This window comes from Pseudomonas mangrovi (assembly GCF_003052585.1).
Taxonomy (GTDB): domain Bacteria; phylum Pseudomonadota; class Gammaproteobacteria; order Pseudomonadales; family Pseudomonadaceae; genus Aquipseudomonas; species Aquipseudomonas mangrovi.
The window spans coordinates 168,220-275,799 of sequence record NZ_QASN01000006.1 but is presented as its reverse complement, the minus strand read 5'-3'; the positions used below and the strand labels follow the sequence as shown (position 1 = coordinate 275,799).

The 107,580-nt window shown below is 66.0% G+C and carries 96 protein-coding genes; 57 read left to right on the top strand and 39 right to left on the bottom strand.

Annotated elements, in window-relative coordinates; all coding sequences use genetic code 11:
• The 4 genes from rsxC to metG form a co-directional block, all read right to left on the bottom strand.
• On the bottom strand, positions 1-1,998 hold a 1,998-nt coding region (gene rsxC, locus DBO85_RS04180), incomplete at its 3' end, for an electron transport complex subunit RsxC (RefSeq protein WP_108105551.1).
• On the bottom strand, positions 1,995-2,570 hold the full coding sequence (gene rsxB / locus DBO85_RS04175; protein WP_108105550.1) for an electron transport complex subunit RsxB: 576 nt from the start codon (positions 2,568-2,570) through the stop codon (positions 1,995-1,997). The genes rsxC and rsxB, both read right to left, overlap by 4 nt.
• The gene (rsxA, locus tag DBO85_RS04170) at positions 2,567-3,151 is read right to left on the bottom strand and encodes an electron transport complex subunit RsxA (protein ID WP_108105548.1); all 585 of its coding nucleotides are present in this window, start codon (positions 3,149-3,151) and stop codon (positions 2,567-2,569) included. Before rsxA ends, rsxB begins: the two co-directional genes overlap by 4 nt.
• Positions 3,152-3,296: 145 nt before the next feature.
• Positions 3,297-5,345: a methionine--tRNA ligase gene (gene metG / locus DBO85_RS04165; protein ID WP_108105546.1), complete on the bottom strand. Its 2,049-nt coding sequence runs from the start codon at positions 5,343-5,345 to the stop codon at positions 3,297-3,299.
• A gap of 164 nt (positions 5,346-5,509) precedes the next feature.
• On the opposite strand from metG, the gene apbC reads away from it, so the two are divergent.
• Positions 5,510-6,601, top strand: coding sequence for an iron-sulfur cluster carrier protein ApbC (gene apbC, locus DBO85_RS04160; protein ID WP_108105544.1), 1,092 nt, complete (start codon positions 5,510-5,512; stop codon positions 6,599-6,601).
• A gap of 154 nt (positions 6,602-6,755) precedes the next feature.
• Here the strand turns inward: apbC and DBO85_RS04155 are convergent, their stop codons facing one another.
• On the bottom strand, positions 6,756-6,965 hold the full coding sequence (locus DBO85_RS04155) for a cold-shock protein (RefSeq protein ID WP_108105542.1): 210 nt from the start codon (positions 6,963-6,965) through the stop codon (positions 6,756-6,758).
• Between the two features lie 471 nt (positions 6,966-7,436).
• On the opposite strand from DBO85_RS04155, the gene dcd reads away from it, so the two are divergent.
• Positions 7,437-8,003 carry a dCTP deaminase gene (dcd, locus tag DBO85_RS04150; RefSeq protein WP_108105540.1) on the top strand — a complete coding sequence of 189 codons (567 nt, stop codon included), beginning with the start codon at positions 7,437-7,439 and terminating at the stop codon, positions 8,001-8,003.
• 171 nt (positions 8,004-8,174) lie between these two features.
• A complete protein-coding gene (locus DBO85_RS19300) occupies positions 8,175-8,321 on the top strand; it encodes a hypothetical protein (protein WP_177429727.1) in 147 nt (48 codons plus the stop codon).
• A 10-nt stretch (positions 8,322-8,331) separates the two neighbouring features.
• On the opposite strand, the gene leuA is transcribed toward DBO85_RS19300, so the two are convergent.
• Positions 8,332-10,002, bottom strand: coding sequence for a 2-isopropylmalate synthase (gene leuA, locus DBO85_RS04145; RefSeq protein WP_108105538.1), 1,671 nt, complete (start codon positions 10,000-10,002; stop codon positions 8,332-8,334).
• Between the two features lie 292 nt (positions 10,003-10,294).
• Between leuA and DBO85_RS04140 the strand changes: the two genes are divergently transcribed.
• Both DBO85_RS04140 and DBO85_RS04135 read left to right on the top strand, forming a co-directional pair.
• A complete protein-coding gene (locus DBO85_RS04140; RefSeq protein ID WP_158268872.1) occupies positions 10,295-10,723 on the top strand; it encodes a DUF2946 family protein in 429 nt (142 codons plus the stop codon).
• A gap of 57 nt (positions 10,724-10,780) precedes the next feature.
• Complete coding sequence (locus tag DBO85_RS04135; RefSeq protein ID WP_108105534.1) at positions 10,781-12,904, top strand: TonB-dependent copper receptor; 2,124 nt, start codon at positions 10,781-10,783, stop codon at positions 12,902-12,904.
• Between the two features lie 50 nt (positions 12,905-12,954).
• On the opposite strand, the gene DBO85_RS04130 is transcribed toward DBO85_RS04135, so the two are convergent.
• The 5 genes from DBO85_RS04130 to DBO85_RS04110 all read right to left on the bottom strand — a co-directional run bounded on the left by DBO85_RS04130 (position 12,955) and on the right by DBO85_RS04110 (position 19,916).
• On the bottom strand, positions 12,955-14,205 hold the full coding sequence (locus DBO85_RS04130) for a mechanosensitive ion channel family protein (protein WP_108105532.1): 1,251 nt from the start codon (positions 14,203-14,205) through the stop codon (positions 12,955-12,957).
• 106 nt (positions 14,206-14,311) lie between these two features.
• Positions 14,312-15,988 (bottom strand): flagellinolysin, encoded by a 1,677-nt coding sequence (locus tag DBO85_RS04125; protein ID WP_108105530.1) that lies wholly within the window; start codon positions 15,986-15,988, stop codon positions 14,312-14,314.
• 233 nt (positions 15,989-16,221) lie between these two features.
• Positions 16,222-17,040 (bottom strand): peptidoglycan DD-metalloendopeptidase family protein, encoded by an 819-nt coding sequence (locus DBO85_RS04120; protein WP_108105528.1) that lies wholly within the window; start codon positions 17,038-17,040, stop codon positions 16,222-16,224.
• Between the two features lie 61 nt (positions 17,041-17,101).
• Positions 17,102-18,469, bottom strand: a complete 1,368-nt coding sequence (gene xseA, locus DBO85_RS04115) for an exodeoxyribonuclease VII large subunit (protein ID WP_108105526.1) — start codon at positions 18,467-18,469, stop codon at positions 17,102-17,104.
• Positions 18,470-18,764: 295 nt separating this feature from the next.
• On the bottom strand, positions 18,765-19,916 hold the full coding sequence (locus DBO85_RS04110; RefSeq protein ID WP_108105524.1) for an iron-containing alcohol dehydrogenase: 1,152 nt from the start codon (positions 19,914-19,916) through the stop codon (positions 18,765-18,767).
• A 152-nt stretch (positions 19,917-20,068) separates the two neighbouring features.
• Between DBO85_RS04110 and tcdA the strand changes: the two genes are divergently transcribed.
• Positions 20,069-20,866, top strand: coding sequence for a tRNA cyclic N6-threonylcarbamoyladenosine(37) synthase TcdA (gene tcdA / locus DBO85_RS04105; protein WP_108105522.1), 798 nt, complete (start codon positions 20,069-20,071; stop codon positions 20,864-20,866).
• Positions 20,867-21,300: 434 nt separating this feature from the next.
• On the opposite strand, the gene phnE is transcribed toward tcdA, so the two are convergent.
• From phnE to arsB, 9 genes are all read right to left on the bottom strand, one after another.
• Positions 21,301-22,068, bottom strand: a complete 768-nt coding sequence (phnE, locus tag DBO85_RS04100) for a phosphonate ABC transporter, permease protein PhnE (RefSeq protein WP_108105520.1) — start codon at positions 22,066-22,068, stop codon at positions 21,301-21,303.
• The gene (locus DBO85_RS04095; protein ID WP_177429729.1) at positions 22,065-22,892 is read right to left on the bottom strand and encodes a PhnE/PtxC family ABC transporter permease; all 828 of its coding nucleotides are present in this window, start codon (positions 22,890-22,892) and stop codon (positions 22,065-22,067) included. The genes phnE and DBO85_RS04095 overlap by 4 nt, the downstream gene beginning before the upstream one ends.
• Positions 22,889-23,689: a phosphonate ABC transporter ATP-binding protein gene (locus tag DBO85_RS04090; protein ID WP_108105516.1), complete on the bottom strand. Its 801-nt coding sequence runs from the start codon at positions 23,687-23,689 to the stop codon at positions 22,889-22,891. Before DBO85_RS04090 ends, DBO85_RS04095 begins: the two co-directional genes overlap by 4 nt.
• On the bottom strand, positions 23,686-24,537 hold the full coding sequence (locus DBO85_RS04085; protein WP_108105514.1) for a putative selenate ABC transporter substrate-binding protein: 852 nt from the start codon (positions 24,535-24,537) through the stop codon (positions 23,686-23,688). The genes DBO85_RS04090 and DBO85_RS04085 overlap by 4 nt, the downstream gene beginning before the upstream one ends.
• Before the next feature lie 121 nt (positions 24,538-24,658).
• Positions 24,659-25,762 (bottom strand): tRNA 2-selenouridine(34) synthase MnmH, encoded by a 1,104-nt coding sequence (gene mnmH, locus DBO85_RS04080; protein WP_108105512.1) that lies wholly within the window; start codon positions 25,760-25,762, stop codon positions 24,659-24,661.
• Positions 25,762-26,796, bottom strand: coding sequence for a selenide, water dikinase SelD (gene selD, locus DBO85_RS04075; protein ID WP_108105510.1), 1,035 nt, complete (start codon positions 26,794-26,796; stop codon positions 25,762-25,764). Before selD ends, mnmH begins: the two co-directional genes overlap by 1 nt.
• A 70-nt stretch (positions 26,797-26,866) precedes the next feature.
• Complete coding sequence (locus DBO85_RS04070) at positions 26,867-27,103, bottom strand: thioredoxin family protein (RefSeq protein ID WP_108105508.1); 237 nt, start codon at positions 27,101-27,103, stop codon at positions 26,867-26,869.
• 21 nt (positions 27,104-27,124) lie between these two features.
• The gene (locus tag DBO85_RS04065) at positions 27,125-28,129 is read right to left on the bottom strand and encodes a permease (protein ID WP_108105506.1); all 1,005 of its coding nucleotides are present in this window, start codon (positions 28,127-28,129) and stop codon (positions 27,125-27,127) included.
• A gap of 12 nt (positions 28,130-28,141) precedes the next feature.
• Positions 28,142-29,194 carry an ACR3 family arsenite efflux transporter gene (gene arsB / locus DBO85_RS04060; RefSeq protein WP_108105504.1) on the bottom strand — a complete coding sequence of 351 codons (1,053 nt, stop codon included), beginning with the start codon at positions 29,192-29,194 and terminating at the stop codon, positions 28,142-28,144.
• Between the two features lie 97 nt (positions 29,195-29,291).
• On the opposite strand from arsB, the gene DBO85_RS19570 reads away from it, so the two are divergent.
• The 7 genes from DBO85_RS19570 (at position 29,292) to DBO85_RS04025 (ending at position 35,267) form a co-directional block, all read left to right on the top strand.
• Entirely contained in the window at positions 29,292-30,068 is a 777-nt protein-coding gene (locus DBO85_RS19570) for a metalloregulator ArsR/SmtB family transcription factor (RefSeq protein ID WP_108105502.1), read from the top strand.
• 26 nt (positions 30,069-30,094) lie between these two features.
• Positions 30,095-30,808 carry an arsenical resistance protein ArsH gene (gene arsH, locus DBO85_RS04050; protein ID WP_108105500.1) on the top strand — a complete coding sequence of 238 codons (714 nt, stop codon included), beginning with the start codon at positions 30,095-30,097 and terminating at the stop codon, positions 30,806-30,808.
• 3 nt (positions 30,809-30,811) lie between these two features.
• Entirely contained in the window at positions 30,812-31,141 is a 330-nt protein-coding gene (locus DBO85_RS04045; RefSeq protein ID WP_108105498.1) for a YnfA family protein, read from the top strand.
• A 106-nt stretch (positions 31,142-31,247) separates the two neighbouring features.
• Positions 31,248-32,249, top strand: a complete 1,002-nt coding sequence (locus DBO85_RS04040; RefSeq protein WP_108105496.1) for an ArsJ-associated glyceraldehyde-3-phosphate dehydrogenase — start codon at positions 31,248-31,250, stop codon at positions 32,247-32,249.
• 101 nt (positions 32,250-32,350) lie between these two features.
• Positions 32,351-33,559, top strand: coding sequence for an organoarsenical effux MFS transporter ArsJ (gene arsJ / locus DBO85_RS04035; RefSeq protein WP_108105494.1), 1,209 nt, complete (start codon positions 32,351-32,353; stop codon positions 33,557-33,559).
• Between the two features lie 66 nt (positions 33,560-33,625).
• Positions 33,626-34,627: a 2-hydroxyacid dehydrogenase gene (locus DBO85_RS04030; protein ID WP_108105492.1), complete on the top strand. Its 1,002-nt coding sequence runs from the start codon at positions 33,626-33,628 to the stop codon at positions 34,625-34,627.
• A gap of 46 nt (positions 34,628-34,673) precedes the next feature.
• Positions 34,674-35,267, top strand: coding sequence for a glutathione S-transferase N-terminal domain-containing protein (locus tag DBO85_RS04025; RefSeq protein WP_108105491.1), 594 nt, complete (start codon positions 34,674-34,676; stop codon positions 35,265-35,267).
• Here the strand turns inward: DBO85_RS04025 and DBO85_RS04020 are convergent.
• Complete coding sequence (locus DBO85_RS04020) at positions 35,248-35,892, bottom strand: 2'-5' RNA ligase family protein (RefSeq protein ID WP_108105489.1); 645 nt, start codon at positions 35,890-35,892, stop codon at positions 35,248-35,250. The two genes, DBO85_RS04025 and DBO85_RS04020, sit on opposite strands and share 20 nt — an antisense overlap.
• A gap of 4 nt (positions 35,893-35,896) precedes the next feature.
• Positions 35,897-37,093: a CaiB/BaiF CoA transferase family protein gene (locus DBO85_RS04015; protein ID WP_108105487.1), complete on the bottom strand. Its 1,197-nt coding sequence runs from the start codon at positions 37,091-37,093 to the stop codon at positions 35,897-35,899.
• Positions 37,094-37,459: 366 nt separating this feature from the next.
• On the opposite strand from DBO85_RS04015, the gene bacA reads away from it, so the two are divergent.
• The 26 genes from bacA to DBO85_RS03890 all read left to right on the top strand — a co-directional run bounded on the left by bacA (position 37,460) and on the right by DBO85_RS03890 (position 70,181).
• Positions 37,460-38,083, top strand: a complete 624-nt coding sequence (gene bacA, locus DBO85_RS04010; RefSeq protein ID WP_108105484.1) for a biofilm formation regulator BacA — start codon at positions 37,460-37,462, stop codon at positions 38,081-38,083.
• A gap of 12 nt (positions 38,084-38,095) precedes the next feature.
• Positions 38,096-38,794, top strand: coding sequence for a PspA/IM30 family protein (locus DBO85_RS04005; RefSeq protein WP_108105482.1), 699 nt, complete (start codon positions 38,096-38,098; stop codon positions 38,792-38,794).
• Positions 38,795-38,854: 60 nt separating this feature from the next.
• Positions 38,855-39,493, top strand: a complete 639-nt coding sequence (locus tag DBO85_RS04000; protein WP_108105481.1) for an OB-fold-containig protein — start codon at positions 38,855-38,857, stop codon at positions 39,491-39,493.
• A gap of 37 nt (positions 39,494-39,530) precedes the next feature.
• Positions 39,531-41,579, top strand: coding sequence for a flotillin family protein (locus DBO85_RS03995; protein ID WP_108105479.1), 2,049 nt, complete (start codon positions 39,531-39,533; stop codon positions 41,577-41,579).
• A gap of 102 nt (positions 41,580-41,681) precedes the next feature.
• Positions 41,682-41,921: a hypothetical protein gene (locus DBO85_RS03990; RefSeq protein WP_108105477.1), complete on the top strand. Its 240-nt coding sequence runs from the start codon at positions 41,682-41,684 to the stop codon at positions 41,919-41,921.
• Between the two features lie 268 nt (positions 41,922-42,189).
• Positions 42,190-47,442 (top strand): DNA repair ATPase, encoded by a 5,253-nt coding sequence (locus DBO85_RS03985; protein WP_108105475.1) that lies wholly within the window; start codon positions 42,190-42,192, stop codon positions 47,440-47,442.
• 50 nt (positions 47,443-47,492) lie between these two features.
• On the top strand, positions 47,493-47,987 hold the full coding sequence (locus DBO85_RS03980) for a rhomboid family intramembrane serine protease (RefSeq protein ID WP_407681443.1): 495 nt from the start codon (positions 47,493-47,495) through the stop codon (positions 47,985-47,987).
• A 161-nt stretch (positions 47,988-48,148) separates the two neighbouring features.
• Positions 48,149-48,838 (top strand): phospholipase D-like domain-containing protein, encoded by a 690-nt coding sequence (locus DBO85_RS03975; protein WP_108105471.1) that lies wholly within the window; start codon positions 48,149-48,151, stop codon positions 48,836-48,838.
• Complete coding sequence (locus DBO85_RS03970; protein WP_108105469.1) at positions 48,838-51,717, top strand: DEAD/DEAH box helicase; 2,880 nt, start codon at positions 48,838-48,840, stop codon at positions 51,715-51,717. Before DBO85_RS03975 ends, DBO85_RS03970 begins: the two co-directional genes overlap by 1 nt.
• Positions 51,718-51,875: 158 nt before the next feature.
• Positions 51,876-53,012: a GGDEF domain-containing protein gene (locus tag DBO85_RS03965; protein WP_233356544.1), complete on the top strand. Its 1,137-nt coding sequence runs from the start codon at positions 51,876-51,878 to the stop codon at positions 53,010-53,012.
• A gap of 35 nt (positions 53,013-53,047) precedes the next feature.
• Positions 53,048-53,587 (top strand): YaeQ family protein, encoded by a 540-nt coding sequence (locus tag DBO85_RS03960; RefSeq protein WP_108105465.1) that lies wholly within the window; start codon positions 53,048-53,050, stop codon positions 53,585-53,587.
• Between the two features lie 148 nt (positions 53,588-53,735).
• Complete coding sequence (gene recJ / locus DBO85_RS03955; protein ID WP_108105463.1) at positions 53,736-55,445, top strand: single-stranded-DNA-specific exonuclease RecJ; 1,710 nt, start codon at positions 53,736-53,738, stop codon at positions 55,443-55,445.
• Positions 55,446-55,548: 103 nt separating this feature from the next.
• Positions 55,549-55,974, top strand: coding sequence for a YciI family protein (locus tag DBO85_RS03950; protein ID WP_108105461.1), 426 nt, complete (start codon positions 55,549-55,551; stop codon positions 55,972-55,974).
• Positions 55,971-56,384: a VOC family protein gene (locus DBO85_RS03945; protein WP_108105459.1), complete on the top strand. Its 414-nt coding sequence runs from the start codon at positions 55,971-55,973 to the stop codon at positions 56,382-56,384. Before DBO85_RS03950 ends, DBO85_RS03945 begins: the two co-directional genes overlap by 4 nt.
• Before the next feature lie 212 nt (positions 56,385-56,596).
• Positions 56,597-57,712, top strand: a complete 1,116-nt coding sequence (locus DBO85_RS03940; RefSeq protein WP_108105457.1) for an NADH:flavin oxidoreductase/NADH oxidase — start codon at positions 56,597-56,599, stop codon at positions 57,710-57,712.
• Between the two features lie 2 nt (positions 57,713-57,714).
• Entirely contained in the window at positions 57,715-58,464 is a 750-nt protein-coding gene (locus tag DBO85_RS03935; RefSeq protein WP_108105455.1) for a tellurite resistance TerB family protein, read from the top strand.
• Positions 58,465-59,019: 555 nt separating this feature from the next.
• Positions 59,020-61,020, top strand: a complete 2,001-nt coding sequence (locus DBO85_RS03930; protein ID WP_108105453.1) for a VIT and vWA domain-containing protein — start codon at positions 59,020-59,022, stop codon at positions 61,018-61,020.
• 1 nt (position 61,021) lies between these two features.
• On the top strand, positions 61,022-62,386 hold the full coding sequence (gene xrtQ / locus DBO85_RS03925) for an exosortase Q (protein ID WP_108105451.1): 1,365 nt from the start codon (positions 61,022-61,024) through the stop codon (positions 62,384-62,386).
• A gap of 307 nt (positions 62,387-62,693) precedes the next feature.
• Entirely contained in the window at positions 62,694-63,674 is a 981-nt protein-coding gene (locus DBO85_RS03920; RefSeq protein WP_108105449.1) for an autotransporter outer membrane beta-barrel domain-containing protein, read from the top strand.
• Positions 63,675-63,885: 211 nt separating this feature from the next.
• Positions 63,886-64,038 carry a hypothetical protein gene (locus tag DBO85_RS19295; protein ID WP_177429726.1) on the top strand — a complete coding sequence of 51 codons (153 nt, stop codon included), beginning with the start codon at positions 63,886-63,888 and terminating at the stop codon, positions 64,036-64,038.
• Positions 63,964-65,059, top strand: a protein-coding gene (gene prfB, locus DBO85_RS03915; RefSeq protein ID WP_108105447.1) for a peptide chain release factor 2 whose coding sequence is annotated in 2 segments (ribosomal slippage) — positions 63,964-64,035 and positions 64,037-65,059 — 1,095 coding nt in all. Because the reading frame shifts where the segments join, the coding sequence is not laid out codon by codon here. Before DBO85_RS19295 ends, prfB begins: the two co-directional genes overlap by 75 nt.
• A 98-nt stretch (positions 65,060-65,157) precedes the next feature.
• Positions 65,158-66,660: a lysine--tRNA ligase gene (lysS, locus tag DBO85_RS03910; RefSeq protein WP_108105445.1), complete on the top strand. Its 1,503-nt coding sequence runs from the start codon at positions 65,158-65,160 to the stop codon at positions 66,658-66,660.
• Positions 66,661-66,772: 112 nt separating this feature from the next.
• Positions 66,773-67,531 (top strand): TetR/AcrR family transcriptional regulator, encoded by a 759-nt coding sequence (locus DBO85_RS03905; RefSeq protein WP_407681442.1) that lies wholly within the window; start codon positions 66,773-66,775, stop codon positions 67,529-67,531.
• A gap of 70 nt (positions 67,532-67,601) precedes the next feature.
• The gene (locus tag DBO85_RS03900) at positions 67,602-68,153 is read left to right on the top strand and encodes a hypothetical protein (protein ID WP_108105443.1); all 552 of its coding nucleotides are present in this window, start codon (positions 67,602-67,604) and stop codon (positions 68,151-68,153) included.
• Between the two features lie 21 nt (positions 68,154-68,174).
• On the top strand, positions 68,175-69,476 hold the full coding sequence (locus tag DBO85_RS03895) for a flavohemoglobin expression-modulating QEGLA motif protein (RefSeq protein ID WP_108105441.1): 1,302 nt from the start codon (positions 68,175-68,177) through the stop codon (positions 69,474-69,476).
• Positions 69,477-69,869: 393 nt separating this feature from the next.
• A complete protein-coding gene (locus DBO85_RS03890) occupies positions 69,870-70,181 on the top strand; it encodes a hypothetical protein (protein WP_108105439.1) in 312 nt (103 codons plus the stop codon).
• Positions 70,182-70,317: 136 nt separating this feature from the next.
• Here the strand turns inward: DBO85_RS03890 and glpD are convergent, their stop codons facing one another.
• Positions 70,318-71,853 carry a glycerol-3-phosphate dehydrogenase gene (glpD, locus tag DBO85_RS03885; protein ID WP_108105563.1) on the bottom strand — a complete coding sequence of 512 codons (1,536 nt, stop codon included), beginning with the start codon at positions 71,851-71,853 and terminating at the stop codon, positions 70,318-70,320.
• Between the two features lie 346 nt (positions 71,854-72,199).
• Here glpD and ybaK point away from each other — a divergent pair, with 346 nt between their 5' ends.
• The 3 genes from ybaK (at position 72,200) to DBO85_RS03870 (ending at position 75,340) form a co-directional block, all read left to right on the top strand.
• Positions 72,200-72,670, top strand: a complete 471-nt coding sequence (ybaK, locus tag DBO85_RS03880) for a Cys-tRNA(Pro) deacylase (RefSeq protein WP_108105437.1) — start codon at positions 72,200-72,202, stop codon at positions 72,668-72,670.
• An 18-nt stretch (positions 72,671-72,688) separates the two neighbouring features.
• Positions 72,689-74,176 carry a glycerol kinase GlpK gene (gene glpK, locus DBO85_RS03875; protein WP_108105435.1) on the top strand — a complete coding sequence of 496 codons (1,488 nt, stop codon included), beginning with the start codon at positions 72,689-72,691 and terminating at the stop codon, positions 74,174-74,176.
• A gap of 78 nt (positions 74,177-74,254) precedes the next feature.
• Positions 74,255-75,340 (top strand): GGDEF domain-containing protein, encoded by a 1,086-nt coding sequence (locus DBO85_RS03870; RefSeq protein ID WP_108105433.1) that lies wholly within the window; start codon positions 74,255-74,257, stop codon positions 75,338-75,340.
• A 92-nt stretch (positions 75,341-75,432) separates the two neighbouring features.
• Here DBO85_RS03870 and DBO85_RS03865 read toward each other — a convergent pair whose 3' ends face one another.
• The 3 genes from DBO85_RS03865 to argF form a co-directional block, all read right to left on the bottom strand.
• The gene (locus tag DBO85_RS03865) at positions 75,433-76,656 is read right to left on the bottom strand and encodes an alginate export family protein (RefSeq protein ID WP_108105431.1); all 1,224 of its coding nucleotides are present in this window, start codon (positions 76,654-76,656) and stop codon (positions 75,433-75,435) included.
• Positions 76,657-76,917: 261 nt separating this feature from the next.
• A complete protein-coding gene (locus DBO85_RS03860; RefSeq protein WP_108105429.1) occupies positions 76,918-78,024 on the bottom strand; it encodes an ABC transporter ATP-binding protein in 1,107 nt (368 codons plus the stop codon).
• The gene (gene argF, locus DBO85_RS03855; RefSeq protein WP_108105427.1) at positions 78,021-78,941 is read right to left on the bottom strand and encodes an ornithine carbamoyltransferase; all 921 of its coding nucleotides are present in this window, start codon (positions 78,939-78,941) and stop codon (positions 78,021-78,023) included. Before argF ends, DBO85_RS03860 begins: the two co-directional genes overlap by 4 nt.
• A 279-nt stretch (positions 78,942-79,220) precedes the next feature.
• On the opposite strand from argF, the gene DBO85_RS03850 reads away from it, so the two are divergent.
• The 3 genes from DBO85_RS03850 to DBO85_RS03840 all read left to right on the top strand — a co-directional run bounded on the left by DBO85_RS03850 (position 79,221) and on the right by DBO85_RS03840 (position 84,318).
• A complete protein-coding gene (locus tag DBO85_RS03850) occupies positions 79,221-81,329 on the top strand; it encodes a molybdopterin oxidoreductase family protein (protein WP_108105425.1) in 2,109 nt (702 codons plus the stop codon).
• Between the two features lie 103 nt (positions 81,330-81,432).
• A complete protein-coding gene (grxD, locus tag DBO85_RS03845) occupies positions 81,433-81,759 on the top strand; it encodes a Grx4 family monothiol glutaredoxin (protein WP_108105423.1) in 327 nt (108 codons plus the stop codon).
• Positions 81,760-82,167: 408 nt separating this feature from the next.
• Entirely contained in the window at positions 82,168-84,318 is a 2,151-nt protein-coding gene (locus DBO85_RS03840) for a TonB-dependent receptor family protein (protein WP_108105421.1), read from the top strand.
• Positions 84,319-84,379: 61 nt separating this feature from the next.
• On the opposite strand, the gene bfr is transcribed toward DBO85_RS03840, so the two are convergent.
• The 4 genes from bfr to pyrC all read right to left on the bottom strand — a co-directional run bounded on the left by bfr (position 84,380) and on the right by pyrC (position 87,307).
• The gene (bfr, locus tag DBO85_RS03835; protein ID WP_108105419.1) at positions 84,380-84,850 is read right to left on the bottom strand and encodes a bacterioferritin; all 471 of its coding nucleotides are present in this window, start codon (positions 84,848-84,850) and stop codon (positions 84,380-84,382) included.
• 208 nt (positions 84,851-85,058) lie between these two features.
• Positions 85,059-85,277: a bacterioferritin-associated ferredoxin gene (locus DBO85_RS03830; RefSeq protein ID WP_108105418.1), complete on the bottom strand. Its 219-nt coding sequence runs from the start codon at positions 85,275-85,277 to the stop codon at positions 85,059-85,061.
• 312 nt (positions 85,278-85,589) lie between these two features.
• Entirely contained in the window at positions 85,590-86,264 is a 675-nt protein-coding gene (rnt, locus tag DBO85_RS03825; protein ID WP_108105416.1) for a ribonuclease T, read from the bottom strand.
• Positions 86,261-87,307 carry a dihydroorotase gene (gene pyrC / locus DBO85_RS03820; protein ID WP_108105414.1) on the bottom strand — a complete coding sequence of 349 codons (1,047 nt, stop codon included), beginning with the start codon at positions 87,305-87,307 and terminating at the stop codon, positions 86,261-86,263. Before pyrC ends, rnt begins: the two co-directional genes overlap by 4 nt.
• Positions 87,308-87,475: 168 nt before the next feature.
• Here pyrC and DBO85_RS03815 point away from each other — a divergent pair, with 168 nt between their 5' ends.
• The 7 genes from DBO85_RS03815 (at position 87,476) to DBO85_RS03785 (ending at position 94,502) form a co-directional block, all read left to right on the top strand.
• Entirely contained in the window at positions 87,476-88,363 is an 888-nt protein-coding gene (locus DBO85_RS03815; protein ID WP_108105412.1) for a flagellar protein MotY, read from the top strand.
• Between the two features lie 75 nt (positions 88,364-88,438).
• Positions 88,439-89,656, top strand: coding sequence for an argininosuccinate synthase (locus DBO85_RS03810; RefSeq protein WP_108105410.1), 1,218 nt, complete (start codon positions 88,439-88,441; stop codon positions 89,654-89,656).
• Positions 89,657-89,728: 72 nt separating this feature from the next.
• Entirely contained in the window at positions 89,729-90,121 is a 393-nt protein-coding gene (gene gloA / locus DBO85_RS03805; RefSeq protein ID WP_108105408.1) for a lactoylglutathione lyase, read from the top strand.
• A 79-nt stretch (positions 90,122-90,200) separates the two neighbouring features.
• Entirely contained in the window at positions 90,201-91,217 is a 1,017-nt protein-coding gene (locus DBO85_RS03800; RefSeq protein WP_108105406.1) for a Leu/Phe/Val dehydrogenase, read from the top strand.
• An 81-nt stretch (positions 91,218-91,298) separates the two neighbouring features.
• Complete coding sequence (gene pdhA / locus DBO85_RS03795; RefSeq protein WP_108105404.1) at positions 91,299-92,387, top strand: pyruvate dehydrogenase (acetyl-transferring) E1 component subunit alpha; 1,089 nt, start codon at positions 91,299-91,301, stop codon at positions 92,385-92,387.
• Entirely contained in the window at positions 92,380-93,366 is a 987-nt protein-coding gene (locus DBO85_RS03790) for an alpha-ketoacid dehydrogenase subunit beta (protein ID WP_108105402.1), read from the top strand. The genes pdhA and DBO85_RS03790 overlap by 8 nt, the downstream gene beginning before the upstream one ends.
• Positions 93,367-93,386: 20 nt before the next feature.
• Positions 93,387-94,502: a dihydrolipoamide acetyltransferase family protein gene (locus tag DBO85_RS03785; RefSeq protein WP_108105400.1), complete on the top strand. Its 1,116-nt coding sequence runs from the start codon at positions 93,387-93,389 to the stop codon at positions 94,500-94,502.
• Positions 94,503-94,670: 168 nt separating this feature from the next.
• Here DBO85_RS03785 and DBO85_RS03780 read toward each other — a convergent pair whose 3' ends face one another.
• The 6 genes from DBO85_RS03780 to DBO85_RS03755 all read right to left on the bottom strand — a co-directional run bounded on the left by DBO85_RS03780 (position 94,671) and on the right by DBO85_RS03755 (position 101,607).
• Positions 94,671-95,522 carry a universal stress protein gene (locus tag DBO85_RS03780; RefSeq protein ID WP_108105398.1) on the bottom strand — a complete coding sequence of 284 codons (852 nt, stop codon included), beginning with the start codon at positions 95,520-95,522 and terminating at the stop codon, positions 94,671-94,673.
• A gap of 14 nt (positions 95,523-95,536) precedes the next feature.
• A complete protein-coding gene (locus DBO85_RS03775; protein ID WP_108105396.1) occupies positions 95,537-97,159 on the bottom strand; it encodes a SulP family inorganic anion transporter in 1,623 nt (540 codons plus the stop codon).
• A 526-nt stretch (positions 97,160-97,685) separates the two neighbouring features.
• Positions 97,686-98,573 carry an alpha/beta hydrolase family protein gene (locus tag DBO85_RS03770; protein WP_108105394.1) on the bottom strand — a complete coding sequence of 296 codons (888 nt, stop codon included), beginning with the start codon at positions 98,571-98,573 and terminating at the stop codon, positions 97,686-97,688.
• Positions 98,574-98,998: 425 nt separating this feature from the next.
• Positions 98,999-99,985, bottom strand: coding sequence for an L-histidine N(alpha)-methyltransferase (gene egtD, locus DBO85_RS03765; protein ID WP_108105392.1), 987 nt, complete (start codon positions 99,983-99,985; stop codon positions 98,999-99,001).
• Positions 99,986-99,987: 2 nt separating this feature from the next.
• Positions 99,988-101,274, bottom strand: coding sequence for an ergothioneine biosynthesis protein EgtB (gene egtB, locus DBO85_RS03760; protein WP_108105390.1), 1,287 nt, complete (start codon positions 101,272-101,274; stop codon positions 99,988-99,990).
• A gap of 24 nt (positions 101,275-101,298) precedes the next feature.
• Positions 101,299-101,607 carry a hypothetical protein gene (locus DBO85_RS03755; RefSeq protein WP_108105388.1) on the bottom strand — a complete coding sequence of 103 codons (309 nt, stop codon included), beginning with the start codon at positions 101,605-101,607 and terminating at the stop codon, positions 101,299-101,301.
• A gap of 95 nt (positions 101,608-101,702) precedes the next feature.
• Here DBO85_RS03755 and DBO85_RS03750 point away from each other — a divergent pair, with 95 nt between their 5' ends.
• Entirely contained in the window at positions 101,703-102,428 is a 726-nt protein-coding gene (locus DBO85_RS03750) for a substrate-binding periplasmic protein (protein ID WP_233356543.1), read from the top strand.
• A gap of 62 nt (positions 102,429-102,490) precedes the next feature.
• On the top strand, positions 102,491-103,114 hold the full coding sequence (locus tag DBO85_RS03745; RefSeq protein ID WP_108105384.1) for a hypothetical protein: 624 nt from the start codon (positions 102,491-102,493) through the stop codon (positions 103,112-103,114).
• 38 nt (positions 103,115-103,152) lie between these two features.
• Here the strand turns inward: DBO85_RS03745 and DBO85_RS03740 are convergent, their stop codons facing one another.
• On the bottom strand, positions 103,153-103,500 hold the full coding sequence (locus tag DBO85_RS03740) for a DUF805 domain-containing protein (protein ID WP_233356542.1): 348 nt from the start codon (positions 103,498-103,500) through the stop codon (positions 103,153-103,155).
• A gap of 212 nt (positions 103,501-103,712) precedes the next feature.
• On the opposite strand from DBO85_RS03740, the gene DBO85_RS03735 reads away from it, so the two are divergent.
• From DBO85_RS03735 to DBO85_RS03725, 3 genes are read left to right on the top strand one after another with little or no spacing between them, the layout of a single operon-like run.
• Positions 103,713-104,021 carry a DUF2288 domain-containing protein gene (locus DBO85_RS03735; RefSeq protein ID WP_108105382.1) on the top strand — a complete coding sequence of 103 codons (309 nt, stop codon included), beginning with the start codon at positions 103,713-103,715 and terminating at the stop codon, positions 104,019-104,021.
• A 23-nt stretch (positions 104,022-104,044) separates the two neighbouring features.
• Complete coding sequence (locus DBO85_RS03730) at positions 104,045-104,935, top strand: NAD(P)-dependent oxidoreductase (RefSeq protein WP_108105380.1); 891 nt, start codon at positions 104,045-104,047, stop codon at positions 104,933-104,935.
• On the top strand, positions 104,932-105,708 hold the full coding sequence (locus DBO85_RS03725; protein WP_108105378.1) for a hydroxypyruvate isomerase family protein: 777 nt from the start codon (positions 104,932-104,934) through the stop codon (positions 105,706-105,708). The genes DBO85_RS03730 and DBO85_RS03725 overlap by 4 nt, the downstream gene beginning before the upstream one ends.
• Before the next feature lie 143 nt (positions 105,709-105,851).
• Here the strand turns inward: DBO85_RS03725 and DBO85_RS03720 are convergent, their stop codons facing one another.
• Entirely contained in the window at positions 105,852-106,298 is a 447-nt protein-coding gene (locus DBO85_RS03720) for a hypothetical protein (RefSeq protein WP_108105376.1), read from the bottom strand.
• A 143-nt stretch (positions 106,299-106,441) separates the two neighbouring features.
• Positions 106,442-107,380 carry a class I SAM-dependent methyltransferase gene (locus DBO85_RS03715; protein ID WP_108105373.1) on the bottom strand — a complete coding sequence of 313 codons (939 nt, stop codon included), beginning with the start codon at positions 107,378-107,380 and terminating at the stop codon, positions 106,442-106,444.
• Positions 107,381-107,580 lie beyond the last annotated feature (200 nt).

Sequence of the window (107,580 nt, the reverse complement as noted above, 5' to 3'; positions counted from 1 at the left end):
GGCGTCGGGCTGCTCGACCTTCTCCAGCTTGCGCAGCTGGGCCTTGAGCATGGTGGCGTCGATCTTGGCCTTCTTCAGCGCATCATCGCCGGCGGGCTTGGCGACGGGCGNAGCAGTCGGTGCAGCTTCCAGGTCGGCCAGGGCCTTTTCCGCGACTTCGAGTTGCTGGCGCAGACGGGCGAGTTCGGCTTGCTGATCGGCGTCGGGCTGCTCGACCTTCTCCAGCTTGCGCAGCTGGGCCTTGAGCATGGCGGCGTCGATTTTGGCCTTCTTAAGCGCGTCGTCACCGGTGGGCTTGGCACTGGTGACGGGCGCGCTGGCCTGTGCGGCGTCGAGCGCCTTCTGTGCGGCTTCGGCGGCGCTACGCAGCTCGGCGACCTGGGCCTTGAGCTCGTCGGTGTCGTGCTGGGCCAACTGTTTCTCGGCCTTCTTCAGCGCGACCTGGGCCATGCTGGCCTCGATCTTCAGCTTCTTCAGCTGGGCATCTGCCGCTTCCGGCGCGGTCGCAGGAGGCGCCTCGCTCTGCGCGGCCTTGGCCTTGGCAGCACGTTCGGCACGGGCAACGCGCTCGGCTTCCTTCTGTTCCTCGACCCGGCGCAGGCGCTCCTGGCGCTGTTCGAAGCGCTGCTTGGAGTATTCGGCCTTCTGCTGCTTCTGCTCCAGATCGCGGATCTCGGCCTTGGCCGCCCGGTAGTACTGCACCAGCGGAATGCTCGAGGGGCAGACATAGGCACAGGCGCCGCACTCGATGCAGTCGAACAGATTGTGTGCCTTGAGCTGTTCGTGCTCGTGGCCCAGGGCGAAGAAGTGCAGCTGCTGCGGCAACAGGCTCGCAGGGCAGGCCTCGGCGCACTCGCCGCAGCGGATGCACGGCAGCGCCGGCGGTGGGGCGGGCAATTCCTTGCGGGTCACCGCGAGCAGGCAGTTGGTGGTCTTGATCAGTGGTACATCCAGCGACGGCAGCGAAAAGCCCATCATCGGACCGCCCATGATCAGGCGTTCGAGCGTTCCTTCGTCCAGTCCGGCGAAGGCCAGCAGTTCGTGGATCGGCGTGCCGATCAGTGCCTCGACGTTGCACGGCCGCGCCAGCGCCTCGCCGGTCAGGGTGGTGATGCGCGAGATCAGCGGCCGACCGAGCATGACCGCGTCATGGATGGCGACGCAGGTGCCGACGTTCTGGCAGAGCATGCCGATATCCGCCGGCAGGCCGCCGGCAGGCACTTCCTTGCCGGTGAGGATCTGGATCAGCTGCTTCTCGCCACCGGACGGGTACTTGGTCGGGAACACCTTGAGCGTGTAGCTGCGCTCGGCGAGCGCCTCGCGCACTGCGGCGATGGCTTCGGGCTTGTTGTCCTCGATACCGATCAGCACCTGGTCCGGCTGGATCAGATAGACCAGCACGTCGATACCGGCGACCAGCTCGGCCGCTCTTTCACGCATCAACAGGTCATCGGCGGTGATGTAGGGCTCGCACTCGGTGCCGTTGATGATCAGGGTGTGGATCTTCTGGCTCGGCCGTGCCGATAGCTTCACCGCGGTCGGGAAGCCCGCGCCGCCCATGCCGCTGATGCCAGCCTCGCGAATGCGCGCCAGCAACTCGTCGGGCTCAAGTGCCCGGTAGTCCGGGCAGGGCGCAAGCGGCGCCCACTCGTCCAGCCCGTCGCTGTCGATGACGATCGCAGTGGCTGGCAGCCCGGAGACGTGGGGGTACGGCTGCGGTCCTATGAAGGTCACTCTGCCCGACGTAGGCGCGTGCAGCGGGGCGCTGACGAAGCCGTTCGACTCGGCGATCTTCTGCCCTTTGAGCACGCGCTCGCCGACACTCACGCAGGGCTCGGCGGCGGCGCCGATGTGCTGTGCCAGCGGCAGGATCAGCTGACGTGGCAGCGGCGGATAGAGGATCGGGCCGCGGTTGGACAGCTCCTTGCGTTCGGCCGGATGGATGCCGCCGGGAATGTCCCAGACCTTCAGCGCCGGGTTCTGTGCCAGGGCGGTCATGCGGCCTGCTCCCGGTCAGTGGCGATCAGCTGGCCAGGCGGCAGCGGTTGCGACCATTTCCAGCCCTGCAGGTTGCTACCGACCTCGATCATGTCGATGCAGTCGACCGGACAGGGCTCGACGCAGAGGTCGCAGCCGGTGCATTCCGAGGCGATCACCGTATGCATCTGCCGCGCGGCGCCGAGGATGGCGTCGACCGGGCAGGCCTGGATGCACTTGGTGCAGCCGATGCACTCGGCCTCGCGGATGAAGGCGACCATCTGCGGCTTTTCGCCGCCTTCGGCGTCCAGCGGCTCGGGCTCGACATCCAGCAGGTCGGCCAGCGCCTGGATGGTCGCCTCGCCGCCCGGAGGGCACTTGTTGATCTTGTCGCCGCCGGCGATGGCCTCGGCGTAGGGCTTGCAGCCGGGATAGCCGCACTGGCCACACTGGGTCTGCGGCAGCAGGGCGTTGATCTGCTCGGCGATCGGGTTGCCCTCGACGCGAAAGCGCACCGCGGCAAAACCGAGGATGGCGCCGCACACCAGGCACAGCGCGAGCAGCGCAAGAACGGCGATCAGCACCAGGCTCATAGCTTGATCAGCCCGGCGAAGCCCATGAAGGCCAGCGACATCAGGCCGGCGGTGATCATGCCGATGGCCGCGCCCTGGAAGGATTTCGGCACGTCGGCGATGGCGATGCGCTCACGCATGGCGGCGAACAGCACCAGCACCAGGGAGAAGCCGAGCCCTGCGGCGAAGCCGTTGGCGGTGGCAGTGATGAAGGTGAATTCGCCACGGTTGGCGTTGAGCAGGGCAACGCCGAGCACGATGCAGTTGGTGGTGATCAGCGGCAGGAAGATCCCCAGCACCCGGTACAGCAGCGGACTGGTCTTGTGCACCACCATTTCGGTGAACTGCACCACCACGGCGATCACCAGGATGAAGCCGATGGTGCGCAGAAACTCCAGGTCCAGCGGCTTGAGGATGTACTCCTGCATCAGGTAGGCGCACATCGCCGCCAGGGTCAGCACGAAGGTGGTGGCAAGGGACAGGCCGATGGCCGTCTCGATCTTCTTCGACACGCCCATGAACGGGCACAGGCCGAGGAACTGCACCAGCACGAAGTTGTTGACCAGGATGGCGCTAACCATGATCAGGGCGAGTTCGGTCATGCACGGATACCGTCGCGAGCTGGCCGGGGCCGGTGGAAAGAGGGCGCCTATTATCGGGAAGCGGTCCGCCCGCTACAAGCCGAAAGACTGCGGCAAAAGCGCTGACGACGGCCGGTTGAGCCGCCTGCTCAGCGCCTGAGTGCGGTTACTTCACCCGTTGGCCGGGGCGGGCGCCGGCGTCCGGGCTGAGCAGATGGATCTCGCTGCCGCCCGGACCTGCGGCCAGAACCATGCCTTCGCTGACACCGAATTTCATCTTGCGCGCCGCCAGGTTGGCCACATACAGCGTCAGCCGGCCCTGCAGCACGCTTGGGTCGGGATAAGCGCTGCGAATGCCGGAGAATACGTTGCGCTTGGCGTCGCCGATGTCCAGGGTCAGACGCAGCAGCTTGTCGGCACCCTCGACCAGCTCGGCCTTCTCGATCAGGGCGATGCGCAGATCGACCGCGGCGAAGGCATTGAAGTCGATTTCCGCTGCCAGCGGCTCTTTGCTTAGCTCACCATTGCCAGTGCTCTGCGCGGCGACATCGGTGCTCTGCGCCGCCAGGTCTTCCTTGGAGGCCTCGGTCATGGCGTCGATCTTCGCTGCCTCGATGCGGGTCAGCAGCGGGGTGAAGGCGTTCAGCTGATGGTCGGCCAGCGCATGGGGCAGATCGCCCCAGCCCAGCGGCGCAACGTTGAGGAAGGCTTCGGCGTCGGCGGCCAGTCGCGGCAGTACCGGCTTGAGCAGGATCACCAGCTGGCGGAACAGGTTGATGCCCAGGGCGCAGATCTGCTGCACCTCGGCCTGCTTGCCCTCGACCTTGTTCAGTGCCCAGGGCGCCTTGTCGGCGATCCAGGCGTTGGCGCGGTCGGCCAGGGCCATGATCTCGCGCATCGCGCGGGAGAAGTCGCGGGCCTCATAGGCCTCGGCGATGCTCGGCGCGGCGGCCTGGAAGGCCTCCCACAGCGCGGGTTCCGGGTTGGCCGCGACCAGCACGCCGGCGTTGCCCTTGTGGATGAAGCCGGCGCAGCGGCTCGCGATGTTGACCACCTTGCCGACCAGGTCCGAGTTGACCTTCTGCACGAAGTCCTCGAGGTTCAGGTCGAGGTCGTCGACCCCGCGGCTCAGCTTGCTCGCGTAGTAGTAGCGCAGGTACTCGGGGTTCAGGTGGTCCAGGTAGGTGCGCGCCTTGATGAAGGTGCCGCGCGACTTGGACATCTTCTGCCCGTTCACCGTCAGGTAGCCGTGCACGTTGACCGCGGTCGGCTTGCGGAAGCCTGCGCCTTCGAGCATCGCCGGCCAGAACAGAGTGTGGAAGTTGACGATGTCCTTGCCGATAAAGTGATACAGCTCGGCCGTCGACTGCTGGCTCCAGAAGGCCTCGAAGGACAGCTCCGGGCAGCGCGCGCAGAGGTTCTTGAAGCTGGCCATGTAGCCGATCGGCGCGTCCAGCCAGACGTAGAAGTACTTGCCCGGCTCGCCGGGAATCTCGAAGCCGAAGTAGGGCGCATCGCGACTGATGTCCCACTCCTGCAGGCCGCCGTCGAGCCACTCGGCGATCTTGTTCGCCACTGCGTCCTGCAGCGCACCACTGCGGGTCCACTGCTTGAGCATGGCGGCAAAGTCGGGAAGCTTGAAGAAGAAATGCTTGGAATCCTTGAGCACCGGGGTGGCGCCGGAGATCGCCGAGCGCGGATCTTTCAGTTCGGTGGGCTCGTAGGTGGCGCCGCACTTCTCGCAGTTGTCGCCGTACTGGTCTTCCGCGCCGCACTTGGGGCAGGTGCCCTTGATGAAGCGGTCGGCGAGGAACATGCCCTTGTCCGGGTCGAAATACTGGGTCACCGAGCGCGTGGCGATGTGCCCGGCATCGCGCAGGCGGGTGTAGATCAGCTCGGCCAGCTCGCGGTTTTCCGGCGAGTGGGTGGAGTGGAAATTGTCGAAGGCGACGCCGAAGTCGGCGAAGTCGGCGCTGTGTTCGGCCTGGACGTTGGCGATCAGCTGTTCCGGGGTGATGCCTTCCTTCTCCGCGCGCAGCATGATCGCCGAGCCGTGCGCATCGTCGGCGCAGACGTAGATGCACTGGTGACCACGCAGCTTCTGGAAGCGCACCCAGATGTCGGTCTGGATGTACTCGAGCATATGGCCCAGGTGGATCGAGCCGTTGGCGTAGGGCAGGGCGCTGGTGACGAGGATCTGGCGGGTATCGGACATGGTGGTCAGGGATACGGGGGATGCGAAAGAAGTCGGCAACTATATAGGCGCAGGCAGTTTTTTTCATCCGTGCTGCGCCGGCCGCGGCAATCCGGCCCCGCCGCGCGGGCCTTGGTCGCTGCTATCATGCCCGCCTGTTTTGCTCAGCCTTTCGGAGTCATGCCATGAGTGCCCTCACCCGCGAAGCGGTGGAAAACTGCCTGCGTCAGCTCACCGATCCCCATCTGGACCAGGACCCGGTCAGTGCCGGCTGTGTGCAGGCCATCGATATCCAGGGTGGCCGGGTTTCGGTGTGTCTGGAGCTGGGCTACGCCTGCGGCCTGTTCAAGTCCGGCTGGGCGCAGATGCTGCAGATGGCGCTGGAGAGCCTCGACGGCGTCGAGGCGGCAAGTGTCAGCGTCGAGGTGAACATCCAGGCGCACAAGGCCCAGGAACAGGTGCCGGCACTGGCCGGGGTGAAAAACATCATCGCCGTGGCTTCGGGCAAGGGCGGGGTCGGCAAGTCCACCACAGCGGCCGGTCTGGCGCTGGCCCTGGCTCGTGAGGGTGCCCGAGTGGGTGTGCTGGATGCCGATATCTACGGGCCCAGCCAGGGAATGATGTTCGGCATCGCCGAAGGCACCCGGCCTGAGGTTCGCGAGCAGAAGTGGTTCGTGCCGATCGAGGCGCACGGCGTGCAGGTGATGTCGATGGCCTTCCTCGCCACCGACGACACGCCCATGGTCTGGCGTGGCCCGATGGCCTCGGGCGCGCTGATCCAGCTGATCACCCAGACCGCTTGGGACGACCTCGACTATCTGGTGGTAGACATGCCGCCGGGCACCGGTGACATCCAGCTGACCCTGGCGCAGAAGGTGCCGGTCGCCGGTGCGGTGATCGTCACCACGCCGCAGGACCTGGCGCTGCTCGATGCGATCAAGGGCGTGGAGATGTTCCGCAAGGTCAACATCCCGGTGCTCGGTGTGGTGGAGAACATGGCGGTGCACATCTGCTCGAACTGCGGGCATGCCGAGCATCTGTTCGGCGAGGGCGGTGGCGAGAAGCTGGCGGCACGCTATGGCGTCGAGCTGCTGGCGTCGATGCCCTTGTCGCTGGCAATCCGCAGTCAGACCGATGCCGGCAAGCCGATCGTGATCTCCGATACCGAAAGCCAGTTGGCGATGCTCTACCAGCAGATGGCGCGCAGCGTGGGTGCGCGTATCGCGCGTTTTGCCCAGGGTGCCCAGGCGATGCCGAAGATCGTTATCGAGGAGTGATCAGGGGGCGCGGCTGGATATCGGGCCTCGCTTGTTGGGCTTCGCGTCGCTCAGCGCCAACCTACGTGGCCAGCGGCGCGAATGCCGCTGAGCACACGGGCCCAGAAACGAAAAAACCCGCCGAAGCGGGTTTTTTCAAGCGTTGAAGCTCAGGTTAGATAACCTGGACTTCCTCAGCTTGCATGCCTTTCTGGCCGCGGGCAGCGACGAAAGAGACTTGCTGGCCTTCTTTCAGGCTCTTGAAACCGTCGCCTTGGATGGCGCGGAAGTGTACGAACAGGTCGTCACCGGATTGCGGGGTGATGAAGCCGAAGCCTTTCTCATCGTTGAACCACTTGACGGTGCCAGTTTGACGATTGGACATGTGAATGTCTCCTTGAAACAGGTTTTTGGGAATATGGACCGGAAATTTCCAGACCATCACTGAGTGCAAGGAGATAGGAGTCGTAGCAATGTTCGGATCGAAATCTGAGCCTGTCGCGATTCACGGTGACACATGCAGCAGCAGCCGTTGCACCATACGCTTTTTGCGCGCCGATGAAAGCTTTATTTTTCCTTTTTTGTCCTGTTTCACGCTTGCCGTCAGCGCGCAATGCACTCATCGCGCCTTTGGGAACTTCGCGCCGAGGTCGGCGTCGCGGCGTTGCGTCAGGCCGGCGGGCTGTGCGGAGGTCGCGCCGCAAGCGGGCTGCGCACATCACCGGCGTTCGTGTAAGCAGCGCCTGAGGAGGGGGTGGATGGCGGCAGCGTGAGTTTCGGCGGGCTTTTAGCGGGGCAGGCAGCCCGGTAATATGCGCGCTCGTTTTTCAACTTCCAGCCAATCAGGACGCCCGCCATGAGCATCAAATCGGATAAGTGGATTCGCCGCATGGCCCAGGAGCACGGGATGATCGAGCCCTTCGTCGAGCGCCAGGTGCGCACCGAAGGCGCCCAGGCGCTGATCTCCTACGGGGTGTCCAGTTACGGCTACGACGTGCGCTGCGCCGATGAATTCAAGGTATTCACCAATATCCATTCGGCCACCGTCGATCCGAAGCACTTCGACGAGCGCAGCTTCGTCGACATCAAGGGCCCGGTCTGCATCATCCCGCCAAACTCCTTTGCCCTGGCGCGCACGGTCGAGTACTTCCGCATCCCGCGCAACGTGCTGACCATCTGCCTGGGCAAGAGCACCTATGCGCGCTGCGGGATCATCGTCAACGTCACCCCGCTCGAGCCCGAGTGGGAAGGCCACGTGACCCTGGAGTTCTCCAACACCACCACCCTGCCGGCGAAGATCTACGCCAACGAAGGTGTGGCGCAGATGCTGTTCCTCGAGTCCGACGAGGAGTGCGAAGTCTCCTACCGTGATCGGGGCGGCAAGTACCAGGGCCAGACCGGCGTCACCCTGCCCAAGGCCTGAAAGCTCGCGCAGGTAGAGCGATCTCTGCGTGAAAACCGAACGCCCCGCCTCAGCGGGGCGTTTTCATTTGTGCCGGCGAAGCGGACGACCGGCCGGAATTTTCCCGCGGCCGTCGGACTCTACCGCCGCACCAGTGCCGGCGCTGCCGGCGGTGAACGCGGAGAGACGACAATGAATCATCGACATCAGTGGGGCGCGGGCAGCATCCCTGGCCAACCCGATCCGGATACCCCCCAGGAGCCGGGGGTGCCGGATCTGCCCAGCGAGCCGGGGATACCGACCCTGCCGGACGATCCGCCCCCGGCTCCGGTGGCCTGAGCTACCCCGCTCAGGCGGCGTTGGCGGCTTCCAGCGAGAGTGCCCGATTCAGTGCGCTGAAGAAGGCGCGCAGGCTGGCGGTGGTCAGGTTCTCGTCGATGCCGATGCCGTGCAGCGACCGCTGACCGTCCAGGCGCAGCTCGATGTAGGCGGCGGCATGGGCGCTGGTCCCGGCGCCGATGGCGTGCTCGTGGTAGTCCATCACTTCTACCTTCAGCGGCAGAGCGGCGACCAGCGCTTCCAACGGGCCCTTGCCGATTCCGCGCCAGTGCTGCACGCCGCCCTTACCTTCGACTTCCACGTCGATGGCGCAGGTGCCGTTCTCTTCCTGCAGCCGATGGCCCTTGAGCGCATAGGGTGCGCTGGCCTCGAGGTATTCGTTCTCCAGCAGCCGGTAGATCTGCTCGGCGCTCATCTCAAGGCCCAGGCGATCGGTCTCCTTCTGCACCACCTGGCTGAACTCGATCTGCATCCGCCGCGGTAGGTTGATGCCGTATTCCTGTTCCAGCAGATAGGTGATGCCACCCTTGCCCGACTGGCTGTTGACGCGGATCACCGCCTCGTAGCTGCGGCCGATGTCGGCCGGGTCGATCGGCAGATAGGGCACTTCCCATACCCCGTCGGCGCTCTGCTGGGCGAAGCCCTTGCGGATCGCATCCTGGTGCGATCCGGAGAACGCGGTATGCACCAGATCGCCGACATAAGGGTGGCGCGGATGCACCGGCAGCTGGTTGCACTCCTCGACCACCTTGCGCACCGCGTCGATGTCGGAGAAGTCCAGTTGCGGATCCACGCCCTGGGTGTAGAGATTCAGTGCCAGGGTCACCAGGTCGACGTTGCCGGTGCGCTCGCCGTTGCCGAACAGGCAGCCTTCGACCCGGTCGGCGCCAGCCATCAGCCCCAGTTCGGTGGCGGCTACGCCGGTGCCACGGTCGTTGTGGGTGTGCAGGCTGATCAGCACGCTGTCGCGCCGGGCGATATGGCGGCCGAACCACTCGATCTGGTCGGCATAGATGTTCGGCGTGGCCACTTCCACGGTCGCCGGCAGGTTGAGGATGACCTTGTTCTGCGGCGTCGGCTGCCAGACCTCGATCACCGCGTTGCAGACCTCCACGGCGAAATCCAGTTCGGTGGCGCTGAAGGTTTCCGGCGAGTACTGGAAGGTCCAGGCGGTTTCCGGCTGCTCGGCCGCCAGCTCGTTGAACAGGCGCGCCGCCTTGACCGCGATATCGATCACCCCGGCCTTGTCCTGGTTGAAGACGATGCGGCGAAACGCCGGGCTGGTGGCGTTGTACAGATGGACGATGGCCTTCTTCGCCCCGCGCAGCGACTCGAAGGTGCGGCGGATCAGGTCCTCGCGGGCCTGGGTCAGCACCTGGATGGTGGTGTCGTCGGGGATGTGGCCTTCCTCGATCAGCTTGCGCACGAAGTCGAAGTCGGTCTGCGAGGCAGAGGGGAAGGACGCCTCGATCTCCTTCACGCCGACCTTCACCAGGGTCTGCCAGAAACGCAGCTTCTTCGCCGGGTCCATCGGTTCGATCAGCGACTGGTTGCCGTCACGCAGGTCGGAGCTGCACCAGATCGGCGCGCGGGCAATGGTCTGGTCGGGCCAGGTGCGATCCTTCAGGCGGATCGGCGCGAAGGCGCGGTATTTCTGCGACGGGTCTTTCAGCATGCTCATGACGGTGTTCTCGGGTTGTCTTCGGCGCACGGAGTCTTTCCGGGCCTGTATGCGGCGAAAACTAGATAAATGCGTTTCTGGTTGCAAGCATTGTTAAAAAATTGGAATAAACGGTCTCTTTTTGATTTTTTGGTGATTTTTTTATTCGGCTGGCCGGCTTTTGCGATTAATTGTTGCGCGTCAAGAACTCGGCCTGCGACGCCGGGCCACAATGGCGGCGCAGGTCGCAGATGCGATCATGCTGTCGGACTGGACAAGGGGCGTTGGTTTGAGGGCAGGCAGGATCAGAGCGTTGGGCAGCTGGCTGGGCGTATTCGCCATCGCCATGCTGTTCATTGGTCCGCCGCTCGGGCAGTGGCGCGCCCAGCAGCAGGCGGCCATGTCTGCTGCCGAAAGGCACTCGCCCAGCGCCCATGCCGCCCATGCCGCCCACGGCCATGTCGGGCATGACCCGCACGCGGCGCATGGCATCACCCCGAGCGCTTCCGGGCAGGACCATGCGCAGCACGCGTCAGGCACACGCCAGCTCGGTGCGCTCACGCTAGATCATTGTGGTTATTGCCATCTGGTTGCCAGTTTCGCAGCGCTGCCGGCCGCCGTCGGCGACTGCCCGATACTGCGCTGGGAAGCGCAACCACCCGCGCAACCGGTTTACCGCGAGCCCGTCAGTCCGCCGCGCCACGCCCGGCGCGCCCGCGCACCTCCCCAGGAACACGCCTGACCGAACATCTTCCTGCGCCTCTGGCGCGGGCGATCTCAACTTGTGCGTGGAAAAACCATGAACTCGAACTTCGCGAGCGCTGCGGCGCATGCTGCTGCCCGGCAGCCCAATTCCGGGTATTACTTCCGATTCGCTCCCCTGACACTGGCGATCTGCGCCAGCCTTGCTCAACCCGTGCAGGCCGCCGATACCCAGGGCACACCGCTGCAGTTGGCGCCGCTGGTAGTGACCGGCGTCGCCCAGCAGTCGCCAGTCACCGTGGTGACCAATCCCAAGCTGCCGCGCCAGCCGGTGCCGGCCAGCGACGGCACCGACTACCTCAAGACCATTCCCGGCTTCTCCGCGGTGCGCAGCGGCGGGGTCAACGGCGACCCGGTGTTCCGCGGCATGTTCGGCTCGCGCCTGAACCTGCTGACCAATGGCGGTGTGATGCTCGGCGCCTGCCCCAACCGGATGGATTCGCCGGCGTCCTACATCACGCCGGAAAGCTACGACCGCCTCACCGTGATCAAGGGTCCGCAGAGCGTGATCTGGGGGCCGGGCGCCTCGGCTGCGACCATCCTCTTCGAGCGTGAACCCGAGCGCTTCAGCGAGCTGGGTGGGCGGGTGGATGCCAGCCTGCTGGTCGGTTCCAACGGGCGTTTCGACCGCCGTATCGACGCGGCTGCAGGCAGCGAACAGGGTTATCTGCGCCTGCTTGCCAGCCGCGCCAGCGCCGACGACTACGAGAGCGGCAGCGGTGACACGGTGCCCTCGCGCTGGGACAAGTGGAGCAGCGACCTGGCACTGGGCTGGACGCCGGACGAGGACACCCTGCTTGAGCTGACCGCCGGCGTCGGCGATGGCGAGGCGCGCTACGGCGCCCGCGGCATGGATGGCAGCCAGTTCGCCCGCGAGACCCTCGGTCTGCGCTTCGAGCGCGACAACATCGGCGAGGTGCTGCAGAAGATCGAGGCGCGGGTCTACTACAACTACGCCGACCATGTGATGGACAACTACAGCCTGCGCAACCCCAATCCCAACGATCTGATGATGAACATGCGCGGGCCCTACGCCAGCAATGTCGACCGCCGCACCTTGGGCGCCCGACTCGCGGCGACCTGGCGCTGGGACGACTATCAGCTGATCAGCGGCGTCGATGCGCAGAGCAACGAACATCGCTTGCGCCGTGCTGCCGGCGTCGACACTTACAAGACCCTGCCCTGGAGCAAGGACGCCACCTTCAACCAGTACGGACTGTTTGGCGAGCTGACCTGGTATGCCGCCGACGCCTCGCGAGTGATCGCCGGCGCGCGTCTGGACCGCGCCTCGGCGCAGGACGAGCGCGCGGTGCTGAGCAACATGATGGGCATGGCGCCGCGGACCAACCCGACCGCCGGCGACGAGCGCAGCGACACCCTGCCCAGTGCCTTCGTGCGTTACGAGCAGGACCTGGCGGCGCTGCCGGCCACCGCCTACATCGGTCTGGGGCATGCCCAGCGCTACCCGGACTACTGGGAGCTGTTCTCGGCCGCCAACCAGATCGGCGTGCCCACCGCCTTCGTCAGCGTCAAACCGGAGAAGACCACCCAGCTGGACGTCGGCCTGCAGTACGAGGACGGGCCGCTGCAGGCCTGGGTCTCGGGCTACGTGGGGCAGGTGCGCGACTACATCCTGTTCAGCTACGGGCCGGGCGCCAACCCGCTGCACACCATCTCCTGGGTCGACAACATCGATGCGCGGATCATGGGCGCCGAGCTGGGCGCCAGCTATCGCCTGAGCGAGCAGTGGAAGACCGACGCCAGCCTGGCCTACGCCTGGGGCAAGAACAGTTCCGATGATCGCGCGATGCCGCAGATTCCGCCGCTGGAAGCGCGCCTGGGACTGGGCTACGAGCGCGGCGACTGGAGCGCTGGGGCACTCTGGCGGCTGGTGGCGGCGCAGAACCGCATTGCCGAGCAGCAGGGCACGGTGGTTGGCCGCGACTTCGACGAGAGCCCAGGCTTTGGCGTGTTCTCGCTGAATGCCGGCTACCGCGTCAGCCCGGACGTCAAGCTCAGCGCCGGCATCGACAACCTGTTCGACAAGGCCTACAGCGAGCACCTCAACCTGGCCGGCAACGCCGGTTTCGGCTTTCCCGCCGCAACCCGCATCGACGAGCCGGGGCGGACCTGGTGGGCGCGGGTGGACATGAGCTTCTGAGTCCCGCGAGTCTTCAGCGGCCATCCCCGCCGTGGATGGCCGCTGTGCTTTCAGCCGTGCTGGCGCGAGGGCAGGGCGGCGCTGCCCATCTCGCGCATGTCGGCGCCGCTGGGGTGCTGGAACACGCGCAGGCCGAACTCCGGCAGTATCGCCAGCAGATGATCGAAGATGTCCGCCTGGATGCCTTCATAGGCTACCCAGGCCGTGGTGCTGGTGAAGCAGTAGATCTGCAGTGGCAGGCCGTCCGCGGTGGGCGCCAGTTGGCGGACGATCAGCGTCATGTCCTGATGCACGTCCGGATGGCTGCGCAGGTAACGCTCCACGTAGGCGCGAAAGGTGCCCAGGTTGGTGATGCGCCGGGTGTTCGCCGGCTCCTGACCACGCTCGGCAAGGCGTGCGTTCCATTCGTCGATGTCGCGCTGCTTCTGATTCAGATAACCCTCCAGCAGATTGAAGCGCTTCAGCCGATCGCGCTCCTCGGGCGCGAGGAAATGCACGCTCTGTTGGTCGAGGAACAGGCTGCGCATCATGCGGCGGCCGCCTGACTCCTGCATCCCGCGCCAGTTCTTGAACGAGTCGCTGATGAAGCGCTTGGTCGGGATGGTGGTGATGGTCTTGTCCCAGTTCTGCACCTTGACCGTATGCAGGGCGATATCGATCACATCGCCGTCGGCGTTGAGCTGGGGCATCTCCACCCAGTCGCCGACGCGGATGATGTCGTTGGAGGTGATCTGCACGCTGGCGACCAGCGACAGCAGCGTGTCCTGGAAGATCAGCATGAGCACCGCGGCCATGGCGCCCAGGCCGGAAAGCAGGATCAGCGGCGAGCGGTCGATCAGCGTGGCGATGATGAGGATGGTGGCGATCGCATAGAGCGCGATCTTGATTACCTGCAGATAGCCCTTGATCGGGTGCAGGTGGGCGTCCTTGCGCCGCTGGTAGACCCGGTTGATCAGGTCCAGCAATGCGCCCAGCGCCAAGGCGATGGTCAGGACGATGAAGCCGCTGCAGACGTTGCGGATTACCGTCACCAACGCCTCGGGAAGGCCCGGTACGGCAGCGATGCCGAGTGACAGGACCAGCGCCGGGACCACGTTGGACAGGCGTCGGATGATACGGAAATCCTGGATCGGTACCTGGCTTTGCTGGCGCAGCAGGCGGTCGATTCCACGGACCAGGATACGCTTGACGATCCAGTTGGACAGCCAGGCGCCCAGCAGCAGTGCGCTGACAGCGACCAGCGTGTGCAGCTCCGGGTGCGCCTGCAGCCAGACGAGGCCCTCGCTCAGTTGTTCTTGCATCGGTTGGCTCCTAGCGTCTCGGACGGTAAGCGTCCAAAAGGCTGGGACCATAGCAAAGCAGGCCTCAGGGGTTAACCCGCAGCTGATTCGAGGTGTGTCGCAAGGCTCAGCCAAGTAGCGCGAGAACCGCCTGCGGACGTTGGTTGGCCTGGGCGAGCATGGCCTGGGAGGCCTGCTGGATGATCTGCTTCGACGCCAGCGTGGCGGTCGCTGCGGCATAGTCGGTATCGAGGATGCGCGAGCGACTGGCGGCGGCGTTCTCGGCCACGCTCTGCAGGTTGGCCACCGTCGCCTCCAGCCGGTTCTGCATCGCACCCATGTAGCCGCGCTGGCCGTCGATGTAGGTCAGCGCATCATCGATGTCCATCACCGCCAGCCCCGGCGACTCGAGCAGATTGACGCGGCTGAGGGCAAGCGCATCGACACCGAATGCGGCGAAGCCCATTTGCACGGTTTCGTATGCCTGGGCGCCAACCTGGAACTGGATCAGGTTGTTGCCGCTGCTGGCGCCCATCTTGAACAGTTCCGGCATCTCCAGCGCGAAACCGCGCGAGCCGGGCAGGCCGGTGCCCTGGTTGGCCAGGACGGAGCGCGCATCGAGGACAGGACCGCCGTCGGCGTCCAGTCCGCCGATGGCGCCGGTGTCCGCATTGCCCAGGTTCATCGCGGCCACGTAGCCGGCGGCATCGGCGTTGAACTGTGTGCTGAAATCGCCGAGGCCGCTGAATGCGCCCTTGCTGGCATTGGCCAGTGCCTGGTCCAGGGTCGAGCCGGCGTTGTTGCTGAGGTGGGTCATGACGTCGCGAATGCCGCTGCCACCTGCGCTCTTGATTTGGTCGTGCATGTAGCGCACCGCCGCGTAGCCGCCGGAGTAGCCGGCCGAGCCGCTGACGTCGTCGCCATTGAAGGCGGCAAGAATCGCGGCGACGCTGGTGCCGCCGCTGGTGTCACCCGCCAGGCGTTCGTCGGCACCCTGCACCGCCTCGGCCGCGCCTTCCTTGAACCAGCTGGGCAGTGCCGCGAAATTCATGCTGCGGCCCATGATGGCGTGGGTCATCTCGTGGGCGATGACACGGTCTGTGTACTGTGGACTGTTGCCGCCATCCGGCAGTGAGGCGGCGTCGAAGTAGGCCAGGTTGACGTCCATGACCTGGTCGTAGACACGGCCGCCGGCGCCGACGGTGCCGGCAACATAGGCCAGGGTCTGGCTGGAGGGATCGTTGCTCAGGGTGATCTTCAGGGTCGCGCCCGACGCGCTGATGCCGAATGCATCCTGCACGCGCTGCTCGCCTTCGGCGATCCAGAAGCCCTTGAGCGCGTTGAGTACGGCGCGTTGATCGAGATCGCCGAGCGCGGAGAAGCTGCTCTGGTCGAACACTTTGCGTCCGGCGAAGGTGGTGGTCTCGTTGACGCGGTTGATTTCCTGCAGCAACTGCTGGGCCTCGGCATCGAGTGCTGCGCGTTCGTTGGCGCCGCTGCTGCCGTTCATCGCCTGCAACCCGAGCGAGCGGATGCGCTGCAGCGCGTCGGTGACGGTTTGCAGCGCACCCTCCGCTACCTGCAGCAGCGAAATGCCGTCGTTGGCGTTACGCACGGCGACGCCCAGCCCGCTGACCTGGGAGCCAAGGCGGTTGGAGATCTGCAAGCCGGCGGCGTCGTCCCGGGCACTGTTGATGCGCTGGCCGGTGGACAGGCGCTGCAACGTGGTTTCCAGGTCTCGACCGTTGGCTTCCATATGGCGCCGGGTGAACGACGAGGCGATGTTGGTGTTGACCGTTAGCATGGGCGGCCCGAACGGATGATTCCGTATGGCCAGCAACATCGGCTGGCGTAAGGCTTTCTTGAGCGGCGAAGAAAAATGGTCGTACCGGGGGGCGGCGCAACGCGCGGTGCTTATTGCGTCCTACGGGGAGCGCGGGTGGAAGGCGGTGCCGTTATCCATCGTGCGGGCGGCTTGCCCTGCGTAGGGTGGATTGGCCGTTGCGTGGCGTAATCCACCGTGGCCAACGCCGATGGTCAGGGCTTGAAGGCGCCGATGAAGATCGCCGGGTCGACCCGCGCGTCGTTCAGGCTGACGTTCCAGTGCAGGTGCGGCCCGGTGGCACGGCCGGTGGCGCCAACCTTGCCGAGCACCGCGCCGCGCGCCAGTTCGTCGCCGACGTTCACGTCGACGGCCGAGAGGTGGCAGAACATGCTGATGAGTCCCTGGCCATGGTCGACGAACACGGTCCGGCCGTTGAAGAAGTAGTCGCCGACCAGGATCACCTTGCCCGCCGCCGGCGCCTTGATCGGTGTGCCGGCTTGGGCGGCAAAATCCAGCCCGGAATGGGGGTTGCGCTCCTCGCCATTGAAGAAACGACGCAGGCCGAAGGGCGAGGACAGCGGGCCGTTCACCGGGCGGTCGAACAGCAGGTTGCTCGGCTGGCGCGGGCTGAACTGACGATAGGCGGCGTTCTGCTCGGCCAGCTCGCGCTCGATGCGTTGCAGATCCTTCGGGTTCGGATTGACCTGGCGCTGGTTCTTCAGGGTGATGTGCTGGGCGCGGTACTCGCGCGGGCCGACCTGGAAGTGCCGCGCCTGGCCGGCGACCTCCAGTGTCTGGCGACCGGGCTTGGTGGTGAGCGGGATGCCGACGATGGCGATCCAGCGGCGGCCATCCTCCTTCACCGTCAGCACCGGCTTGCCCTGATAGCGCGCGGTCGGCGCCTGCGCGCCTTCACCCAGATCGACCACCGCCACGCCACCGGGCACCGGCTTGTTCAGCAGGCGGGTGATGAAACCTTCTGCCTGCACCGGCAGGGCAATACAGAACAGCAGGACGATCAGCAGGCGCATCGAATTTTCCGTTGGCAGTCAGGTGGGTGGACAAGGCGGTCGGGGTTGCCGTTCGACGCTGTCACTCGAGCAGCGGCAGCTGGCTGCTGCCTTCGACACGCAGGGGCAGCTCGCCCTCGCTCAGGCGTGCCCTGAGCAACTGCCCCGGCCGAACCTGCTGCGGATGGCGAATGGCCTGGCCCTGCTCGTCCAGCAGGATGCTGTAGCCGCGACTGAGCGTGGCCAGCGGGCTGACCACCTGCAGCGTCTGCACCAGACCCTGCAACTGCTGGCTGCGCTGGCGCAGCCCCTGCTGGATCGCCCGTGGCAGGCGTTGTTCGAGGCTGTCCAGGCGCTGGCGCAGCAGCGCCAACTGGCGACCGGGGTGCTGCGCGGCGAGGCGGCCGTCGAGACGGCCGAGGCGTTCGCCGGCCTGCTCCAGGCGGCGGCGCAGGGCGCGTTGCAGGCGTTGCTCCAGATCGTCGATCCGCTGAGCCTGCTGCTGCAGCCGCTCGCCAGGATGGCGCAGGCGCCGGCCGAGTGCCTCGAGGCGCATGCCGGCCTGCTGCAGCTGGGTGCGCATGCGCAGTTGCAAGCGGCGGGAAAGACTTTCCAGGCGCTGGCGCAGGTCGCTGTTGTCCGGCGCCAGCAATTCGGCGGCTGCCGAAGGCGTTGGCGCGCGGACGTCGGCGACGAAGTCGGCGATGGATACATCGGTCTCATGGCCGACCGCGCTGACGATGGGCGTGGCGCAGCCAGCCACGGCGCGCGCCACGCTTTCCTCGTTGAAGCACCAGAGGTCTTCCAGCGAACCGCCGCCGCGCGCCAGGATCAGCGCATCGAAGCCGCCGCGATCGGCCAGCTGCAGGGCGCGAACGATCTGCGCGGTGGCCTCGCGGCCCTGCACCGGGGTGGGTATCAATGTGAGCTCGACCTGGGGTGCGCGTCGACGGAAGACCGAGATGATGTCGCGGATTACTGCCCCGGTCGGCGAGCTGATGATGCCGATGCGCCGCGCATGGCTGGGCAGGGTGCGCTTGCGTTCGGCGGCGAACAGGCCTTCCGCCTCCAGCTTGCCCTTGAGCGCCTCGAAGGCCAGCCGCAGCGCGCCGTCGCCGGCCGGCTCGAGGCTGTCGAGGATCAGCTGGTAGTCGCCGCGCCCTTCGTACAAGGAGACCTTGCCGCGCACGCGAACCGCCAGGCCGTCGCGCAGCGCCTGGCGCACCCGCGCGGCGTTCTGCCTAAACAGCGCGCAGCGCACCTGGGCCTGGGCATCCTTGAGGGTGAAGTAGATATGTCCGGAGGCCGGCCGCGACAGGTTGGAGATCTCGCCCTCGACCCAGATCTGGGCGAAGACATCCTCCAGCAGCATGCGCGCGCGGCCGTTGAGCTGACTGACGGTAAGCACCTCGCGGTCGAGCCCGAGGCGCTGGAAGGGGTCCTTGATCATGGGGCGCGATGATAAGGCAAAAAGCCCGGGCCGGTGGCGAGCGGGTGATTGCTGGGTAGGGGCGGGACGCATTCCCACGCGGAGCATGGGAATGCTAAGCGAGGTCACGCGTAGGGCGGATTGGCCGTGTAGCGGCGTAATCCGTCGGGCGGTGTAAGGAGCAGGCACGGGGCAGTTGAGTGGCGCCAGCGCGAGGCGGCGGCGCAATGCGCTTTGCTTATTGCGCCCTACGCGAATCGTAGGGCGGATTGGCCGCAAAGCGGCGTAATCCGCCGTGCCGCCACCGAATGGGGCTTCACAGCGCCCGCGTAAGTATCCGGGCGCTGGTCTGGGGGTCGATGTCGCGATGCTCGCCGAGGGCCACCATGCGATGTGCGCTCAGTTGGGCCACCACCGGGTCGATGACTTCCTGGCCAAGCTGGTAGGCAGCCAGGCGGGTCGGCACGCCCATGCTTTCGAAAAACTCGACGGTACGGGCGATGGCCGCATCGATGCGCGCGTCCTCGTCGCCCGCGCCGATCTGCCAGACCCTGTCGGCGTACTGCAGCAGCTTGGCGCGCTTGGCCTCGCGGCGTTCGGCGAGCACTGCCGGCAGCAGTATGGCCAGGGTCTGCGCATGGTCCAGGCCATGCAGCGCAGTGAGTTCGTGGCCGATCAGGTGGGTCGCCCAGTCCTGCGGCACGCCGCAGCCGATCAGGCCATTCAGCGCCTGGGTCGCGCACCACATCAGGTTGGCGCGTACCGCGTAGTCCTCGGGGTTGGCCAGCGCCTTGGGACCTTCCTCGATCAGCGTCAGCAGCAGGCCCTCGGCATAGCGATCCTGCAGCGGCGCGTCGGCCGGGTAGGTCAGGTACTGCTCGATGGTATGCACGAAGGCATCCACCACGCCGTTGCCGATCTGCCGCGGCGGCAGGCTGAAGGTGGTGCGTGGGTCGAGGACGGCGAAGCGCGGGAACAGCAGCGGATTGGAGAACGGCAGCTTGGCCTTGAGTGCGGCGTGCGAGACCACGCCGCCGGGGTTGCTCTCCGAGCCCGTCGCGGCCAGGGTCAGCACGCAGCCCAGCGGCAGGGCGCGGGTTGCGCGGGTGCCGGTGAGCAGCTGGAGCGGGTCGCCGTCGTGGCAGGCGGCCATGGCGATGAACTTGCTGCCGTCGATCACCGAGCCGCCACCGACGGCGAGGATGAAGTCGCACTGCTCGGCCTTGAGCTGCTCGACCGCGCGCACCAGGGTGGCGAACTGCGGGTTGGGCTCGATGCCGCCGAAGCGGCTCAGGTGGTAACCCTGTAGCGCCTGCTCGACCTGCTCCCAGACCCCATTGTTGAAGATACTGCCGCCGCCATGGGTGACCAGTACCCGGCTGCCGGCGGGGATTTCCTTGGCCAGTGCCTTGATCTGGCCTTCGCCGAAGTGGATGCGGGTCGGGTTGTAGAAGGTGAAGTTGCGCATCGGAGCGTCCTGTGAATGCTTGTTCAGTGGTCTGGACTATAGCCTGCGCACTCGCCATTGCGACGAATGGTCGGGTATTCAGCGCGCTTGGGTAGCAGCGCGCGGTGCTGCTTATAATGCGCGCCTTTCTGCACTCTCCAGGCGAGGCGAACATGCCCGATCTGCAACGCTTCGGCGGCATCGGCCGGCTCTATGGCAATGAAGGGCTTGAACGATTGGCGGCGGCCCATGTGGCGGTGGTCGGCATTGGCGGCGTCGGTTCCTGGGCGGCCGAGGCGCTGGTCCGCTCCGGCGTGGGCGAGATCAGCCTGTTCGATCTGGACGACGTTTGCGTGACCAACAGCAATCGCCAGTCGCATGCGCTGGCCGACACCATCGGCCGGCCCAAGGTCGAGGTGCTGGCCGAGCGGCTGCGGGCGATCAATCCGGCCTGCGCGGTGCATCCGGTGGCCGACTTCGTCAGCCGCGACAACATGGCCGAGTGCATCACCGAGCAGTTGGATTTCGTCCTCGACTGCATCGATGGCGTGGCGGCCAAGGCGGCGCTGATCGCCTGGTGCAAGCGGCGCAAGATCGGCCTGGTGACCACCGGCGGCGCCGGCGGTCAGGTCGACCCGACGCAGATCCGCGTGGCCGACCTGAACAAGACCTTCAACGATCCGCTGGCGGCCAAGGTGCGCTCCACGCTGCGCCGCGACTACGGCTTCTCGCGCACGGCGGGGCGCAACTATAGCGTGCCCTGCGTGTTCTCCACCGAGCAGCTGCGCTATCCCAGCCCGGATGGCGGGGTCTGCCAGAGCAAGAGCTTCGTCGGCGAAGGGGTCAAGCTCGACTGTGCCGGCGGCTTCGGCGCCTCGATGATGGTCACCGCCAGTTTCGGCATGGTCGCGGCGGCCAAGGCGGTGGAAAAGCTGGTCGCCGGTGCCCGCAGGCCGAGCGAACGCGCGTAGGTCGGGCCGCAAGGCCCAACGTCCGCCACAGCTCGGAGGTCGCGGTATGGCCTGTCGGGCCTCGCAGGCTCGGCGCCAACCTACGGGCCGCAGGGTCTTCAGCCGCGTCACGGTCCCGTAGGTTGGGCCGCAAGGCCCAACGTCTGGCGCGGGGTAGGAGGTTGGGTGCGGCGTGTTGGGCCTCGCAGGCTCGGCGCCAACCTACGGGCCGCAGGGTCTTCAGCCGCGTCACGGTCCTGTAGGTTGGGCCGCAAGGCTCAACGTCTCACGGGTTGGAGGTCGAGGCATGGCCTGTCGGGCCTCGCAGGCTCGGCGCCACCCTACGAATCAATAACGCTCTGTTTATCCACCAGTCCGTTGCGCAAAGCTTGTGTCCTTCACGACGGCCGTAGGTTGGCGCCGAGCAACGCGAGTCCCGAGGACCGGCGTCGTGCTCACTGGCTGACCCAGCGCTGGCGTGACCAGGCGCTCAGGGCATCCACCGCCAGTACCAGCAACAGCATGGCGAGGATCACGCTGGCGGCCTGGGCTTCCTGGAACAGGCTCAGGCTGACATAGAGCATCTGCCCCAGCCCGCCGGCGCCGACGAAGCCGAGCACGCTGGCCATGCGGATGTTGTTCTCCCAGCGATACAGGCTGTAGGCCAGCAGCTGCGGCCAGACCCCCGGCAGGGTGCCGTAGCAGAAGGCGGCGATGCGTCCGCCACCGGCCAGGCGGATGGCCTCGGCCGGCTCGGCGGGGGTGTTCTCCAGCGCTTCGGCGAACAGTCGGCCGAGCACGCCGGCGGTGTGCAGTGCCAGCGCCAGGGTGCCGGCGTTCGGGCCGAGGCCTGCGGCCAGCACCATCAGCGCCGCCCAGACCAGCTCCGGAATGGCGCGTAGCGCGTTGAGCAGCAGGCGCGTGGCATGCAGCGCCAGGGCACCGCAGCGGCCGGCGGCCGGTAGCGCCAGGAGCAGGCCGAGCAGGGCGGCGAGCAGTGTGCCGACGGCCGACATGGCCAGGGTTTCCAGCGCGCCGCGGCCGATGGCGGCCAGGTGCGGCGCGGAAAAGTCCGGCTGCAGGAAGCCGCTGGCGTAGTCGCCCATCTGCCTGAGCGACTCGCGGCTGGTCAGCTCACTCAGGTCGATCTGCAGGAAGCGGAACGAGGCCGCCACCGCCAGCAGCAGCGCAGCCAGCAGCAGGTAGTTGAGGGCGCGGCTCATGTCAGGCGCGCCCGCAGCAGGCGGCTGAACTGGTCGGCCAGCAGCACCAGGGCGAGGAACACCAGCAGCATGCTGGCGACTTCACCACCGGCGAACATGCGCATCGACAGGTCGATCTGCTGGCCCAGCCCGCCAGCGCCGACGAAACCCATCACCACCGAGGCGCGGATCGCGCATTCCCAGCGGTAGACGCTGTAGGAGAGCATCTCGCCCGCGGCATTCGGCAGCACACCGTAGAAGAACGCGCCAAGCCGCGAGCTGCCGGCACCGAGCAGGGCGCGCGCCGGGCGCGGGTCGACCGACTCGAAGATCTCCGCGTAGACCTTGCCGAGCATGCCGGCGTAGGTGATGGCGATGGCCAGCACGCCGGCGGTCGGCCCCAGGCCCACGGCACGTACGAAGAGCAGCGCCCAGACGATTTCCGGCACGCTGCGCAGCACGATCAGCAAGCCGCGCACCGGCCAGCGCGCCAGCAGCGACCACCAGGCCGGCCGGCCGCCGCGATGCAGCGCGGACAGCGACAGGACGCGGCTGGCAGCCAGCCCGGCGGGCAGGGCCAGTGCCAGCGCCAGGGCCATGCCGGCGGTGGCGATGGCCAGGGTTTCCAGGGTCGCGCGCCAGAGCAGCAGGAGAAAATCGCCCTGATGTGCCGGCGGCCAGAAGTCGGCGACGAAGCGCCCCATGGTCCGGGCATTGTCCTGATCCAGCAGTACGCCCAGGTTCAGCTCGCTGAGCGACAGCGCCGGCCACAGCAGGACCAGTGCCAGCACGGTCAGCGCCAGGCGCGGCAGGGCAGCCGGATCGTGGCGGGCAGCGTTCATCAGCAGCGCTGCACCTGCAGTTCGTTGTGCAGCGGGCGGGCATCGCCGGGCGGCTGCAGCTGCTCGTTGGCATAGAGCGCGGCGAGCTCCTCGGGCGAGACCTCGGCGGCGGGGCGATCAAACAGCACGTGCCCGTCGCGCAGGCCGATCACCCGGGGGAAGTGCGCCAGCGCCAGTTCCACCGCATGCAGGCTGGCGATCAGGGTGATGCCGCGGTTCTGCGCTTCGCGGCCGAGCACCGACAGGGTATGGCCGGCCAGCACCGGATCCATCGCCGAGACCGGCTCGTCCGCCAGGATCAGCTGCGGCGCCTGGTACAGCACGCGGGCGATGCCGGCGCGCTGCAACTGGCCGCCGGAGAGCTGGTCGCAGCGCTGGAACAGCTTGTCGGCCAGGTCCAGGCGCGCCAGCTCGCCGCGCACGCCGGGGATGTCCAGCGGATACAGCAGGTTGACCAGCGCCCGTGCCAGCGACCACTGGCCGAGCCTGCCGGCCGCGACGGCGGTCACCACGCGCTGGCGCGGTGGCAGGGGCGGGCTCTGATGGATCAGGCCGATGCGCCGGCGCAGTTTCTGCCGGGCGCGGCCAGACAGGCGCCAGGGATTCTCGCCAAGCAGTTCCAGATCGCCACTGCTGGGTAGCAGGGCACTGGCGAGCAGGCGCAGCAGGGTGGTCTTGCCGGCGCCGGACGGGCCGATCAGCGCCACCCGCTCGCCGTGCTCGATGCGCAGGTCGATATCGGCGAGCGCACGGGTGCCGTTGGCGTGGGTCAGACCCACGCCGTGCAGCCGGATGGTCACTTCAGCAGGCCGGCGTCGCGGGCTGCCTGCTCGATGCTCTGGTAGTTTTCCGGGCGGGTCTCGATGAAGCGGCTGGCGGCCTGCAGGTCGAGGATCGCCTTGTGCTCGGGATTGCTCGGATCGAGGGCGAGGAAGGCGGCCTTGATCTTCGCGGTCAGCTGCGGATCGAGGTTACCGCGCACCGTCCAGTTGTAGTCGTAGTAGGGCTCGGTGGTGGCGAAGACGCGGACCTTGTCGGTGTCGACCTTGCCGGCGGCGACCAGCTTGTCCCACACCGAGGCGTTCAGCACACCGGCGTCGGCCTTGCCGGCCTGGACCCAGGCCACGGTGGCGTCATGCGCGCCGGAGTAGGCGACGCGGCTGAAGAATTTCTCCGGGGTGATGTCGTCCTTGAGCATGAAGTAGCGCGGCATCAGGCTGCCGGAGGTCGAGGACACCGAGCCGAAGGCGAAGGTCTTGCCCTTCAGGTCCGCGAGGGTCTTCACGGCCGGGTCGGCGGTGATGAACTTGCTGGTGAACACTGCATCCTGTTCGCGCTGTACCAGCGGGATGGCATTGCCGGTCTTCAGGCGGGTCTGCACGAAGGTGAAGCCGCCGAGCCAGGCCAGGTCGACGCGGTCAGCCGCCAGGGCCTCGACCACCGCGGCGTAGTCGGAAACCGGAACGAATTTCACCGGCATGCCCAGCTCCTGCTCCAGGTAGGCGCCCAGCGGCTCGAACTTGCGCAGCAGTTCGGTGGGTGCCTCATCGGGAATCGCGGAAACCCGCAGCGTCTCGGCAGCTTGGGAAAAAACGGCGGACAGGGACAGGGCGACGCCGGCGGCAAGCGCCAGGGAATGCTTGAGCATGGAAATTCTCCGGTTCAATAGCGGAAAAGTGCGCCTGTACGGCGGCGCGAGGCCGCGATTATAGGTGCTGCCCGCCGGGAGGGTGCAATGCCCTGCGGTTCTTGCGCCCTACGGGCGTGGATCACGCCCGCTGTTTGCGAGTGCGCAGGTACTCGACCACCGCCTGCTGGTCGCCGGCGAATTCGATGCGTTCGGCCTTGCTCTCGCGCTGGTAGGCGTACATCGGGTCATAGTATTCGCCGAGCAGGCCTTCGATCCAGGCGCGGTGCAGGTCTACCGAACCGCTGCGGGCCTGTTCGGCGAGCGCCTGGTCCATCAGCAGCGCGAGGCGCTGGTAGCGTTCGCCGCCGAGCCGTTTGACGATGTTCGCCAGGCTCTGCTGCAGGCGCTCGGCAAAGGCGGGAAAACCGACCTCGGCGCCGTGCAGGGCGATGAACTCGGCACCCAGGTCGATCACATAGTCGCGCAGGATGCGTTCCACGCGACCCTCCAGGCTGTCTTCCAGCCAGACCAGCGGGAAGCGCTGCATGCCCTGGTGCAGCGGCAGCGGCAGCGAGCAGCTGCCGATCATCCGGCTCTCGTCTTCGAGGACGAAGGCCTCGCCGCCGGCGGCGCGGCGCTTGAGCAGGTCGATGGCCAGGCGGTTCTCGAAGTCGATCTGCCCCGGCTGCGGGGTGGCGCGCTTGCCGAAGCTGGAGCCGCGGTGGTTGGCGTGGCCTTCCAGGTCGACGGCATTGTCCAGTTGCGCCAGCACCTCGGTCTTGCCGGTGCCGGTCATGCCGCCGACGATGACGAAATCGCATTCGCCGATGGCCGCCTCGGTGGTCTCGATCAGAAAGGTGCGCATCGCCTTGTAGCCGCCGAGCACGCGCGGGTAGTCGATGCCGGCTTCCTCCTTGAGCCACTGCTGGGTGATCTGCGAGCGCAGGCCGCCGCGGAAGCAGTACAGGTAGCCGTTCGGATTGGCGCGGGCAAAAGCGGCCCAGGCTTCGATGCGGTCGGCCTTGGTGGCGCCGCTGACCAGCCGGTGGCCCAGCTCGATGGCGGCCTGCTGGCCGTGCATCTTGTAGCAGGTGCCGACCTTCTGCCGCTCGATGTCGTTCATCAGCGGACGGTTGATCGCGGTCGGAAAGGCGCCCTTGGAAAATTCCACCGGGGCGCGGGCGTCCATCAGCGGCAGGTCGCCGAGGAAGATGGCGCGGTAGTCGGCACTGTTGTCGCGCATCAGTGCACCTCTACCGCGTGGCTCTGTCGGGCGCGCAGCTCGCCGATCGGCGCAAGCGTCAGGCCCTGCTCGGCAGCCACGGCAAGGAATTCGGCCTCGCCCGCAGGCGTCACTGCGACCAGCAGTCCGCCGCTGGTCTGCGGGTCGCATAGCAGCAGTTTCTGCTCTTCGGACAGCGCGGCGATGCGCTCGCCGTAACTGTCAAAGTTGCGCAGGGTGCCGCCGGGCACGCAACCCTCGGCCAGGTAGTGCTCGACGCCGGCGATGCGCGGCACTGCGGCGTAGTCCAGGTGCGCGGTCAGCCCGCTGCCATCGGCCATCTCGACCAGGTGGCCGAGCAGGCCGAAGCCGGTGACGTCGGTCATCGCCTGCACGCCGGCGAGCTTGCCGAAGCGACTGCCGGGCTTGTTCAGGGTGCACATCCAGTCCCGTGCCAGGCCGACATCCTGCTCGCGCAGCCTGGCCTTCTTTTCTGCGGTGGTGAGGATGCCGATGCCCAGCGGCTTGGTCAGGTAGAGCCTGCAGCCGGCGCTGGCGGTGTCGTTGCGTTTCATGTGCTGCTTGTCGACCAGGCCGGTGACCGCCAGGCCGAAGATCGGCTCGGGCGCATCGATCGAGTGGCCGCCGGCCAGCGGGATGCCGGCTTCGTCGCAGACCGCACGACCGCCGCGGATCACCTCGCGGGCCACTTCCGGCGCCAGCACGTTGACCGGCCAACCGAGGATGGCGATGGCCATCAGCGGGTCGCCGCCCATGGCATAGATGTCGCTGATCGCGTTGGTCGCGGCGATGCGGCCGAAGTCGTACGGGTCATCGACGATGGGCATGAAGAAGTCGGTGGTGGAGACCACGCCGCGCTGCTCGTCGATGGCATAGACCGCCGCATCATCGCGCGAGGCGTTGCCGACCCAGAGCTTCGGGTCGAGGTTCTGCGCGCCGCTGCCGGCGAGGATCACCTCCAGCACCTTGGGCGAGATCTTGCAGCCGCAACCGGCACCGTGGCTGTACTGGGTCAGGCGGATGGGTTCGCTCATGCGCGCTCCGGGGGCTGTGCGGGAAAGCCGGCGATTCTAGCAAAGCCGTGCCCGTCACAGAGGAGCGCCGTCAGCTCGTCGGTAGCAGCGCCGCAATCTCGTCCGCGCTGAGCACCTTGCCCACCGAGACGACCTTGTCGTCGATCGCCAGCGCCGGGGTCGACATCACGCCGTGGGCGGCGATCTCGGCAAAGTCGGTGACCTTGATGATCTGGGCCTCGCGACCGAGGCTGGCCAGGGCGGCACGGGCGTTGTCGGCCAGGGTCAGGCACTTCTTGCAACCGGAGCCGAGGATCTTGATCTGCATGTGGGTGTTCTCCGTGATGACTCAGATGAGCAGGTAGGCGAAGGCATTGAACAGCACGCCGATCAGCATGATGCCGACCACGACGATGCCGACGAAGGTCGCCAGCAACGGCAGGCGCACCACCTTGCGCAGCATGATCAGCGACGGCAGCGACAGGGCGGTGACCGCCATCATGAAGGCCAGCGCCGTGCCCAGGCCGACGCCCTTGGCGACCAGCGCCTCGGCGATCGGCAGGGTGCCGAAGATGTCGGCGTACATCGGAATGCCGGCCAGGGTCGCCAGCGGCACCGACCAGGGACGGTCCTGGCCGAGTAGGCTTTCGATCCACTGCGCAGGCAGCCAGTTGTGGATCAGCGCGCCTATGCCGACCCCGATCAGCACATACATCCAGACCCGGCCGAACACCTCGCGCACCTGCTCCCAGGCGTAGCGGGCGCGGTCGGCGCGGGTCAGCTGCTGCTGCGGGATGTCCAGCACCGGGCTGTGCAGGACGAAGGGTTCCAGGTGACGCTCCATCTGCGCGCGGCCGATTAGGGTGCCACCAAGCACCGCGAGAACGATGCCGACCAGCACATAGGCCAGGGCCACGCTCCAGTTGAACACGCTGGCCAGCAGGATCACCGAGGCCAGGTCGACCAGCGGCGAGGAGATCAGGAAGGAGAAGGTCACCGACAGCGGCAGTCCGGAGCCGGTGAAGCCGATGAACAGCGGGATCGATGAGCAGGAGCAGAACGGCGTCACGGTGCCGAGCAGGGCACCGGTGAGGTTGGCGCGAAAGCCGCTGAGGCGGCCGAGGATGCGCCGGGTGCGCTCCGGCGGGAAGTGGCTCTGCACCCAGGAGATGGTGAAGATCAGCACGCCGAGCAGGATGAAGATCTTGATCACGTCGTAGATGAAGAAATGCAGGCTGCCACCGATGCGGCTGCTCATGTCCAGACCGAACAGATCCTCGACCAGCAGACGCACCAGCGCGGCCAGCCAGTCCATGCGCAGCAGCTGATCGTTCAGCCAGCGGAAAACCTCCATCGCCTGCTCTCCTTATGCGCGTGCCAGGCTGCGCTCGTACCAGGGCTTGCTGCGATTGATCAGACCCACCAGGGCGAGCATTACCGGCACCTCGATCAGCACGCCGACCACCGTGGCCAGTGCCGCGCCCGAGTCGAAACCATAGAGCACGATGGCCACCGCCACCGCCAGTTCGAAGAAGTTCGACGCACCGATCATGCTGGCCGGGCCGGCGATGTCGTGACGTACCTTCAGTGCGCGGCAGAGACCGTAGCCCAGCGCGGCGATGAACAGCGTCTGCAACAGGATCGGCACCGCGAGCATGCCGATGATCAGCGGTTGCGCGACTATCGCCTGGCCCTGGAAGGAGAACAGCAGCACCAGGGTGGCGAGCAGGGCGACGATGGAGAACGGCGCGATCCTGGCCAGCGCCGCCTGGAACTGCGCCTCGCCGCTCTTACGCAGGTGGGCGCGCAGCACCTGGGCGATGGCCAGCGGGATGACGATGTACATCAGCACCGACAGCAACAGGGTGTCCCAGGGCACCGGGATCGAGGACACCCCGAGCAGCAGCGCGACTATCGGGGCGAAGGCGAAGACCATCACCAGGTCGTTCAGCGCCACCTGGGTCAGGGTGAAGTTGGCGTTGCCGCGACACAGGTTGCTCCAGACGAAGACCATCGCCGTGCAGGGCGCCGCACCCAGCAGGATCAGCCCGGCCATGTAGCTGTCCAGCTCGGCGGCCGGCAGCCAGTCGGCGAACAGCACCTTGATGAATAGCCAGCCGAGCAGTGCCATGGAGAAGGGTTTGATCACCCAGTTGACGAACAGGGTGATGCCGATGCCGGCCTTCTCCCGGCGCACCTCGTGCAGGGCGGCGAAGTCGATCTTCATCAGCATCGGGATGATCATCACCCAGATCAGCAGGCCGACCGGGATGTTCACCTGCGCCACCTGCAGCGCGCCTATTGTCTGGGCCGCCGCCGGCAGATAGAGGCCGAGCAGGGTGCCGGCGACGATGCACAGCAGTACCCACAGGCTGAGATAGCGTTCGAACAGGCCCATGGGGCTGGACTGGCTGGACATGACGGCTCCGTGTTCATCGGCATGAAATATATGTTTTACAGAATATGCCTACAGCAATATATTCGGCAAAACGAATTTGTTGTCGCGGGTCAATGCCATGTCACCACCGCTGCGGGTCCTGTTCCTTTGCGTCGCCAACTCGGCGCGCTCGCTGATGGCCGAAGCCCTGCTGCGCCAGAGCGGCGCGGGGCGCTATGCGGTGTTCAGCGCCGGCAGTCGTCCGGCACAACCGGACCCGCGCGCCCTGGCGGCACTGGAAGCCACAGGAGTGCCGGTGGAGGGACTGCGCAGCAAGGCCATCGACGAGTATGCCGGCGAGCACTTCGACTACGTCATCACCCTCTGCGACAAGGCGGCGCTGGAGTGCGCGGCGCTGCCGGAGGCTGACGAGTTCCTCGCCTGGCACTTCGAGGACCCGGCCGGCAGCCAGCACCCGCAAGCCTACCGCCAGACGCTGCAGGCCATCCATGAGCGAATCAAGCTGTTCCTGCTGATCAACGACAAGGAACAGGCGCAGCTGGCCGACAGCCTGACGCCGCTGGCGCTGTTCAAGTGCCTGGCGGATGAAACCCGGGCGCGCCTGTGCCTGCTGATCGCCAGCGAAGGCGAGCTGTGCGTGTGCGAGCTGACCGCGGCACTGCAGCAGAGCCAGCCGAAGATTTCCCGCCACCTCGCGGCATTGCGCGCTTGCGGCCTGCTCGAAGACCGGCGCCGTGGGCAGTGGGTCTACTATCGCCTGCATCCGCTGCTGCCGGCGTGGGCGCGCGCCATCGTCGAGCTGGCCGGCACTGCCGCCGTCGCCGAGGTGGCCGCCGACCGTACCCGGTTGTGCTGCATGGGCGAGCGCCCGCTGCGCCTTGCCGAGCAATGCTGAACCGTCACTTTTTCGAGGGAACGCCCATGCACGACGATCTGCCGAACATCGACGCCGAGCTGTTCGATGCGCCCAGTCCCGAACGCCTCGGCCTGCCGGCGCAGCCTTCGCACAAACCGCGCATCCTGCTGCTGTACGGCTCCAACCGGAAGGTCTCCTACAGCCGGCTGCTGACGCAGGAGGCCGCGCGGCTGCTCGATGCCATGGGCGCCGAAACGCGTATCTTCGATCCGGCCGGGCTGCCGCTGCCGGACGATGCGCCGGACAGCCACCCGAAGGTGCAGGAGCTGCGCGCGCTGATGCAGTGGTCCGAAGGCCAGGTGTGGTGCTCGCCGGAGCGCCACGGCGCGATGACCGCGGTGTTCAAGGCGCAGATCGACTGGGTGCCGCTGGCCATCGGCGCGGTCCGCCCGACCCAGGGCAAGACCCTGGCGCTGATGCAGGTCTGCGGCGGCTCGCAGTCGTTCAACGCACTCAGCCAGATGCGCGTGCTCGGCCGCTGGATGCGCATGTTCACCATCCCCAACCAGTCCTCGGTGCCCAAGGCGTTTCTGGAGTTCGACGAGCACGGACGGATGAAACCCTCGCCGTTCTACGACCGGGTGGTCGACGTGATGGAGGAGCTGTTCAAGTTCACCCTGCTGCTGCGCGAGCGCGGCGACTACCTGGTCGATCGCTACTCCGAGCGCAAGGAATCGGCCGAACAGCTGTCCGCGCGCGTCAACCAGCGGGCGATCTGAGGCATGTTGAAGACCTTCGGCCTGTTCGCCCTTACCGCGCTGGCGGAGATCCTCGGCTGCTACCTGCCGTATCTGTGGCTGCGCCAGGGCAAGAGCATCTGGCTGCTGTTGCCGGCGGCCCTGTCGCTGGCGCTGTTCGCCTGGCTGCTGTCACTGCATCCGATCGCCTCCGGGCGGGTCTATGCCGCCTATGGCGGGGTGTACATAGGTGCGGCGCTGGTCTGGCTGTGGCTGGTCGACGGTGTGCGTCCCAGCCACTGGGACCTGCTCGGCGCCGGCGTCGCCCTGCTGGGCATGTTCATCATCATGTTCGCGCCCCGTTCGGTGGGTTGAATCAGCCTCGGTCATGCAAAGGGTCATGTTTGTCTGCAAGGGTCGTCTATCGGCGCGGCACGGGCTGCGCCGTTCGTTCGGAATCGGTTAGCAAGGAGATCTGTTCATGTCGATCAAGGTTGGAATCAACGGCTTCGGCCGCATCGGTCGCCTCGCCCTGCGCGCGGCCTGGGACTGGCCGGAGTTCGAGTTCGTGCGCATCAACGACCCGGCCGGCGATGCCGCCACCCACGCCCACCTGCTCAACTTCGACTCGGTACACGGGCGCTGGGCACACGAGGCCGGCAGCGAGGGCGACTGCCTGCTGATCGACGGCAAGCGCGTCAGGGTCAGCGCGAACAAGGCCATCGCCGACACCGACTGGAGCGACTGCGACCTGGTGCTTGAGGCCAGCGGCAAGATGAAGACAGTGGCGGTGCTGTCGGCCTATCTCGACCAGGGCGTGAAGCGCGTGGTGGTCTGCGCGCCGGTCAAGGAATCCGGTGCGCTGAACGTGGTGATGGGTGTCAACCAGCAGCTGTTCGATCCGGCGCAGCACCGTATCGTCACGGCGGCGTCCTGCACCACCAACTGCCTGGCGCCGGTGGTCAAGGTGATCCACGAGGCCCTCGGCATCCGCCATGGCTCGATCACTACCATCCACGACCTGACCAACACCCAGAGCATCCTCGATACGCCGCACAAGGACCTGCGCCGCGCGCGCGCCTCGGGCCTGAGCCTGATCCCGACCACCACCGGCTCGGCCACCGCGATCGCGGAGATCTTCCCCGCGCTGCGCGGCAAGCTGAACGGCCATGCCGTGCGCGTGCCGCTGGCCAATGCCTCGCTGACCGACTGCGTGTTCGAGGTCGAGCGCACGACCAGTGCCGAAGAGGTCAATGCCCTGCTCAAGGCCGCTGCCGAAGGGCCGCTGGCCGGCATCCTCGGCTATGAGGAACGTCCGCTGGTATCGGTCGACTACCGCACCGATCCGCGCTCCTCGATCATCGACGCGCTCTCGACGATGGTGGTGAACGGCACCCAGGTGAAGATCTACGCCTGGTACGACAACGAATGGGGCTACGCCAACCGCGCAGTGGAACTGGCGCGGCTGGTGGGAAGGGCGTGATTTTCCCTCTCCCGCTGGGAGAGGGTGCCGAAGGCGGGTGAGGGATGCTGCGGTATGCAAGGTCTGTCCAATCTATCCACATGATCACGAGGACACATCAGATGCAGGCCTTGTCCCGCCTGGCGCCGGAGATTCGCCAGTACCTGCTGGTGACCGGCAACTACTGGGCCTTCACCCTTACCGACGGCGCGCTGCGCATGCTGGTGGTGCTGCATTTCCACCAGTTGGGCTACTCGCCCTTGCAGATCGCCGCGCTGTTCCTGTTCTACGAGGTCTTCGGCGTGGTCACCAACCTGCTCGGGGGCTGGCTGGGCGCGCGCATCGGCCTGAACCGGACCATGAACATCGGCCTGGGCCTGCAGGTGGCGGCGCTGCTGATGCTCACCGTGCCGCTCGCCTGGCTCACGGTGCCCTGGGTGATGGCGGCGCAGGCGCTGTCGGGGATCGCCAAGGACCTCAACAAGATGAGCGCCAAGAGCTCGATCAAGCTGCTGGTACCCGCTGGCGCCGAGGGGCGTCTGTACCTCTGGGTGGCGCGCCTGACCGGCTCGAAGAACGCGCTCAAGGGGGTCGGCTTCTTCCTTGGCGGCGCCTTGCTGGCGCTGCTCGGCTTCCGTGTCGCCCTGCTGGCGATGGCCGGCGCGCTGCTGCTGGTCTGGCTGGCCAGTCTGGCGCTGCTGAAGAAGGACCTGGGCAAGGCCCGCGCCAAGCCGAAGTTTCGCGATCTGCTGTCGAAGAGCTACGCGATCAACATGCTTTCCGCCGCCCGCCTGTTCCTCTTCGGCGCGCGGGACGTCTGGTTTGTGGTGGCGCTGCCGGTGTACCTGGCCAGCGTGTTCGGCTGGAGCTTCTGGCAGGTTGGCGGGTTTCTCGCGCTCTGGGTGATCGGCTACGGCATCGTCCAGACCCTGGCGCCGGCGATCACCGGCACGCGCAGCGCCAGCCTGCCCGACGGTCGCACGGCCTTCGTCTGGGCGGCCGTGCTGGCCGGGTTGCCGGCGGCCATGGCCTTTGGTCTGGAATTGTCGCCCTGGGTTCTGCTCGGCGGCCTGCTGCTGTTCGGCGTGCTATTCGCGGTGAATTCCTCGCTGCACAGCTACCTGATCGTCAGCTACGCCAAGGAGGATGGCGTAGCCCTGGATGTCGGTTTCTACTACATGTCCAACGCCCTCGGCCGGCTGCTCGGTACCCTGTTGTCGGGCTGGGTGTACCAGGTCTGGGGCCTGGCGGCCTGCCTCTGGGTATCGGCGCTGTTCGTGCTGCTGGCCGCGCTGATCTCGCTGGGCCTGCCGCGCCATGCCCAAGCTTGAGGGGCGGAACCGCAGCCAGCGGGTTTGATCGGATGAACCACCACGCACAGATCAGGGAGAGCGCCGATGCGCGTCGCAGTGTTCAGCAGCAAGCCCTATGATCGCGAATTCCTCGACCTGGCCAACCAGCGCCACGGCCACGAGCTGAGCTATTTCGATGTGCGCCTGGCGCCGCAGACCGCCGCCCTGGCGGACGGTTACCGGGCGGTCTGCGCCTTCGTCAACGACTGCCTCGATGCCCGGGTGCTGGAGCAGCTGGCCGCCGGCGGCACGCGGCTGCTGGCGCTGCGTTCGGCCGGCTTCAACCATGTCGACCTGCAAGCAGCGGCGCGGCTGGGCATGACGGTGGCACGGGTGCCGGCCTATTCGCCGCACGCGGTGGCCGAGCATGCCGTGGCCCTGGTGCTGGGGCTGAACCGGATGACCCACCGCGCCTACAACCGCGTCCGCGAAGGCAACTTCGCCCTCGACGGCCTGCTCGGCTTCGACCTGCATGGCAAGACCGTCGGCGTCATCGGTACCGGCAAGATCGGCCTGATCTTCGCGCAGATCATGCATGGCTTCGGTTGCCGGGTGCTGGCCAGCGATCCGCAGCCGAGCGAGGAGGCGCCGCCGTGGCTGGAATACGTCGCGCTCGAACAGCTGTTCGGCGAGAGCGACATCATCTCGCTGCATTGCCCGCTGACGCCGCAGACCGACCACCTGATCGACGCCGCCGCCATTGCGCGGATGAAGCCGGGCGTGATGCTGATCAACACTGGCCGCGGTCGCGTGGTCGATACCCGCGCGGTGATCGCCGGGCTCAAGTCCGGGCGCATCGGCCGGCTCGGCCTGGATGTCTACGAGGAGGAGGAGCACCTGTTCTTCCAGGACCTGTCGCAGCGGGTGATCGACGATGACCTGTTCATGCGCCTGACCACCTTTCACAACGTGCTGATCACCGGACACCAGGCGTTCTTCACCCGCGAGGCGCTGGAAAACATCGCCGAGACGACCCTGGCCAACATCAGCGCCTTCGACAGCGGCAAGGGCGAGCTGCATCGGGTCGGCAGCGAGCGGCTGGCCTGAACGGCACCGGTTACACTGCCCCCCTTCATCCTGCCGGGAGTTCGTCATGCAGCTGCACCTGAACGCCACCTCGCCCTTTGCCCGTGTCGCGCGCATCGTCGCGCTGGAGAAGGGCGTCGAGCTGGAATTCTGCTGGAGCGATCCCTGGAGCGACCAGGCCGAGCTGCTGGCGGTCAACCCGCTGGCACGGGTGCCGGTGCTGGTCTGCGATGACGGCGAGAGCATCGGTGAGTCGCTGCTGATCGCGCTGCACCTGGACAGCCTGTCGAGCCGCACAGCGCTGCTGCCGGCGGCGCGGCAGGCGGCGGTGCTGCACCTGGCGGGGCAGGGGATCGGGCTGATGGAGGCGGCGTTCAACCGCGTCATCGCGCGCAAGCATGAAGGCGCGACTGCCGACCAGAGCCTGCTCGGCCAGCGCCGCCTACGCGCCATCGAGCGCACGCTGGCAGCGCTGGAAACTGACTGGCCGGCGCGCGCAGGCGAGCAAATCAGCCTCGGCGATATCGTCATCGCGGTGGCGCTGGACTACCTGGCCTTCCGCCTGCCGGAACTGGACTGGCCGGCGCGTTTCCCGGGCTTGTTCGAATGCCATGCCCGGCTCGCCGCCCGCGAAAGCTTCTTCAGTACCGCCTTCGGCTGAGCGGCTGCTCCAGGGCGACGCGGTACTCGCTGTGCAACGCGCCGAACTGCTCGCGGCTTTCGTAGCTGGCGTAGTGCAGTTCATCCACCTCCAGTGTCAGTTCCGTTGCCGGCAGTTCGGCCAGGCGCTGGCGCAGGGTCTGCGCATCGATCTGCCGGCGATACAGCCCCAGGGTGATATGCGCCACGTAGTCGGCCTGGCGGATTTCCTCGCTGGCGCTGCCGAGGGTTGCCCGCCACCGCGCCAGCCGCCCCTCGGGATCGTCGACGGGTAGAAAGGCGGCGCTGGCGAAGCTGTCCGGCGCGCCCAGCGGCAGTGTGCAGGCGGGGCCGGCGCTGCGCCGCAACTGCTCGATCTGCGCCTGCAGGCGGGATGGGGTGAAATCGTCGTCGAAGCGCTCGCTGGGCTGCGCGAAGCCGCAGACGAACAGGGTCAGGTGCGCCTGGCGCGCGCCGGGCGGATGCAGCAGGTCGGCCAGCTGTGACTGCAGTTCGGTGATGTACGCCAGCAGCGCCGGTTGGCGCAGCGGGATCATCCAGATGCCGTAGCGCGGCCGGCCGCGATGCCACTCGGGGTAGTCGCGCAGCTCGGCCGGCAGGGTCTGCGGCTGATCGAAGAAGCGCACCGGCTCAGATGGTTCGGCTAGCGCGCAGGGCGTCGATCTGCGTCGCGTCGTAGCCCAGCTCCGCAAGCACCTCGGCGTTGTGCTCGCCCAGTTGCGGGCCGACCCAGTTCACTGCGCCGGGCGTATCCGACAGCTTGGGCACTATGCCGGGCATGCGGAACGGCTTGCCGTCGGGCAGGCGCGCCGACAGGAACATCTCGCGGGCCAGGTATTGCGGGTCGGCGAACATGTCGGCGGCCGAGAAGATGCGGCTGGCCGGCACCTCGGCGGCCAGCAGGGTGGCTTCCACCTGATCCAGCGGCAGCGAGCCGGCCCAGCGGTCGATCACCCCGTAGAGCTCGTCGCGCCGCGCGTCACGACCGGCGTTGTCGGCCAGGCTCGGATCGTCGGCCAGATCCGCAAGGCCTATCGCGCGCATGAAGCGTTGGAAGATCGCATCGCCGTTGGCGCCGATCTGGATATGCCGGCCGTCGGCGCAGGTGTGGATGGAGGAAGGCGTGATGCCGGGCATGATGTTGCCGCTGCGTTCGCGGATGAAGCCGAACACGTCGAACTCCGGCACCATCGATTCCATCATGGCGAACACCGCTTCGTAGAGCGCCACGTCCACCACCTGGCCGCTGCCGCCGTTGACCTCGCGCTGGCGCAACGCCATGAGCGCGCCTATCACGCCCCAGAGCGCGGCGATGGAATCGCCGATGCTGATCCCGGTACGCACCGGTGGGCGGTCCTCGAAGCCGGTGATGTAGCGCAGCCCGCCCATGGACTCGCCGACCGCGCCGAAGCCCGGCTGATCCTTCATCGGCCCGCTCTGGCCGAAGCCGGACAGCCGCAGCATGACCAGCCTGGGGTTCAGCGCGTGCAGCACGTCCCAGCCCAGGCCGAGTTTTTCCAGCACGCCGGGGCGGAAGTTCTCGATCAGGATGTCGGCTTCGGCCAATAGCTTCTTCAATACCTCGCGGCCGGCCTCGTGCTTGAGGTTGAGGGTGATCGAGCGCTTGTTGCGCGCCTGTACCAACCACCACAGCGAGGTGCCTTCGTAGAGCTTGCGCCACTTGCGCAGCGGGTCGCCGCCATCGGGCGACTCGACCTTGGTCACCTGCGCGCCGAATTCGGCGCAGATGCGCGCGGCGAAGGGGCCGGCGATCAGGCTGCCGAGTTCGACGACCTTGACTCCCGCAAGGGGCTGGCTGGGATTCATGGCATCTCTCCTGGCTGCGCTGGCCGGCAAGCCTATTCGATCCGGGAGCGATTGCGAAATCCGCGGTCTGCGACCCGTGCCTCGCTTTGTCGATACCTGGCTGGGTTCTAATGGCATCCCTCTGAACATCGATCGCCGACAGTGGCCTGGCACACGCACTGCGCCCACGCGGCTTCTGGTCCAGGTGTTCGCCCGTTTTCCGCTTCACAGGCTGTTCAAGGAAGAATTTCTGCCCGCCGGCCCGGATGGCTATCTCCTTGATCTTCCTTTGCTTTTTTCGACTTTTCGGCGCTGGCCGAGATCTCTCTGAAAATACTTACATGTGATGGCTTGATTCGTTACATGTGATGGCCTAGGCTGCGTTCCATGGAAAGCAAATCGTCCGCCCATTACCAGCGTCTCTACCGTCAGCGTCTGCGCGAGCAGGGGCTGGTGAAGAAGGAAGTCTGGATTCTGCCCGAGCACACCGCGTCGCTTGCGGCATACGAAAGGAAACTGCGTCAGCCCAACGCGCGGCTGGCTTCGATGGAAAAGGAGGAGGGTATGAGCATGTCGCAGGTTTGGACTGCACAGGCACTGCATGACGCACTGGTTGCCACCGATCTGGTCGGCAGCGGCCAGGCCACGATCGAGCTGATCCAGGGGGCTGACGCCAGTCTGCACATCCGCATGCGCGAATATGGCGACCTGCCGCTGTTCGTCGCCATCGGTGGCGAGCAGATCATCGTCGAGGCGCTGCTCTGGCCGGCCGAGGATATTCGCGATGCGGCCGCCTTCAACGAAGAAGTGCTGCGCACCCACAAGCTGTTCCCGCTGTCCTGCATCGGTCTGGAGATCCTGCCCGATGGTCGCGCCTGCTACACCATGTTCGGCGCACTGAGTGCTGGCTCGACCCTCTCCGACGTGGTCCTGGAGATCGAGCTGCTGGCGGACAACGTGATCAAGGCCACCGAGGCCTATGAAGATTTCCTCAAGGCCGACGGCCAATAAGGAGAGATGCAAATGAACGTCTGGAGCAAATTGCTGACCGCCCTGCGCGGTGGTGCCAACGAAGTGGGTGAAGTGCTGGTCGACGGCCAGGCCCTGCGAATCCTCGATCAGGAAATCCGCGATGCCGACGTGGAGCTGCGCCGGTCCAAGGAAGCCCTGGCCGAGATCATGGCCAAGCAGAAGCTGGCCGCCGAGCGCGCCGGCAAGGCCGCCACCCGGGTTGCCGAATACGAGCAGTACGCCCTCAAGGCGCTGGAAAACGGCGACGAGGCACTGGCCCGTGAAGTGGCGGGCAAGATCGCCAACCTGGAAAGCGAGCTGGCCAGCGACCGCGAGAACGCCGATGGCTACGCTGCCAGCGTCGCCCAGCTACGCGCCGCCGTGACCCAGGCCGAAGGCAATATCAAACGCCTGAAACAACAGGTCGATACGGTCAAGGCTACCGAGAGCGTGCAGAAGGCGCAGATGGCGGTGGCCCAGCGCTACGGTGGTTCGCAGGCCAAGCTGCATACCGCGGTCGAGTCGCTGGAGCGGATCAAGCAGAAGCAGGCCGAGCGCGCGGCGAAGATGGAAGCCGAGGCGGAGCTGGCACAGAGCACCGACGCCGACCAGGTGCTGGACGCCAAGCTGCGTGCGGCCGGCCTGAAAGCCGATGACGCCAGCGCCGAAAGCGTGCTGGCACGGCTGAAGGACAAGAGCAACAAAGGCTGATCGTAGTCCGCGCCGACTCCACCGTGGGGTTGGCGCGGATGACTCAGGGAAAGGAGTGTCATGGAATTTCTGCAGATCGTGTTGTCGTTTCCCACGCTGCTGTTCACCGGGATGTTCTGCCTGGTGATGATCTATTGGCTGGTGGTGGCGCTGGGTGTGGTGGATATCGATCTACTCGATTTCGGGGTGGACTCTGCTGCAGAGGCAGCCGGCCAGACTGAAGGGCTTGCAGGCCTTCTCTCGAAGCTAAAGCTGAACGACGTTCCCGTTACCGTGGTGTTGACGCTGCTGACAATGGTCGGCTGGTTGATCACCTATCTGTGCGAAGTCTGGCTGTTGCGGCATCTGCCGTTGGGCATACTGCGTTATCCGCTTGGACTTCTCGTGGCAGTCGGTGCCCTGATGCTGGCGGTGCCCGTCTGCTCCGCCCTCTGCCGGCCGCTGCGCGCACTTTTCCGCAAGGCTGAAACAACCACCAGCAAGTCCGTGCTGGGGCAGGTCGCGATTGTTCGTAGCGGCAAAGTGACGCTCTCGCAGGGCGAAGCGGTACTGGAGGACGGCGGTGCCGGCCTGATACTGCGCGTGCGCGCCGATGAGGCGAAAGGATTCAAACGAGGCGATCGTGTGGTGCTGCTGGAGTATTTGGGTCCCGAGCACGCCTATCGCGTCATTTCCGAAAATGAATTCCGGGGCGACTGAATCCGGAGCTTTAGCCAGTAAAAAGGAGACAAATTCGATGGGACTCACGTTGTGGGGATTCGCCGCCGTCATAGGCGGTGTGGTGCTGGTGGTGTTTGCCTTGGTTGTCATGTTCAAGGCGTTCTATATCAAGGTTCCGCAAGGCACCGCGCTGATCGTCAACGACATGAGCTCCACGCCCAAGGTGCATTTCACTGGTGCGCTGGTCTGGCCGGTGATCCACCTCAAGGAGTTCATGAAGATCTCCCTGATCACCCTGGAGGTCGACCGCCGCGCCAAGGACGGGCTGATCTGCCGCGACAACATGCGCGCCGACATCACCGTGGCCTTCTACCTGCGCGTCAACGAGACCCAGGAAGACGTGCTCAAGGTGGCCAAGGCCATCGGCGTGGACCGGGCCTCCGACCGTGCGGCGGTGAACGAGCTGTTCAACGCCAAGTTCTCCGAAGCGCTGAAGACGGTCGGCAAGCAGTTCGACTTCGTTCAGCTGTTCGAGAATCGCCAGGACTTCCGCGACCGCATCGTCGAGGTGATCGGCAATGATCTCAACGGCTACGTGCTCGAGGACGTCGCCATCGACTACCTGGAGCAGACCGCGAAGAACTCGCTCGACCCGAGCAACATTCTCGACGCCGAGGGTATTCGCAAGATCACCCAACTGACCGCCGCGCAGAACGTGATCACCAACGAGCTGGAGCGCAACGAAGAGCTGGCGATCAAGAAGAAGAATGTCGAGACCCGCGAGGCGACCCTGGCGCTCGAACGCCAGCAGGCCGATGCCGAGGCCCGCCAGCAGCGCGAGATCCAGACCATCCGTGCGCGTGAGGAGGCCGAGACCCTCAAGGTCCAGGAAGAGGAGCGCCTCAAGGCTGAGCAGGCACGCATCCAGACCCAGCAGGAGCTGGATATCCGCGCCGAGAACCACCAGCGCGAGGTCGAGGTGGCGCAGCAGAACCGTCAGCGTGCGGTGGTCATCGAGGTCGAGAAGGTCACCCGTGCCAAGGACCTGGAAATTGTCGCCCGCGAGCGCGAGGTCGAGCTGCAGCGCATCGAGAAGGAAAAGGCGCTGGAGGAAGAGCGCAAGAACATCGCTGCGGTGATTCGCGATCGGGTGGCGGTGGAGAAGACCGTCGCTCAGGAAGAAGAGCGCATCAAGGAAGTTCGCGAGGTGTCCGAGGCCGACCGGCAGAAGCAGGTCACCGTGCTTCACGCCCAGGCCGAAGCTGAGCAGGAGCTGGTGCGCCAGGTCAAACAGGCCGAGGCCGACGAGACCCGCTCCAAGCACAAGGCGGTGGAAATCAACAACCTGGCCCAGGCCGAACTGGAAGCAGCGGTCAAGCAGGCCGAGGCCAAGAAGAAGATGGCCGAAGGCATCGAGGCCGAGCGCGCAGCGCCGGGTCTGGCCGATGCGCGTGTGCGGGAAGTCACCGCCGCGGCGAAGGAGAAGGAAGGCCTGGCGGATGCGCGGGTCAAGGCCGAGCAACTGATCGCCGAAGCCAAGGGCGAGCAGGAAAAGGGCCTGGCGGTGGCACGGGTCACCGAGGCCCAGGCGGCAGCGAAGGAGAAGGACGGCCTGGCCGATGCCCGCGTGCTGGAAGAAAAACTCGGCGCTCAGGCGCGTGGCGAGGAGCAGCTCGGCAGTGCCAAGGCCAAGGCGACCCACGACCTGGGTTCGGCCGAGGCGCAGGTTCTGCTGGAGCGCCTGAACGCCGAAGCCGAAGGCCTGGCGAAGAAGTTCGGCGCACTGGATGCGCTGTCCGACAACGCCCGCGCCCACGAAGAGTTCCGCATGCAGCTGGAGAAGAGCTTCGAAGAGGCCATGGCGGCCATCGCGGCGAACAAGGAAATCGCCAAGGACCAGGCCGAGGTGCTGTCCACCGCGCTGGCCAAGGCGAAGATCGAGATCGTCGGTGGCGAGGGCGACTTCTTCAATTCCTTCGCCAAATCGCTGTCGGTTGGCAAGGCCATCGAAGGCGTGGTCGGCAAGAGCCCGGTGGTGCAGGACGTGCTCGCCCGCCTGCTCAACGGCAAGGCGCCGGCGGCTCCGGTCGCAGCGCCCAAGGCTGACGGCCCGAGCGACGCCTGACCGGACGCGCCCCCCGCTGCATCACGCATCGGGGGTCGCCGGTCGAGCCAGGCGTTGTGCCCCGGCTCATCCATGCATGCCTTCACTGATCAGGAAAACCCCATGTCAGAACCAAGAGATTATCTGGAGCTGTCCTTCCGTTCGATCCAGTGCTTCGCCGACGACGGCCGCCTGGATCTGGGCGAGCTGGATTCGCTGCTGGCGATTGCCGAGCGTGATGGCGCCATCGACGACAACGAGCGTCGGGTGCTGAAGAACATCATCGGCCGGATCAAGCCGGACGAGATCGACCAGCCGATGCGCGAGCGCCTCGCCGAGATTGAGCAGAAGCTCGGCGCCTGACGCCGGGGCAGCAGGAGATGTGTAGGGTGGACAAGGCGCAAGCCTTGTCCACCAGACGGCCTCGAGCTCCGAGGTGCTGGACATGCCCCTGGCATGTCCACCCTACGGGCGTGCGGCCTCCTGCGGGGGCAGCTTTTTCGTAGGGTGGGCATGGCGCAAGCCTTGTCCACCATGGCTAACCTCGCATCCTGCTGATGGCCGATCCGGCGGCATGCCCAGCCAACAAAATCATCGATAGCCCGCAGACGAAGATTCCAGGAACCAAACGATGTCGGACGCTCAACCACAGGACGTATTGGACAAGGCGGTTGCCGAGGGCGGCGCCTATGAAGTGCTGCAGCGGCGCCTACAGGAGCAGGGCCAGCGCCTGCGTGCGCTGACCGATGCGCTGAACGCGCAGCGCCTGGAGGCATTCGGCAGCAGTCGCATGGAAGTGATTGGGCGGGTGCGCATCCGCACCGAGAACAACTGCGTCGCCCGCGACATCGTCCAGGTCGGCGACTGCCTGCTGTTCGGCTACAACGTGTTCCTCGGGCTCAAGCAGGAGACCCGCATCGAGGACGTCTTTTCGCTCTACCGCCTGAGCGAGCAGGCCGAGGGTTATGAAGCCGAAGCGGTGCCGCTGGCCGGCAGCTTTCTGGCCCAGCAGGGCTTCGTCAACGACTTCAACGAGCTTTATACCTATTACAAGAACACCCGCCTGCTGCAGCTGCTGGTGCGCGACGGCAAGCTGCTGGCGAGTTTCCAGATCGGCGAGCGGGTCAGCGACATCCGCGTGTTCCGCTGGTCGATCTCGGTCGACGGCAAGGAGATCCGCTACATCGACAACCGCGGCGAGCGCGACATCGCGCTGCCGGCGCCGTTCGACTTCGAATGGCAGAAGTGCGGTCGCGAGATGGTGGTCAACGGACGCCATCCACACCTGAATATCCTCGATACCGTCTTCGTCGAAACCGTCGGTGGCGACCTGACGATCAAGGTCGAAAACAATACCGAGGACGGGCTGGGCATCTATCGCGAACCGGTGGTCGACAAGACCCAGTCGCTGGACGATGCCCAGGTCGAGTACGCCCGCCTCGGCAGCCTGATCCTGCTGAAAATCCTGCCCTACCGCGAGGAGCAGTGGCGCTACCTGGTGTTCAACTGCCTGACGCGCAAGGTCGAGCGCATCGACGCCATCGGCCTGGCCTGCGTGCAGCTGCCGGAAGACCACGGGATCATCTTCCCCGGCGGCTACTACCTGCAGAGCGGCGAATACAAGACCTTCGAGCAGTCGATGCAGGGCATGCGCTTCAAGCGCGCGGTGCGCTCGCCCAATGGCGAGGACGTGCAGTACGTCTTCTATCACCCCGAAGAAGGCCGCTCGGCGCTGTTCACCTACAACATGATCAGCCGCCAGCTGCAGAATCCGATCTTCGGCCACGGCTACGCGCGCCTGGAAGACGGGCGCATGGTGATCTTCGCCGCCGAGGGCGAGGAGCCGACGCGCATCCATCCGATGCAGATCTGGCAGACGCCATTCCAGAGTGACGAGTTCGCCGCCCGCCAGCCGACCCGCGGCGGATTCTTCGGCCGCATCGGCAATGCCGAGCTGGTGCGCGGGGTGTCCGACCTGCTCGGCCTGAGCCGCGAGATCGACAGCCCCGAGGTGTCGGTTACCCGCTACACCCAGCTGTGCCAGAACACCCGCCGGCTGTTCGACGCCTACCACTGGCTCGACGATGCCCAGTGCGAGGGCCTGGCGCCGCTGCTGCGGGAGGTCGCGGCGACCGGCGAGCTGGTGCTGGATGAATTCGAGAAGGTCGAGAGCATCCGCCAACAGTCGGCGCGGGCCATGGCCGAGGCCGAGACCGGGCAGAAGAGCCTGCTCGCCGGGCTCATTCCCGACAGTTGGGATCAGGTGCAGCAGTATGTCGACGCGCTCAACGCGATCACCGCGCAGCGTGGCCGGCTGCTGACCATCCGCGATTTGCGCTATATCGATGTGCCCCGTATCGACGAGATGGAGGCCGAGCTGCTCGCCCACCAGACGCGGATTGCCGCGGCGACCAGCGCCTTCCTCGCCAGCGACGCCGCGCTGCAGCCCTACGTCAGCCTGCTCGCCGAGCTGGATGCGCAGGCGCAGAAGGCCGAGAGCGTCAGCCAGCTCAACGAGCCGCTGCAGGCGATGCAGGAGCTGGCCGGCAACCTCGACATGCTGTCCTCGCTGATGGCCAGCCTGCAGATCGATGACGCTACCCAGCGTACCCGCATCGTCGAGTCGATCTCCGAGGTCTACGCCCGTCTCAACCAGTCCAAGGCGCGCGCCGAACAGCGGCGCAAGGGGCTCGGCTCGGCCGAGACCGTGGCGCAGTTCGGTGCCCAGTTCAAACTCTTCAGCCAGGGCATCACCAACGCCCTGGCCCAGGCGCAGGACCCGGAGCGTTGCGACGAGCAGCTGTCGCGCCTGCTGGTGCAGCTGGAGGAGCTGGAGAGCCAGTTTGGCGATCACGAGCGGTTCCTTGGCGACATCCTGGCCAAGCGCGAGGAGCTGCTGGAAACCTTCGAGGCGCACAAGCAGAGCCTGCTCGACGAGCGCCAGCGCCGCGCCCAGGGCCTGCTCGACGCCGCCCGGCGGATTCTCGACAGCCTCGCCCGGCGCACCGCGCGCTTCACCGCGATGGAAGAGCTCAACTCGTTCTTCGCCGCCGACCCGCTGATCCTCAAGCTGCGCGAGCTGGCCGAGCGCCTGCGCGAGCTCAAGGACAGCGTCAAGGCCGATGACGTCGAGGCGCGCCTGAAGGGCGCCCGCGACCAGGCGGTGCGCGCGCTGCGTGACAAGAGCGAGCTGTTCGAGGAAGGCGGCAACGTCATCCGCCTCGGCCCGCGCCATCGCTTCAGCGTCAACACCCAGGAGCTCGATCTGACGCTGATGCCGCGTGGCGATGCCCTGCATCTGCACCTGACAGGCACCGATTTTCTCGAGCCGCTGCGCAATCCCGAACTGGAGGCGCTGCGCGAGTTCTGGCAGGTCGCCCTGGAGTCGGAATCGGCCCAGCTGTATCGCGCCGAATACCTGGCGGGCGAGGTGCTTGCCGCCGCCGAGGCCGGTCGCGAGGGGCTGAACCTGGACCTGCTGCGGCCGCTGCTGGCCGACCCGGACGCGCTGACCCGGCGCGTGCGCGACTTCGCCACGCCGCGCTACAAGGAAGGCTACGAGAAGGGCATCCACGACCATGATGCGGCACTGATCCTGGCGCGCCTGCTGCCGCTGCGCGAGAGCGCCGGGCTGCTCAGTCATGCACCGGCGGCACGCGGCCTGGCGTTGTTCTTCTGGGGTCAGGTGCATGCTCAGGACGCCTTTGCCGGCTGGCCGGAGCGCGCGCGCAACGGTCGTAATATCCTGCAGCTGTTCGCCCGCCGTGACGCCCTCGACCAGCTCGAGGCCGAGGTGCAGGCCGCCATCCAGGCCTGGGCCGAGAGCCAGGCGCTGGTGCACGAACCCAGACTGCTGGCCGAGGCCGCCGAGTACCTGGTGCAGGAGCTGGCGGCCGAACGCATCGAGTTCATCCTCAGCAAGTACGCCCGCGAGCTGCTCGCAGGATTGCAGGCGCGTCTGCAGGCGGCGCGGGTCTGGGACGGTTTCCAGCAGACCCTGGCACGCCTGGAGGCGCGTCCTGGCGCGCAATGGGCACTGGTCGAGAACTGGTTGCAGGGGCTGTGCAGCGAGGGCGAGTTTGCCGAGCTGAGCAACTACATCGCCGAAGCCATTGCTCTGTTGCTGCTGCCCGAGAGCCTGCCGCGACGGATCACCGAGCTGGATCTGCGTTTCAGCCTGGAAGGCCTGCTGGGCGAGCACCCGCGCATTCACGAACAACGCCTGACCCTGGCGCTGGACGACTTCTTCGCTCGCCTGCGCGAGCACCGCCAGCGCTTCCTCCCGGGGCTGGCCCGCTATCAGGCGCTGCGCCAGGAGATCGTCAGCCGCGAGCGCGAGGCCCTGCGCCTGGCCGAGTTCAAGCCGCGGCCGCTGTCCTCGTTCGTGCGCAACAAGCTGATCAACGACGTCTACCTGAGCTTCATCGGCGACAACCTGGCCAAGCAGATGGGCACCGCCGGCGAGAACAAGCGCACCGACCTGATGGGCCTGCTGATGCTCATCTCGCCCCCCGGCTACGGCAAGACCACGCTGATGGAGTACGTCGCCCATCGCCTCGGGCTGATCTTCATGAAGATCAACGGCCCGGCGCTGGGCCACGAGGTGCGCTCGGTGGACCCGGCGCAGGCACCCGACGCGACCTCGCGCCAGGAGCTGGAGAAGCTCAACCTGGCGCTGGAGATGGGCAACAACGTGATGCTCTATGTCGACGACATCCAGCACACCCATCCGGAGTTCCTGCAGAAGTTCATCTCGCTGTGCGATGGCACCCGGCGCATCGAGGGCGTGTGGAAGGGCAAGACCAAGACCTACGACATGCGCGGCAAGAAGTTCTGCGTGGTGATGAGCGGCAACCCGTACACCGAGTCCGGCGAGCTGTTCAAGATTCCGGACATGCTCGCCAACCGTGCCGACATCTACAACCTGGGTGACACCCTGGGCGGCATGCAGGAAGCCTTCGCGCTGTCCTACATCGAGAACAGCCTGACCTCCAACCCGGTGCTGGCGCCGCTGGCGACCCGCGACATGGCCGACGTCTATCGCTTCGTCGCCAAGGCCGAGGGCAAGCCATTCTCCAGCAACGAGCTGTCGCACAGCTACAGCGGTGCGGAGATCAACGAGATCGTCACCACCCTGCAACGGCTGATGCAGATCCGCGACGTGGTCGGCCGGGTCAACCAGCAGTACATCGTCAGCGCAGCGCAGGCCGATCAGTACCGCACCGAGCCGCCGTTCAAGCTGCAAGGCAGCTACCGCAACATGAACAAGATGGCGGAGAAGATCAGCTCGGTGATGAACGATGCCGAGCTGCTGCAACTGATCGCCGATCACTATCAGGGCGAGTCGCAGCTGCTCACCAGCGGCGCCGAGGAGAACCTGCTCAAGCTCGCCGAGTTGCGTGGCAACATGACCGAGGAGCAGGCGCAGCGCTGGGCGCAGATCAAGCGTGATTTCCTGCGCAACAAGGCCATGGGTGGCAGCGACAGCGATGTTGGCGGTCGCGTGGTGGCGCAGCTCAACGATCTGGTCGAGGGCGTGCGCGAGCTTGGTGGCGCGCTGCAGCAGCCCGCTCAGGCGGCGACCGAGCCGGCGCCGGCAGTGCCCTGGGCGCAGCTGCTAGAAGGGCTGGAAAACCTCGGCCGGCTGCGGCCGCAGGTCGAGGTCGTCGCGCAGCCGCAGCCGGCGGTGCAGAAGCTGCTGGAGAGCCTGGCCGACACCCTGCAGGACAGCTTCCTGCCACTGATCAAGACCATGGACAAGAAGATCGACATCGATCTGCGTACGCACAACCGCATGCTGGAAATCTCCACCCAGCTGCGCAGCCTGGCCGAGCACCTGGGCCAGGAGCAGCGCAGCAGCGGCGAAGACGAAGCGCCTGCGTGAAGGACGGCGCGCTGAGCCGGCTGCGCCTGCTGCTGGCGATCGCCGCCCTCATGCTGTTGCTGCAGCTGGGCAACAGCCTGAGCGGCTATGCGCTGAACGGGCTGGGTCTGGTGCCGCGACAGCCGCAGGCGCTGGCCGGGGTGCTGTTCTCCCCGTGGCTGCACGGCAGCTGGGCACATCTGCTGAGCAACCTCAGCGGCCTGCTGCCGCTGGGCTGCCTGGTGCTGTTGCGCTCGCGACGTGATTTTCTCTACGCCAGCGCCTTCATCATCCTCGGCAGTGGCCTGCTGGTCTGGCTGTTCGGTCGCACCGGCGTGCATGTCGGCGCCAGTGGCTGGCTGTTCGGTCTCTGGGGCCTGTTGCTGGCGCGCGCCTGGTTCGATCGCAGCCTGCTCGATCTGCTGCTCGCCGTACTGGTCTTCCTGCTCTACGGCGGCTGGCTGTTCGGTCTGTTGCCGCGTGAAGGGGTGTCCTTCGAGTACCATCTGGCCGGCGCCTTCTGCGGTGTGCTTTATGCTGCTTTCAGCCGCCGAAGGGATCGTTGAAAACCAGCCCGGCTATGGTTTCCTGCGGCACTCTGCAGCCCTGCAGTCGTGCATTGCCATCGCTGCGTCGCTGTTTTTTGCGAGGCCGCCCTGTCGGTTGTGCGCTGGCTGTCTCGCCTAGGTCTTTCGACGGCCTTTCCAAATGATGAAAAGGGAGCTTTATGGATTTCGATCGTCTTGACCGGCAACTGCGCGAGAGCGTTGCTGACCTGCGTTTGAGCAATGAGGAACGCGACGAGTTGCGCCAGCTTGGCAGCAACCTCGGCACCGAGCAGGTGCGCTACATGCGTAACCGCGCCTTCGCCCTGGTCCGCGAGCTGGTCCGCGAGCCGGGCAACGCCGAGCCTGCACTGAAGTGGCTGGAGCAGGTGATCAAGACCCTCGACGCCGCGGCGACACCGGTGGTATTCGACCAGGCCAGTGCGCATTTCAGTCCCGGCGAGAGCTGCCGGCGCAAGATTCGCGACCTCTGCCAGCAGGCACGCAAGAGCATCGATATCTGTGTCTACACCATCTCAGATGATCAGCTCAGCGAAATCATCCTCGCCAGCCACCAGCGCGGCATCGCCGTGCGAGTGATCACCGACAACGAAAAGCAGTTCGACGAAGGCAGCGACATCCAGTGGCTGCGCAGCCGTGGCGTGCCGTTGCGGATCGACGCCGGGCCCTATCACATGCACCACAAGTTCGCGATTTTCGACGGCCGCCTGCTGCTCAACGGCAGCTTCAACTGGACCCGCAGCGCCACCACCAGCAATGAGGAAAACCTGCTGGTGATCAACCATCCGCAGCTGGTGGCCAGCTACGCGCGTGAATTCGAGGCGCTCTGGGCGCGCTACGCGGGCAACTGATGGGCGAGCAGCGGGAAGCCCCGGAAGAGGTTCGCCAGCGTATCGGCTTCTACCGCAGCTGCTACCTGGCTGACAGTCGCGACCTGGATCTGGACAACCTCGGCAAGCTGCGCGCCGAGCGCTGGGCCTGGCTGGACGGTCGCGACGAACTGGCTTGCGGCGACCTGCCGGTGATCGCACTGCCACCTGCGCTCGGCGCCGAACTGGACAAGCAGCAGAATCTCTATCAGCGCGAGCTGCAGCTGGTCTACGGCGTCCTGCCGATCTGTGGCCGCCTGCAGCGCGAGGATGCGCCGGCATTGTCGTTGTGCGGTCCGCTGGTCTACTACGAGGCGCGCCTGAGTGCCAGTGCCGATGCCGACGGCTATCTGCTGACCATCGACACGGCGCAGCCGCATGCCAATTGGCGCCTGCTGCGCAGCCTGATGCGCCCCGAGCATGTCGACGAGCTGTCCGGCCTGCCGTTGCCCGCCGCAGCCATCGACGCCCACGTGCTCGGCGAGCTGCTGCAGTGGCTGCAGCGTTTCACCCTGGTCGAGGATGTGCTGCAAGGTGCGGCCTTTCCCCGTCTGGACGAGGCGCAGACGCTGAGCAAGGCACGCCGCGGCAAGCCCCCCTCGCTGCGCGCGGCGGCGTTCGTGGCGTTGGTGGCGCGGGGCAGCGGCAGTCGCGGCATCGCTCATGAGCTGCAGCAACTGCAACAGAGCGAAGCGCTGTCCGCGCCGCTGCGCCGGTTGCTTGGCGAAGCGCTGCCGGCGGACCCGCGCGAGGCGGTGAACAGCACGCCCGAGAGCCTGCCGTCGCTGCTCAGTGCGGCGCAGGTGCAGGCGCTGGACAGCGCGGCGCGCTTCGATCTGAGCCAGATCGCCGGCCCGCCAGGTACAGGCAAGAGCTACACCCTGGCGGCGCTGGCACTGGATCGCTACCTGAATGGCGAAAGCGTGCTGGTGGTCAGCCGCAGCGAGCAGGCGGTGCGGGTTGTCGCCGACAAGCTGCGCCACGACTTCGGGCTGGCCAATATCGTGCTCGACGGCAATGGCCAGGACCTGCGTCGGGCGTTGCGGGCCCATCTGGACGACTGGCTGCAAGGCAACCTTGGCGGCCGCCAGCGCCTGACGCAGACAGCCGCCGAACGGCATTGTCGCAACCAGCGCCGGCGCCAGGGCCTGGACCCGGATACACCGCTCGAGCTGCCCGAGGAGCCGCTGCGCGCGCAGTTGCAGGCGCTGGTCGAGCAGGAACGGGGGCTGGCCGAGGCCTTTCGCCAGCGGGCTGTCCAGGCGTTGCGCTGGAGCAGCCTGATCGAGCGTGCCCAGCGGCGGGCGCTGGGCTTCTGGGCGCGCTGGTGGACCTTGCCTCGGGCCCGCCGGCAGGTTCGCGAGGCGGTCCGTCCCTGGGAGCTGCTCGATCGACTACGCCAGTGCCAGCGCGAACGCGAACAAAGCAGCCAGCGCTACCTCGGCCTGCGTCGCCGGGAGCAGCTTGGCTACCTGGTCGCTACCGAGCGGCCGACCTTGGTGCGTTATAACCAGGCGCTGCGTGCGCGCAACTCGCAGCGCCAGCTGGCGCTGTTCGACGACATCGAGCCGACGCAGTTGCTCACTGCCTTCCCGATCTGGGTGATGACCCTGGACGAGCTGCATCGCCTGCTGCCTCTGCGTGCAGAACTGTTCGACGTGATGCTGATGGATGAGGCCAGCCAATGCGATATCGCCTCGGCACTGCCGGCCTTCCAGCGCTGTCGGCGTGCGGTGGTCTGCGGCGACGTGCGCCAGCTGCGCCACGTCTCCTTCCTCTCGCGCCAGCGCGAGGTCGACCTGCTGGTGCGTGCCGGCCTTGACGCGCGTGATCGTGAGCAGTGGAGCTATCGTGACAACAGCGTGCTCGACCTGGTCGGCATGCACCTGGCCAGCCAGCAGGCGGTGACCTTCCTCGACGAACACTTCCGCAGCCGCCCGGCGCTGATCCGCTTCAGCAACGAGCAGTTCTACAACGGCCAGCTGAAGGTGATGAAGGAAAGGCCCGGCCAGGAAAGTCCGGGTCTCGCCAGACCCAGCCAGGAGAGCCCCGGCCAGCCGGACAGCGCAGCACTCGCGCACGCAGGCTGCGACAGCCTGCAGCTGGTACGGCTGCAGGGCGAGCGCGCCAGCAACGGGGTCAACCAGGCGGAAGTCGACTGGGTGCTGAACATGCTCGGCGAGCACCTACGGCACTATGCCGCCAGCCCGCTCAAGCCAAGCATCGGCGTGCTCTCGCCGTTCCGCGACCAGGTCGACGCGATTCGCGAGCAGGTCGCCGCCAGCCTGTCGCTCGAGCAGGTGCGCGAATTCCGCCTGCTGATCGCCACGCCCTACGGCTTCCAGGGTGAGGAGCGCGACCTGATGATCATCAGCTTCGCGATCCACGGCGGCAGCTCCCAGGCCGCTGCCTATCTGAACCGCGAGGACATGTTCAACGTCGCCATCACCCGCGCCCGCGAGCGTCAGCTGCTGCTCTACAGCGGCGACGAGAAGGGCCTGCCGTCCGGCCATCTGCTGCGCCGCTATCTGGAGAACCTGCACGCCCAGCAACGCGAGCATCCTGCCGGGCAGGCTCTGAACGGCTTTCAACAGGCACTGTGCAGCGCGCTGCAGGCCCACGGAGTGCGGACCTGGGCCAACTACCCGCTGGCCGGTCTGCTGCTGGACCTGTTCTGCCAGCGCGGCGACAAGTACCTGGCCATCGACCTGGTGGGCTTCCCGGGGGAGGGTGAGGGCTTTCTCGAGCTCGAACGCTATCTGGTCCTCGCCCGCGCCGGCCTGGAAACGCTGCCGCTGAGCTACGCGCTCTGGACCCTGGAACCGGAGCTGGCGCTGCAAGCGCTGCTGCAACGTCTGTAGAGCGGCGGCTGCGGGCGAGTGGGCGCGCAAATCCTGACCAGTTGCGATCGTTTTCGATGCAGGCACATTGCTATACTCGCCGCCTTCCTTCGCCCCCGCGTCCGAGAGTTCCGATGGGCCTGCATACTCCCACGCTGCTAGTGGCCAACGCTCTGGTCATGAGCCTTTCCGGAGCGCTGCTGCTTTACAGCTGGTGGCGCGGACGAGAGGAGCGCACCCTCCTGTGGATGGGCGCGCTGCTGTTGCTGGCGGTACCCGGGATCATCATGAACGCGCTGCGCGGCATGGGCTTCGACTACGTGCCGATCATTCTCGGCAACATCATCCTGTTGCTGGCCACCGCGATGCACTGGACGACCATGCGGGTATTCGCCGGTCGTCCGCTTTACTGGCCCGGGCTGCTCGCGGGGCCGCTGCTGTGGACGCTGTTGTGTCTCTGGCCGACCTTCTATGACTCGGTCGAACTGCGCGTGCCGCTGTATTCGCTGCTGGTCATCGCCTACATGCTCGCCTCCGCGTCCGAACTGTGGCGCAGCCGCTGGCAACTGGACGTATCCATTGCCCCGGCACTGGTACTGATGGCCTGTCACGGCGGCTTCTACAGCGTGCGGCTGTTTCTCGATCCGGGTGCGCCGCTGGGCGCTTCCAGCAGCAGCGCGTTTTTCGCCGTCGTGGTGATCGAGAGCATGCTCTACGCGGTGGGCGCCGGCTTCATCACCCTGTCGATGGTCAAGGAGCGCGCCGAGGCGCACTACCGCGAGGCCTCGCTGACCGATGCGCTGACCGGCATCGGCAATCGTCGGGCCTTTACCCAGGCCGCCCAGCAGCTGCTCGAGCGCAGTGCCGGCGAGCCGCGACGACTGGCCCTGTTGCTGTGCGACCTGGACAACTTCAAGCAGGTCAACGACCGCCTCGGTCATCCGGCCGGTGACTGGGTGCTGCGACGCTTTGCCGAGGTGCTGGTGCAGCACATGGGCCCGGGCGCGGTGTTCGGGCGGATCGGGGGCGAGGAGTTCGCCTGCCTGGTCGAGGCCGAGCACGGCGAAGCGCTGGCGCTGGCCGAGCGCATTCGCAAGGATTTTTCTGCCAGCGTGCGCGAACAGGGACCGCTGAGCACCAGCATCGGCATCGCCACCGCGGCGATCGGCGGGCTGGACCTGTCGCGTCTGCTGTCGCTGGCGGACGCCGCGCTGTACCAGGCCAAGCACGAAGGCCGTGACCGAGTGGTGCTCAGCGAGCTGCAGGTGCAGCTGAACGAAGTCGGTCAGACCGAACGGCGCCGGCGTTTCCGGTAGACTGTCGCCCCCTTCGCCCGCGACGAGCTGCCTCCATGGCCCTGCAAGCCACCACCTACAAAGTCGAAATCAACCTTACCGACCTCGATCGCGGCGTCTACCAGTTGCTGCGCTTCACCGTGGCCCGGCATCCTTCGGAAACCGAAGAGCGGCTGGCGGTGCGGCTGATCGCCTATGCGCTGTTCTACAACGAGCAACTGTCGTTCGGCCGTGGCCTGTCGGATGTCGACGAGCCGGCGCTGTGGGAAAAGAGCCTGGATGACCGGGTGCTGCACTGGATCGAAGTCGGTCAGCCGGATGCCGATCGCATTACCTGGTGCTCGCGGCGCACCGAGCGCTTCAGCCTGGTGGCCTATGGCAACCTGCGGGTCTGGCAGACCCGGGTGCTCGACGGCGTGCGCAGCCTGAAGAACATCAATGTGGTCGGCGTCGAGCAGGCGGCGCTGGAGAACCTGGCGCGCGACATGCCGCGCGCGCTGAACTGGAGCGTGATGATCAGCGACGGCAGCCTGTTCGTCACCGACGAGCGCGGCCAGCACGAGATTCCGCTGGAGTGGCTGGCCGGCGAGCGCTGAGCCGGATGGGTTCGGTAGGACGGACGCTTTTTTCGTCCACCAGAGCGAGCGCAGGTGGTGGACGGATGAAACCTCGTCCAGCCTGCGAGTCTGTGTTCCATCGTCCCGGGTCATATCCGGGCTTCATCTGAAAAGCGACACCTTGCCCATGCGTATCGAAGCCCGCCCGTTACCTGCCCAACTGCCTGATCTGGGCAACCTGCCGCCGTTGCTGACCCGGCTCTACGCCGCGCGTGGGGTACGCTCGGCCGAGGAGCTGGACAAGGGCCTGGCGCGGCTGATTCCGTACCAGCAGCTCAAGGGTATCGAGGCCGCGGTGGAGCTGCTGGTCGAGGCGCTCGAGCGCCGCTCGCGAATTCTCATCGTCGGCGATTTCGATGCCGACGGTGCCACTGCCAGTGCGGTCGGGGTGCTCGGTTTGCGCATGCTCGGCGCGGCGCAGGTCGATTACCTGGTGCCGAACCGCTTCGAGTTCGGCTACGGCCTGACCCCGGAAATCGTCGCGGTGGCCTGCGAGCGCCGCCCGGACCTGCTGATCACCGTGGACAACGGCATCTCCAGTGTCGAGGGCGTGGCGGCGGCACGGGCGGCCGGCATGCAGGTGCTGGTCACCGATCACCACCTGCCGGGCCCGCAACTGCCGGCGGCCGATGCCATCGTCAACCCGAACCAGCCCGGCTGCGAGTTTCCGAGCAAGGCGCTGGCCGGCGTCGGGGTGATCTTCTACGTGCTGCTGGCGCTGCGTGCGCGGCTGCGCGAGCTGGGCTGGTTCGCCGCGCGTGCCGAACCGAACCTCGCCGAGCTGCTGGATCTGGTCGCCCTGGGCAGCGTCGCCGACGTGGTGCCGCTGGATGCCAACAACCGCATCCTGGTCAGCCAGGGCCTGGCGCGGATCCGCAAGGGCTTCGCCCGGCCGGGCCTCAAGGCCGTGCTGGAGGTGGCCGGCAAGCAGGCCGCGCGGATTTCCTCCAGCGATCTGGGCTTCATCCTCGGTCCGCGACTGAATGCCGCCGGCCGCCTGGACGACATGAGCCTGGGTATCGAGTGCCTGCTCTGCGAGGACGAGGCGTTGGCGCACGACATGGCTGCACAGCTGGATCAGCTCAATCAGGATCGCAAGGCCATCGAGCAGGGCATGCAGCGCGAGGCGCTGGCCCAGCTCAAGGATCTGCCGCTGGACGACCTGCCCTTTGGCCTGTGCCTGTTCGAGGCCGACTGGCACCAGGGGGTGATCGGCATCCTTGCCTCGCGCCTGAAGGAGCGCTACCACCGCCCGACCATCGCCTTCGCCGACGCCGGCGAGGGTGTGCTCAAGGGGTCGGCGCGCTCGATTCCGGGTCTGCACATCCGTGACGCGCTGGACGCGGTGGCGGCGCGTCATCCGGGGCTGATCAGCAAGTTCGGCGGCCACGCCATGGCGGCCGGGCTGTCCTTGCCGCAGGCGCATTTCGGCGCCTTCGCCGCCGCTTTCGATGCCGAGGTACGGCGGCAGCTGTGCGCCGAGGATCTCACCGGTCGGCTGCTCTCCGACGGCCAGCTCGGTGCCGAGGAATTCCATCTGGAACTGGCCCGCGCCCTGCGCCATGCCGGCCCCTGGGGCCAGCATTTTCCCGAGCCGCTGTTCCATGGCGTGTTCCAGCTGGTGCAGCAGCGCCTGGTCGGCGAAAGGCATCTGAAGATGACGCTCAAGAGCGAATGCGGCAGCGTGCAGCTGGACGCCATCGCCTTCAACGTCGACCGCGAGCTGTGGCCCAACCCGCAGGTGCGCTGGGCGGAGCTTGCCTATCGTCTGGATCTCAACGAGTTCCGCGGTCAGGAAAGCGTGCAGCTGCTGGTCACCCATCTGGCGCCGCGCTGAACCCGACCAACGGTGCAGTAACGTCGTCGATTTCGCCTATCCCTGTTCGACCAGAAGACAGTCACCGCGTTGAAGCGGTGGCCTTCAGTCGAGGAGGCGAAAGATGCGTTGCATGGTTCTGATCAAGGCAAGCCCGCAGTCGGAGGCGGGCGAGATGCCCAGCGAGGCGTTGCTGACGGCAATGGGGCAGTTCAACCAGGCGCTGTTCGATGCGGGTGTGCTGGTCGACGGCGGTGGTCTCAAAGCGACCTCGGTGGCTGCCCGGGTGCGCATGTCCGACGCGGGTACGCAGGTGGAGCAGGGGCCGTTCCTGCCCTGCAACGAGCAGGTCGCCGGTTACTGGCTGTGGCAGGTGGCGTCGCTGGACGAGGCCATCGAATGGGCGCGGCGCTGCCCGCTGCCGATGCCCGATGAAGCCACCCTGGAAATACGTCCGCTAAACGAGATGGAAGATTTCGCCACTGCCAGCGACGAGGTGCGCGAGCAGGAACAGCAACTGGCTGCGCGGCTGGCGGAGGTGGCTCGATGAATCTCAACGCCTATCTGTTCTTCGACGGCAACTGCGAGGCTGCCTTCACCTTCTATGCCGAGTGCCTGGGCGGCGACGTGCAGGCGTTGCTGCGCTACTCGGAATCGCCCGAGGGGCCACCACCGGCCGAGGCGGATCGAGACCGGATCATGCATGGCTGCATCCGCATCGGTGAGCAGGTGCTGATGGGTACCGATTGCTCAAACGGCGAGCCCTATGCGGGCATCCAGGGCTGCTCGCTGACGCTCAGCGTGGATTCGGCCGAGCAGGCCGAGCGTCTGTTCGCTGCGCTGGGGCAGGGCGGTCAGGTGCAGATGCCGCTGGAGAAGACCTTCTGGGCCGAACGCTTTGGCGTAGTGGTGGACCGTTTCGGGGTGTCCTGGATGATCAACTACGCGCCCATGGGATGAAAGCCCGCGGCACCTTTGCGCGCTGCGTTGCCGTTGAGTAGGCAAGGCAGCGCGTTCCCCGACGTGGCAGTCGGTCAGGCAGCTATTGCGGCCCCGCGCTCAGCGGGCATTTCGCCAGCGCGGTATGAAACGGCAACAGAATAGCGCCGTGCAGGGGTTGAACCGGGAGCGCCGGGCGGGTTCTGATCAGCACGCCCGCCGCCGAGGTTTTCATGAGCCAGTTGTTCCAGCCGCTGACCCTGCGTCAGTTGACCCTGCCCAATCGCATCGCGGTGTCGCCGATGTGCCAGTACTCCGCCCGCGAAGGCCTGGCCAACGACTGGCACCTGGTTCATCTGGGCAGCCGCGCCGTCGGTGGCGCCGGCCTGGTGATCGTCGAGGCCACGGCGGTGCTGCCCGAAGGGCGCATCTCGCCGGAAGACCTGGGTCTTTGGTGCGACGAGCAGATCGAGCCGCTGCGCCGCATTACCCGTTTCATTGAACAGCAGGGTGCCGTTGCCGGCATTCAGCTGGCGCATGCCGGGCGCAAGGCGAGTACCTGGGCACCCTGGCTCGGCCGTCACGGCAGCGTGCCTCTGGCGGCGGGGGGCTGGACGCCGGTCGCGCCGTCGCCGATTGCCTTCGACCCCGAACATGCCCTGCCCGAAGTACTCGATGAGACCGCTATCGAGGCAGTCATCGAGGCCTTCGTGCGCGCCGCCGAACGCGCCCTGGCTGCCGGCTTCAAGGTGGTCGAGGTGCACGCCGCGCACGGCTACCTGCTGCACCAGTTTCTCTCGCCGCTCTCCAACCAGCGGCAGGACGACTACGGCGGCTCCTTCGACAATCGCATCCGCCTGCTGCTGCAGGTCTGCGCGGCGGTACGCGCGGTCTGGCCGCAGGAGCTGCCGCTGTTCGTGCGGCTGTCGGCGACCGACTGGGTCGAGGATGGCTGGAATCCGGACGAGACGGTGGCGCTGGCGCGGCACCTGAAAACCCTCGGCGTCGACCTGGTCGACGTGTCCTCCGGCGGCACCGCGGCCCAGGCCGACATTCCGCTGGGGCCTGGCTACCAGACGCCGTTCGCCGAGCGCGTGCGCCGCGAGGCCGGTATCGCCGCCGGCACCGTCGGCCTGATCACCGAGCCGGCGCAGGCCGAACACATCCTGCGCACCGGCCAGGCAGACCTGATCCTGCTGGCCCGCGAGCTGCTGCGCGATCCCTACTGGCCGCTGCACGCCGGCGAGGCGCTGAACGACCGGACGGTGCCCTGGCCCGCCCCGTACGTGCGCGCGGCACGCCGCGACACCCCCATTCGCAACCTGACAGAGCAACCCCGCAAGGAGTGATGATGAAAACCAAGAGCCTGCTCGACCAACTGCTCAAGTCCGGCAAGGACCTGCTGGCCGGCCAGCAGGGCGGTCAGCCCGCCCAGCGGCCTGCGCAGAAATCCGCTGGCGGCCTCTCCGACATGCTCTCCGGCGGTGGCCTGGGCAGCGTGCTGTCGGGTGCCGGTGGTGGAATGCTGGGGGCGGGAGCCCTCGGCCTGCTACTGGGCAGCAAGAAGGCGCGCAAGATGGGCGGCAAGGTGCTGACCTATGGCGGCCTGGCTGCGCTCGGCGTGCTGGCGTACAAGGCCTATGGCAACTGGCAGGCGCAGCAGGGTGGCGCCCAGGTCGAGCCGCAGACTGTCGACCGCCTGCCGGCACCCCAGGTCGAGCAGCACAGCCAGGCGATCCTGCGCGCGCTGGTGGCTGCCGCCAAGGCCGACGGCCACATCGACGCACGCGAGCGTCAGCTGCTCGAGGAAGAACTCGGCAAGCTCTCCGGCAACGATCTGGAGACACGCCGCTGGCTGGAAGCGGAGCTGAACAAGCCGCTCGATCCGGCCGAAGTCGCGCGTGCCGCCAGCACGCCGGAAATGGCCGCCGAGATGTACCTGGCCAGCGTGCTGATGGTCGACGAGGAACACTTCATGGAGCGCGCCTACCTCGAGGAGCTGGCACGCCAGCTGCGCCTCGACCCCGCCCTCAAGAGCGAACTCGAGGCGCAGGTACGTCAGGCCGGCGCGGCCAGCGATCCGTTCGAGATGACCAACTGATTCAATGCCTGCGCTCGGCACCCTGCACGCCGTCGCCTCCCTCATCCGCCGCTGCGCGCCACCTTCTCCCGGAGGGAGAAGGACAGCTGTGGGGCGACGGCGCGGGGTGGTTCCGAAGCGCTGCGAGCATGCACGGCTTTTCCTCTACCTCCGGGTGAGGGATGCCTCTGCGTGCAGGGTCTTTCCATCCGTAGGGTGGATGACGCCTTGTTCATCCACCGGGGATTGTCTGGTGGATGGGTAAAGCGCCATCCACCCTACAGGCCAGCCGGCGTGCAGCCGACGTCTCCCTCATCCGCCGCTGCGCGCCACCTTCTCCCGAAGGGAGAAGGACAGCTGTGGGGCGATGGCGCTGTGTGGTTCCGAAGAGCTGCGAGCATGCACGGCTTTTTCCTCTACCTCCGGGAGAGGGTGCCGAAGGCGGGTGAGGGATGCCTCGGGCGGCTCGCAGCCTGTGAAGAAAGACTCCACCTAATCTCCACCGGCCCTCCACGCTGACTCCACAAAAGGCCATCAGGATCGTCTCCGATCAATCCCGTCTTCGGAGGCCCTGCCATGTCCATCCCGTCCCTGCGTTGCCGCGTGCGCAGCCTGTTGCTTCTTTGTGGTCTGCTGCTGCCGGTCCTGTGCACGGCGCAGCCCGGCCAGCATGGCGACAGTCCCTACTTCGCCATCGAAGGCGGGGATCCGGCGCTCGACCGGCTGCCGCTGAAATCCACCCGGGTCGAGGCGCGGGTGCTGGGTGTGATCGCCGACGTGCGGGTGATCCAGCAGTACCGCAACGAGGGCACCCGGCCGCTTGAGGCGCGCTATGTGTTTCCCGGTTCGACCCGGGCGGCGGTCTACGGCATGACGGTGCGCCTGGGTGATCGCGAGCTGCAGGCGCAGATCCGCGAGAAGCAGAAGGCCAAGGTCGAGTTCCAGCAGGCCAAGAGCGCAGGCAAGACCGCGGCCCTGCTCGAGCAGGAGCGTGAGAATGTGTTCCAGATGAATGTCGCCAACATCCTTCCCGGCGATGTGGTGGATGTCGAACTGCGCTACACCGAGCTGCTGCTGCCGGAAGACGGGCTCTATCGTTTCGTTTTTCCGACGGTGGTCGGCCCGCGCTACAACGGCACGCCGGATGGCGAGAGCCACCAGGCCGAGCCCTGGGTCGCCACGCCGCATCTGGCCGAAGGGGTGCTGCCGGCGGATGCCTTCACACTGCAGGTCGAGTTGCAGTCACCGGTGGCGCTCGGTGCGATCCAGTCGCCCAGCCATCGTCTGTCGGTACGCAAGGAGCGGCCGAGCCAGGCGCACATCGAGCTGGCCGAGAAGCGCGGCGCCAACAATCGCGACTTCGTCCTCGAGTACCAGCTCGGCGGCGACGATTTTGCCAGCGGCGTGCTGCTCTCCCGCGGTGCCGAGGAGAATTTCTTCCTGGCGCTGGTGGCGCCGCCGCAGCAGGTTGCTGCTGAACAGCTGGTGCCGCGCGAGTACATCTTCGTGGTGGATATCTCCGGCTCCATGCACGGCTTTCCGCTGGATACCACCAAGCGGCTGATGGAGCGCCTGCTCGGCAGCCTGCGCCCGGCCGACAGTTTCAACGTGCTGCTGTTCTCCGGCAGCAGCAGCTTCCTGGCCGCGGAACCGCAGCCGGCTTCCCCGGCCAATATCCAGCGTGCGCTGACGCTGCTGAACACCCGAATGGGCTCAGGCGGCACCGAGTTGCTGCCCGCTCTGCGCCAGGCGCTGGCGTTGCCGGCGGACCCGGAGCGCGCGCGCAGCTTCGTGGTGGTCACCGACGGCTATGTGACCATCGAGCGCGAAGCCTTCTCCCTGGTCCGCGAGAACCTCGACAAGGCCAACCTGTTCGCCTTCGGTATCGGCTCATCGGTCAATCGCCAGCTGATCGAGGGGCTGGCGCGGGCGGGGCAGGGCGAGCCCTTCATCGTCCTCGATCCGGCCGGTGCCGACCGCCAGGCCGAGCGCTTCCTGCAGATGATCGATGCGCCGCTGCTGGCCAATCCGCAGGTCAGCTTCAACGGCTTGCAGGTGCATGAGGTCGAGCCGCCGGCACTGCCGGACCTGTTCGCCCAGCGTCCGCTGGTGGTGTTCGGCAAGTGGAGCGGTGAACCGACCGGCAGCCTGCTGGTGGAGGGCCGCAGTGCTGCCGGGCTTTACCGGGTCGAGCTGCCGATCGATGCGACCCAGGCGGTGGCCGAGAATCGTGCGCTGGCGCATCTCTGGGCGCGTCACCGGATCGCCACGCTGACCGACCAGGAGACCCTGGAGCGCGGCTACGCGCACAGCCAGGCGATTCTCGATCTGGGGCTGAAGTACAGTCTGCTCACCCCCTATACCTCGTTCATCGCGGTGGATCACGTGGTGCGCAACCCCGATCCGGCGGCGTCGGCCACGGTCAAGCAGCCGTTGCCCTTACCGCAAGGGGTCAGCAATCTGGCGGTCGGCACGCCGATTCCCGGCACCCCGGAGCCGAGCGTCTGGCTGATGCTCGGGCTGTCGGCGCTAGGTCTGGGTTGGCTGGCGCGGCGTCGCCGTCAGCTGGAGGCCTGAGATGCAGGTGCTGAGCGGCGCGCGCCATGGGTTGCCGGCCTGGGTCTGGCTGGCGTTGCCGGCACTGGCGCTGTGGCCGTTGTGGCTGTGGAGCCTGCAGCGGATGAGCGATGGCTCGGACGATCCGCTCGGGGTGGTAGCGCTGGCGGCATTGCTGGTGCTGCTCTGGCGTGAACGACGTCAGCTGCGCACGCCGCGCCTGGCGGGACTGATTTTCTGCCTGCTGGCTGGCGCCGCTGCGGTGCTGAGCGCGGGGCAGCTACCGATGTTGTTGCGTGCCGCGATGGCGATCCTGGCGCTGTTCGCCGCGCTGCTGAGCCTGCGCGCGCCGGGCCAGCCGCTGCTGGCGTGGCTGGGCCTGGGCCTGCTGGCATTGCCGATCCTGGCGTCGCTGCAGTTCTTCGCCGGCTACCCACTGCGGGTGCTGACTGCGGAGGCGAGTCTGTGGATTCTGCGTGCGGCAGGCATGCAGGTGCAGCGCCAGGGCAGCGCGCTGGATGTGGCGGGCCGCCTGGTGATGGTCGATGCGCCCTGTTCCGGCATCCAGATGGCCTGGATGGCCTACTTCACCGCCTGTGTGACAGCGGCCTGGCTGCGCCTGGATGACCGCCGTCTGTTGCGTCGGCTGCCGCTGCTCGGCGTGCTGGTACTGGCCGGCAACGTGGTGCGCAACAGCCTGCTGGTGGTGCTGGAGACCGGAGCGCTGGCGGGGTCCGAGTGGCTGCATGAAGGCATCGGCCTGCTGGTGTTCGCCAGTGTCTGCGCGCTGGTTCTGCGTTGCGTGGCGGGCGCCGCGGAAGCGCCAGGTGAGGTTCCTGCAGCCATCGCGGCACCGCGAACACCCTTGCCGGGAATACAGCAGGCGTTGTTGGTCGGCGCCTTCGCCGTCCTCGGCAGCTGGCCCTTGCTCGCGCCGCAGCAGGCCGAGCAGCCGCCGTCGCAGCGATTCGTCGAGTGGCCGGCGCGCCTGGATGGCGAGTTGTTGCAGCCGTTGGCGCTGTCGGCGGTGGAACAGCGCTTTGCCGCCGACTTTCCCGGGGTGATCGCGCGTTTCCAGACGCGCTCGCGGGTGGTGGTGCTGCGCGAGGTCGAACGCCCGACGCGCAAGCTGCATCCGGCCGCCGACTGCTATCGCGGCCTCGGCTACCGCATCGATGCCGAGCAGCTGCGTCAGCCTGCGGATGGCATCGGCCTGCAGCGCTGTTTCCGCGCCAGCGCGGAGGAGGGCGTGCTGCAGGTCTGCGAATACATAGAGGACGCCGCCGGCCAGCGCTTCAGCGATACCTCGGCCTGGTACTGGGCCGCGCTCGGCGGCCGCTCGCCCGGGCCCTGGCGAGCGGTAACCACGGCCGCTCGGGACCAATGATGTCGGGGTGGAGCATGGGGCGGGGGCGGTGTTGGGCAGCGTTGGGCCTCGCGGTGCTCGGCGCCAGCCTACGGCGCGGTTGGGGTGTGGCCGTCTGTCGCGAAATGATCGTGCGGACGTCAGGTTGTAGGGCGCAATAAGCAACGCGCATTGCGCCGTCATTGCCGCTTGGATTCGCCGCTGGCTGCACGAGTACCGCCCTGGCCAACGCTTGCGCCGGCTCAGATCACTTCCTGGGCTTTTCTAGCCGGCGAGATCATTGCCCCGCGCTCTGTATAAACTGCGCGGCGGGAAGAGGAGGCGTTGAATGAAAGGGCGGATCTGGGGATGGGCACTGCTTGGCATGGTGACGTTGCCGGCACAGGCGCAGTTGCTGGTTGATCAGCGTGAACTGTTGCAGGAGGACGGGCGTGTGCCGCGCGAGATGGCGCTTGATCGGCTGCAGCAGGTGCGTTTCGCCTTCCGCGAGATGCCCGCGGCAGGGCAGCGCTGGTCGACCTGGCTGCGCGGCTACGCTCAGGATGGCGAATGGCGCGGCGCGGACCCCTCCCTGCAGCTGCAGTCGCAGGGTCTGGTTGTGGGCCTGGATCGACCGCTGGCCGGGCAATGGATGGGTGGCGCTCTACTGGCGCTGGGGCAATCCGAGGCGGATGCCGACAGCGGCGGTTTCGTCGTCGACAGCCAGCAGCTGGGTATCTACGCCGCCACGCGGGTCTATCACCAGTTGGGTTTCAAGGCCGGCCTGCTGCATGGCTGGCATCAGCTCGAGGGGCATCGCCTGCAGGGCGGCACGCGCCTGAGCGGGGATACCCAGGCACGTAGCCTGCAGCTGTTTGGCGAGGCCAGCTACGCGATGGATTTTCGCAATTTCAGCCTGGAGCCCTTCGCAGGCCTAGCCTGGCAGCGCAGTGCCTTCGACGGCTTCGGCGAGCGTGGAGGCGCGGGCGCCCTGCAGCTCGACGGCGGTGACGAAGAGCGGGCCTACCTGACCCTGGGCTGGCGCCTGGCCAGACCCTGGACCCTGGAGCAGGGGCGTCTGGTCGGGCGTGCCAGCCTGGCACTGCGGCAGCAACTGAACGATGCGCGCTTGTCGCTCGATGCGTTGAACGCGAGTGGCGAGCAGGCAAGGTTGCGTGGCCGTGACCTGGACGCCAGCAGCCTGCGCCTGGATCTGAGCCTGGATCATGAGCTGGGCCGCGGCCGCTACCTGGGGCTGGGTTACGCCGGGCGCTTCGCCGAGAGCGCCCGCGAGCAGTCGCTGGCCCTGCGCTTGAGCCTGCGCTTCTAGTCTGCGCCGGGCGCCCCGGAAGGCCGCTTCGCGCGGGCCCGCCGGCGTCGGCGGGTACGGGTTAATTGTTGGCGGCCAGGACTGTTCTCGCTGCCAGCCGTTTACCGGGGAATCGGTGCGCAGCCTGCCGTGCGCGGGCTGCCAGCTGCGCGCAAGTCCGGTATACTCGCCGGCTTTTCAGAACCCTGAGCGGTCGCGGCCGGTTGCCGTCGTGCTCGATCTGGCCATCGGCCGGTCGAGGGCGGATCAGCCGGGCGGGGCATGCCTACTGCCGATGAGTGCTGCCACCATGGAAATCAACCCGATCCTCAACAGCATCAAGGACCTGACTGAACGGACCCAGGCAATTCGGGGGTATCTTTGACTACGATCACAAGCATGATCGGCTGGTCGAAGTAAACCGCGAGCTGGAAGACCCGAACGTCTGGAACAAGCCTGAATACGCGCAGGGCCTGGGCCGTGAGCGCGCCATGCTGGCGCAGATCGTCGAAACCATCGACGACCTCACCGGCAGTCTGGCCGATTCGCGCGAGCTGCTGGACATGGCTGCGGAAGAGAACGACGAAGGCGCGGTGAGCGATATCGTCGCCGAAATCGAGCGCCTGCGCGGCATCCTCGAGAAGCTCGAGTTCCGCCGCATGTTCAGCGGCGAGATGGATCCGAACAACTGCTACCTGGATATCCAGGCCGGCTCCGGCGGCACCGAGGCCCAGGACTGGGCCAACATCCTGCTGCGCATGTACCTGCGCTGGGCCGACAAGCGCGGCTTCAGCGCCGAGATCGTCGAGCTGTCCGAAGGCGAAGTCGCCGGCATCAAGGGCGCCACCGTGCATATCAAGGGCGAATACGCCTTCGGCTGGCTGCGCACCGAGATCGGTGTGCATCGCCTGGTGCGCAAGAGCCCGTTCGACTCCGGCGCTCGTCGCCACACCTCGTTCTCGGCGGTATTCGTGTCGCCGGAGATCGACGACAAGGTCGAGATCGAGATCAACCCGGCCGATCTGCGGATCGACACCTACCGCTCCTCCGGTGCCGGTGGTCAGCACGTCAACACCACCGATTCCGCGGTGCGCATCACCCACGTGCCGACCAATACCGTGGTGGCGTGCCAGAACGAGCGCTCGCAGCACGCCAACAAGGACACCGCCATGAAGATGCTGCGGGCCAGGTTGTACGAGCAGGAGATCCAGAAGCGCAACGCGGCCTCGCAGGCGCTGGAAGACACCAAGTCGGATATCGGCTGGGGTCATCAGATCCGCTCCTACGTGCTCGACGACTCGCGCATCAAGGATCTGCGTACCGGTGTCGAGCGTAGCGACTGCCAGAAGGTCCTCGACGGTGACCTCGACCAGTACCTCGAGGCCAGCCTCAAGCAGGGGCTGTAACGCCGCGGCAAGTTATCAGCTGCAAGCCGGGCCTGCGTGTGCCTGCCTGGCTTGCGGCAAAACCTTCACGACGATGAACCGACCGGGACGACCCGACCATGAGCGAACAACCGCTGAACCCGCACGCCATCCACGAGGAAGAAAACACCCTGATCGCCCTGCGCAAGGAAAAGCTTGCCGCCGAGCGGGCCAAGGGCGCGGTCTTTCCCAATGACTTCCGGCGCGACAGCCTCTGCGGCGAGCTGCAGCAGGCATATGCCGACAAGAGCAAGGAAGAGCTGGAAGGCGCGGGCATCAAGGTCAAGGTGGCCGGGCGCATCATGCTCAACCGCGGTGCCTTCATGGTCATCCAGGACATGAGCGGGCGCATCCAGCTGTACGTCGATCGCAAGGGGCTGGCGGCGGAAACCCTCGAGGCGATCAAGCACTGGGACCTGGGCGACATCATCGCTGTCGAGGGCACCCTGGCGCGCTCGGGCAAGGGCGATCTGTACGTCAACATGGAGCAGGTCAGCCTGCTGACCAAGTCGCTGCGTCCGCTGCCGGACAAGTTCCACGGCCTGACCGACACCGAGCAGCGTTACCGCCAGCGTTACGTCGACCTGATCATGAACGAGGAGGTACGCCAGACCTTCCGCGTGCGCTCGCAGGTGATCGCCCACGTTCGCCGTTTTCTCAATGAGCGCGGCTTCCTCGAAGTGGAAACGCCGATGCTGCAGACCATTCCCGGTGGCGCCGCGGCCAAGCCCTTCGAGACCCACCACAACGCCCTCGACATGCCGATGTTCCTGCGCATCGCCCCCGAGCTGTACCTCAAGCGTCTGGTGGTCGGCGGCTTCGAGAAGGTCTTCGAGATCAACCGCAACTTCCGCAATGAAGGCGTCTCGACCCGGCACAACCCCGAATTCACCATGCTCGAGTTCTACCAGGCCTACGCCGACTACGAAGACAACATGGACCTGACCGAGGAGCTGTTCCGCGAACTGGCTCAGCTGGTGCTGGGCACCACCGACGTGCCCTACGGCGACAAGCTGTTCCATTTCGGCGAGCCCTTCGTGCGTCTGTCGGTGTTCGACTCGATCCTCAAGTACAACCCGGACATCACCGCTGCCGACCTGACCGACATCGACAAGGCCCGCGCCATCGCCAAGAAGGCCGGCGCCAAGGTGCTCGGCTTCGAAGGCCTGGGCAAGCTGCAGGTGATGATTTTCGAGGAACTGGTCGAGCACAAGCTGGAGCAGCCGCACTTCATCACCCGCTACCCGTTCGAAGTCTCGCCGCTGGCCCGTCGCAGCGACGATGATCCGAGCGTCACCGATCGCTTCGAACTGTTCATCGGTGGCCGCGAGATCGCCAACGCCTATTCCGAGCTCAATGACGCGGAAGACCAGGCCGAACGCTTCCATGCCCAGGTGGCGGACAAGGACGCCGGCGACGACGAAGCGATGCATTTCGATGCCGATTTCGTCCGCGCGCTGGAGTACGGCATGCCGCCCACGGCCGGCGAAGGCATTGGTATCGACCGCCTGGTGATGCTGCTGACCAACTCCCCGTCGATCCGCGATGTGATCCTGTTCCCGCACATGCGCCCGGAGCTTTGACCCAGTCCACAAAAAGACCGCCTCCGGGCGGTTTTTTTGTGGTCGCGGGGAATTATCCCTAACCTGTCAGATCAAAGTCGCATTCTTCTACCGAGTCAGAGGATTGACGGCTGTGACCATCATGCTCGCCGAGGGCAGCGCCGCACATCTGGCCAGCGCTGTCGCTGAAAACGTTCAATACCACGGGCGCAAGGCCATCCGGCGACGCAGCGAGGCGCGCCGCCAGGCGATTCTCGATGCGGCCCTGCGCATCATCATCCGCGAGGGCGTAAGGGCGGTGCGGCATCGGGCGGTAGCGGCAGAAGCCGAAGTGCCGCTGTCGGCCACGACCTACTACTTCAAGGACATCAGTGATCTGATCACCGATACCTTCGCGCTTTACGTCGAGCGCAGTGCCGCCCGCCTGGCCGAATTCTGGCAGGGCACCCACGTGCTGCTGCCGGACAGCGTGGAGCTCGACGGCGGCGTCGCCAGCCGCCGGGCGCTGGTCGAGCATATCTCCGTTCTGCTCAGCGAGTATGTCCTGACCCAGCTCGACCAGAACCGGCAGGAGCTGCTGGCTGACCAGGCGTTCCGCCAGGAGGCCTTGCGCAATCCGCATCTGGCGACGCTGGTGTGCCAGCATCGCGAGATTCTGGTGCGCGGCGTCACCCACTTCTTCGAGCTGCTCGGCTCGCCGCGTCCGCAGCAGGATGCGACCCTGTTGACGGGGATCATCTCGCAGATGGAGTATCAGGGCCTGCTGGACGGTGTCGGTTGCCTGGATGCTGGCGAGATGCAGGCAGTGTTCCGTCGCTACATGCATCTGGTCCTGGGGCTCAGTGCGCCCGATTCGGTGCATGCCCCGAGCGAGCTGGCCGCCGCGGTCTGAGTCGCCCGTTCTTTTGATCCAACCTTCCCGGTCGAAGCCGTTCTGGCTTCGGCCCTTCAGGAGTGCCTGAATGAAAGCCTGGCGTGCCTTGCTCGTGCTCACCCTGGTGATGCTCGGTGGTTGTCTGGTCACTTTCGAAAATCCCATTCCGCCGGAGCAACCGGCACCCTTGCCGCTATTGGGCGAGTGGAGCGGCGAAGACGAATGGGGCGAGCAGCGCTTTCTCGATGTGCGTCTGAGTGGCTCCAACCTGTACCGCGCGGTGAGCACCATAGGCAGTCCTGACAATCCCAAGGGACGCGAAGAGACCGCCTTTACCGTGGCCCAGCATGGCCGGCGCTGGTATCTTTGCGCGGGCGTGCCGAAAAAGTACGGCGCGAATTTCGCCATCGCCGGCTTCGAGCTGACCCGCGACAACGAACTGGTCCTCTACAGTCTGGACGTCGAGCGCATTCTCGACGAGCTGGATGCAGGGACGTTGCAGGGTCGTCGCGTGAGCCTGCCGGAAGCCGATGGCGTACTGGTCAGCAGCCCGCTGGAAAAGGTCTTCGAGTACCTGGACGACCCGGCCAACTCCGGGGTCTTCATCGAAGTGGCCCGCTACCAGCGCGTTGTCGATTGAAATCGCAGACGCGGGGAGCCGATGGGCAGTCAGGAATCGCTAGATGAATATCAGAGCGTCATTCGCACGCTCTCCGATCGACTGGTCGAGGCGCAGACGCCGATCCGCGTGCTCGACGCGGTCAAATGGGACGACAGGGTTCGCCAGGCATTCTTTGCCGCCGGCGCGAAGAAACTGCCGGAAGTCGATCGCGCCTACTACGAGCAGCGCCCCCTGAGTTTCGATGCGGCAGCGAAGAAACAGGAATTCCAGAACATCGAGCGCGACATCACTCGCCAGCTCGGCCAGTTCAATCCGGTCGGTCAGATCATGCGGCGCATGTGCAAGGAATACCGCATGGTCATCCGCATGCTCGAGGCGCGCGGCAGCGCGGACTTCGGACTGATCTCCCAGGAGCTCTACGGCGCGGCGTCCGATGCCTTCCACGCCGGCGACCCGACGCTGGCCGATCTCGGCCTGATGCTCTCGGACTTTCTCAACAACATCGCCACTCGCGGTGACCTGGCTGACGAGCCCAAGACGCTCAGTGCCAGCGAAGCGGTGGCGCTGCTGCAGACCCGTCTGGATGGCGTTTTCGGTCGGGGTGGCGAGCAGAGCATCGTGCGGGTGTTCGAGTCCGATGGCATCGTCGCCGATGCCGCCGCCGGTGCCGACTACATCAAGATCCGCAGCGATGCGCGTTTCAACGAGCGCGACGTGCGGGCGCTGGAGGTGCACGAGGGACTGGTGCACGTGGGTACCACGCTGAACGGTCTGAGTCAGCCGATCTGCACCTTCCTGGCCAAGGGGCCGCCGTCCTCGACGGTAACCCAGGAAGGGCTGGCGATCCTGATGGAGGTGATCGCCTTCGCCTCCTACCCGACGCGCCTGCGCAAGCTGACCAACCGCACCCGCGCCATCCACATGGCCGAGGAGGGCGCCGACTTTCTCGAGATCTACCGCTTCTTCCTGGCCCAGGATTACGCCGAGGATGAAGCCTACGGCAACGCCAGCCGGGTATTCCGCGGCTCGACGCCGGATGGCCTGCCCTTCACCAAGGACCTGTCCTACCTGAAGGGCTTCATCATGATCTACAACTACATCCAGCTGGCGGTGCGCAAGGGCAAGCTGGAGCAGATCCCGCTGCTGTTCTGCGGCAAGACCACCCTGGAAGACATGCGCACCCTGCGCCAATTGGTCGACGAGGGACTGGTGGCACCACCGCGATACCTGCCGGCGCAGTTCCGCGACCTCAATGCGCTGTCGGCCTGGATGTGCTTCTCCAACTTCCTCAACCACCTGAGCCTGGACCGGATCGAGGCGGACTACGCCAATATCCTCTGAGCCGATCGGAAGCCGCGCACGCTCAAGGCTCTGCAGAACCACCCTGAACCATCGCCCCACAGCTGTCCTTCTCCCTCCGGGAGAAGGTGGCGCGCAGCGCCGGATGAGGGATGGTTGGGCCTGCACGCCGGGTGGTGGCCTCGACCGTAGGGTGGATGGCGCTTTACCCATCCACCAGACAATCCCCCGGTGGATGAACAAGGCGTCATCCACCCTACGGATGGAAAGACCCTGCACGCCGAACCATCCCTCACCCGCCTTCGGCACCCTCTCCCGGTGGCAGAGGAAAAATACATCCTGCGAGGGCGCTGGCGGCAGCGCACAGGATGGCTGGTCTCAGGTCGCAGGCGGCTTTAAGCTTGCGCACCTTCATCATCAACGAGCGGAACCCGCATGAGCGAGCGCAACCTGATCCCCTACATCCTCACCGCCATCGGCAGCGTCGCCGGTACCGTTGCGGTGCTCGGTTACTACGGCTACCTGCATTTCGCCAAGCCGGAAGATGCCTTGCTGCTGTCGGAGTTCACCATGCTCAAGACTGTGCCCGGCGAAGACTACAAGGTCTCGGTCAAGCCGGCGGACCAGATCGCCCAGTGCATCGACGGCGTGCTGGTGCTGTTCGATACCAAGCAGAAGGGACTCAGCGGCGTGCTGGTCGACAATCGCAAGCAGGCTGTGCGCTGCCAGCTCGAAGCAGCGCAGTAGTCCCTCTCGAGGCGCTCTCTTGCGGTGCGGTTCGGCGGGTAGCCTGCATTGCACAAACGCTCAGCCCCGCGCACCCCGGAACAGTGCAGCGGCAGGTAGAGCGTAGAGCAGGATCGAAAGGTCGCGCTGCGCCCGTCTAGCGCGCGGCGCGCTGGCGGGGGTGCCGACGCGAGGCCAGGTAGCTTTCCAGGCTGGCGACCTGATCCGCATCGAGGAACAACCCCAGCTTGCTGCGTCGCCAGAGGATGTCTTCGGCACTCATGGCCCATTCCTGCTGGCACAGGTAGTCGACTTCGCAGGCGTGCAGATGGCCGCCGAAATGCTCGCCCAGCGCCAGTTCGCTGTTGCGCTGGTCGAGTAGCTCCCAGGCTCTGCAGCCATAGCTCGCCGCCCAGCGCGCTGCGAGGTCCGGAGCCAGCCAGGGATGACGGGCAAGGAGAATCCGCGTCAGTTCCGCCGCGCTCTGGCCCTTTTCCCCGCCTGGCAGCGCAGCCTTGCCGGTCCAGGCCGGGCGCATGCCGGGGAAAGCCGGTGCGAGCAGCGCCAGGGCCGATTCAGCCAGCCGCCGGTAGGTGGTCAGTTTGCCGCCGAAGACCGATAGCAGCAGGCCGCTTTCCGCCGTGCCGGACAGATCCAGGGTGTAGTCGCGGGTGACAGCCGACGGGTCGCCCGACTCGTCATCGCAGAGCGGGCGCACGCCACTGAAGCTGGCGATTACATCGCTTGCCTGCAACTGCTGGCGAAAGTGAGCGTTGACCACCGACAGCAAGTACTGGGTTTCCTCGCTGCTGATCCGCACCTGACCGGGATCGCCGTGGTAGTCGCGATCGGTGGTGCCGATCATGCTGAAGTGCTGCATATAGGGGATGACGAAGACGATGCGCCTGTCCTCGTTCTGCAGGATGTACGCCTGATCGCCCTGGTACATCGCCGGCACGATCAGGTGGCTGCCCTGCACCAGGCGAATGCCGTAGCGTGACTGCTGGCGCAGATCCTCCTTGAGAAAACTCTCGACCCAGGGCCCGGCGGCATTCACCAGTGCGCGCGCGCGCAGGGACACGCGGCTGCCGTCCTGGCGCTCCAGATGCAGGTGCCAGAGGCCTTTGCTGCGGCGCGCGCCAAGACAGCGAGTGCGGGTATGGATATGCGCTCCGCGTTCGCGTGCGGCCATGGCGTTGAGGACCACCAGGCGCGCGTCGTCGACCCAGCAATCTGAGTATTCGAAGCCGCGGCGGATGTCCTCGCGCAGCGGGCTGTCGGCAGCGAACTTCAGCCCGTGGGAACCGGCAAGGGTGCGCCGCCCACCGATATGATCGTAGAGAAACAGGCCGAGGCGGATCATCCAGGCCGGGCGCAGGTGCGGCCGATGGGGCAGGACGAAGCGCAGAGGCCGGACCAGATGCGCTGCCTTGCGCAGCAGCACCTCGCGCTCTGCCAGCGCCTCGCGCACCAGACGAAACTCCATGTGCTCCAGATAGCGCAGACCGCCATGGATCAGCTTGCTGCTGGCGGACGAGGTATGGCTGGCGAGGTCGTCCTTCTCGCAGAGAAAAACGCTCAGGCCGCGCCCGGCTGCATCCGCCGCGATGCCGACACCATTGATGCCGCCGCCAACCACGGCCAGATCGTAGGTTTCCGCAAGGGGTGGAACAGCGAGCGTTGGGTGAGCCATGCGGTCCTCGCAGGTCGACGCGCCAGCCTGGGGGTGCCAGCGTGCAAGGCTCCATTCATCCCAGAAGCGCAGAGCCATTGCAAGTCACTCGAGGCTCTGTTCCGCGGCATCCGGGCAGTCTGCGCAGCAGCTCACGGAAGCACGGCGGACTGGCACGATCGGACGGGCGCTCAGGTGCGCGCCGCCTGGGTGGGGACCGCGCCGTATGTCACCCCTTCGTTGCGACCAAGCGCAAACTTGACCGAAAGCCGGCCGCGCCACTCGGCGGAGATGTTGCGGGGCTCGCCGCGGAATTGCCGCAACGTGCAGAATGGCTGCCGCAACCTGCCAAGGAAAAGGAGCCGCCGTGACCCCCGCCATCGATCTGCTGCGCAAGGCCGCTGCCGAATTTCGCCTGCTGAGTTACGAGCACGATCCCAAGAGTGCGTCCTACGGCCTGGAGGCTGCGGAAAAGCTCGGGCTGGCACCGGCGCAGGTGTTCAAGACACTGCTGGTGGCCAGCGAAAAGGGTGAGTTGCTGGTGGCCGTGGTGCCGGTGGCCGGCAGCCTGGATCTGAAGGCACTGGCCCAGGCTGCCGCGGTGAAGAAAGTCGACATGGCCGATCCGGCCGCTGCGCAACGAGCGACCGGTTATCTTGTCGGAGGTATCAGTCCGCTGGGGCAGAAGAAGCGCCTGCGGACCTTCATCGACAGCAGCGCACAGAACCATGAGCGCATCAACGTCAGCGCCGGGCGCCGCGGGCTGGAGCTGGAGCTGAGTCCGGAGACCCTGGCGCTGCACAGCCAGGGGCAGTTCGCCGCCATCGGTCGCGATTGACAACAACAAGGACAGCGCATGCCTTCACATCTACTCGCCATCGACCAGGGCACCAGCAGCAGTCGCGCGATCATCTTCGACGCCACGGGCAAGCCGTTGGCCCAGGCCCAGCAGGAATTCACCCAGCACTTCCCGCGGGATGGCTGGGTCGAGCATGACGGTGAGGAGATCTGGGACAGCACCCTGGCGGTCTGTCGTCAGGCGCTGCGCGACGGCGGGCTGAGTGCCCACGACATTCTCGCCATCGGCATCACCAACCAGCGCGAGACGACGTTGCTCTGGGATGCTGCCAGCGGCGAGCTGCTGCACCGCGCGATCGTCTGGCAGGACCGGCGTACTGCCGACTACTGTGCCCAGCTCAAGGCCGATGGCTGGGAGGAGAAGGTCAGCGAGAAGACCGGCCTGCTGATCGATCCGTACTTTTCCGCGACCAAGCTGCGCTGGTTGCTGCGGGAGGTGCCCGGAGCGATGGAACGTGCGCAACGGGGCGAGCTGCGCTTCGGCACTGTCGACTGCTTTCTGCTCTGGCGCCTGAGTGGCGGCAAGGTGCATCGCACCGATGCCAGCAATGCCTCGCGCACCCTGCTGTTCAATATCCGCGAGCAGTGCTGGGACGAGGAGTTGCTGGCGCTGTTCGATATTCCGCGAAGCCTGTTGCCCGACGTGCTCGATTGCGCTGCCGAGTTCGGCCATTGCGACGAGCAGCTGCTGGGCGCGAGCATTCCGGTGCTGGGCATGGCCGGTGACCAGCAGGCGGCGCTGATCGGCCAGGCCTGTTTTCGCCCGGGGATGGTCAAGAGCACCTATGGCACCGGCTGCTTCATGGTCCAGAACACCGGCGAAACCCTGGTGCGCTCGCGGCATCGCCTGTTGTCGACGGTCGGTTACCGTCTCGGTGGCAAGGTCACCTATGCGTTGGAAGGCAGCATCTTCGTCGCCGGCGCCGCACTGCAATGGCTGCGCGACGGCATCAAGCTGATCCGCCACGCGCAGGAGAGCGAAGCACTGGCGCAAGCGGCGGGGCAGGCCTGCGGCGTCTACCTGGTGCCGGCCTTCACCGGTCTGGGCGCACCCTATTGGGACCCCAAGGCGCGCGGGGCGATCTTCGGTCTGACCCGCGATACCGGGATCAAGGAAATCGTCACTGCCGGCCTGCAGTCGGTCTGCTACCAGAGTCGTGATCTGCTCGAGGCGATGGTTCAGGACGGCGCCAGCCCGCCGAGTGCGTTGCGGGTCGACGGCGGAATGGCGGTGAGCGACTGGACCATGCAGTTTCTCGCCGACCTGCTCGGGGTCGCGGTCGAGCGCCCCGAGGTCACCGAGACGACGGCGCTGGGTGTCGCCAGCCTGGCCGGGTTGCAGGCGGGGTTGTACGCCGATCTCGACGCGCTCGCGGAGCACTGGCATCTGCAGCGCCGGTTCGAACCGCGCATGCAGCAGGCGTTGCGTGATCAGCTGTATGCCGGCTGGCTGGATGCGGTGACCCGGGTGCGCAGCGAGCCCTGAGCGAGGCTGGCACTTTGCGCCCTTGGCGACCCGAGGGCGGTGACTATACTAGCGGCACCCAAACAGGCTGGTGGCGGCATGGAAGGAAGCTACGTACAGACATCCCGCAGTCAACTGATTCGGATGCGGCGGATTTTTCTCGCCGGGGTGGCGTCACTGCTGCATCTGCTGTTGTGCTGGATCGCCTACGCCATGGGCTTCATGACCCTCGGCCTGTTCGGCATGCTGGTGCTGTCGCTGGTCGTGGTCGGCAGCAGCCTGATGTTCCTCGGCCTGACCTGGTTCAACCTCAACCTGCGCTTTCACGATCCGAGCCTGACCATCGCGCAGATGCTCTGGGCCATCGCGCTGGTCTTCGCCAGCTCCTATTTCGCCGACAAGCTGCGCCCGGTGTTCCTGATGATGGTCCTGCTGGTGCTGATGTTCGGCGCCTTCCGCCTGCAGTTGGCGGGCTTCGTCAAGGTCGGGCTGTTCACCATCGCCTGTTACATCAGTCTGATTCTGCTGTTGCTGGCGGGTGATTCACGTATCGAGCTGCGCCTTGAGCTGATCAATGCCATGGAGTTTCTGCTGCTGCTGGTGGGCGTTTCGCTGCTCGGGCTGGACATGAGCCGGCTGCGCCGCAAGCTGCAGGAGCGCAACCGCGATCTGCGCCAGGCGCTCGAGCGGATCCAGCAACTGGCGATCACCGACGAGCTGACCGGTCTCTACAACCGCCGCTTCGCCCACGAACTGATGGATCAGCAGAAGGCGCTGGCGGATCGCGGCAACTACGACTTCGTGCTCTGTCTGCTGGATATCGATTTCTTCAAGGAGGTCAACGACCGCCATGGTCATGCGGTCGGCGATGCGGTGTTGCGACAGATGGCCAGGCTACTGCAGACGCAGGTGCGGGATATCGACTTCATTGCGCGTTACGGCGGCGAGGAATTCCTGCTGCTGCTGTCGCGAACCGACGAGATGGGCGCCGTGCACATGCTCGATCGATTGCGCCAGGCGCTGTCGGAAACGGTCTGGGAAGGGTGCGAGGATCTGCGTCTGACCGTCTCGGGCGGGCTCAGCCGCTACCAGCCGAAGGAAGACTGGGAACACACCCTGCTGCGGGTCGACGAGGCCTTGTACCGGGCGAAGAACAACGGCCGCGATCAGGTGGTGCTGCTCTAGGATCTGCTGTCGATATCTGCCAGGCCGGGACGCATCGGGTCAGCCGGGTCTTGCCGGTTGCCTGCGGAGCCGATGGCTCCGCAGGCGTTCGCTCAGAAGCTGTATTGCATCTGCACCCAGAACTTGTCGGTGTCCACGCTGAAGTCGTCGGCGTCGTAGCGCGCGTACTTGACCAGTCCGGTCAGGCCCTTCACGCCGGGAATGGCGCGGCCGTAGGAGACGTCGAGCTCCTCACCGTAGCGGCTGCTGCCGGTGTCGGCGCGGAAGTTGTGGTACCAGGCCTGCAGGTTGCCACCCAGCAACGGCAGGGTGGCCGTCAGGTAGCTGTCCTCGACACCGCCTGCGGGGGTCAGCAGGAACACGTCGGCCCAGCCCTGGAACGCGTGCTTGGTTGCCAGCGGCGTCTGGAAGGCACGGTTGCCCGGGCCGCTGTCACCGCCAAGCACTTCCTGGCCGACCTTGAACTGCATGCCCTTCCAGGTGTAACCCAGCTCGGCCAGGTAGTAGTCGCTGTCCAGACGTAGCGGGTTGTCGGCCCAGTCCTTCTGTTCGGCGTATTCCAGTGCGTAGTTGAAGCCGGAGTGTGCGCCGCTCAGGCGCAGGCCGGTGGTGCTGCTCGACTGGTTGCCGCCGGAGAGGTTGTCCAGGCCCAGGCGGTACTGGTAGAGCGTGGCCAGCACGGCCGGGTGGAACTGGTACTGCAGGTTGAGCAGATGGCTGTGACCTTCGATGTTGGCCGGATTGGCCGGGCCGTCGAAGCGCCCGTTACCGGGGCCGAAAATCGTGTTGATGTTGTCCAGGTAGGCGTAGCTCAGGGTCATGCCCTGGATGGGCTTGAGCTGGGCCAGAACGCCGTCGTAGGTCTGCTCGTTCTGCCGCCAGGCGACGCCGCCGACGAAGCGCTGGTTGTCCAGGTTGATACGCTGGCGGCCGACCACGGCACTGCCCAGGGCGTGGTCATAGCGCAGCAGCGCCTGGTTGATCTCTCTGCCGTCCGGATCGGCAACCACCGAATAGTCGGTCTGGCCGTTGCGCGTGCTGTTATAGGCCGCGTCACCCAGGCGCGAGACGTTGTCTGCCTCGATCAGCGCGGACAGGCCGTACCACTTGCCGCTCTGGAAGCCGACGCGGGTGCGCAGGGTCTGCGCGTTGGCGTTGTTCAGCGCGTTGTCCTGGTCGACGTGCTCGTAGCGATAGCGCAGATCGATGATCGGCTTGCCGTCGCGCAGCAGGTTGCCGATGTCTTCGGCGGTGGCGGCGTGCGGGAGAGCGGCGAGGATGCCGAGGGAGAGGAGGGAGTAGCGGAAGTTGGCCATTTTGATCGTTCCTTCAGTTGCGCAAACGCATAAAAAAACGTCACGCACCCGGCCCATTTCAGGGGGGGATGTCGTGACGTCGTCGTCGGAAGATTGTGTGGCAGACACGCCGTTGTGCTGACCGCGATCGGCTAAAGCAGGCGGCGTGCCAGAATTGCCAAGTGATTGAACTGGCTGGCTTTATGACGATTTCGAGACAGTCGGCGCGGGTGCTGCGCACCTTCGCCGGTCATGCCCGGCGGTCGGCTGCGCCGCAATGGGTCAGCTGCTGCTGTAGCGGCGGACGCCGTCGCCGGGGAGGGTGGCATGAGCGGCCACGCTGCCGGGCACGTCGAACAGTACCAGGTGATCGGCGGCCACACGGATGCCCAGGCTGTCGCCCTGGGGGATGTCGACGTGGCTGGGAAAGATCGCTTCGAGCTGGGTGCCGGTGGGCATGCGCAGGCGATAGAGGGTGTAGGCGCCGAGAAAGGTCTTGCCGGTGATCAGCGCGCTGAGCGGGCTGAGCGGGTCGTAGACGATGTCGTCGGGGCGCAGTAGCACGTCCACGGCGCTGCCCGGTGGCCAGGTGTAGGCGCGGTTGCCGCGGATCAGGCCGAGCTCGGTCTGCACCGTGTCCGGATCGGTCAGCTGTCCGCGAATGAAGTAGCCCTGGCCGATGAAGCTGGCGACGAAGGGCGTCAAGGGCTCGTGGTAGAGGTTGTAGGGGGTGTCCCACTGCTCAAGCTGGCCGTCGCGCAGCACGCCGATGTGATCGCTGACGGCGAAGGCTTCTTCCTGGTCGTGGGTAACCAGAATGGCGCTGGTGCCGCGACTCTTGAGAATCTCGCGCACTTCCTGGCTCAGGCGCCTGCGCAGCTCGACATCGAGGTTGGAGAAGGGCTCGTCGAGCAGCAGCAGGCGTGGCTCGGGTGCCAGCGCGCGGGCCAGCGAGACGCGTTGCTGTTGACCGCCGGACAGCTCGTGGGGGTAGCGCTTGCCCATGTGCTCGAGCTTCACCAGTTCGAGCAGTTCGGCGATCACGCGGTCGCGCTGCGGATGCTTGCGGATGCCGAAGGCGATGTTCTGCGCCACGGTCAGGTGCGGGAACAGGGCGTAGTCCTGAAACACCATGCCGATGCGGCGCTTCTCCGGCGCCAGGGTGAATCCGGCACGCGAGATGATCTGGCCGGCCAGTTCTATCTCGCCAGCCTGGATCGACTCGAATCCGGCAATCGCGCGCAGGGTGGTGGTCTTGCCGCAGCCGGACGGGCCGAGCAGGCAGCCGATGTCGCCGGCATTGAGATGCAGATCGAGGGACTGGACGATCTTCTGCCCGCCATAGCCGCAGGAAAGCCCGCGCAGGTTGAGCAGAACGGCCTGGCTCATGCGTGGTGGTAGGCCGGCTCGACCAGCATCTCGAGCAGCGCCTTCTGTGCATGCAGGCGATTTTCCGCCTGATCCCAGGCGACCGAGCGCGGGTCTTCGAGCAGGTCGGCGCTGATTTCCTCGCCACGGTGGGCCGGCAGGCAGTGCATGAAGAGCACGTCGTCGGCGGCCAGGTCGAGCAGGGCCTGGTTGACCTGATAGGGCGCGAACAGCGCGCGGCGCTGCGCGACCTGGTCTTCCTGGCCCATCGAGCACCAGACGTCGGTGCTGACCAGGTGCGCACCGGCCACCGCCTCGCGCGGGTCGCGCATCAGGCGCACCCGATCACCGGCCTTTTCCAGGAAGCGCGCCTTGGGCTCGAAGCCTTCCGGAGTGGCGACATTCAACTGGAAGTCGAACTGGATCGCCGCTTCGACGTAGCTGTTGCACATGTTGTTGCCGTCACCGACCCAGGCCACGGTCTTGCCGGCGATGCTGCCGCGATGCTCGATGAAGGTCTGCATGTCGGCCAGCAGCTGGCAGGGGTGCAGATCATCGGAGAGGCCGTTGATCACCGGCACCTGCGAGTGCGCGGCAAAGGTGGTGAGGGTGCTGTGGGCGAAGGTGCGGATCATGATCGCGTCGAGCATGCGCGACATGACGATGGCACTGTCGCCGACCGGCTCGCCACGGCCCAGCTGGGTGTCCTTGGGGGAGAGGAAGATGGCCTGGCCGCCGAGCTGGATCATGCCGGCCTCGAAGGACAGGCGGGTGCGGGTCGATGCCTTCTCGAAGATCATCCCCAGGACCCGGTTCTTCAGCGGTTCGAAGAGTACGCCGCGCTTGCGCAGGTCCTTCAGTTCGCTGGCGCGGCGCAGCAGCCCGGAGAGCTCCTGGGGCGTGCAGTCCATCAGCGAGAGGAAGTGTCTTGCGCTCATTGTGTCAGCTACCTTGGTTCAACCGGGTGCGCGTCGACGGGGTCGGATTCATGCGTGAGAGGCAGGCAGGAACCCGTGGCCGACGGGCCGCACCGGGCAACGAAACGGGGGACGGATCGTATAGGAAAAGGTCCTGCAGGCGCAAACCAGGCGGTTTTCCGACGCGCATGGGTGTGCCTGATGATGCCTGATTCAGCCGGCGAAGCCGGTGGCGACCGCCGGGGCGAGTGGGCATAGTTTCAAACCTGACCGGTCGTCTACAAAAGCAGAGGTTGGCCCATGAGCAAAACCCTTCATTACCGTGCGTGCCATCTGTGCGAGGCCATCTGCGGCCTGGCCATCGAAACCGCTCCGGGGGCCGACGGTACCCCGCAAATACTGTCGATCCGCGGCGATCAGCAGGACAGTTTCAGCCGCGGCCACATCTGTCCCAAGGCGGTGGCGCTGCAGGATATCCAGAATGATCCTGATCGGCTGCGCCAGCCGGTGCGCAAGGTCGACGGCCAGTGGCAGCCGATCGGCTGGGAGGAGGCCTTCGAGCTGGTCGCCGAGCGTCTGGCAGCCATCCGCGAGGCCCATGGCAACAACGCTGTGGCCATCTATCAGGGCAACCCCAGCGTGCACAACTATGGATTGGCGACCCACAGCAACTATTTCCTCGGCCTGCTGAGAACGCGCAACCGCTTCTCGGCGACCTCGGTCGATCAGCTGCCGCATCACCTGGTCAGCGACTGGATGTATGGCCACGGCCTGCTGCTGCCGATTCCGGACATCGACCATACCGACTTCATGCTGATCCTCGGCGGCAATCCGCTGGCCTCCAACGGCAGCATCATGACCGTCCCTGACGTGGAAAAGCGTCTCAAGGCCATCCGCGCCCGGGGCGGGCGGGTGGTGGTGGTCGACCCGCGTCGCAGCGAAACCGCAGCCATTGCCGATCAGCACCTGTTCGTTCGCCCTGGTGAAGATGCCGCACTGCTGCTGGGCGTGCTCAACACCCTGTTCGAGGAAAACCTCGGCCGTGCGACACATCTGCCGGTGGTCGGTGTGGATCAGGTGCGTGAGGCGATCAAGAGCTTCAGCGCCGAATCGATGGCGCCGCGCTGCGGTATTCCCGCCGGCAGGATCCGCCAGTTGGCGCGGGACTTCGCCGCTGCCGAACGGGCGGTTTGCTACGGGCGCATGGGGGTCTCCACCCAGGCCTTCGGTACCCTCTGCCAGTGGCTGGTGCAACTGATCAACCTGGTGACCGGCAATCTCGACCGCGTCGGCGGTGCGCTCTGCACCGAGCCTGCGGTCGAGGTCGTGGCCAAGTCCCGTGGTGGCCGACTGCGGCGCTGGCACAGCCGGGTGTCCGGGCTGCCGGAATACAACGGCGAGCTGCCGGTTTCGGCCCTGGCGGAAGAGATCCTCACCCCCGGCGAGGGGCAGATCCGCGCGCTGATCACGGTTGCCGGCAACCCGGTGCTGTCGACGCCCAACGGCGTACAGATGGACAGGGCGCTGCAGGGCCTGGAGTTCATGCTCAGCATCGATCTCTACATCAACGAAACCACCGCTCACGCCGATCTGATCCTGCCGCCCACCGCGCCGCTGGAGCACGACCACTACGACAGCACCTTCAACATGTTCGCGGTGCGCAACGTCACCCGCTTCAACCAGGCGGTGCTGCCGCGCCCCGAGGGCGCGCTGCACGACTGGGAGATTTTCGTTGGCCTGGCGCGCGCCTTCGCCGCACGCACAGGTGTCGAGCTGGCGCCGACCCAGGCCCCGGAGAGGATCATCGATACGGCCCTGCGCGCCGGGCCGCATGGCGAAGGCAGTGAGCGTCAGCTCGATCTGCAACGTTTGCTGGAACACCCTCACGGTATCGATCTGGGGCCGCTGCAGCCGAATCTGGCGGCGCGCCTGAAGACCGAAGATGGCGTGGTCCATGCCGCACCGGTCGAGCTGCTGGGCGACCTGCAGCGTTTTCTCGCCGTCACCCTGCCGGCGGAGGACGAATTGCTTCTGATCGGCCGCCGCCATGTGCGCAGCAACAACTCTTGGATGCACAACTATCACCGGCTGGTGAAGGGCAAGCCGCGTCACCAGCTGCTGATGAATCCAGTCGACCTGGATGCCCGTGGCCTGGCGGATGGCCAGCGTGTACGCATCCGCTCACGGGTGGGTGCAGTGGAGGTCGAGGTCGCCGCCAGTGACGAACTGATGCCGGGCGTGATCAGTCTGCCGCATGGCTGGGGGCATGCCCGTCGGGGAGTGCAGATGGACATCGCCCGCGCGCAGCCCGGCGCCAGCGCCAACGACCTGACCGACGAACGGCTGCTCGACAGTCTCTCCGGCAACGCGGTGCTCAACGGCGTACCGGTGCGGGTGGAGGCGGTCTGAAGCAAGTGGCAAGACCGAGCCAATTGCTGGGAAATTCCTTTACAATGTCGGCCATCCGCCGACCCCGGGTCGGCCAGATTCCCGACTCCTGACGAGGTTAGCCATGGACATCATCGAAACCATCAAAGAGCAGATCGCTGCCAACACCATCCTTCTGTACATGAAGGGCTCGCCGAATGCCCCGCAGTGTGGCTTCTCCTCGCGCGCGGCGCAGGCAGTCATGGCCTGCGGTGAAAAATTCGCCTACGTGGATATCCTGCAAAACCCGGAAATCCGCGCCAACCTGCCGAAGTACGCCAACTGGCCGACCTTTCCGCAGCTGTGGGTCGACGGCGAGCTGGTCGGCGGCAGTGACATCATTAGCGAGATGTTCGAGAAGGGTGAGCTGCAGACCCTGATCAAGGGTGCTGCGGAGAAGGCCAAGGCCTGACCACGCACACCGGCAACTGCAGAAGCCCCGCTCGATGCGGGGCTTTTTTATTGGCGAAAAATGCTACCTCGCTCGTCGGTTGCCATATCCAGCCGAGACATGAAAGCTGACTTCGCCGACGCCCTCAGCAACCGCCGGCACAACTGGCCGGCGGGTATAAGCCTGCACGCATTCATCATGTTTTTTCTGCTAAAGCGAGGCGGCATCACCCTCGCGTGTGTGCCTACCCTGCCGGCCACGAGGTCTGTCGCCGGAGAGGGGCGTCGGTAGGTGACAGATCACTGTCGATATGTTCCTTGCCCGACTGCAATGGAAATGAAACAAATTAATGCATGTCATTGAGAATGTTTATTCTTTGAAATAGCATCCGCGCCCACTGTAAACAAACTGTAAATTTCGGGGGTGGGGATGCAGCTTTCCAAGGTGGCACTGGCCGTTGCGCTGGCTGTTGGCGTGTCGAGCGTTCAGGCGAAGGAAGCGGTCGAGCTGGGCGCGACGGAGATCATCGGTGGCAAGGCCAAGGCAGCCGAGTTGCCCGGTTCGGGCACTGTGCTCGACGAGCAGGAACTCAAGCGCTTCCGCTACACCGACATCAACCGAGTACTGGCCGAAGTGCCGGGCGTTTATGCGCGTAGCGAAGATGGCTACGGCCTGCGGCCGAACATCGGCATCCGCGGCGGCGCCGGCGAGCGCTCCCAGCGCGTTACCCTGATGGAGGACGGCATTCTGATCGCACCGGCGCCCTATGCCGCGCCTGCCGCCTACTACTTTCCCACCACCGGACGGATTGCCGGCGTTGAAGTACTCAAGGGTCCGGCAGCCATTGCCAACGGCCCTTACACCATCGGCGGCGCGATCAACCTGTTGTCGACGCCGATTCCCAGCCAGCCGTTCGGCGGGCGCATCGTGCAGGAGCTGGGCAGCGACAATCTGTACCGCACGCATCTGAATGTCGGTGGTTCCAGCGAGAACGTCGGCTGGCTGGTGGAAGGGCACACCCACGCAACCGACGGCTTTGCCGAAATCGACCGCGCGTCGGACCGCACAGGTTTCGACAAGGACGACCTGATGCTCAAGCTGCGGGTCAACAGCGATCTGGGTGCAGACATCTACCAGCAGCTCGACCTCAAACTGCAGTACGCCCAGGAAGACTCCGACCAGACCTACGTAGGCCTCACCGATCGTGACTTCAAGCGCGACAGTGAGCGCCGCTACGGGCTGACCAAGCTCGACAACATGCGCAACAACTTCAAGGGCGTGACCCTTGGCCACCTGATCGATACCGGCGACTTCCGCGTCAGCACCCAGGTCTATTACCACGAGTTCCAGCGCAACTGGTACAAGGTCGACCGTATCGGCAACCAGAGCATCGGCAACGCCTTCAACTGCGCCAATTTCGGCGGCAACTGCGGTGGTCAGCTGGCCAGCCAGGCCAACGCCCAGGCGATCCTTGACGGAACCGCGGCGGCGCGGGTCGATGTCAAGGGCAACAACCGGCGCTATCGCAGCCAGGGCATCCAGAGCAAGTTGAACAAGGATCTGCAGCTGGCCGGCATCGAGCATGGTCTGGAGCTCGGCGTGCGCTATCACGAAGATCAGGAAACCCGCGATCAGTACAGCGACCAGTTCCAGCAGGCTGCCACCGGCGATCTGGCATTCGTCAGTCGTACCTTCGAGGCGGTCCGTACCCAGCGTGCCAAGGCCGTGTCCCACTACATCACCGACAGCATCAAACTGGGCGATCTGACCCTGACGCCGGGCATGCGGGTCGAGGACTACAAGGTCGGCCGGCGTGGCGACAATGTGCGCGACCAGCATGATCGCGAGACCCTGTTCGGTCTCGGTGGTCTGTACAAGATCAACCAGCAGCTGAGCGTTCTGGCTGGCGTCCACGAAGGTTTCACACCGACCGCCACGCTGGGGGCCGATGCCGAGAAGGCGCTCAACTACGAGCTGGGTCTGCGTTATGCCGACGGCCGCCTGGGTGCGGAGTTGGTCGCGTTCTACAGCGATTACGAGAACCTGCTCGGAACCTGTACCGCCTCCACTGGCAGCAACTGCAATCCGGGTGATCAGTTCAACGGTGGTGAGGTCCGCGTTCGCGGCCTGGAGTCGAAGCTGAACTACGAGCTGATCCAGGGCGCTGGCTACAGCCTGCCGCTGGCGGTGAGCTACACCTGGACCGACAGCGAATTCAAGACCTCCTTCGCCGACGAGTTTTTCGGTACGGTGCAGCGTGGCGACGCACTGCCCAATCTGCCGGAGCACCAGGCCAGTGTCAGTCTTGGTTACCGCAACGAGTCGGGCCTTGCCGTGGATCTGCGCACCAACTGGTTCGACAGCACCTGCAGCTTGGCGTCCTGTGGTGCCTTCGAGAAGCTCGATAACTACTACACCGTCGATCTGTCCACCCGCTACGCGCTGGATGCCAAGACCGAGGTCTATCTCAATCTGCTGAACCTGACCGACAGCACCGATGACATCATCGCCCGCCAGCCGGCCGGCGCCCGCGGACAGATGCCGCGCAGCGCCATCGTCGGCGTCAGCTACGGGTTCTGATTACACCCGCAACAAAAAGGGGAGCCATTGGCTCCCCTTTTTTATTGCCTCGCGCTTTTGGCTATTCGCCCATTTGCGACTGCAGGTAGTTCTCGATGCCGAGCTTGTCGATCAGACCGAGCTGGGTTTCCAGCCAGTCGATGTGCTCTTCCTCGGATTCGAGGATCTCTTCGAGCATCTCGCGGCTGCCATAGTCGCCGACGCTCTCGCAGTAGGCGATGGCGGCCTTGAGGTCAGGCACACCACTGTTCTCCAAGCGCAGATCGCACTCGAGCATCTCCTTGGTGTTCTCGCCGATCATCAGCTTGCCGAGTTCCTGCAGGTTGGGCAGGCCTTCAAGGAAAAGGATGCGCTTGATCAGCTTGTCGGCATGCTTCATCTCGTCGATGGACTCGTGGTACTCGTGCTTGCCCAGCTTGTTCAGGCCCCAGTCCTCGTACATCCGCGCATGCAGGAAGTACTGGTTGATCGCCACCAGTTCGTTGCCGAGGATCTTGTTGAGGTGCTGGATGACCAACTTGTCGCCTTTCATCGCCGGGCCTGCCCTTGAGAAATGAATCAGGCCCGAAGTCTGGCCGCGCAGGGGCAGGGTGTCAAACCTAAGTGTTTGAATTCAAATGCGAATTTTTCTCATGAGAAAATGCATTCGGGATTGCGCGGCGAATGGCTGCCGCAGACGCGGATTTTCAGCCGCAGGAATCGGCAAATAGAGGGGCTTGGAGGGTAGAAAAGGTAGGCGATCAGGCGGCGCTGAATTGCGCCGGGTAGGCGAGGGATGCCTGGCTGCTCTGCAGGTCACCGAGGGTTTCACGAACGACCTGCTTGGCAAAGCAGGCGCATTTGCCGCACTGGGTGCCTACGCCCAGCGTCTCGCGCACGTCACGGTAGCTGCAGCAACCCTCATAGATTGCATCCTTGATCTGGCCGTCGGTGACGCCTTGGCAGAGGCAGACGTACATGCGAGAAACCTGCGCGGGTGAGTGATGGAAGGATACTAATGTTAATGAGAATGCGTGTCAAAAAGATTGTTCATTGAGCTGGGTAGGAAGTGGACGAGCGGTGCTATCCGCTGGTAATGAGGCGGCCCGATAGCTGGGTGGGAAGGTGTGGCACGGAGATTGGGCCGCAAGGCCCAGCGTGGGTTGGCGAGTAATGCTCAACTGTTGGGCTTGGCTGCGCCCAGCGCCAACCTACGGGGGCGTGAGGTTGGTGCGTGCTCTGTAGGTTGGGCCGCCAGGTCCAGCGGAATGTCGAGACAGGGGCAGCTTGGGTCAGTCGTCGAAATCCTGCCAGCCGCCCATTTCCTTCCAGCGGTTGACCACCGCGCAGAACAGCTCGGCGGTCTTTTCCGTGTCGTAGCGTGCGGAGTGTGCCTCGCGCCCGTCGAAATCGATGCCGGCCGCCTGGCAGGCTCGTGCCAGCACGGTCTGGCCATAGGCGAGGCCGGCGAGGGTCGCGGTATCGAAGCTGGAGAAGGGGTGGAACGGGTTGCGCTTGATCTCGCAGCGCGCGGTGGCGGCATTGAGAAAGCCCAAATCGAAGCTGCTGTTGTGTCCGACCAGAATGGCGCGCTTGCAGCCATTGGCCTTCACCGCCTTGCGCACGCCGCGGAAAATCTCGTGCAGTGCATGATCTTCGCTCACCGCCATGCGCAGCGGGTGGTCGAGTTTGATGCCGGTGAACTCCAGCGCCGCCGCTTCGATGTTGGCACCTGCAAAGGGTTCGATGCGATGGAAATGGGTGTGCTCGGGGAACAGGAAGCCCTGTTCGTCCATGCCGATGGTCACCGCGGCGATCTCCAGCAGGGCGTCGGTGGCGCAGTTGAAGCCGCCGGTCTCTACGTCCACCACCACCGGCAGGTAGCCACGAAAGCGCGCGGCCATTGGGTGACGCGGGCCGGGCGGCAGGCTGCCGTCGAGTTCGTCTTCGAAATTGTCTTCACTCACGCGTGTTCCTCCAGCAGGCGCCAGCGCAGCTTTTCACCGGCGCGCAGCGGAATGACGGTCTGCTCGCCCAGCGGCAGTTCGGTCGGGGCTACCCAGTCCTCGCGGATCAGGGTGATGTGGTCGGTATTGCGCGGCAGACGATAGAAATCCGGGCCGAAATGGCTTGCGAACGCTTCCAGCCTGTCCAGCGCGCCGCGTTGCTCGAAGGCTTCGGCGTAGAGTTCGATGGCGGCAAAGGCCGTGTAGCAGCCGGCGCAGCCGCAGGCGGCTTCCTTGGCGTGGCGCGCATGCGGCGCCGAATCCGTGCCGAGGAAGAACTTCGGGCTGCCGCTGGTGGCTGCGTCCAGCAGGGCTTCCTGATGGGTGTTGCGCTTGAGGATCGGCAGGCAATAGAAGTGCGGGCGAATGCCGCCAACTAGCATGTGATTGCGGTTGTAGAGCAGGTGGTGCGCGGTGATGGTCGCCGCCACGTTGGCGGAAGACTCGCGCACGAACTGCACCGCATCGGCGGTAGTGATGTGCTCGAAGACCACACGCAGCTGTGGGAACTGCTCGACCACCCGGCGCATGTGCTCATCGATGAAGGCCTTTTCGCGATCGAACACGTCGATCTCGCTGCGCGTCACTTCGCCATGCACCAGCAACGGCAGGCCGACCTCGGCCATGGTCGCCAGCACCGGGAAGATCGCGTCGATGCTGGTCACGCCGGAATCCGAGTTGGTGGTGGCGCCGGCCGGATAGAGCTTGGCTGCATGGACGAAGCCGCTGGCCTTGGCCTGGCGGATGTCCTCGGAGCTGGTGCGGTCGGTGAGATAGAGCACCATCAATGGTTCGAAGCGGCTGCCGGTGGGGCGTACATCGAGAATGCGCTGGCGATAGGCGCCGGCCTGCTCGGCGTTGCGCACCGGCGGAACCAGGTTCGGCATCACGATGGCGCGGGCGAAGCTGCGCGCGGCGTCACGCACGGTATGGGCGAGGACACCGCCGTCGCGCAGGTGGATGTGCCAGTCGTCGGGGCGCAGCAGGGTCAATCGGTCGGACATGCGGGATTCCAGGCGGGTGTAGGCAGGGTTGCAAGCATGCGACGCATGCTACCGGAAAATGCCGGCGAAGCCGACCGGGGGCTGCACCGCGCGCAGCATGCTGCGTGGCGCTCAAGTTTTCCGCGCGCGCCCCGATACCCGTTCAGTAGCCCATTCCAGGAGCGTGCCGTGCGCTTGCGTCCTCTCGCCGTGTTTTTCCTGTTGGCCAGTCAACCTGCGCTGGCGATCACCTTCCAGACTCGGCTGGAGAACGTCGAGTGGACGGTGACGGGGGACAAATTCGAGTGTCGCCTGGCGCAGCCGGTCAGTCAGTTCGGCAGTGGCGAGTTCGTTCGTCGCGCTGGCGAGCAGGCGACCTTTCAGCTGAGTGCGCGCGAGCGCTGGATGGGGCCGGGCAGCGCTACCCTGCTGGCGGCGGCCGCGCCCTGGCAGCCGGGGCGCGGCGACATCAATCTGGGGCGGGTGACGGTAGGAGACGGTGAGGTGCCCTTCACCAGCTCCCAGGAGCAGGCGGCACGCCTGATGACCGGTCTGCTCGAGGGGCGCAGCCCGGTGGTTCGGCATCGCACCGCCATGGGCGGGGATTCGCTCGAGGTTCGCCTGCTGCCGGCGCGCTTCGGCAAGGCTTACGAGGAGTATCTGACCTGCACGCTCGGCCTGCTGCCGGTGAATTACGATCAGATTCGCCAATCGCAGATCGGCTTTCCCAGCGGCGGTGTGGAGTTGGAGCCGCTGTCGCAGGCCAAGCTGGACATCATCCTGCAGTACCTGGAAGCCGATCCGAGCGTCAACCGCATCACCCTCGACGGGCACTCCGACAACAGCGGCAATCGACTGACCAACCGCGACCTTTCGCGCCGGCGCGCCCAGGCGGTGATGGACTATCTGACCGGTCAGGGCATTCCGGCCGAGCAGATCACCCTGCGTTTCCACGGTGAGCGTTATCCGCTGGTGGCCAACAACAATGCGGCCAATCGGGCACAGAATCGTCGCGTCACCCTGCGCCTGGATCGCGAGGCGGTGGTCAGCGAGCAGCCGGCCATCGCACCCGACTGAGCCCGCGCCCCTGTAAATCGACCGCCGCGACCGGTAGAATCACGGGCTTTTCCGTACTACCCGTGGAGCAATGGCATGGCGGACGTAAACAAGGTTGTCCTGGCTTATTCCGGTGGCCTGGACACCTCGGTGATCCTCAAGTGGCTGCAAGACACCTACAACTGCGAAGTGGTGACCTTCACCGCCGACCTCGGTCAGGGCGAGGAGGTCGAGCCGGCCCGTGCCAAGGCGCAAGCCATGGGCGTCAAGGAAATCTACATCGACGACCTGCGCGAAGAGTTCGTGCGTGACTTCGTCTACCCGATGTTCCGCGCCAACACCGTCTATGAAGGCGAGTACCTGCTGGGTACCTCCATTGCCCGTCCGCTGATCGCCAAGCGTCTGATCGAGATCGCCAACGAGACCGGCGCCGACGCCATCTCCCATGGTGCCACGGGCAAGGGCAACGACCAGGTGCGCTTCGAGCTCGGCGCCTACGCGCTCAAGCCGGGCGTCAAGGTGATTGCCCCCTGGCGCGAGTGGGATCTGCTGTCGCGCGAGAAGCTGATGGACTACGCCGAGAAGCACGCCATCCCGATCGAGCGCCACGGCAAGAAGAAGTCGCCCTATTCCATGGATGCCAACCTGCTGCACATCTCCTACGAAGGCGGCGTGCTGGAAGACACCTGGACCGAGCACGAAGAAGACATGTGGCGCTGGACCAAGTCGCCGGAGGCGGCGCCGGACTCCCCGACCTACATCGAACTGACCTACCGCAAGGGCGACATCGTCGCCATCGACGGCAAGGAAATGAGCCCTGCCAGCGTGCTGGCCGAGCTGAACCGCATCGGTGGCGAGAACGGTATCGGTCGTCTGGACATCGTCGAGAACCGCTTCGTCGGCATGAAGTCGCGCGGCTGCTACGAGACCCCCGGCGGTACCATCATGCTCAAGGGCCACCGCGCCATCGAGTCGATCACCCTGGATCGCGAAGTCGCCCACCTCAAAGACGAGCTGATGCCCAAGTACGCCAGCCTGATCTACAACGGTTTCTGGTGGAGCCCCGAGCGTCTGATGCTGCAACAGATGATCGATGCCTCCCAGGCCAACGTGAACGGTGTGGTGCGCCTGAAGCTGTACAAGGGCAACATCATCATCGCCGGACGCAAGTCCGACGACTCGCTGTTCGATGCCAACATCGCGACCTTCGAGGAAGACGGCGGCGCCTACAATCAGGCCGATGCCGGTGGCTTCATCAAGCTCAATGCCCTGCGCATGCGCATCGCGGCGGGCAAGGGCCGCTCGCCGCTCTGAGCCGCTAGCGGGTTTTACCCAAGCCCCGGCCACAAGCCGGGGCTTGTCATTTGGACACCGAGGAGACTGACGATGCGCCTTTTGCACACCATGCTGCGGGTCGGCGATATGGACCGTTCCATCAGCTTCTATACCGAAGTGCTGGGCATGACCCTGCTGCGCCGCAAGGACTACCCGGAAGGCAAATTCACCCTGGCCTTCGTCGGTTACGGCGACGAGGCGCACAACAGCGTGCTGGAGCTGACCCACAACTGGGGCGTCGACAGTTACGAGCTGGGCACCGCCTACGGCCACATTGCGCTGGAAGTCGAGGACGTCTACAAGGCCTGCGAAGACATTCGCGCCCGGGGCGGCAAGGTCACCCGCGAGGCCGGGCCGATGAAGCACGGCAGCAGCATCCTGGCCTTCGTCGAGGATCCGGACGGCTACAAGATCGAGCTGCTCTCACCCAAGCGCGCCGACTGAAGACCATTCGCCCGTGCCGCAGGGCGACCCCGGCAGGGCCTGCCTATACTCCCTGGAAAGCGCTCCAGGGAGACCCCGCATGTTCCAGTCCATGGAAGCCGCCCGCCTCGAGGCCCTGCACCTGGCCCAGGATCCCTGCGGCCTGCGTGCCATCGTCGCCATCCACCACACCCGCCTGGGTCCGGCACTGGGTGGCTGTCGTTACCTGAGCTATGCCGACGAGGCGTCCGCCATCGAGGATGCCATTCGCCTGGCTCGCGGCATGAGCCGCAAGGCGGCGCTCGCCGGTCTGCCGCTGGGCGGCGGCAAGGCGGTGATCATCCGCCCACCCTATCTGGGCAATCGCGCAGAGCTGTTCGAGGCCTTCGGTCGTTTCATCGAGACCCTGGCCGGGCGTTATATCACCGCAGTGGACAGCGGCACTTCGAGTGCCGACATGGACTGCATTGCCAACCAGACCAGTCACGTCACCTGTACCACCGCCAACGGTGACCCTTCCGCACACACCGCGCTGGGTGTCTTCGCCGGCATTCGAGCCACCGCCCAGGCGCGGCTGGGCAGCGACAACCTCGAAGGGTTGCGCATTGCGATTCAGGGACTGGGCAACGTCGGCTTCGCCCTGGCCGAGCAATTGCACGCAGCGGGGGCAGAACTGTTGGTCAGCGATCTCGATCCGGGACGGTTGCAACTGGCGATCGAGCAGTTCGGCGCCCAGCCGGTAGCGGCCGAGGCGCTGCTGACAACGCCCTGCGACATACTTTCGCCTTGCGCCCTGGGGGCGGTGCTGGACAGTCGGGCGATTGCCCACCTGCGTTGTGCGGCAGTCGCCGGGGCGGCGAACAATCCGCTGCTCAGCGAAGACCTGGCCAGCGAGCTGGAAGCCCGCGGCATCCTCTATGCGCCGGACTACGTGATCAATGCCGGCGGCCTGATCCACGCGCACCTGAGTCACGAAGGAACCGCGCCCGGCGTCATTGCTGCGCAACTGTCGCGCATTCCGCAGCGGCTCACCGAACTCTTCGCCCATGCCCAGGCCGAGAAGCGCTCGCCGGCCTGGGTGGCGGAACGCATGGCGGAGCGAATGCTCTACGACTGATTCGAGTGTCCCCGGTGGGCTGCGGGTCACCCCTTGCAGCCGCACCGCAACGAGGCGCCCAGAAGGTGCCGAGGAGGGAGCATGCAGGACCTGCCGTTCACCCGCTTTCTGGCTGCAAACGGCCAGCTTGCCAGCGATGCACCGGCCTGGAGTGCCGAGTCGCAGCCGCTGCAGCAGCTCTATCGGCAGATGGTTCTGACCCGTCTGTTCGACCAGAAGATCGTCGCCCTGCAGCGCACCGGCCGCATCGGCACCTTCGCTCCGGCCCTTGGCCAGGAGGCGATAGGCGTGGCCATCGGCAGCCGCATGCAGGCCGAGGACGTCTTCGTTCCCTACTACCGCGACAGCGCGGCGCAGCTGATGCGCGGCGTGAGCATGGAGGAGATCCTGCTCTACTGGGGCGGTGACGAACGCGGCAGCGACTACCGCGCGGCCTCTGCGGTGCAGGACTTTCCGGTCTGCGTGCCGATCGCCACCCAGGCCCTGCATGCCTGCGGCGTTGCCACGGCGTTCCGCATCCGCGGCGAACATCGCGTGGCAGTCACCACCTGCGGCGATGGCGCCACCAGCAAGGGCGATTTCCTCGAGGCCCTCAACGTCGCCGGTGCCTGGCAGCTGCCGGTGGTGTTCGTGATCAACAACAACCAGTGGGCGATCTCGGTGCCGCGGCGTATCCAGTGCGCCGCGCCGACCCTGGCGCAGAAGGCGCTGGGGGCCGGTATCCCGGGCGAGCAGGTCGACGGCAACGATGTGATCGCCGTCTGCGAACGGCTGGATGCGGCCTTGCAGCGCGCCCGTCAGGGCAAGGGGCCGACGCTGCTGGAATGCCTGACTTATCGGCTCGGTGACCACACCACGGCAGATGATGCCAGCCGCTATCGCAGCGAGGAGGAAGTGCGCCAGGCCTGGCGCGAGGAGCCGATTGTGCGTCTGCGCACGCTGCTGGCCGGTCGCGGCGATTGGGACGAGGAGCGCGAGCAGGCCCTGGTCGCGGATGCTCAGCTGCGTCTGCAGCAGGCAGTGGAGCGCTTCGAGGCGATTGCCCCGCGGGCACCCGAGGCGCTCTTCGAACATGTCTACGCGAGCTGGCCGCAGGCGCTGGCGGAGCAGCGCGAGACGCTGCTGGAGCGGCTGCGTCGGCAGGCGACGCAGGGGGTGGCGCATGACTGAGCGCAGCTACAGCCTGCTCGAGGCGGTGAACCTGGCGCTGCACCGGGCCATGCACGACGACCCGAACGTGGTCCTGCTCGGCGAGGATATCGGCGTCAACGGCGGCGTGTTCCGTGCCACCCTGGGCCTGCGCGAAGCCTTTGGCCTGAAGCGGGTGATGGACACGCCGCTGGCCGAGAACATGATCGCCGGACTGAGCATCGGCATGGCCGCCCAGGGCCTCCGGCCGGTGATGGAAATCCAGTTTCTCGGCTTCATCTATGCGGCGATGGAACAGCTGGTGTCACATGCCAGTCGCCTGCGCAACCGCACCTGCGGCCGACTCAGCTGCCCGCTGGTGGTCCGCGCACCGATGGGCGCCGGCATCCGCGCGCCTGAGCATCACAGCGAAAGTGTCGAGGCGCTGTTTGCCCATATCCCCGGTCTGCGGGTGGTGGTGCCCTCATCGCCGGCGCGCGCCTACGGCCTGCTGCTGGGAGCAATCGATGATCCCGACCCGGTGATCTTCCTCGAACCGACCCGGTTGTACCGGATGAATCCGCAGCCGCTGATCGACGACGGCCGACGCCTGCCGCTGGACAGCTGCTTCACCCTGCGTGAAGGCAGCGACCTGACGCTGATCAGCTGGGGTGGTGCGCTGGTCGAGACGCTGCAGGCAGCCGAACGCCTGGCCGAGCGCGGCATCGCCGCCGAGGTGATCGATCTGGCCAGCATCAAACCGCTGGACCTGCAGACACTCGAAGCCTCGGCGCGCAAGACCGGCCGTGTGGTGATAGTGCAGGAGGCGCCCGTCAGCGGTGGCATCGCTGCCGACATCTGCGCGGCGCTCTACGAGCGGGTCTGGTTCGAGCTGCAGGCACCGATCATGCGGGTCTGCGCGCCGGATATTCCGCCGCCGCTGTACCGCCTCGAGCCGCTGTACATGCCCGAGGTCGGCGAGATTCTGGCGGCCTGCGAAAGGGTCCTCGACTTCGGCTGAACAGCAGGGGAGCACTAAGCATGGCGAGCAAGTACTTCAAGCTTCCGGATCTGGGCGAGGGCCTGCAGGAGGCCGAGATCGTCGAGTGGCACGTGCAAGCCGGACAGCAGGTCAAGGCCGACCAACTGCTGGTCTCGGTGGAAACCGCCAAGGCCATCGTCGACATTCCTGCGCCGCAGGACGGCGTGATCGAGCGCTGCTACGGCGCGCCCGGTGATGTGCTGCATGTCGGCGAAAAACTGTTGGCCTATGTCGGCGAAGAGCCGGGCGCGACCGTGGTCGGAGAGCTGCAGGCCGGCAGCGGGCACAGCGCGGACAGCTTCTGCATCGGCGCCGCGCCTTCCAGCCGCGACTACCTGCCGCCGCGCGCCACACCGGCAGTGCGCCAGCTGGCGCGACGCCTGGGGGTGGACCTGGCCACGCTTGCGGGCAGCGGTGCGGACGGTCTGGTGACGCTGGCGGATGTCGAGGCTGCAGCCGGCAGCACGGTCTTCAGCGGTGGCGAGAAGCTGCGCGGGGTGCGTCGCAGCATGGCGCAGAACATGGCCCGCGCGCACGCCGAGGTGGTCCCGGTGAGCATCCACGCCGATGCCGACCTGCACCGCTGGGGCGCAGCGCGCGACCCGCTGATTCCGCTGGCGAAGGCGATTGCCGCGGCCTGCCAGGCCGAGCCCATCCTCAATGCCTGGTTCGATGGCCGCAGCCAGACGTTGCTGCGCCATCCGCAGCTGGACCTGGGTATCGCCGTGGATACCCCGGACGGGCTGTTCGTGCCGGTGCTGCGCGATGTCGCCGGGCGCAGCAGCGAAGATTTGCGCGACGGCATGCAGCGGTTGCGTGCGGATGTCCGCGCCCGATCGATCCCGCCGCAGGAGATGATGGGCGCCACCCTGACCCTGACCAACTTCGGCACTCTGTTCGGACGCTACGCCAGCCCGGTGGTGGTGCCGCCGCAGGTGGCGATCATCGGCGCCGGCAGTATCCGTGACGAGCCGGTCGCGCGGGCTGGCCAGGTGTTAATCCATCCGGTCCTGCCGCTGTCGCTGACCTTCGATCACCGGGTGGTGACTGGAGGCGAGGCGGCGCGCTTTCTGCGCGCGCTGGTGCAGGCGCTGGAGGCGGGCGAGGCTGGGTAGGGTGAGTCCGGCGCCGCAGGTGCTGCGTCCATGCAGCTCGTGTGCCTTGAGGCTCCTGGCTTCAGCTCGGTAGGCGGCATCTGCATCTGGATGCCCAGGCACAAGTGAACTGCGCGCGCAGCCTCGCCTGAAGTGCCCGGGCGGCCGCACCAGCCGCCCAGGACGCGCTCAGCGCAACATCAGCAGCGGGGTGCGAGTGGTGCGCAGCATGCTCGCGGTGGTGCTGCCGATGAGGAATTCGCGGATGCGCGAATGGCCGTAGGCGCCCATCACCAGCAGGTCGATGTCGTGCTCGGCCTGGTAGGCGTGCAGCGCCGGTTCGATCTCGCCGGAGCGGATCGCGCAGGTAGTGGCGAGGCCGGACTCCTGCAGCAGCTTGCCGGCGCTTTCCAGTTGACTACGGTTTTCGCCGCTGTCGGCACCGATCATCAGCAGGTGCACCGGCAGACCCTGCGCCAGCGGGCTGGCGGCGAGCATGGCAACGCCCTTGCGGGTGGTGGCGCTAGCGTCGAACGCCAGCATCAGGCTGCGTGGCGGACGGAATTCGGCAGGGGTTACCAGCACCGGGCGGTGCATCACCCGAATCACGCTTTCCAGTTGGCTGCCGACCTGGTCGGCAGCGCTCTGGCTGTCTTCGCCCTGACGACCGATCACCAGCAGGCGGATCTGCTCTTCCAGCTCGCGCAGGGTGTCGACCAGACTGCCGTGGCGCTGACGCATGGCGGGTTCGCTGATCCCGGCAGTGCGGGCGCGCTCGCGCGCCGCTTCAAGCAGGCCACGACCCTGTTCCAGGGCCAGACGGCTGCGCTGCTCGTCTAGGTTGGCCAGCTCTTGCAGCAGGTTTTCGCGGCTGCCCAGGCCGATGTTGCCACTGAGGTCGGCCGCCACTGGATAGTGTCTGTGGTCGAGCACGTGCAACAGGGTCAGCGGTGCGCTCAGGCGCTGGCTGGCCCAGGCGGCGTAGTCGCAGACGGCGGGAGCGCAGCGGGAGGCATCGATGCAGCCGATTACCTGGGTCATTGTCATTCTCCTTGTCAGTGGCCCATGAGCTTGTCGATGGCGTCGGGTTTGTCATGCACCCCGAAGCGGTCGACGATGGTGGCGCTGGCCTCGTTCAGGCCGAGCACCTCGACGTCGGTGCCTTCGCGGCGGAACTTGATCACCACCTTGTCCAGCGCGGCGACGGCGGTGATGTCCCAGAAGTGCGCGCGGGACAGGTCGATCACCACCTGGGCGATGCCCTCACGGAAGTCGAAGCCGCCGACGAACTTCTCTGCCGAGCTGAAGAACACCTGGCCGACTACCTGATAGCGGCGCAGGTTGCCGTCCGCTTCCAGCTGCGAGTCGATGCGCAGGTAATGGCCGATCTTGTTGGCGAAGAACAGCGCGGCCAGCAGCACGCCGGCGAGCACGCCGTAGGCGAGGTTATGGGTAAAGACCACCACGACTACCGTCACCAGCATGACGATGTTGGTCGACAAGGGGTACTTGCGCAGGTTGCGCAGCGAGTCCCAGCTGAAGGTGCCGATCGAGACCATGATCATCACCGCCACCAGCGCGGCCATCGGGATCTGCCCGACCCAGTCGCTGAGGAATACCACCATCAGCAGCAGCAACACGCCGGCGGTCAGCGCCGAGAGGCGACCACGGCCGCCGGATTTCACGTTGATGATCGACTGGCCGATCATCGCGCAGCCGGCCATGCCGCCCATCAGCCCGGAAGCGATGTTGGCCACGCCCTGGCCCTTGCACTCGCGGTTCTTGTCGCTGGGGGTGTCGGTCAGGTCGTCGACGATGGTGGCGGTCATCATCGACTCGAGCAGACCGACCACGGCCAATGCGGCGGCGTAGGGGAAGATGATCGCCAGGGTCTCGAAGGTCAGCGGCACTTCCGGCCAGAGGAAGATCGGCAGCGTGTCGGGCAGCTCGCCCATGTCGCTGACGGTGCGGATGTCCAGGCCCAGGAGCATGGACACGCCGGTCAGCAGGACGATGCAGATCAGCGGCGACGGCAGCACCAGGTTGCGGCTCCAGCGCGCCAGTACCACGAACAGCGCCATGCCGATACCGCCCACCATGAAGCCGACGCGAGGCTCGATGCTGCCGGCGATCAGGGCGAAGCCGAGCACCAGGAAGGGCACGCCGATACCGGGGAAGACCTTGCCGCCCAGCCACGGCAGGCCGTAGATCAACGCCAGCCCTGCGGCGGTCATCGCATAGACCGGCCAGGTGACGCCGGTCAGCTCCGGCAGCTGGGCCATGAAGATCAGGATCGCCAGCGCGTTGACGAAGCCGGTGACCACCGAGCGCGAGACGAAGCGCATCAGCGAGCCCAGACGCAGATAGCCGGCGCCGATCTGCAGCACGCCGCAGAGCAGGGTGGCGGCGAGCAGATATTCGAGGCCGTGGTTCTTCACCAGCGTCACCATCAACAGCGCCATGGCACCGGTGGCTGCGGAGATCATCCCGGGGCGGCCGCCGACGAAGGCGATCACCACGGCGATGCAGAAACTGGCGTAGAGACCGACCTTGGGGTCGACGCCAGCGATGATCGAGAAGGCGATGGCCTCCGGAATCAGCGCCAGCGCCACCACGATGCCGGCCAGCAGGTCGCCGCGGATATTGAAGAACCAGGTTTGCTTGAGGGTTTGCAGCATGATCTTTTCCGTTCTGATGGCGTCGCCACTGCACGGGGGATGCAGGCCGGTGCCAATTCGTATTGACGCAGGGAGCGGTGAAACAACGATCGCAGACGGCAGCGAAGCGACCGGCGACGGCAATGCGGACGGGCGCCATCGGGCGCTCATCGAAGGCGGGGGCGTTACGCTATGGCGGACTGATCTGCCGGGCGTTTTGCGAAGAGGGCATGGCGAAGGTCGCTTTGCAGTATTGCGAAAGCGCGGCAGTCTAGCAGCCCGAGGCGCCGTGGGCGACCGCAAGAGTCTGTGGGGTACGAGTTGGCCAGACAGGCGTGTAGCGTGCGCGAGACCTGGCTACCGCCATAGGACGGGAGCTGGTCTGTGCGCTCGAGGCGCGCGCATCGTGCGCGGATCATTTGCGACGATTCGGCGCAATGCGCTGTGCTTGTTGCGTCCTACGTGGGGACGCTTCTACGTAGGGCGGATTAGCCGCAAGGCGGGGTAATCCGCCGTGAGTTGGGGGCCAGCGCAGCGTCCGAGCAGATCAAGCCGCCATGACCCTTGCAGTGTTCTCGAACCAGCCCAACGCCTGCTCCCAGAGTGGCTGGGCGTCGGCCCGGAAGTAGCCCATGTGGCCGATGCGCGCGGGACCGTCACGGCCCGGCTGCAAGTCCAGTGCCTGGTAGGGCGCCTGGCTGTAGGCGGCCATGAAGGCATCGCGCGAGCGTGGCATCGCCCAGAGATCGTCGGTGGCGTTGGCTGCCACTATCGGGGTGCGCACCTTGGCGAAGCGCTCGATCAGGCCGGCGGCCAGCTCGGGATCATCGAAGAAGTAGCGCGGATAGCGGCACCAGCGTTTCCAGTCGCGATAGACCCCCAGGGGCAGGTTCTCACCCATGCCCAGGCGCTTCCAGGCCAGGTAGCCCTTGGCGCGGACCACCAGCGGACCAACCAGATTCCACATTGCCAATACCCGCAGGCGTTCACTGGCCGGCATCCAGCCATGCCAGCCGGCGCCGGTGCCGAAGGTGTAGAAGCCGTCGATCTTGTGATGGTTGGGTAGCAGGCCGAAGGCGTGACCGCCGAAGGAATGGCCCACGCAGAACAACGGCAGTGTCGGCTCATGCAGCACTTCCACCGCCTCGCTCAGGTCCAGGTGCGCCCAGTCCAGATAGCGCATCTGAAAGCCCTTCAATCGCTCAGGCGCCGAGCGACCTATGCCCCGATAGTCGAAGGTCAGGGTGGAATAGCCTTGCCGAGCGGCGAATTCGGCAAAGCGCCGGTAGAACCCCTGGGGCACGCCTGTGGCACCGGCCACGATCAGGTGTGCGCGAGGGTTGACCGCGGGGTAGAGGGTCGCGCTGAGCGGATAGCCGTCTGCGGCAAGCAGCTGCAGCGGTTCCGCCCGCACGGGAAAGTCGGATTGGCTCATTGCGCGGGTCCTTGAATGCCAAGATGGGTGGCGGATAAATATATAGACCAGTCGGTCTATTTTTCGCAAGCGAATTGTCTGGTCTGGAGCGCGGCCGGGGTGTCGGCAAGCAGGGTGCGATGAGAGACCTGTATGACGCGCTGGCGGCGAGTCGCCTGAACCATCCTTCGGCACCCTCTCCCGGTGGGAGAGGGAAAAGCCGCGCATGCCCTTCATAACCACACAGCGCCATCGCCCCACAGCTGTCCTTCTCCATGCGGGAGAAGGTGGCGCGCAGCGCCGGTTGAGGGAAACATCGGCGTGCAGGGTGGTGGGTGTGGCCGGGGTGCTGGCGCACAGGCTGCCATGTGAGACCTGGATCAAGTGCTGGCGGCCGATTGCCCAAGCCATCCCTCACCGTCAGCCGATATCGCCGCTTCCGAACGTCAGGCCACCGCCATCGGCCCGCGTGGACCGGTCTGCAGGTAGTGGACGCTGAACAGCTGCTGCGGGTCGGTCCACAGCGCGCGAGGAGTGAAGCCCGCCGAACGCGCCAGGTCGCAAAAGCTCTCGACGCTGTACTTGCAGGAGATTTCCGTGTGCAGGCTTTCGCCGGCAGCGAACTGGAAGCGGCGGCCTTCGATGCGTACCTGCTGCGCGCGCGGGCTGAGCAGGTGCATTTCGATGCGGTTGAGCGCCTCGTTGTAGAAGGCGCGATGGACGAAACGGTCTGGCTCGATATCGCTGTCCAGCTCGCTTCTGATGCGTTCCAGCAGATTCAGGTTGAACGCCGCAGTAACGCCCGCGGCGTCGTTGTAGGCGGCTTCGAGAACCCCCTGGTCCTTTATCAGGTCGACGCCGATCAGCAGCCCGCCGCCCAACGGTAGAAGCCCGTGCAGATTGAGCAGGAAGCGCCGCGCCTCGACCGGGGTGAAGTTGCCGATGCTGGAGCCGGGGAAGAACGCCAGCGGCCGGCTGCTGCGCAGCTCCGGCGGCAGCTGCAGCGGGCGGGAGAAGTCGGCGCAGGCGGCGTGCACCTCAAGCCAGGGGTAATCGGCGGCAAGTTGCTGGGTGCTGCTGCGCAGAAAATCCCGCGAGATGTCGATGCCCAGGTAGCTGGCCGGACGCAGGCGTTCCAGCAACAGACGCACCTTGCGACTGGCGCCGCTACCCAGCTCCAGCAGGCAGGCTCCGGGGCCGGCCAGCGCGGCGATGTCGTCGGCGGCATCGCGCAGGATCTGTTCTTCGGTACGGGTCGGGTAGTACTCCGGCTGCAGGCAGATCTGCTCGAACAGCTCCGAACCGCGCTGATCGTAGAAGTGCTTGGGCGAGATGGCCTTGGGCGTCGCGGCAAAACCGGCGAGTACGTCCTCGCGCAGCGAGTCGGCGGGCTGGTCATCGTGCTGATCGTGAAAGCGTATCGCCAGAGCCATGTTCAGGCCTCCGTTGCCAGACGCAGGCCGGCGAACTGCCAGCGCATGTGCGGATAGAAGAAATTGCGGTAACTGGCGCGGATGTGCTCCTCGGGCGTGGCGCAACAGCCACCCCGCAGGACCATCTGCCCGGACATGAACTTGCCGTTGTATTCGCCGAGGCTGCCCTCCAGCGGCGCGAAACCGGGATAGGGGCGGTAGGCGCTGGCGGTCCATTCCCAGACATCGCCGAACAGCTGGCGCAGAGCGTTGCCGCGGCCGCCCTGGGGTTGCAGCAGATCGCTCTCGAGAAAGGTGCCGCGCAAGGGTTGATCGGCAGCGGCGACTTCCCACTCGGCCTCGGTCGGCAGACGTGCACCCGCCCAGCGGGCGTAGGCGTCAGCCTCGAAGAAGCTGATGTGGCAGACCGGCGCGTGCGGCTCGAGCGGGCGCAGGCCGGCGAGGGTCATTTCCTGCCATTGGTTGTCGATCCGCGTCCAGTACAGCGGCGCTTGCCAGCCTTCACGCTGGATCAGATCCCAGCCGTCAGCCAGCCACAGCTCGCAGCGCTGATAGCCGCGGTCTTCGATGAAGGTCAGGTAGTCGAGGTTGCTCACCGGGCGGCTGGCGAGGCGGAACGCTTCGAGGAACTGCCGGTGGCGGGGGCGTTCGCAGTCGAAGGCAAAGCCGTCGCCGGCATGGCCGACGTGCCGCAGTCCGGCAGGGAACTCCAGCCACTGCAGGGCCGCATCGCCGCCCGCCGGGGGCTTCAGGTCGTCGCGATAGGCAGGCCGCATGGGGTTCTGCGCGAAAATATGGCGTATATCCATCAGCAACAGTTCCTGATGCTGCTGCTCGTGCTGCAGCCCCAGCTCCAGCCGCCGCTGGATCTCCCCCGCGTGGGCCGGCGGCGGGGCAGCCAGCAGCTCGCCCATGCCCTGGTCGACGTGTCGACGGTAGTCGAGCACCTGCCCCAGAGAGGGTCGCGCAAGCAGGCCACGCTGAGCACGCGGGTAGGGCGCGCCGTGGGTGCGGTAGTAGGAGTTGAACAGGTGATCGTAGTGCGGGTCGGGGGTTCGGTAGCCGGGCAGGAAGGGCAGCAGGAGGAAGGTTTCGAAGAACCAGCTGACGTGGGCCAGGTGCCATTTCGGCGGGCTGACGTCGGGCATGCTCTGGATCACGCAGTCTTCCGGCAGCAGTGGCGCGCAGATTGCTTCACTGCAGCTGCGCACCTGCCGATAGCGCTGCTGCAGATGCTCGAAGCACAGCAGTGCCGGTAGCGGTTGGGAGGTCTGGGCAGGCCGTCGCACGGGCAGCTTCCTGTCGGAGCGGGATCAGTAGTTGGGTGGCGTCTCGGGCAGAGTCGAAGGGTCTATGATCCATGGCATGGACCAGGGTTGCAGATGACAGCCCTTGTGCGTGAGGTCCAGGCGGGCCTGCTCTATCACGCCGTTCAGGCGCAGCGGATTGGCATATTGGGTTTGGTGAACATGGCTAATACTGAGCAAGGTGGTGCCGTCACCGTTCATCACGGTAAGCGCGAAGCTGTCGTCTTCCGGGTTGGCTCCGGTGACGCAGCCGTAGGGCTGGAAGGCGTCACTGGCGAGTTTCATCGCCGTGTCTATGTCGATGCGTTCGGTCATCGCGAGAATCTCTGCGCAGGGGCTTGGTGGATAGACCGGGGCGCTGGCCAAAAAGGTTCCCGGCAACCGACGAGCCGCACGCCGGGGCATCGCCGATGAGGTGGGTGCTGCTGTGTTGTGCACTGATCTCACCACTGTGCATGGCCGATGGGCATGCCTTGCGGGTGGGGTTCGGTACGCACAAGCCGCCCTATGTGTTCGAGGGCGAGCAACGCGGGCTGGAGGTCGAGATAGTCGCGGCGGCGATGCAGGCGGCCGGTCTGTCGATGAAGGTCGAGCACGCGCCCATGGAGCGCTTGCAACTGATGCTCAGCCGCCATCAGTTGGATGCGATGGCTACCACCAATGCGAGGGGCTCGGTGGAGGAGCACCTGTCGCAGCCGTATCTTCAGTACAGCAACATGGCGGTTGCGCTGAGCAGCCGGCAGCTGCGCATCGAGCGCATTGCCGATCTGTCGCAGTATTCGGTCAGCGCCTTCCAGCGCGCGCGATTTCTTCTGGGTGATGAGTTTCGCCAGATGGCCCAGAGCAATCCGCGCTACCGCGAGGAACCGCGTCAGATCACTCGCAATCGACTGCTCTACAGCGGGCGTATCGATGTGGCAATCGGCGACCCGCGGATCTTCCGTTACCTCGACGCGCTGGTCGCCGAGCAGGTCGATACCAGCCAGGCGCTGACCTGGTATCCGCTGTTTCCGCCCAGCGACTATCAGGTCGGTTTCCTCGACCCGCAGCTGCGCGACCGGTTTGACGAAGGCCTGGCGCTCATCCGCGACAACGGGGTGTACGCCGATATCCAGCGCCGCTACGCCGGGCACTGAAGCAGGGAATGTTTATCCGTAGCGCAGGGTCTACCCGTCGACTGTCATGACGGGGTGAACTGATGCAGATTCGCTTGATCGAGGGCCTGCAGTGGAACCTGCAGGAATCCGCAGAGGGCTGGTTGTGCAATGCAGGCGGGGAGAAGATCCACCTGCGCCAGGGCGACATGGACGGGGCCTGCGGTCCCTATTGCCTGGCCATGGCGATGCTTGCGCGCAACCAGTTGAGTCGGGCCCAGGCACGGGGCTTCGAACCGGTCGACGGGCGTAGCCGCTACGGCCGCCTGATGCGGGCACTTGAACATCATGAGCCACTGGTGCGAGTGGGCACCACGGGTGACGATCTGCTCGACCTGCTGGCGCAAGTGAACGACCGCGAGCACTTCGTCTGTCAGGGGCCGGGACTGGAGATCCTGCAACGCACCCGCGAGCATCTGGAGCGGGATCTGCCGGTACTGCTGGGCTTTCATGGGCGCAGGGAGAGCGGCATCAAGCACTGGGGGCTGGTGATAGGTTCGAGCGACGAGGCACTGTTCATGCTCGATCCGGCGCATCCGCTGCAACCCGGCTGTGCCTGGAATTCGCTGATCGCCACGCAGCCGGCTGGCTCGCGCTACGGCTATCGCTACGTGAATCCGAAGGGAACCTGGGCGGTGATGCTGAAGGAGATGCTGGCGCTGCTTTGAGGGGGGTGACCGGCGACGGGCGTCGCCGGTCGGATGGATCACAGACCCTTGGGGTTCGGACCGTACTGGTTCTCGCCCGGCTGGCTGTCCAGCGCCAGGAACACGATCAGCACGATACCAGCGATCGGAACCAGCGCCAGCAGCAGCCACCAGCCGCTACGGCCGGTGTCATGCAGACGGCGAATGGCTACGCCGATGCTCGGCAGCAGAACGGCCAGAGCATAGATGCCGCTCAGCACGCTGGGCATGCCGAGGATGCCGTCGATGATGCTCAGGACAATGCTTGCAATGACGCTGAAGAGGGTGAACCACCAGTATTCTGCGCGACGTGCACGGCCATCGAATACTGCGTATTTCTTGAGTACGTCTACATACCAATGAATCATATTTTTCTTCTGCTCCTATCCTTGTGTTCCCCGGCTGTTTGCTCGCCGACCCCTGGGGAAGGGCCGGCACCCCGCCACCATGCGTCAAAGCGCTGCGCGACTCAAGAGCGAAGCGTGGTCTGGCGCACGCGGATGCGAACGATTCCCTGTTTTGTAGGTCGCCTGCCGCGCCTGGCGCTATCATGTCGCCCCTTTTCAACGGCGGATCGATCATGAGCGAGCAGATTTCCCCCCTCTACGCCAAGTTGCTGAGCGAGACCGCGCGCATCAGTTGGCAGGAACTGCAGCCCTTCTTCGCCCGCGGCGCCCTGCTCAAGGTGGCGTTGGGCGAAGACCTGGTGGCGATTGCCGAAGCGCTCGCCGAAGATGACCCGGTGCGGGTTGCCACCTGGCTGGAGGGCGGCCAGCTGTGCAAGGTCGAAGCCGAGCAGGCGCAGGACTTCCTCGCCCGTGACCCGCAGCTCTGGGCGGTGGTGGTGGCGCCCTGGGTGATAGTCCAGGAACGCCCGGAAGACGAGTAGGGCCTTTTGCTGGAGTGATGCCGATGTCCGTTTCCCTGCCCTCTCTCTCCTTCGCTGGCATCGGCCTGATGGGCCTGCCGATGTGTCGCCGCCTGCTGGCCGCAGGCTATCCGCTGAAGGTCTGGAACCGCTCGCCGGACAAGTGCGCGCCACTGGTGGCGCTGGGTGCGGTCCAGGTCGCCACGCCGGCGCAGCTGTGTCATGGCAGCGAACTGGTGATGCTCTGTCTGGCCGATACCGCTGCGGTGGAGGAGGTGGTCTTTGCCTCAGATGGCATCGCCAGCGCCGCCCGGGCGGACCAGTTGCTGGTGGACTTCTCCAGTGCCGAGCCAGCTGCAACCCGCGCCATGGCCACGCGCTTGCAGGCGGCGTGCGGCATGCGCTGGGTGGACGCGCCGGTGTCCGGCGGCACGCCAGGCGCCGAGGCTGGCAGCCTGGCGATCATGGCTGGTGGCGCGCTGGCTGACATCGAGCGCATCAGACCGGTCCTGGCGCACCTGGGCCAGCGGCTGACGCGCATGGGCGAGGTCGGCGCCGGCCAGGTGACCAAGGTCTGCAACCAGATGATCGTCGCCTGCAATGCCCTGGTGATTGCCGAGGTGGTAGCCCTGGCCGAGCGCGCCGGAGTCGACGCGGCACTGATCGCCCCGGCGCTGGCCGGTGGTTTTGCCGACTCCAGGCCGCTGCAGATACTGGCCCCGCAGATGGCCGAAAGCCGCTTCGAACCGATCAAGTGGCACGTGCGCACGCTGCTCAAGGACCTCGACACTGCAGTGCGCCTGTCGCGCGAGCAGGGCAGTGCCACACCGATGAGCGGCCTGGCCGCGCAGCTGATGCGTCTGCATGGTAGCCAGGGCTTTCTGGCGCAGGACCCGGCCACGCTGGTGCAGCTCTATCGCGAGGATGAAGCATGAAGCTTTGCGCCAATCTGTCGCTGCTGTTTGCCGAGTTGCCGCTGATAGAGAGAGTGCGCGCGGCCCGCGTCGCCGGCTTCGACGGGGTGGAAATCCAGTTTCCCTACGAGCTGGCGGCGATTCGACTGAAGGAGGCGCTGGCGGCCGCGGGCCTGCCACTGGTGCTGATCAACCTGCCGGCCGGCGATCTGCTACAGGGCGGGCCGGGGCTGGCCGCGGTGCCGGTACGTCAGGTGCAGTTCGACGCGGCGCTGGACGAGGCTCTGACCTATGCGGCGATGGTCCGGCCGAGCTACGTCAACGTGCTGCCGGGGCGTCTTGCCGAGGGGGTCGAGCCAGAGCGGGCGCTGACGACTCTGGCGGGCAACCTGCGCCGCACCGCCGAAGCCTTCGCCGTGCTCGGCATTCGCGTGCTCTGCGAGGCGATCAACCCGCTGGACATGCCGGGGTTCCTGGTCAACACGCCGCAGCAACTGCAAGCGCTGCTGGATGTAGTCGACCACCCCAACTGCCAGGCGCAACTCGATCTCTACCACATGGCCCGTCAGGGCCTGGACCCGGCGGGCTGCGTTCGCCAGTTGGGTACAAGGATCGGCCATGTGCAGTTCGCCGATTGCCCCGGCCGCGGCGCCCCCGGCACCGGCAACCTGGACTTTTCAGCGGCCCTGGCGGCGCTGGACGAGATCGGCTACCAGGGCTGGCTGGGTGCCGAATACCGTCCTGCGCAGGAGGATTTCGCCTGGCTGCAGCGCTGGAAAAATACAAACCGGTAGGTTGGCGCTGAGCAAAGCGAAGCCCAACAGACAGTCTGTGGGATCACCTATGGGCAGGGAGTCGTAACGGTTTTTCGCTTGCAAGTCAGCGGATTACTAGGGGGTCCGGCTTATTGGGCCTTGCGGCCCAACCTACGTCTGGCTCAGGGCTGCGCGCAGACGTCCTGGGTCAGGTCCAGGCGGGCGATCTCGACGCCGTCGTTGCCGCTGTAGATGAAGCTGTAGGTTGCGCCCTGTTCCAGGGTCTTCTTGATGTCTGCGTCGTTGCAGGTGCCCTTCTTGATCTCGGGGCTGACTTCGGCGAGGAAGTCCATGTCGGCGAAGTCGGCAGAGGCGTACTTGGGCAGGCTATAGAAGTAGCTGATGCGCGCGCCGGGGCCGACCTTGGTGCTGTCCAGGCGGGTGTGCTCGTCCATCATCGTCGGACCCTTGGCATTGAACTCGTCCGCCACCTGGGTAAACCCCTTGATCAGAGCCTCCTCGGTGCGCTTGGCCTCTTCGGCTTCACGGTCGCCGCAACCGGATAGCGAGAGGGCGGCCAGGATGGCAGCCAGCAGGGCGAGGGGACGAGCCGATTGGTTCGAGGTCATGGCGGATTCCATTCGTGGAGGGGAGAGAGGCCGCGAGCGCGGCGTTTGGCATCATAGCCGCAGTCGATCGCCGGGCGCGAGCCTGCGCCGAGCGTCCTTGTAAACCTGGTACAGCGTGCGCCGACTAAGCCGGATCTGCAGCCTCAGTCGAGCTGGAACAGCAGCACCTTGAGCGCGGCGTCAGGGTCGATGTCAGCGAACTCAGGCGGGTTGTCCAGGCGCTCGACGAAGCGCAATGCGGGTGCCTCGCTGCGCATGCCTTCGATGAGAAACGCCGGGCTGGTCGCCGGGTCGTTCAGGCAGGCCAGCACCTGACCTTGCTCACCGAGCAGTTCCGGCAGGCGGCGCAGGACGCGTGCGTAGTCGCGGTCCAGGCTGAAACTGCCTTTCTGGAACGAGGGCGGGTCGATGATCAGCAGGTCGTAGGGGCCAAGCTTCTTCAGTTTGCCCCAGCTCTTGAACAAGTCGTGGTCGAGGAAACTGACCCGCGACAGGTCGTGCTGATTGAGCCGATGGTTGTCGCGGCCGCGACTCAGGGCTGCTCGCGCCATATCCAGATTGACCACCTGCTCGGCACCACCGGCGATGGCTGCCAGCGAGAAACCGCAGGTGTAGGCGAACAGATTGAGCACCCGCTTGCCCTGTGCGTTGGCGCGCACCCAGCGCCGGCCGAAACGCATGTCGAGAAACAGACCGCTGTTCTGCTTGCGGCCCAGGTCGATCAGATAATTCAGGCCGTCTTCGCTGATCCGTAGCTGCTCGACGGGCTCGCTGACCAGCCATTCGGCCTGGCTGTCTGCCGTATAGCGGTGTTGCAGCAGCAATCCGGTAGCCCCGCTGCGTTCCCAGGCAGGGCTCCCCGTCAGCTCCAGCAGCAGCGCTTTCAACGCCTGCAGCTGCTGCGCGTCGGGTTCGCGAAACAGCCCGACCAGCACCACACCCTGCAGCCAGTCCACGGTGATCTGCTCCAGCCCCGGCCAGCGCCGCCCCCGGCCATGGAACAACCGCCGGGCGTCGGCAGGCGGCGTATGCAGCGCTTCGCAGAGCTGCTTGTGGAGAATGGCGAGGGCGTCAGGTGTCATGCGTGGTACCGCTGGAGCAGGGCGCTGCATTCTAAAGGCAGAAGTGCTGCAGTTGGGCGCAGATCGGGGGCATGCAGATCGTTGGTGCGCAGGTCGTAGGGCGGATTAGCCGCCTTGCGGCGTAATCCGCCGTAGCGGGGCGACAGGAGAAACAGGACAGACGAGGTTCGCGCTGCACTGGCGCATGAACACTGCGATTG

Coding starts and splice junctions, on each gene's coding strand:
- rsxB (WP_108105550.1), bottom strand. CDS start 2,570: ATGAGCCTGGTGCTGATCGCCGTTCTTGCGCTGCTCGCGCTGTGCCTG.
- rsxA (WP_108105548.1), bottom strand. CDS start 3,151: ATGACCGAACTCGCCCTGATCATGGTTAGCGCCATCCTGGTCAACAAC.
- metG (WP_108105546.1), bottom strand. CDS start 5,345: ATGTCCGATACCCGCCAGATCCTCGTCACCAGCGCCCTGCCCTACGCC.
- apbC (WP_108105544.1), top strand. CDS start 5,510: ATGAGTGCCCTCACCCGCGAAGCGGTGGAAAACTGCCTGCGTCAGCTC.
- DBO85_RS04155 (WP_108105542.1), bottom strand. CDS start 6,965: ATGTCCAATCGTCAAACTGGCACCGTCAAGTGGTTCAACGATGAGAAA.
- dcd (WP_108105540.1), top strand. CDS start 7,437: ATGAGCATCAAATCGGATAAGTGGATTCGCCGCATGGCCCAGGAGCAC.
- DBO85_RS19300 (WP_177429727.1), top strand. CDS start 8,175: ATGAATCATCGACATCAGTGGGGCGCGGGCAGCATCCCTGGCCAACCC.
- leuA (WP_108105538.1), bottom strand. CDS start 10,002: ATGAGCATGCTGAAAGACCCGTCGCAGAAATACCGCGCCTTCGCGCCG.
- DBO85_RS04135 (WP_108105534.1), top strand. CDS start 10,781: ATGAACTCGAACTTCGCGAGCGCTGCGGCGCATGCTGCTGCCCGGCAG.
- DBO85_RS04130 (WP_108105532.1), bottom strand. CDS start 14,205: ATGCAAGAACAACTGAGCGAGGGCCTCGTCTGGCTGCAGGCGCACCCG.
- DBO85_RS04125 (WP_108105530.1), bottom strand. CDS start 15,988: ATGCTAACGGTCAACACCAACATCGCCTCGTCGTTCACCCGGCGCCAT.
- DBO85_RS04120 (WP_108105528.1), bottom strand. CDS start 17,040: ATGCGCCTGCTGATCGTCCTGCTGTTCTGTATTGCCCTGCCGGTGCAG.
- xseA (WP_108105526.1), bottom strand. CDS start 18,469: ATGATCAAGGACCCCTTCCAGCGCCTCGGGCTCGACCGCGAGGTGCTT.
- DBO85_RS04110 (WP_108105524.1), bottom strand. CDS start 19,916: ATGCGCAACTTCACCTTCTACAACCCGACCCGCATCCACTTCGGCGAA.
- tcdA (WP_108105522.1), top strand. CDS start 20,069: ATGCCCGATCTGCAACGCTTCGGCGGCATCGGCCGGCTCTATGGCAAT.
- phnE (WP_108105520.1), bottom strand. CDS start 22,068: ATGAGCCGCGCCCTCAACTACCTGCTGCTGGCTGCGCTGCTGCTGGCG.
- DBO85_RS04085 (WP_108105514.1), bottom strand. CDS start 24,537: ATGCTCAAGCATTCCCTGGCGCTTGCCGCCGGCGTCGCCCTGTCCCTG.
- mnmH (WP_108105512.1), bottom strand. CDS start 25,762: ATGCGCGACAACAGTGCCGACTACCGCGCCATCTTCCTCGGCGACCTG.
- selD (WP_108105510.1), bottom strand. CDS start 26,796: ATGAGCGAACCCATCCGCCTGACCCAGTACAGCCACGGTGCCGGTTGC.
- DBO85_RS04070 (WP_108105508.1), bottom strand. CDS start 27,103: ATGCAGATCAAGATCCTCGGCTCCGGTTGCAAGAAGTGCCTGACCCTG.
- DBO85_RS04065 (WP_108105506.1), bottom strand. CDS start 28,129: ATGGAGGTTTTCCGCTGGCTGAACGATCAGCTGCTGCGCATGGACTGG.
- arsB (WP_108105504.1), bottom strand. CDS start 29,194: ATGTCCAGCCAGTCCAGCCCCATGGGCCTGTTCGAACGCTATCTCAGC.
- DBO85_RS19570 (WP_108105502.1), top strand. CDS start 29,292: ATGTCACCACCGCTGCGGGTCCTGTTCCTTTGCGTCGCCAACTCGGCG.
- arsH (WP_108105500.1), top strand. CDS start 30,095: ATGCACGACGATCTGCCGAACATCGACGCCGAGCTGTTCGATGCGCCC.
- DBO85_RS04045 (WP_108105498.1), top strand. CDS start 30,812: ATGTTGAAGACCTTCGGCCTGTTCGCCCTTACCGCGCTGGCGGAGATC.
- DBO85_RS04040 (WP_108105496.1), top strand. CDS start 31,248: ATGTCGATCAAGGTTGGAATCAACGGCTTCGGCCGCATCGGTCGCCTC.
- arsJ (WP_108105494.1), top strand. CDS start 32,351: ATGCAGGCCTTGTCCCGCCTGGCGCCGGAGATTCGCCAGTACCTGCTG.
- DBO85_RS04030 (WP_108105492.1), top strand. CDS start 33,626: ATGCGCGTCGCAGTGTTCAGCAGCAAGCCCTATGATCGCGAATTCCTC.
- DBO85_RS04025 (WP_108105491.1), top strand. CDS start 34,674: ATGCAGCTGCACCTGAACGCCACCTCGCCCTTTGCCCGTGTCGCGCGC.
- DBO85_RS04015 (WP_108105487.1), bottom strand. CDS start 37,093: ATGAATCCCAGCCAGCCCCTTGCGGGAGTCAAGGTCGTCGAACTCGGC.
- bacA (WP_108105484.1), top strand. CDS start 37,460: ATGGAAAGCAAATCGTCCGCCCATTACCAGCGTCTCTACCGTCAGCGT.
- DBO85_RS04005 (WP_108105482.1), top strand. CDS start 38,096: ATGAACGTCTGGAGCAAATTGCTGACCGCCCTGCGCGGTGGTGCCAAC.
- DBO85_RS04000 (WP_108105481.1), top strand. CDS start 38,855: ATGGAATTTCTGCAGATCGTGTTGTCGTTTCCCACGCTGCTGTTCACC.
- DBO85_RS03995 (WP_108105479.1), top strand. CDS start 39,531: ATGGGACTCACGTTGTGGGGATTCGCCGCCGTCATAGGCGGTGTGGTG.
- DBO85_RS03990 (WP_108105477.1), top strand. CDS start 41,682: ATGTCAGAACCAAGAGATTATCTGGAGCTGTCCTTCCGTTCGATCCAG.
- DBO85_RS03985 (WP_108105475.1), top strand. CDS start 42,190: ATGTCGGACGCTCAACCACAGGACGTATTGGACAAGGCGGTTGCCGAG.
- DBO85_RS03980 (WP_407681443.1), top strand. CDS start 47,493: ATGCTGTTGCTGCAGCTGGGCAACAGCCTGAGCGGCTATGCGCTGAAC.
- DBO85_RS03975 (WP_108105471.1), top strand. CDS start 48,149: ATGGATTTCGATCGTCTTGACCGGCAACTGCGCGAGAGCGTTGCTGAC.
- DBO85_RS03970 (WP_108105469.1), top strand. CDS start 48,838: ATGGGCGAGCAGCGGGAAGCCCCGGAAGAGGTTCGCCAGCGTATCGGC.
- DBO85_RS03965 (WP_233356544.1), top strand. CDS start 51,876: ATGAGCCTTTCCGGAGCGCTGCTGCTTTACAGCTGGTGGCGCGGACGA.
- DBO85_RS03960 (WP_108105465.1), top strand. CDS start 53,048: ATGGCCCTGCAAGCCACCACCTACAAAGTCGAAATCAACCTTACCGAC.
- recJ (WP_108105463.1), top strand. CDS start 53,736: ATGCGTATCGAAGCCCGCCCGTTACCTGCCCAACTGCCTGATCTGGGC.
- DBO85_RS03950 (WP_108105461.1), top strand. CDS start 55,549: ATGCGTTGCATGGTTCTGATCAAGGCAAGCCCGCAGTCGGAGGCGGGC.
- DBO85_RS03945 (WP_108105459.1), top strand. CDS start 55,971: ATGAATCTCAACGCCTATCTGTTCTTCGACGGCAACTGCGAGGCTGCC.
- DBO85_RS03940 (WP_108105457.1), top strand. CDS start 56,597: ATGAGCCAGTTGTTCCAGCCGCTGACCCTGCGTCAGTTGACCCTGCCC.
- DBO85_RS03935 (WP_108105455.1), top strand. CDS start 57,715: ATGAAAACCAAGAGCCTGCTCGACCAACTGCTCAAGTCCGGCAAGGAC.
- DBO85_RS03930 (WP_108105453.1), top strand. CDS start 59,020: ATGTCCATCCCGTCCCTGCGTTGCCGCGTGCGCAGCCTGTTGCTTCTT.
- xrtQ (WP_108105451.1), top strand. CDS start 61,022: ATGCAGGTGCTGAGCGGCGCGCGCCATGGGTTGCCGGCCTGGGTCTGG.
- DBO85_RS03920 (WP_108105449.1), top strand. CDS start 62,694: ATGAAAGGGCGGATCTGGGGATGGGCACTGCTTGGCATGGTGACGTTG.
- lysS (WP_108105445.1), top strand. CDS start 65,158: ATGAGCGAACAACCGCTGAACCCGCACGCCATCCACGAGGAAGAAAAC.
- DBO85_RS03900 (WP_108105443.1), top strand. CDS start 67,602: ATGAAAGCCTGGCGTGCCTTGCTCGTGCTCACCCTGGTGATGCTCGGT.
- DBO85_RS03895 (WP_108105441.1), top strand. CDS start 68,175: ATGGGCAGTCAGGAATCGCTAGATGAATATCAGAGCGTCATTCGCACG.
- DBO85_RS03890 (WP_108105439.1), top strand. CDS start 69,870: ATGAGCGAGCGCAACCTGATCCCCTACATCCTCACCGCCATCGGCAGC.
- glpD (WP_108105563.1), bottom strand. CDS start 71,853: ATGGCTCACCCAACGCTCGCTGTTCCACCCCTTGCGGAAACCTACGAT.
- glpK (WP_108105435.1), top strand. CDS start 72,689: ATGCCTTCACATCTACTCGCCATCGACCAGGGCACCAGCAGCAGTCGC.
- DBO85_RS03870 (WP_108105433.1), top strand. CDS start 74,255: ATGGAAGGAAGCTACGTACAGACATCCCGCAGTCAACTGATTCGGATG.
- DBO85_RS03865 (WP_108105431.1), bottom strand. CDS start 76,656: ATGGCCAACTTCCGCTACTCCCTCCTCTCCCTCGGCATCCTCGCCGCT.
- DBO85_RS03860 (WP_108105429.1), bottom strand. CDS start 78,024: ATGAGCCAGGCCGTTCTGCTCAACCTGCGCGGGCTTTCCTGCGGCTAT.
- argF (WP_108105427.1), bottom strand. CDS start 78,941: ATGAGCGCAAGACACTTCCTCTCGCTGATGGACTGCACGCCCCAGGAG.
- DBO85_RS03850 (WP_108105425.1), top strand. CDS start 79,221: ATGAGCAAAACCCTTCATTACCGTGCGTGCCATCTGTGCGAGGCCATC.
- grxD (WP_108105423.1), top strand. CDS start 81,433: ATGGACATCATCGAAACCATCAAAGAGCAGATCGCTGCCAACACCATC.
- DBO85_RS03840 (WP_108105421.1), top strand. CDS start 82,168: ATGCAGCTTTCCAAGGTGGCACTGGCCGTTGCGCTGGCTGTTGGCGTG.
- bfr (WP_108105419.1), bottom strand. CDS start 84,850: ATGAAAGGCGACAAGTTGGTCATCCAGCACCTCAACAAGATCCTCGGC.
- DBO85_RS03830 (WP_108105418.1), bottom strand. CDS start 85,277: ATGTACGTCTGCCTCTGCCAAGGCGTCACCGACGGCCAGATCAAGGAT.
- pyrC (WP_108105414.1), bottom strand. CDS start 87,307: ATGTCCGACCGATTGACCCTGCTGCGCCCCGACGACTGGCACATCCAC.
- DBO85_RS03810 (WP_108105410.1), top strand. CDS start 88,439: ATGGCGGACGTAAACAAGGTTGTCCTGGCTTATTCCGGTGGCCTGGAC.
- gloA (WP_108105408.1), top strand. CDS start 89,729: ATGCGCCTTTTGCACACCATGCTGCGGGTCGGCGATATGGACCGTTCC.
- DBO85_RS03800 (WP_108105406.1), top strand. CDS start 90,201: ATGTTCCAGTCCATGGAAGCCGCCCGCCTCGAGGCCCTGCACCTGGCC.
- pdhA (WP_108105404.1), top strand. CDS start 91,299: ATGCAGGACCTGCCGTTCACCCGCTTTCTGGCTGCAAACGGCCAGCTT.
- DBO85_RS03790 (WP_108105402.1), top strand. CDS start 92,380: ATGACTGAGCGCAGCTACAGCCTGCTCGAGGCGGTGAACCTGGCGCTG.
- DBO85_RS03785 (WP_108105400.1), top strand. CDS start 93,387: ATGGCGAGCAAGTACTTCAAGCTTCCGGATCTGGGCGAGGGCCTGCAG.
- DBO85_RS03780 (WP_108105398.1), bottom strand. CDS start 95,522: ATGACCCAGGTAATCGGCTGCATCGATGCCTCCCGCTGCGCTCCCGCC.
- DBO85_RS03775 (WP_108105396.1), bottom strand. CDS start 97,159: ATGCTGCAAACCCTCAAGCAAACCTGGTTCTTCAATATCCGCGGCGAC.
- DBO85_RS03770 (WP_108105394.1), bottom strand. CDS start 98,573: ATGAGCCAATCCGACTTTCCCGTGCGGGCGGAACCGCTGCAGCTGCTT.
- egtD (WP_108105392.1), bottom strand. CDS start 99,985: ATGGCTCTGGCGATACGCTTTCACGATCAGCACGATGACCAGCCCGCC.
- DBO85_RS03755 (WP_108105388.1), bottom strand. CDS start 101,607: ATGACCGAACGCATCGACATAGACACGGCGATGAAACTCGCCAGTGAC.
- DBO85_RS03750 (WP_233356543.1), top strand. CDS start 101,703: ATGAGGTGGGTGCTGCTGTGTTGTGCACTGATCTCACCACTGTGCATG.
- DBO85_RS03745 (WP_108105384.1), top strand. CDS start 102,491: ATGCAGATTCGCTTGATCGAGGGCCTGCAGTGGAACCTGCAGGAATCC.
- DBO85_RS03740 (WP_233356542.1), bottom strand. CDS start 103,500: ATGATTCATTGGTATGTAGACGTACTCAAGAAATACGCAGTATTCGAT.
- DBO85_RS03735 (WP_108105382.1), top strand. CDS start 103,713: ATGAGCGAGCAGATTTCCCCCCTCTACGCCAAGTTGCTGAGCGAGACC.
- DBO85_RS03730 (WP_108105380.1), top strand. CDS start 104,045: ATGTCCGTTTCCCTGCCCTCTCTCTCCTTCGCTGGCATCGGCCTGATG.
- DBO85_RS03725 (WP_108105378.1), top strand. CDS start 104,932: ATGAAGCTTTGCGCCAATCTGTCGCTGCTGTTTGCCGAGTTGCCGCTG.
- DBO85_RS03720 (WP_108105376.1), bottom strand. CDS start 106,298: ATGACCTCGAACCAATCGGCTCGTCCCCTCGCCCTGCTGGCTGCCATC.
- DBO85_RS03715 (WP_108105373.1), bottom strand. CDS start 107,380: ATGACACCTGACGCCCTCGCCATTCTCCACAAGCAGCTCTGCGAAGCG.